The organism is Acuticoccus sp. MNP-M23 (assembly GCF_031195445.1).
Taxonomy (GTDB): Bacteria; Pseudomonadota; Alphaproteobacteria; order Rhizobiales; family Amorphaceae; genus Acuticoccus.
The window spans coordinates 4100072-4213193 of the sequence record NZ_CP133480.1 but is presented as its reverse complement, the minus strand read 5'-3'; the positions used below and the strand labels follow the sequence as shown (position 1 = coordinate 4213193).

106 protein-coding genes and 1 pseudogene (2 of these 107 cut by a window edge) are annotated in these 113122 nt (G+C 65.7%); 62 read left to right on the top strand and 45 right to left on the bottom strand.

The genetic code is table 11. From position 1 onward, the window contains the following. Positions 1-20 carry the beginning of a TAXI family TRAP transporter solute-binding subunit gene (locus RDV64_RS19450; RefSeq protein ID WP_309196619.1) on the bottom strand. The gene continues 1342 nt to the left of window position 1, outside the view, so only the first 20 of its 1362 coding nucleotides appear in the window; its start codon is at positions 18-20; the stop codon falls past the left edge of the window. A gap of 153 nt (positions 21-173) precedes the next feature. Here RDV64_RS19450 and RDV64_RS19445 point away from each other — a divergent pair, with 153 nt between their 5' ends. The 7 genes from RDV64_RS19445 (at position 174) to RDV64_RS19415 (ending at position 7814) form a co-directional block, all read left to right on the top strand. Continuing rightward, positions 174-767: a sulfotransferase gene (locus RDV64_RS19445; RefSeq protein WP_309196618.1), complete on the top strand. Its 594-nt coding sequence runs from the start codon at positions 174-176 to the stop codon at positions 765-767. Positions 768-951: 184 nt separating this feature from the next. Beyond that, on the top strand, positions 952-2034 hold the full coding sequence (locus RDV64_RS19440; RefSeq protein WP_309196617.1) for a glycosyltransferase family 61 protein: 1083 nt from the start codon (positions 952-954) through the stop codon (positions 2032-2034). Between the two features lie 131 nt (positions 2035-2165). Continuing rightward, on the top strand, positions 2166-3005 hold the full coding sequence (locus RDV64_RS19435; protein ID WP_309196616.1) for a 2OG-Fe(II) oxygenase family protein: 840 nt from the start codon (positions 2166-2168) through the stop codon (positions 3003-3005). A 125-nt stretch (positions 3006-3130) separates the two neighbouring features. Next, complete coding sequence (locus RDV64_RS19430) at positions 3131-4129, top strand: BMP family ABC transporter substrate-binding protein (RefSeq protein WP_309196615.1); 999 nt, start codon at positions 3131-3133, stop codon at positions 4127-4129. Positions 4130-4174: 45 nt separating this feature from the next. Continuing rightward, a complete protein-coding gene (locus RDV64_RS19425) occupies positions 4175-5731 on the top strand; it encodes an ABC transporter ATP-binding protein (protein WP_309196614.1) in 1557 nt (518 codons plus the stop codon). Then, entirely contained in the window at positions 5728-6840 is a 1113-nt protein-coding gene (locus tag RDV64_RS19420; protein WP_309196613.1) for an ABC transporter permease, read from the top strand. The genes RDV64_RS19425 and RDV64_RS19420 overlap by 4 nt, the downstream gene beginning before the upstream one ends. Further along, complete coding sequence (locus tag RDV64_RS19415) at positions 6840-7814, top strand: ABC transporter permease (RefSeq protein ID WP_309196612.1); 975 nt, start codon at positions 6840-6842, stop codon at positions 7812-7814. The genes RDV64_RS19420 and RDV64_RS19415 overlap by 1 nt, the downstream gene beginning before the upstream one ends. A gap of 13 nt (positions 7815-7827) precedes the next feature. Here the strand turns inward: RDV64_RS19415 and RDV64_RS19410 are convergent, their stop codons facing one another. The 7 genes from RDV64_RS19410 to msrA all read right to left on the bottom strand — a co-directional run bounded on the left by RDV64_RS19410 (position 7828) and on the right by msrA (position 15565). Further along, positions 7828-8721 (bottom strand): PfkB family carbohydrate kinase, encoded by an 894-nt coding sequence (locus tag RDV64_RS19410; protein WP_309196611.1) that lies wholly within the window; start codon positions 8719-8721, stop codon positions 7828-7830. 152 nt (positions 8722-8873) lie between these two features. Then, complete coding sequence (locus RDV64_RS19405; protein ID WP_309196610.1) at positions 8874-9161, bottom strand: DUF1294 domain-containing protein; 288 nt, start codon at positions 9159-9161, stop codon at positions 8874-8876. 2 nt (positions 9162-9163) lie between these two features. After that, positions 9164-10222, bottom strand: a complete 1059-nt coding sequence (locus RDV64_RS19400; protein WP_309196609.1) for an alpha/beta hydrolase — start codon at positions 10220-10222, stop codon at positions 9164-9166. 119 nt (positions 10223-10341) lie between these two features. Continuing rightward, the gene (locus RDV64_RS19395) at positions 10342-12390 is read right to left on the bottom strand and encodes a hypothetical protein (protein ID WP_309196608.1); all 2049 of its coding nucleotides are present in this window, start codon (positions 12388-12390) and stop codon (positions 10342-10344) included. 160 nt (positions 12391-12550) lie between these two features. Then, positions 12551-13717, bottom strand: coding sequence for a VWA domain-containing protein (locus tag RDV64_RS19390; RefSeq protein ID WP_309196606.1), 1167 nt, complete (start codon positions 13715-13717; stop codon positions 12551-12553). A gap of 37 nt (positions 13718-13754) precedes the next feature. Further along, positions 13755-14762 (bottom strand): Gfo/Idh/MocA family oxidoreductase, encoded by a 1008-nt coding sequence (locus tag RDV64_RS19385; RefSeq protein ID WP_309196605.1) that lies wholly within the window; start codon positions 14760-14762, stop codon positions 13755-13757. Positions 14763-14959: 197 nt separating this feature from the next. Continuing rightward, entirely contained in the window at positions 14960-15565 is a 606-nt protein-coding gene (gene msrA / locus RDV64_RS19380) for a peptide-methionine (S)-S-oxide reductase MsrA (RefSeq protein WP_309196604.1), read from the bottom strand. A 148-nt stretch (positions 15566-15713) separates the two neighbouring features. On the opposite strand from msrA, the gene RDV64_RS19375 reads away from it, so the two are divergent. From RDV64_RS19375 to RDV64_RS19360, 4 genes are all read left to right on the top strand, one after another. Continuing rightward, complete coding sequence (locus tag RDV64_RS19375) at positions 15714-16661, top strand: ABC transporter ATP-binding protein (RefSeq protein ID WP_309196603.1); 948 nt, start codon at positions 15714-15716, stop codon at positions 16659-16661. After that, positions 16658-17419, top strand: a complete 762-nt coding sequence (locus tag RDV64_RS19370; RefSeq protein WP_309196602.1) for an ABC transporter permease — start codon at positions 16658-16660, stop codon at positions 17417-17419. Before RDV64_RS19375 ends, RDV64_RS19370 begins: the two co-directional genes overlap by 4 nt. A gap of 184 nt (positions 17420-17603) precedes the next feature. After that, entirely contained in the window at positions 17604-19142 is a 1539-nt protein-coding gene (locus RDV64_RS19365) for a sensor histidine kinase (protein ID WP_309196601.1), read from the top strand. Positions 19143-19149: 7 nt separating this feature from the next. Beyond that, positions 19150-19575 carry a response regulator gene (locus RDV64_RS19360; protein ID WP_309196600.1) on the top strand — a complete coding sequence of 142 codons (426 nt, stop codon included), beginning with the start codon at positions 19150-19152 and terminating at the stop codon, positions 19573-19575. Positions 19576-19579: 4 nt separating this feature from the next. On the opposite strand, the gene grxD is transcribed toward RDV64_RS19360, so the two are convergent. Genes grxD through purL form a run of 3 tightly spaced genes read right to left on the bottom strand, consistent with a single transcriptional unit; the run spans position 19580 to position 22422 of the window. Beyond that, positions 19580-19918, bottom strand: coding sequence for a Grx4 family monothiol glutaredoxin (gene grxD, locus RDV64_RS19355; RefSeq protein ID WP_309196599.1), 339 nt, complete (start codon positions 19916-19918; stop codon positions 19580-19582). Positions 19919-19948: 30 nt separating this feature from the next. Further along, complete coding sequence (locus RDV64_RS19350; protein WP_309196598.1) at positions 19949-20185, bottom strand: BolA family transcriptional regulator; 237 nt, start codon at positions 20183-20185, stop codon at positions 19949-19951. A 14-nt stretch (positions 20186-20199) separates the two neighbouring features. Then, positions 20200-22422, bottom strand: coding sequence for a phosphoribosylformylglycinamidine synthase subunit PurL (purL, locus tag RDV64_RS19345; protein WP_309196597.1), 2223 nt, complete (start codon positions 22420-22422; stop codon positions 20200-20202). 120 nt (positions 22423-22542) lie between these two features. Between purL and RDV64_RS19340 the strand changes: the two genes are divergently transcribed. From RDV64_RS19340 to mazG, 12 genes are all read left to right on the top strand, one after another. Next, positions 22543-24627, top strand: coding sequence for a mechanosensitive ion channel domain-containing protein (locus tag RDV64_RS19340; RefSeq protein ID WP_309196596.1), 2085 nt, complete (start codon positions 22543-22545; stop codon positions 24625-24627). 2 nt (positions 24628-24629) lie between these two features. After that, on the top strand, positions 24630-25373 hold the full coding sequence (locus tag RDV64_RS19335; RefSeq protein ID WP_309199550.1) for a hypothetical protein: 744 nt from the start codon (positions 24630-24632) through the stop codon (positions 25371-25373). A gap of 59 nt (positions 25374-25432) precedes the next feature. Beyond that, a complete protein-coding gene (locus RDV64_RS19330) occupies positions 25433-26401 on the top strand; it encodes a threonine dehydratase (RefSeq protein ID WP_309196595.1) in 969 nt (322 codons plus the stop codon). 61 nt (positions 26402-26462) lie between these two features. Next, positions 26463-26858: a Rid family hydrolase gene (locus tag RDV64_RS19325; RefSeq protein WP_309196594.1), complete on the top strand. Its 396-nt coding sequence runs from the start codon at positions 26463-26465 to the stop codon at positions 26856-26858. Between the two features lie 5 nt (positions 26859-26863). Then, a complete protein-coding gene (locus RDV64_RS19320) occupies positions 26864-28174 on the top strand; it encodes an FAD-dependent oxidoreductase (RefSeq protein WP_309196593.1) in 1311 nt (436 codons plus the stop codon). A 160-nt stretch (positions 28175-28334) separates the two neighbouring features. Then, positions 28335-29381, top strand: a complete 1047-nt coding sequence (locus RDV64_RS19315; RefSeq protein WP_309196592.1) for a septal ring lytic transglycosylase RlpA family protein — start codon at positions 28335-28337, stop codon at positions 29379-29381. Positions 29382-29426: 45 nt separating this feature from the next. After that, positions 29427-30068: a dTMP kinase gene (gene tmk, locus RDV64_RS19310; protein ID WP_309196591.1), complete on the top strand. Its 642-nt coding sequence runs from the start codon at positions 29427-29429 to the stop codon at positions 30066-30068. 10 nt (positions 30069-30078) lie between these two features. Beyond that, complete coding sequence (locus RDV64_RS19305; protein ID WP_309196590.1) at positions 30079-31119, top strand: DNA polymerase III subunit delta'; 1041 nt, start codon at positions 30079-30081, stop codon at positions 31117-31119. A gap of 31 nt (positions 31120-31150) precedes the next feature. Further along, on the top strand, positions 31151-32683 hold the full coding sequence (gene metG, locus RDV64_RS19300) for a methionine--tRNA ligase (RefSeq protein WP_309196589.1): 1533 nt from the start codon (positions 31151-31153) through the stop codon (positions 32681-32683). Next, complete coding sequence (locus RDV64_RS19295; protein ID WP_309196588.1) at positions 32680-33474, top strand: TatD family hydrolase; 795 nt, start codon at positions 32680-32682, stop codon at positions 33472-33474. The genes metG and RDV64_RS19295 overlap by 4 nt, the downstream gene beginning before the upstream one ends. Continuing rightward, positions 33471-34259, top strand: a complete 789-nt coding sequence (locus RDV64_RS19290; RefSeq protein WP_309196587.1) for an MBL fold metallo-hydrolase — start codon at positions 33471-33473, stop codon at positions 34257-34259. Before RDV64_RS19295 ends, RDV64_RS19290 begins: the two co-directional genes overlap by 4 nt. 50 nt (positions 34260-34309) lie before the next feature. After that, positions 34310-35095: a nucleoside triphosphate pyrophosphohydrolase gene (gene mazG / locus RDV64_RS19285; RefSeq protein ID WP_309196586.1), complete on the top strand. Its 786-nt coding sequence runs from the start codon at positions 34310-34312 to the stop codon at positions 35093-35095. A gap of 7 nt (positions 35096-35102) precedes the next feature. Here mazG and RDV64_RS19280 read toward each other — a convergent pair whose 3' ends face one another. The 7 genes from RDV64_RS19280 to RDV64_RS19250 form a co-directional block, all read right to left on the bottom strand. Further along, on the bottom strand, positions 35103-35603 hold the full coding sequence (locus tag RDV64_RS19280; protein ID WP_309196585.1) for an arsinothricin resistance N-acetyltransferase ArsN1 family B: 501 nt from the start codon (positions 35601-35603) through the stop codon (positions 35103-35105). Beyond that, positions 35600-36967 (bottom strand): GTPase HflX, encoded by a 1368-nt coding sequence (gene hflX / locus RDV64_RS19275; RefSeq protein WP_375143769.1) that lies wholly within the window; start codon positions 36965-36967, stop codon positions 35600-35602. The genes RDV64_RS19280 and hflX overlap by 4 nt, the downstream gene beginning before the upstream one ends. Positions 36968-37001: 34 nt before the next feature. Beyond that, positions 37002-37250 (bottom strand): RNA chaperone Hfq, encoded by a 249-nt coding sequence (gene hfq / locus RDV64_RS19270; RefSeq protein WP_309196583.1) that lies wholly within the window; start codon positions 37248-37250, stop codon positions 37002-37004. Between the two features lie 148 nt (positions 37251-37398). Then, a complete protein-coding gene (locus RDV64_RS19265) occupies positions 37399-38271 on the bottom strand; it encodes a D-amino-acid transaminase (protein ID WP_309196582.1) in 873 nt (290 codons plus the stop codon). A gap of 13 nt (positions 38272-38284) precedes the next feature. Further along, positions 38285-39661, bottom strand: a complete 1377-nt coding sequence (gene trkA / locus RDV64_RS19260; RefSeq protein WP_309196581.1) for a Trk system potassium transporter TrkA — start codon at positions 39659-39661, stop codon at positions 38285-38287. Positions 39662-39765: 104 nt separating this feature from the next. Next, positions 39766-41136, bottom strand: a complete 1371-nt coding sequence (locus RDV64_RS19255; protein WP_309196580.1) for a sigma-54 dependent transcriptional regulator — start codon at positions 41134-41136, stop codon at positions 39766-39768. Between the two features lie 73 nt (positions 41137-41209). Further along, on the bottom strand, positions 41210-43420 hold the full coding sequence (locus RDV64_RS19250) for a PAS domain-containing sensor histidine kinase (RefSeq protein ID WP_309196579.1): 2211 nt from the start codon (positions 43418-43420) through the stop codon (positions 41210-41212). Between the two features lie 106 nt (positions 43421-43526). On the opposite strand from RDV64_RS19250, the gene RDV64_RS19245 reads away from it, so the two are divergent. Both RDV64_RS19245 and RDV64_RS19240 read left to right on the top strand, forming a co-directional pair. After that, positions 43527-44600: an FAD-dependent oxidoreductase gene (locus RDV64_RS19245; protein ID WP_309196578.1), complete on the top strand. Its 1074-nt coding sequence runs from the start codon at positions 43527-43529 to the stop codon at positions 44598-44600. 82 nt (positions 44601-44682) lie between these two features. Next, on the top strand, positions 44683-45897 hold the full coding sequence (locus RDV64_RS19240; RefSeq protein WP_309196577.1) for an MFS transporter: 1215 nt from the start codon (positions 44683-44685) through the stop codon (positions 45895-45897). Here RDV64_RS19240 and RDV64_RS19235 read toward each other — a convergent pair. Further along, the gene (locus RDV64_RS19235; protein WP_309196576.1) at positions 45894-46838 is read right to left on the bottom strand and encodes a lauroyl acyltransferase; all 945 of its coding nucleotides are present in this window, start codon (positions 46836-46838) and stop codon (positions 45894-45896) included. The two genes, RDV64_RS19240 and RDV64_RS19235, sit on opposite strands and share 4 nt — an antisense overlap. A gap of 173 nt (positions 46839-47011) precedes the next feature. Between RDV64_RS19235 and RDV64_RS19230 the strand changes: the two genes are divergently transcribed. Then, complete coding sequence (locus RDV64_RS19230; protein ID WP_309196575.1) at positions 47012-47959, top strand: AEC family transporter; 948 nt, start codon at positions 47012-47014, stop codon at positions 47957-47959. 6 nt (positions 47960-47965) lie between these two features. On the opposite strand, the gene RDV64_RS19225 is transcribed toward RDV64_RS19230, so the two are convergent. Next, on the bottom strand, positions 47966-49141 hold the full coding sequence (locus tag RDV64_RS19225; protein ID WP_309196574.1) for an FAD-dependent monooxygenase: 1176 nt from the start codon (positions 49139-49141) through the stop codon (positions 47966-47968). 70 nt (positions 49142-49211) lie between these two features. On the opposite strand from RDV64_RS19225, the gene RDV64_RS19220 reads away from it, so the two are divergent. From RDV64_RS19220 to hspQ, 3 genes are all read left to right on the top strand, one after another. Further along, positions 49212-50189: a quinone oxidoreductase gene (locus tag RDV64_RS19220; RefSeq protein ID WP_309196573.1), complete on the top strand. Its 978-nt coding sequence runs from the start codon at positions 49212-49214 to the stop codon at positions 50187-50189. Positions 50190-50223: 34 nt separating this feature from the next. Next, positions 50224-51411 (top strand): M20/M25/M40 family metallo-hydrolase, encoded by a 1188-nt coding sequence (locus tag RDV64_RS19215; RefSeq protein WP_309196572.1) that lies wholly within the window; start codon positions 50224-50226, stop codon positions 51409-51411. Positions 51412-51968: 557 nt separating this feature from the next. Beyond that, entirely contained in the window at positions 51969-52289 is a 321-nt protein-coding gene (hspQ, locus tag RDV64_RS19210; RefSeq protein WP_309199549.1) for a heat shock protein HspQ, read from the top strand. Positions 52290-52415: 126 nt separating this feature from the next. Here hspQ and RDV64_RS19205 read toward each other — a convergent pair whose 3' ends face one another. Beyond that, a complete protein-coding gene (locus tag RDV64_RS19205; protein ID WP_309196571.1) occupies positions 52416-53192 on the bottom strand; it encodes an invasion associated locus B family protein in 777 nt (258 codons plus the stop codon). On the opposite strand from RDV64_RS19205, the gene RDV64_RS19200 reads away from it, so the two are divergent. Together RDV64_RS19200 and RDV64_RS19195 are read left to right on the top strand one after the other, a co-directional pair. Beyond that, positions 53149-54978: an extracellular solute-binding protein gene (locus RDV64_RS19200; RefSeq protein ID WP_309196570.1), complete on the top strand. Its 1830-nt coding sequence runs from the start codon at positions 53149-53151 to the stop codon at positions 54976-54978. The genes RDV64_RS19205 and RDV64_RS19200 overlap by 44 nt on opposite strands. Next, on the top strand, positions 54975-55643 hold the full coding sequence (locus RDV64_RS19195; protein WP_309196569.1) for a DsbA family oxidoreductase: 669 nt from the start codon (positions 54975-54977) through the stop codon (positions 55641-55643). The genes RDV64_RS19200 and RDV64_RS19195 overlap by 4 nt, the downstream gene beginning before the upstream one ends. 47 nt (positions 55644-55690) lie before the next feature. Here the strand turns inward: RDV64_RS19195 and RDV64_RS19190 are convergent, their stop codons facing one another. The 3 genes from RDV64_RS19190 to RDV64_RS19180 all read right to left on the bottom strand — a co-directional run bounded on the left by RDV64_RS19190 (position 55691) and on the right by RDV64_RS19180 (position 60445). After that, positions 55691-56512, bottom strand: a complete 822-nt coding sequence (locus RDV64_RS19190; RefSeq protein ID WP_309196568.1) for a hypothetical protein — start codon at positions 56510-56512, stop codon at positions 55691-55693. A gap of 100 nt (positions 56513-56612) precedes the next feature. Next, positions 56613-60032 (bottom strand): transcription-repair coupling factor, encoded by a 3420-nt coding sequence (mfd, locus tag RDV64_RS19185; protein WP_309199548.1) that lies wholly within the window; start codon positions 60030-60032, stop codon positions 56613-56615. A 125-nt stretch (positions 60033-60157) separates the two neighbouring features. Next, on the bottom strand, positions 60158-60445 hold the full coding sequence (locus RDV64_RS19180) for a succinate dehydrogenase assembly factor 2 (RefSeq protein WP_309196567.1): 288 nt from the start codon (positions 60443-60445) through the stop codon (positions 60158-60160). An 80-nt stretch (positions 60446-60525) separates the two neighbouring features. On the opposite strand from RDV64_RS19180, the gene recG reads away from it, so the two are divergent. After that, the gene (recG, locus tag RDV64_RS19175; protein WP_309196566.1) at positions 60526-62640 is read left to right on the top strand and encodes an ATP-dependent DNA helicase RecG; all 2115 of its coding nucleotides are present in this window, start codon (positions 60526-60528) and stop codon (positions 62638-62640) included. Positions 62641-62660: 20 nt separating this feature from the next. Here recG and RDV64_RS19170 read toward each other — a convergent pair whose 3' ends face one another. From RDV64_RS19170 to gmd, 4 genes are all read right to left on the bottom strand, one after another. Then, on the bottom strand, positions 62661-64025 hold the full coding sequence (locus RDV64_RS19170; RefSeq protein WP_309196565.1) for an imelysin family protein: 1365 nt from the start codon (positions 64023-64025) through the stop codon (positions 62661-62663). Then, complete coding sequence (locus tag RDV64_RS19165) at positions 64022-66598, bottom strand: glycosyltransferase (RefSeq protein WP_309196564.1); 2577 nt, start codon at positions 66596-66598, stop codon at positions 64022-64024. Before RDV64_RS19165 ends, RDV64_RS19170 begins: the two co-directional genes overlap by 4 nt. Before the next feature lie 137 nt (positions 66599-66735). Next, entirely contained in the window at positions 66736-67686 is a 951-nt protein-coding gene (locus tag RDV64_RS19160; RefSeq protein WP_309196563.1) for an NAD-dependent epimerase/dehydratase family protein, read from the bottom strand. Between the two features lie 117 nt (positions 67687-67803). Further along, the gene (gene gmd / locus RDV64_RS19155; protein ID WP_309196562.1) at positions 67804-68787 is read right to left on the bottom strand and encodes a GDP-mannose 4,6-dehydratase; all 984 of its coding nucleotides are present in this window, start codon (positions 68785-68787) and stop codon (positions 67804-67806) included. Between the two features lie 310 nt (positions 68788-69097). Here gmd and RDV64_RS19150 point away from each other — a divergent pair, with 310 nt between their 5' ends. From RDV64_RS19150 to RDV64_RS19130, 5 genes are read left to right on the top strand one after another with little or no spacing between them, the layout of a single operon-like run. Beyond that, entirely contained in the window at positions 69098-69883 is a 786-nt protein-coding gene (locus RDV64_RS19150) for a hypothetical protein (RefSeq protein ID WP_309196561.1), read from the top strand. A 5-nt stretch (positions 69884-69888) separates the two neighbouring features. Continuing rightward, positions 69889-70716: a hypothetical protein gene (locus tag RDV64_RS19145; RefSeq protein WP_309196560.1), complete on the top strand. Its 828-nt coding sequence runs from the start codon at positions 69889-69891 to the stop codon at positions 70714-70716. Then, a complete protein-coding gene (locus tag RDV64_RS19140; RefSeq protein ID WP_309196559.1) occupies positions 70713-71792 on the top strand; it encodes a hypothetical protein in 1080 nt (359 codons plus the stop codon). The genes RDV64_RS19145 and RDV64_RS19140 overlap by 4 nt, the downstream gene beginning before the upstream one ends. After that, complete coding sequence (locus RDV64_RS19135) at positions 71792-72751, top strand: hypothetical protein (protein ID WP_309196558.1); 960 nt, start codon at positions 71792-71794, stop codon at positions 72749-72751. Before RDV64_RS19140 ends, RDV64_RS19135 begins: the two co-directional genes overlap by 1 nt. Beyond that, complete coding sequence (locus RDV64_RS19130; RefSeq protein WP_309196557.1) at positions 72751-73254, top strand: hypothetical protein; 504 nt, start codon at positions 72751-72753, stop codon at positions 73252-73254. The genes RDV64_RS19135 and RDV64_RS19130 overlap by 1 nt, the downstream gene beginning before the upstream one ends. Before the next feature lie 37 nt (positions 73255-73291). Here the strand turns inward: RDV64_RS19130 and cysS are convergent, their stop codons facing one another. Beyond that, positions 73292-74659: a cysteine--tRNA ligase gene (cysS, locus tag RDV64_RS19125; RefSeq protein WP_309196556.1), complete on the bottom strand. Its 1368-nt coding sequence runs from the start codon at positions 74657-74659 to the stop codon at positions 73292-73294. Positions 74660-74962: 303 nt separating this feature from the next. Between cysS and RDV64_RS19120 the strand changes: the two genes are divergently transcribed. After that, a complete protein-coding gene (locus RDV64_RS19120) occupies positions 74963-75109 on the top strand; it encodes a hypothetical protein (RefSeq protein ID WP_309196555.1) in 147 nt (48 codons plus the stop codon). Between the two features lie 130 nt (positions 75110-75239). On the opposite strand, the gene RDV64_RS19115 is transcribed toward RDV64_RS19120, so the two are convergent. From RDV64_RS19115 to dusB, 4 genes are all read right to left on the bottom strand, one after another. Next, entirely contained in the window at positions 75240-75401 is a 162-nt protein-coding gene (locus tag RDV64_RS19115; RefSeq protein WP_309199547.1) for a YqaE/Pmp3 family membrane protein, read from the bottom strand. Positions 75402-75574: 173 nt separating this feature from the next. Further along, a complete protein-coding gene (gene ntrC / locus RDV64_RS19110) occupies positions 75575-77014 on the bottom strand; it encodes a nitrogen regulation protein NR(I) (RefSeq protein ID WP_309196554.1) in 1440 nt (479 codons plus the stop codon). Further along, the gene (locus tag RDV64_RS19105) at positions 77011-78117 is read right to left on the bottom strand and encodes a nitrogen regulation protein NR(II) (RefSeq protein WP_375143768.1); all 1107 of its coding nucleotides are present in this window, start codon (positions 78115-78117) and stop codon (positions 77011-77013) included. Before RDV64_RS19105 ends, ntrC begins: the two co-directional genes overlap by 4 nt. Further along, the gene (dusB, locus tag RDV64_RS19100) at positions 78114-79109 is read right to left on the bottom strand and encodes a tRNA dihydrouridine synthase DusB (protein WP_309196553.1); all 996 of its coding nucleotides are present in this window, start codon (positions 79107-79109) and stop codon (positions 78114-78116) included. The genes RDV64_RS19105 and dusB overlap by 4 nt, the downstream gene beginning before the upstream one ends. A 140-nt stretch (positions 79110-79249) precedes the next feature. Here dusB and RDV64_RS19095 point away from each other — a divergent pair, with 140 nt between their 5' ends. The 3 genes from RDV64_RS19095 to RDV64_RS19085 all read left to right on the top strand — a co-directional run bounded on the left by RDV64_RS19095 (position 79250) and on the right by RDV64_RS19085 (position 81444). Continuing rightward, positions 79250-80389, top strand: a complete 1140-nt coding sequence (locus RDV64_RS19095; RefSeq protein ID WP_309196552.1) for a bifunctional 2-C-methyl-D-erythritol 4-phosphate cytidylyltransferase/2-C-methyl-D-erythritol 2,4-cyclodiphosphate synthase — start codon at positions 79250-79252, stop codon at positions 80387-80389. Next, positions 80386-80904 carry a CinA family protein gene (locus tag RDV64_RS19090; RefSeq protein WP_309196551.1) on the top strand — a complete coding sequence of 173 codons (519 nt, stop codon included), beginning with the start codon at positions 80386-80388 and terminating at the stop codon, positions 80902-80904. The genes RDV64_RS19095 and RDV64_RS19090 overlap by 4 nt, the downstream gene beginning before the upstream one ends. Before the next feature lie 75 nt (positions 80905-80979). Then, positions 80980-81444, top strand: a complete 465-nt coding sequence (locus RDV64_RS19085; protein WP_309196550.1) for a TspO/MBR family protein — start codon at positions 80980-80982, stop codon at positions 81442-81444. 178 nt (positions 81445-81622) lie between these two features. Here the strand turns inward: RDV64_RS19085 and RDV64_RS19080 are convergent, their stop codons facing one another. Beyond that, complete coding sequence (locus RDV64_RS19080; RefSeq protein ID WP_309196549.1) at positions 81623-82429, bottom strand: hypothetical protein; 807 nt, start codon at positions 82427-82429, stop codon at positions 81623-81625. 17 nt (positions 82430-82446) lie between these two features. Beyond that, positions 82447-83982, bottom strand: coding sequence for a phytoene desaturase family protein (locus RDV64_RS19075; protein WP_309196548.1), 1536 nt, complete (start codon positions 83980-83982; stop codon positions 82447-82449). 94 nt (positions 83983-84076) lie between these two features. Between RDV64_RS19075 and RDV64_RS19070 the strand changes: the two genes are divergently transcribed. The 12 genes from RDV64_RS19070 to pufC all read left to right on the top strand — a co-directional run bounded on the left by RDV64_RS19070 (position 84077) and on the right by pufC (position 95283). Continuing rightward, complete coding sequence (locus RDV64_RS19070) at positions 84077-84940, top strand: polyprenyl synthetase family protein (RefSeq protein WP_309196547.1); 864 nt, start codon at positions 84077-84079, stop codon at positions 84938-84940. 9 nt (positions 84941-84949) lie between these two features. Continuing rightward, a complete protein-coding gene (locus RDV64_RS19065) occupies positions 84950-86095 on the top strand; it encodes a methyltransferase (RefSeq protein WP_309196546.1) in 1146 nt (381 codons plus the stop codon). Positions 86096-86200: 105 nt separating this feature from the next. Next, positions 86201-87130 (top strand): chlorophyll synthesis pathway protein BchC, encoded by a 930-nt coding sequence (bchC, locus tag RDV64_RS19060; RefSeq protein WP_309196545.1) that lies wholly within the window; start codon positions 86201-86203, stop codon positions 87128-87130. Further along, positions 87127-88146, top strand: coding sequence for a chlorophyllide a reductase iron protein subunit X (locus RDV64_RS19055; protein ID WP_309196544.1), 1020 nt, complete (start codon positions 87127-87129; stop codon positions 88144-88146). Before bchC ends, RDV64_RS19055 begins: the two co-directional genes overlap by 4 nt. Before the next feature lie 3 nt (positions 88147-88149). Further along, complete coding sequence (bchY, locus tag RDV64_RS19050; RefSeq protein WP_309196543.1) at positions 88150-89685, top strand: chlorophyllide a reductase subunit Y; 1536 nt, start codon at positions 88150-88152, stop codon at positions 89683-89685. Beyond that, positions 89679-91124 (top strand): chlorophyllide a reductase subunit Z, encoded by a 1446-nt coding sequence (gene bchZ / locus RDV64_RS19045; RefSeq protein WP_309196542.1) that lies wholly within the window; start codon positions 89679-89681, stop codon positions 91122-91124. Before bchY ends, bchZ begins: the two co-directional genes overlap by 7 nt. After that, positions 91121-91381, top strand: a complete 261-nt coding sequence (locus RDV64_RS19040) for a hypothetical protein (RefSeq protein WP_309196541.1) — start codon at positions 91121-91123, stop codon at positions 91379-91381. The genes bchZ and RDV64_RS19040 overlap by 4 nt, the downstream gene beginning before the upstream one ends. A 101-nt stretch (positions 91382-91482) precedes the next feature. Continuing rightward, entirely contained in the window at positions 91483-91713 is a 231-nt protein-coding gene (pufB, locus tag RDV64_RS19035) for a light-harvesting antenna LH1, beta subunit (protein WP_309196540.1), read from the top strand. Positions 91714-91731: 18 nt separating this feature from the next. Further along, positions 91732-91923: a light-harvesting antenna LH1, alpha subunit gene (gene pufA / locus RDV64_RS19030; protein ID WP_309196539.1), complete on the top strand. Its 192-nt coding sequence runs from the start codon at positions 91732-91734 to the stop codon at positions 91921-91923. 93 nt (positions 91924-92016) lie between these two features. After that, positions 92017-92841 (top strand): photosynthetic reaction center subunit L, encoded by an 825-nt coding sequence (gene pufL / locus RDV64_RS19025; RefSeq protein WP_309196538.1) that lies wholly within the window; start codon positions 92017-92019, stop codon positions 92839-92841. A gap of 10 nt (positions 92842-92851) precedes the next feature. Next, positions 92852-93853, top strand: coding sequence for a photosynthetic reaction center subunit M (gene pufM / locus RDV64_RS19020; RefSeq protein WP_309196537.1), 1002 nt, complete (start codon positions 92852-92854; stop codon positions 93851-93853). Then, positions 93850-95283, top strand: coding sequence for a photosynthetic reaction center cytochrome PufC (gene pufC / locus RDV64_RS19015; protein ID WP_309196536.1), 1434 nt, complete (start codon positions 93850-93852; stop codon positions 95281-95283). The genes pufM and pufC overlap by 4 nt, the downstream gene beginning before the upstream one ends. Positions 95284-95538: 255 nt before the next feature. On the opposite strand, the gene RDV64_RS19010 is transcribed toward pufC, so the two are convergent. Next, entirely contained in the window at positions 95539-97143 is a 1605-nt protein-coding gene (locus tag RDV64_RS19010; protein WP_309196535.1) for an indolepyruvate oxidoreductase subunit beta family protein, read from the bottom strand. Further along, the gene (locus RDV64_RS19005; RefSeq protein ID WP_309196534.1) at positions 97140-99293 is read right to left on the bottom strand and encodes an indolepyruvate ferredoxin oxidoreductase subunit alpha; all 2154 of its coding nucleotides are present in this window, start codon (positions 99291-99293) and stop codon (positions 97140-97142) included. Before RDV64_RS19005 ends, RDV64_RS19010 begins: the two co-directional genes overlap by 4 nt. 310 nt (positions 99294-99603) lie before the next feature. On the opposite strand from RDV64_RS19005, the gene RDV64_RS19000 reads away from it, so the two are divergent. After that, positions 99604-100080 carry a hypothetical protein gene (locus RDV64_RS19000; RefSeq protein WP_309196533.1) on the top strand — a complete coding sequence of 159 codons (477 nt, stop codon included), beginning with the start codon at positions 99604-99606 and terminating at the stop codon, positions 100078-100080. A 45-nt stretch (positions 100081-100125) separates the two neighbouring features. Here RDV64_RS19000 and argC read toward each other — a convergent pair whose 3' ends face one another. The 4 genes from argC to RDV64_RS18980 form a co-directional block, all read right to left on the bottom strand. Continuing rightward, positions 100126-101154: an N-acetyl-gamma-glutamyl-phosphate reductase gene (argC, locus tag RDV64_RS18995; protein WP_309196532.1), complete on the bottom strand. Its 1029-nt coding sequence runs from the start codon at positions 101152-101154 to the stop codon at positions 100126-100128. A 185-nt stretch (positions 101155-101339) separates the two neighbouring features. Then, positions 101340-101831 carry a 30S ribosomal protein S9 gene (gene rpsI, locus RDV64_RS18990; RefSeq protein WP_309196531.1) on the bottom strand — a complete coding sequence of 164 codons (492 nt, stop codon included), beginning with the start codon at positions 101829-101831 and terminating at the stop codon, positions 101340-101342. Further along, positions 101828-102292 (bottom strand): 50S ribosomal protein L13, encoded by a 465-nt coding sequence (gene rplM / locus RDV64_RS18985; protein WP_309199545.1) that lies wholly within the window; start codon positions 102290-102292, stop codon positions 101828-101830. Before rplM ends, rpsI begins: the two co-directional genes overlap by 4 nt. A gap of 93 nt (positions 102293-102385) precedes the next feature. Continuing rightward, positions 102386-102709 carry a DUF1127 domain-containing protein gene (locus RDV64_RS18980; RefSeq protein WP_309196530.1) on the bottom strand — a complete coding sequence of 108 codons (324 nt, stop codon included), beginning with the start codon at positions 102707-102709 and terminating at the stop codon, positions 102386-102388. 118 nt (positions 102710-102827) lie between these two features. Between RDV64_RS18980 and RDV64_RS18975 the strand changes: the two genes are divergently transcribed. Beyond that, positions 102828-103748: a LysR family transcriptional regulator gene (locus RDV64_RS18975; protein ID WP_309196529.1), complete on the top strand. Its 921-nt coding sequence runs from the start codon at positions 102828-102830 to the stop codon at positions 103746-103748. A gap of 263 nt (positions 103749-104011) precedes the next feature. Here the strand turns inward: RDV64_RS18975 and RDV64_RS18970 are convergent, their stop codons facing one another. Next, on the bottom strand, positions 104012-104464 hold the full coding sequence (locus RDV64_RS18970; RefSeq protein WP_309196528.1) for a PaaI family thioesterase: 453 nt from the start codon (positions 104462-104464) through the stop codon (positions 104012-104014). A gap of 45 nt (positions 104465-104509) precedes the next feature. Here RDV64_RS18970 and RDV64_RS18965 point away from each other — a divergent pair, with 45 nt between their 5' ends. Both RDV64_RS18965 and RDV64_RS18960 read left to right on the top strand, forming a co-directional pair. Then, positions 104510-105922, top strand: coding sequence for an enoyl-CoA hydratase-related protein (locus RDV64_RS18965; protein ID WP_309196527.1), 1413 nt, complete (start codon positions 104510-104512; stop codon positions 105920-105922). Continuing rightward, entirely contained in the window at positions 105919-106446 is a 528-nt protein-coding gene (locus tag RDV64_RS18960) for a CoA-binding protein (protein WP_309196526.1), read from the top strand. Before RDV64_RS18965 ends, RDV64_RS18960 begins: the two co-directional genes overlap by 4 nt. A gap of 51 nt (positions 106447-106497) precedes the next feature. Here the strand turns inward: RDV64_RS18960 and RDV64_RS18955 are convergent, their stop codons facing one another. After that, positions 106498-107853, bottom strand: coding sequence for a pyruvate dehydrogenase complex dihydrolipoamide acetyltransferase (locus RDV64_RS18955; protein WP_309196525.1), 1356 nt, complete (start codon positions 107851-107853; stop codon positions 106498-106500). A gap of 259 nt (positions 107854-108112) precedes the next feature. Here RDV64_RS18955 and RDV64_RS18950 point away from each other — a divergent pair, with 259 nt between their 5' ends. The 5 genes and pseudogenes from RDV64_RS18950 (at position 108113) to RDV64_RS18935 (ending at position 112059) form a co-directional block, all read left to right on the top strand. Further along, positions 108113-109255, top strand: a complete 1143-nt coding sequence (locus RDV64_RS18950) for a glycosyltransferase (protein ID WP_309196524.1) — start codon at positions 108113-108115, stop codon at positions 109253-109255. A gap of 33 nt (positions 109256-109288) precedes the next feature. Then, a pseudogene (locus RDV64_RS23895) lies at positions 109289-109435 on the top strand (GFA family protein); the annotation flags it as partial. Positions 109436-109934: 499 nt separating this feature from the next. Next, positions 109935-110240, top strand: a complete 306-nt coding sequence (locus tag RDV64_RS18945) for a hypothetical protein (RefSeq protein ID WP_309196523.1) — start codon at positions 109935-109937, stop codon at positions 110238-110240. Between the two features lie 156 nt (positions 110241-110396). Further along, the gene (locus RDV64_RS18940) at positions 110397-111146 is read left to right on the top strand and encodes an SDR family oxidoreductase (protein ID WP_309196522.1); all 750 of its coding nucleotides are present in this window, start codon (positions 110397-110399) and stop codon (positions 111144-111146) included. 67 nt (positions 111147-111213) lie between these two features. Further along, positions 111214-112059, top strand: coding sequence for a sugar phosphate isomerase/epimerase family protein (locus RDV64_RS18935; protein WP_309196521.1), 846 nt, complete (start codon positions 111214-111216; stop codon positions 112057-112059). 15 nt (positions 112060-112074) lie between these two features. On the opposite strand, the gene bchO is transcribed toward RDV64_RS18935, so the two are convergent. Together bchO and RDV64_RS18925 are read right to left on the bottom strand one after the other, a co-directional pair. After that, the gene (bchO, locus tag RDV64_RS18930) at positions 112075-112953 is read right to left on the bottom strand and encodes an alpha/beta fold hydrolase BchO (RefSeq protein WP_309196520.1); all 879 of its coding nucleotides are present in this window, start codon (positions 112951-112953) and stop codon (positions 112075-112077) included. 16 nt (positions 112954-112969) lie between these two features. Then, positions 112970-113122: the 3' end of a VWA domain-containing protein gene (locus RDV64_RS18925; protein ID WP_309196519.1), read on the bottom strand. 1536 nt of this gene lie beyond the right edge of the window; 153 of the gene's 1689 nt are visible here — the last part of the coding sequence; its start codon lies off the right edge, out of view — the gene reads right to left on this strand; the stop codon is at positions 112970-112972.

The following is a 113122-nucleotide window of genomic DNA, read 5'->3' as shown; positions in this document are numbered from 1 at the left end:
CGGGGTGTGAGCGTACGCATCTGGCAAGGCTACGCGATTCATTATCCGAATGCGCGCGCCGACCGCCGTCGACAACCGATTCTTGACAAGCGTGACCTCTTGGCAAATGAAGGTGCCGTCGCGGCGCAGGCACCAGAGGTTCGCCGCAGTTTCCAGGAAGCGTGGAGTATCCCTTGGCCAACGTTAAAGTCTTTCAGATCGGCTTCAACAAATGCGGGACGCGCTCGATGTTCCAGCTGTTCCGCCGCAACGGTCTGGCCGCGATGCATTGGGACAAGGGCGAGGTGGGCCACGCCCTGCGCTACAATGTCGTGACCGGCCACCGCCCGCTCGAAGGCCACGAAGACTTCGTGTTCTACTCCGACATGATGGGCCCGCGCGGCCAGCCGATCTTCGAGGGTCATCTCCAGTATAAGGCGCTCTATGCGGCCTACCCGGATGCGTTGTTCATTCTCAACACGCGCAATATCGACAACTGGGTGAAGAGCCGGATGCGCCATCCTGACTTCGTGCTGCGCTTCAACCGCAGCTATGGCCTTGAGGGCAACGAAGCCGTCGAGAAGCTGTGGCGCGAGATGTGGGACGCCCACCACAAGGAGGTTCGCGCCTTCTTCGCCGACAAGCCCGGCCAGCTTCTGGATTTCGACATCGAGACGCAGGGCCCCGAAGTGATCGCCGACTTCGTGAAAGAGCACTACACTCTCGACCCGCGCCACTACGACCACATCGGCAAGGCGCCGGACAAGGAAGACACCGCCGCGGCCTGAGCCCGGCCTTCGTTGATTGCAACCGGGCGGGGCGCTCGCCCGGTCCGGGCCGGCCCGGCGGGTCGTGCGCCAGAGGTGTCGTTCTTTGTTTCTGAGTCACAAGGCAGACCTCCGCCTTTTTCGGCCGTACCACCTCTGGAAGCGGATGCGCCTGCCTGTGCGCGGCCCGCGCGAGCAACCGAGCGTGGCCGAGGTCATCGACTGTGCTGCCGACTCCAGGCGCCTGCGCAAGCTGCACGGCCTCAAGATGGCGGACCTGCGCACCTCCGTGACCACCCTGATTGAAGACGGGGAGAACCCGCTGCTGCGCCATCCGCTGGGCGCAGCGTTCGAGGGGACCGAGATCAACTGCGTCTCGTTCGGCTACAAGCGGCAGGCGCCGCTGTCGCTCTGCCGCTACGACGACGTCTCGCTGGTGGGCAACGGCCAGATGTTCACCCTTTTCCGCGGCAACGAGATCGACCAGGAGAGCACTGCGCTCTTCCTCGGCTTTCCCGATCTCACGCCCGAAGGCATCACCCACATTGAAACCGGCGCCTATTGCGACGACCGGTTCCGGCCGGGCAACCCCTGCCATTTCATGGTCGACAGGCTGCCCCGCGTCACCTTCTACACAGCGCTTGCCGGCCTGGCGCAGAAGGACTGCGTGATGTTCGGCGAAATGCCGCCCTACGCTGCCTATGTCCAGCGTCACTGCGCGCCGGACGTGACGATCCTTGCCGAAAACAGGCACTACCACTTCAGGACGCTGTATCTCTTCAACACCTGCGCCAACCCGCAGGGGCATCCGTTCTTCTACATGAACCAGATGGCGCGCGATGCCGTCATTCCCGCGGTCACGACGGATCTGCCTGCCGGGCCGAAGGGGCGGCGGATCTACATGTCGCGCTTTGCCACCGAACGGCGGCGGCTTCTCAACGAGCGGGCGCTGGCGGACCGGCTGGCGGCGCGCGGCTTCGAGATTCTGGAAATGTCGGCGCTTGCGCCGGAGGCGCAGCTTGCAGCCGTGCGCGAGGCGGAGTGCATTGTTGCGCCGCACGGTGCGGCGCTGGCCAGCGTGGTGGCGGCAACGCCGGGCACCAAGGTTGTGGAGCTGTTCAACCCGCTGAAGGGGACTGCCGTTTACGGCGGGATGGCGGGTGCCGTCGGCGCACCCTACACGCCGGTGTTCGGCACACCGGTGGCAGACGCCAAGAAACCGTTCTCATGGACAGTGGACATCGACGCGGTGCTGGCGGCCATCGACGGCCCGGCGACCCTTGGCTGAAATCCAGCATACAACTGACGGCGTAGAAATTGATTGCGCCTTTGATTTTCTGACCGCGATAGTGCTCTAGGTCTTTACGGTCAGCCATGTTCCGCCCGCGGGCCGGATCCATTGCCGAGGAGACAACCGCCATGTTTTCCATCGAACGGGTCGATTTTCGCGATCCGAACGCGCCCGAGCAGTTCACCCGCTCGCTGCGCGAGACCGGTTTTGCCGTGTTGGAGGGCCACCCGATTTCGCCCGAGCGGATCGAGGCTGCGTATGCGGCGTGGGGCGGCTTCTTCAATTCGGAGGCCAAGGCGGACTTTCGCGGCGCGGACGGATCACCCGAGGGTTTTTTCCCGTTCCGCTCCGAAAACGCCAAGGGCGCGAAGGCCAAGGACCTCAAGGAGTTCTTTCAGGTCTACCCGGCCACAAAGCTGCCGGAGGACGTGGCGGACGTCACCCGCGGCCTTTACGCCGATCTGGTGCTGATGGGTGTGACCATGCTGCAGTGGATCCAGGATTGTGCGCCGGATGATGTGCGCAACGCGCTGGCCGAACCGCTGCCGCAGATGCTGGAACAGAGCGAGCAGTCCATGCTGCGCATCCTGCATTACCCGGCGCAGGATGATGTTGTGGTGGAGGAGGGCGCCGAGCGTGCCGCCGCCCACGAGGACATCAACCTCATCACCCTGCTTGTGGCTGGTTCGGCGCCCGGCCTTCAGGCGCAGGATACCGGCGGCAACTGGCACGATGTGCCGTGCGACCCCGGCATGATTGCGGTCAACACCGGTGACATGCTGCAGCTTGCGACCGGCGGGGCGTTCCCGTCCACCACCCACCGCGTCGTCAATCCCGAGAGCGGGGGCGGTGCGCGCTTTTCCATGCCCATGTTCGTCCACCCGCGGCCGGACGTGGCGCTCTCGCCTGAAAAGACCGCTGGCGCCTATCTTGCCGAGCGGTTGCGCGAAATCGGCCTCGCAAGCTGAAGGGTTGGCCTTTTCCTTGCCTTCTGAAGCTTCGGGGTGGAGTGATGCGCCGCCCGCTGGTCAAACCGTTCGCGCACGATCTAAAGTCACTGTCTGAACGAGAAATCCTCAACCGGGAGATGGGTATGTTGAAGTCTTTGATGGTCGGCGTCGGCATGGCGGCTATGGCGACGGGTGCCATCGCGCAGGATGACTTCAAGCCCGCCGTCGTGTTCGACCTCGGCGGCAAATTTGACAAGTCCTTCAATGAAGGCGTGTGGAATGGCGTGAAGCGGTTCATGGACGAAACCGGCGTCGAGGTGATGGAGTTCGAGGTCACCAACGAGGCGCAGCGCGAGCAGGCCATCACCCGCATGGCGCAGCGCGGTGCCTCCGTGGTGCTGGGCGTCGGCTTCAGCCAGGCGGACGCCATCGACAAGGTGGCGCAGGAATATCCCGACACCGAGTTTGCCATCATCGACGTGTCGTGGCTCGACCGGCCGAACCTGCGCCAGTACGCGTTCAAGGAGCATGAGGGCAGCTACCTTGTGGGCGTTGCCGCCGCCCTCGCCAGCGAAACCGGCACCGTCGGCTTTGTGGGCGGCATGGACATTCCGCTGATCCAGAAATTCCTGTGCGGCTACAAGCAGGGCGTGATGGCCACCAATGCCGACGCGACCGTGCTTGCCAACATGACCGGCACCACCCCGTCTGCCTGGAACGATCCCACCAAGGGCGCTGAGCTTACTCGCAGCCAGATCGACCGCGGCGCCGATGTTGTCTACCACGCGGCCGGCGGCACCGGCCTTGGCGTGATCCGCGCAGCGGCCGACCAGGGCAAGCTCGCAATTGGCGTGGACAGCGACCAGTATTCGGTGGCGCCGGGCTCGGTGCTCACCTCAATGCTGAAGCGCGTGGACAATGCCGCCTACGACACCTTCATGGACGCGATGAATGACGAGTTCACCGCCGGCGTGCAGATCCTCGGCATCAAGGAAGAGGGTGTCGACTACGTGGCCGATGCCGACAACGAAAACCTCCTGACCGCCGAGATGCGCGAAGAGGTGGACGCGGCCAAGGCCGCAATCGTCGCCGGCGAGATCGACGTGCACAATTACGACGACGACAAGGCCTGCCCGATCTGATCGGCGCGTGAGCGTGGACGGGCACAGCATCAGGCGGTCGGGGCAATGCTGAAGCCATCACCCCCGGCCGTCAGCCTTCGCGGGATTGTGAAGGAATTCGGCGCTGTGCGCGCCAACGACAGTGTCGACCTCACCGTGGAGGCCGGCACCATCCATGGCATCATCGGTGAGAACGGGGCGGGCAAGTCGACGCTCGTCTCCATTTTGTCCGGCCACTACAAGGCCGACCATGGCGAGATTGCCCTGTTCGGCAAGCCGGTGAAAATGCATTCCAGCGCCGATGCCATCGCGAACGGCATCGGCATGGTTCACCAGCATTTCATGCTGGTGCCCAACTTCACCGTCCTTGAAAATCTGATGCTCGGGCTCGCCAAGCGTCCGTTTCTGGCAGCCAGCACCGGCGATGTGCGCGCCAGGCTCAAAAAGTTGCAGGACGCCTACGGCCTCAACGTCGATCCGGATGCGGTGGTGGAAACGCTGCCGGTCGGGTTTCAGCAGCGGGTCGAGATCATCAAGGCGCTGATCGGCGGCGGGCGCATTCTCATTCTGGACGAACCCACAGGGGTGCTGACGCCGGACGAGACCGACCAGATGTTTCAGAGCCTCGGCGTTCTCAAGAGCCAGGGCGTGACGATCCTTCTCATCACCCACAAGCTGCGCGAAATCATGGCGATCACCGACAACGTCTCCGTCATGAGACGCGGCAAGATGGTGGCCCACCGCAAGACCGCCGAAACCACGCGCGAGGAACTGGCCGAACTGATGGTCGGGCGCACCGTGGTGCCGGTGCGCAACGAAACGCGCCACAAGGGCGGCGAGATGGTGATGGCCGCGCGCAACATTTCGCTGCGCGACGCGGCCGGCACGCTGCGGCTTGACGATCTTTCGCTGGAGCTGCGGGCAGGCGAGATCGTGGGTGTCGCAGGCGTTGCAGGCAACGGCCAGTCCGAGCTCCTTTCGGTGCTGACCGGGCTGCTGCCACCCACCAGCGGCACGGTGGAAACCGGCGGGCGCGTGGTCAGCGCTGCCGCGCGCACGGACCCGCGGGAAATGCGCAAGCTTGGCGTTGCCCACGTTCCCGAGGACCGGCGGCGCGAGGGCCTGGTGCTGCCGTTCGAGATGAGTGAGAACGCGGTGCTTGGATATCTCGGGGAGGCGCGCGGTGTGCGGCGCCGCTGGCTGCTCGACCGGGGCAGGATGCTGCACCGTTGCGCCGCGCTGATGAAAGAGTTCGACGTTCGGCCGCCCGACCCGCGCCTTGCCGCAGCGGGCTTTTCCGGCGGCAACCAGCAAAAGCTGGTGCTTGCACGCGAGCATGGCGCGGCGCCGCGTGTGCTCCTCGTCGGGCAGCCGACGCGCGGGGTCGACATTGGCGCGATCGAATTCATCCACCGCCAGCTTCTGGCGCTGCGCGATGCCGGTTGCGCCATCCTCCTCATCTCGGTGGAGCTGGACGAGATTCTGGCACTGTCGGACCGGGTGATTGCCATGAATGCCGGCCGCATTGTGGGCGAGGTGGCGGGCGCCGCCGCTGACCGCCAGACCGTTGGCCTGATGATGGCCGGCGTGCAGACGGCCCACGGCACGCGGATGGCCTCGTGAGCAAGGGAAACCTGCCGCGCTGGGTCGATCTCGGCCTCATCCCGGTCCTCAACCTGATGATGGCGTTTGCGGTCGCCGGGCTGATGGTGATGCTGATTGGCGAAAACCCGATCAAGGCCCTTCTGGTGATGATCGACGGCGCCTTCGTCTATCCGGGAAGCCTCGGCTACACGCTCTACTACGCCACCAACTTCATCTTCAGCGGGCTTGCGGTGGCCGTCGCCTTTCACGCCAAGCTGTTCAACATAGGCGGAGAGGGGCAGGCGATGATCGGCGGCCTCGGGGCGGCGCTCGTCTGCCTCGGCCTCGACGCCTACCTGCCGGGCATCGCCATTATCCCCATCGCCATTGTGGCAGCCGCGGCGTTCGGCGCGGCGTGGGCGTTCCTGCCGGGCTTTCTGCAGGCAACGCGGGGCTCGCACGTTGTCATCACCACAATCATGTTCAACTTCATTGCGGCCGGTGTCATCGTCACGCTTCTGACCGGACCGCTCCTGCGAGAAGGCCAGTCGACACCGCAGACGCGCGACTTCGCCGACAGCGCGACCTTGCCGAAGATCCACGAGATCGCCCGCGCTCTCGGCTTCGACATGGCGTCCTCGCCCCTCAACATCTCCATCATTCTTGCGCTGATTGCGTGCGTCGGGGTGTGGGTCCTCATCTGGCGCACGCCGTTCGGCTACCGGCTTCGCACCTTCGGGGAGAGCGAGCCGGCCGCGCGTTATTCAGGCGTCGGCGTCACGTCGATCATCATCATCACGATGTGCATCTCCGGGGCATTGGCGGGGCTGATGTCGATCAACGATGTGCTGGGCGCGCAGGAGAAGCTGCAGATCAACTTCACGTCCGGTTTCGGCTTTACCGGCATTGCGGTGGCTCTGATGGGGCGCTCGCACCCGGTGGGCATCATCCTCGCCAGCCTGCTGTTCGGCGCGCTCTACCAGGGAGGCGCCGAATTGTCGTTCGAATTCCGCTCCATCGACCGGGACATGGTGCTGGTCATTCAGGGGCTGATCATCCTGTTCTCCGGCGCGCTCGCCTACATGCTGGAGGCGCCGCTGTCGCGCGTGTTCGGCCGGCGGGCGAGCCTTCAGGGCGAGGCGGCGTGATGGCGGATTTCTGGCTCGATGCGATGCAGATCATGGCCAGCACGCTGCGCCTGTCCACGCCGCTGATCCTGTGCGCGATGGCGGGGCTGTTTTCGGAGCGTGCGGGCGTGGTCGACATCGGCCTTGAAGGCAAGCTTCTGATGGGGGCGTTTGCCGCAGCCGCGGCAGCCACACTCACCGGCTCGCCCTGGGCCGGGCTTGCGGCGGCAATCGGTGCCGGGGTGATCCTCTCGCTGATCCATGCCTTTGCCTGCGTCACCCACCGCGGCGACCAGATCGTGTCGGGCATTGCGATCAACATTCTGGCGTCCGGCCTCACCATCGTGATGGGGATTGCGCTGTTCTCGCAAGGGGGCCAGTCGCCCCCCCTGCAGCGCGACGAACGCTTCCCGCCGCTGGACCTGCCCTTCACCGAGACACTCCAGAACGTGCCGTTTCTTGGTGATTTTCTGGGCACCATGCTGTCGGGCCATAATATTCTGGTCTATGCGGCGCTGCTTGCCGTGCCGCTGACGGGGTTCGTCTTGTTCTCCACCGCGTTCGGCCTGCGCCTGCGCGCTGCCGGCGAGGCACCCGAAGCGGTGGACAGCGCCGGCTACTCGGTGGCGTGGCTCCGATACCGCGCGGTCATCATTGCCGGCGTCCTGTGCGGTATTGCGGGGGCGTACCTGTCCATTGCCCACGGCGGCGGCTTCGTGCGGGAAATGAGCGCCGGCAAGGGGTACATCGCGCTGGCGGCGCTGATCTTCGGCAAGTGGCAGCCGGTGCCGACCCTGTTTGCCTGCCTTCTGTTCGGCGCGCTCGAAAGCTCGGCCTCGCGCCTGTCCAACGTCGACATGCCGCTGGTCGGCGAAATCCCGGTCGATGTGATCCTGATTGCGCCGTACGTTCTGACGGTGGTGCTGCTTGCCGGCTTCTTCGGCAAGGCAATTCCGCCCCGTGCGCTCAGCATTCCCTACGTGAAGGAACGCTGAGCGACGCTTTCGGTCAGGCCGCTTCCCTGAGGGCCGAGCGGATGGTGGCGATGTCGTCCATGGAGGGGAGCGATGCTTCGTTGCCGAGGCGTTGCACCGCAAAGGCGGACGCCGCGCGGCCGAACTCGAAATGGTCCGCCCAGGAGCGCTCGGGGTTGGTGAGCGCCGAGGCGAAGTAGGCGCCGTGGAACACATCGCCGGCGCCCGAGGTGTCGATCACGTCGCCAGCAGGCACGGCGAGGGCGGGCATGGTGTGGGCCTCGCCGCCGTCCTCATACCAGACGAGGCCGCGCTCGCCGAGCGTCACGGCCCCCACCTTCACGCCCTTGCTGCGCAGATAGTCGAGCATGGCCAGCGGATTGAGCTGCATCTGCTCGCACATCCGCTCCGACACCGCCGCAACGTCGATGAACTCCAGGAGCGCGTCGGTGGTGGGGCGGGCCGATCCGCCGTCGAGCGAGGTGAGGACGCCCATCTCCCGGCACGCCTTGGCATAGTGAATGGCGGCGTCCGCCATGTGGCCGTCCACATGCAGGCCGCGGCAGCCGGTGAGGTTGAGCGTGGGGGCAGGGTGGATGAACTCGTCGTCCCGGCAGCGCACGATGGCGCGCTTGCCGTCCTTCGGCATGATGAAGGAGAGGCTGGAATGCTTCACCTTGCGCCCGTGCACCGAAACGCCGGCACGGGACGCCATTTCGAGAAACATGCGGGCAAGCCAGTCATCGGCCTGCTGGCACAGAAGGTCCGGCTTCAGCCCCAGCTTCGCCGCGCAGAAGGCCGACGTGGTCGCATTGCCGCCAAAGGCGACGGCGTAATCGTCCGCGATGGTCTTCTCGTCTCCCGTCGGCAACTGGTCGGCGATGAAGGTGATGTCGATATAGGCGTGGCCGATGAAGAGTGCCTCCATCACGCGTCTCCTGTGTGGTCGAGAGGAAGGCAAGCCAAAACGGGTCCTGCCGCAAGGATGCCGGGCGGACCCTGACAGCGCCCACACTCACCAAAGTTGCGCCCGAGTGCAATGGGTTGGCGTGCGACGGCGGCTCCGTGCGGCCGGTCCGCTCAGATCAGGCCGATGGCGTTCGCGCCATAAACCGCGATGGCGACGATCTGGACCCCCAGAATGGCGCGCAGCAGGGTCCGAAACGGCTCCTTGCGGGTCTTGTGGCGGATGCGGCTTGTCAGAAAGATCATCGCCGGCGATGCACCGAGAGCGGCAAGGGTCAGGAGCATCCGCTCCGGCACCCGGCGGCGGTCGGCGACGGCGGCGCGCTTGTCCGCCACAAAAACGAGACCGCCCGCCAGATTGACGGCGAGAAGAAAGCCGCAGAGCGCCAGCCAGAATGCCATGCTCAGACGGCTGCCGCAGTGGCTTGAGCGGTGGCCTCGAGCAAGGGCGGGCTGCCGATTTCGGCAATGGCCGCCACAATGCGTGCGGGCGCGGCATGGTGCGGCATGTGGCCCGTGTCGGGCAGCACGATGGCGCGCGCATGCGGCACCTCGCCTGCAAACCGGACCGATTGTTCGGCCGGCGCAAACACCGCATCCCCCGCGCCGGCAAGAAGGGTGATCGGCAGCGAAAGCTGGCTGTAGAACGCGCCGAGGCGCCCGACGGCCGGGGTGATCGCTTCGGCATCGGCAGCGGAGGCGGCAAGCTGGGCGGGCCGGCAGGCCAGCGCGATGGCTTCGCGCTCGCCATAGAGCGGCGGTACCGGCTGCGGGTCGAACATGGCCTTCACAAGCTGGTGGCTGGCGACGCGGGCAATGGACGGCGTGATGGTGCGCCGCGCAAACGCCGAGAGGACGGGGATGCGGGGCACCATGTCCACCGCGTCGATCAGCGGAGCGCCGGCATAATAGACGCCGCCCAGAAGCACCAGACCGCGCACCTTGCCGGGGCTTTGAATCGCAAGGGCGAGGGACGGCAGGACACCAAACGAGTGGCCGACGAGAATGGCATCGTCAACGCCGAGGCGTTCCATCAGCGCGCCGATGGTTAGCGCCTGCCGCTCCGGCGTCCACTGGATTTCCGAAGGGCGCGGGGTGTGGCCATAACCGGGGCGATCGAGCGCGATGACGCGGTGGGTGCGCGAAAGGAGCGCGACGAGCCCGCAATTGTGCCAGTCATCCAGCGAGGAGCCGATGCCGTGCACGAGGACGATGGCCGGACCGTTGCCGCCGCTGTCGGTGAAATGGCTGGAAGTGCCTGCCACATCGACGAACTGGCCGCGGGCGGGAAAGGCGCGTTCGGCACGGCGGGTGCGCTTGTTCTGGTGAAGTGCTGCGGCAACCGTCGCGGCGCCGGCCACGAGAAGCGCAGGCCCGATCCATTTGCGGCGGCGGTTTCGCCGCTCGGCCGGTACGGGTTCGAGGGAATTTTGCGGGGGGATGGGGGTGTTTGGGGTGGTCATGGCAACTCCGGACGTCGTGATCAAACACGCCGTCGCAACGAGGGTTCCGGTCCTTGTATCAGCAAGGGCCGGAACCGGGCAGCAAAGTCTGCCGCCCGGCAGCGTGGGACGGGGCCGCGTCAGTCGTTGGCGGTGATGGACAGCTTGAGGATGGTGGCGATCTGCGCCGGGGCCGTCATGGCTGCACCGACAAGCTGGGCAACCGGCACCGGCGCGCCGGGATCGGCCGTGATCGTCAGGCTTTCGGGGTTGGCCAGGAAGGCACGGAGCGCACTGCCGATGGAAGCCGCCAGTTCTTCGCCAGCCATCATGCCGGCCTGCATCTCCACCTGTGCGGCAATGCCGGACGCAAAGTCTTCGCTGGAGGCGCCGGACATCTGGGCGAACATGCCGACGAGCGCCGGAACGAGCCCCTCGTCGTCGTAGCGGACCCTGATGTCACCCACAGCCGCCGTCGCGATGGCCTGCTGCGCCATCGTGATGTTCTCGAAGATCGCGCGGGGAATGCCGCTGACGGAAGCAACCGCGTCGAACCGGCCGACACCCTCAATGGCGATCTTGTCATCCATGGAGACGGTCTGGCTGTCCTCGTTCCACTGTAGACTCACGGTGCCGTCGGCCTTCACCGGGTCCGCACCGATGGAGCGCAGCACCATCTGCGCGGGCATGAAGTCGATCTGGCTTGCGGGCATCGAAAGACCGTCGAGCGCGATGGCAATTTGCGTCGGAATGCCCTCGATGTAGCTGGACAGCGCCAGATTGAACTGGCCGAGATTGAACTCTTCGCCGGTGCCGCCCGGAAGCTCCACACGAAGCCCCGCAACCTTCATGCCGCCAAGGGCCGGCAGCGCCTGGAGGGTGGCCGGGATGTCGGGCATCCCCATCATCTGGGATACCATCATGGCCACGAAGTCATCGCGCTCGGGGAACACGATGTTCGAGACCTCGAACGTTCCGAGCGCACCGGAGCGCCCCTCGCCGGTCATGTTGCCGCCGGAGATGGCAAAGCGGCCCAGACCCTCGGCGTTCAGATCCTCGACGGCGATCTCGGCGATGCCACCGGTGATGTCCTGGCTCTCGACCGCAATGTCGCTGACAGTATAGCTGCCGACACCCAGCGCACCGTAGATGTCGAACGCCAGCATCAGCGGCGTCATCGGGTTCATCTCCTCACCGGAATTGATGGACAAAACCAGTGTATCGATGAGCTCAAGAAGCGGACCTGTCGACGGATCGACGGTAAAGCCGTTGCCCACGATGGGGCCGATGCTGAAACGGCCGATCTCGTCATCGTCGAACGTCAGCGACAGACCGTCCATGCGGAAGGTCTCGATCATGGGGCTGGGACCGGACAGGTCGCCGTTGCCGGTCAGAAGCTGGATGTAGGGGCGAACGTCGATCCCCGTTGCGGTGACTTCGCCATATTCGGCATGGAGGTTGACGTTCTTGGTCTCAAACGTGGCGTCCGCATCAGGCGCTGGTGCCGGCCCGGTTCGCTCGTCGACGGTCACCGGAACTTCGGTCTGCTGATCGATGCTAAAGGCGGGGTACACGACGTCGGCAATCTTGCCGTTGGCATATTGCCCCATGGTCAAGGGGCCGTAGCTGCTGTTCTGGGTATCCCCGTCGGTGGAGACGACCGAATCGACCCGCTCGACCTTGTTCTGCGCAAAGGACATGTCGACCGACCAGTCGAGAAGCGGTGCGAAGCGCGAGACGGGTTTGGTCGGGTCGTTGCTGATCTGCGGGAACTGGGTCCACGTCACGTCATCCAGCGCGTAGTTGACCAGCTTGGTGCTGTAGTTGAATTTCTCTTCACCATTGTCTTTGCCAATGATGGTGATCTCTGCGTTCGGCAGAACGATTGCCGACGCCCTGTACCCGTCGTCGGTCTGCTCGAGACCGGTGATGCGCACGGTGTCGAGGTTTGCGGTGGCGTCTGCCTCTGCATCGCTGCCTGGCGTCTGGAACTCTGCATGCCAGCGCATGCTGACGCCGTTGGCAATGATTGTATCGCCATCCGTGGTCACGCTCTCGACGGTCGCGCTTTCGGCGCCCAGGAGTGCTGTGTCCGTGAGGAAGGCCTCGACCGCGCTGGCCGGATCCATCAGGGCGGACGGTGCCGCATCCTGCGCAAGAGCCGGCAAAACACCGCCGCTGGCGATCATTAAAGCTGAAGCAAAAACAGTGGGCCGCATGAACAATGCCTTCGTTTTTGGATAACGTGCGGCGTTGTGGCATGGATTGTGCGGCTAAGAAAGGTTTCCCTGCCGTCAGGCAAGTCCTGCCAGCGGGGCGGGAGGCCGGTCCCGTGGCGGCCCCAGGCCTCTAGCGGAGCGCAGCAACCAGGTCGGCAACGCTTTCCACCGAGTGGATCGGCTTCATTGCCGTCACATGCGGCAGAAGCGCGCGAATGCCGCTGGCACGCGCTTCGAACCCGTCGAACCGCAGGAGCGGGTTGAGAAACAGGAGGCTGCGACAGGAACGGTTCAGCCGGTCCGCCTCGCGCGCGAGGATGGAGGGGTCGGCCTCACGCTCCAGCCCGTCCGTCACCAGAAGCACGATCGGGTTGCCCGACAGGACACGGCGCGACCAGTCCTTGTTGAAAGCAGCCAGAGATGGACCGATCCGGGTTCCGCCGGACCAGTCGGCCACCTGAGCGGAGACGCGCTCCAGCGCCTCGTCGGGGTCGCGCCGGTCGAGCGCGCGGGTGACGTTGGTGAGCCGGGTGCCGAACAGGAAGGTGGTCACGCGCCGCCGCTCGCCGAGCGCATGAAGGAAGTGCAGCATGATGCGCGAATAGTCGGTCATCGAGCCTGAAATGTCGCACAGCGCGACAATGGGCGGCGGCTTGATGGCGCGGGCGGTGCGCTTTGGCGAAATCAGCTCGCCACCGGTGCGCATGGCGCTGCGCATCGAGCGGCGCGCGTCGAATTTTCCGCGGGGGGCCGAAACACGCCGGCGCTGGGGCGTGCGGTCCTGCGCGAAGGTGAGGGCCAGCAGCGCGCGGCGGGCCTCCGCCAGTTCCAGCGCCGTCATCTGCGCAAAGTCCTTCGTGCGCAGTACTTCGCGGGCGGACGAGGTGAGCCGCGCATCCATGGTGACTTCGGTGGGTTCTTGCCGGTCATCGGCGCGCTTGGGCGTCTGCAGCGCCTGGGACACGCGGGCGGCGGCTGCACGGGGCTTCTGGTCCGGCGCACGCTCGTCGGCGACGGGCGAGAGCAGCTCCATCATCTTGTCGAGGAGGTTGCGGCCGCGGAAATAGGCGTCGAACGCGGCATCGAAGACGGCGAGCTGATCGCGCTTGTGGACGAAGACGCAGCGAAGCGCCGCATAGACGTCGTCGCGCGAGCCGACGCCGGCAGCCTCCACGGCGCGCACGGCGTCCACCGCATGGGCGGGACCGACCGGGAGGCCGGAATCGCGCAGGACGCGGGCGAACATTGCAATGTTTTCGGCGAGGCGCCCGCCGGTCGGCTCTGGTGTCTGGGTCACGCCTTGCGCTCTAGCAGATCTTCCTGGCGTGCGTCACTCATTGCGGCGTTGCGCCGAACGGCGAAATGGGCCGGCCGGCCGCGGCATAAAGCGCGTTCATGACGGTGATGCTCGAGACCGCTTCGGCGGTGGTCACAAGCTCCGCCGGCTGGCCGCGCAACGCTGCAACAAGCGTGGCCGGGCCATCCCCCGCCGTGGGCTTGCGGGTGTGCTCGATTGCAGTGCGGATGCCGTCCCGTTCGAAAAAGGCCTGGTCGTCCAGAACGGTTGCGGCGCCCTTGGTGCCTTGTGCGTGGAGGATGTAAGGCGGATCAGCCGGAACCCAGCCTGCCACAATCTTGATCTGCGCTCCGGACGCGCCGGTCAGGTGGCCGGTGCCGAAATGGTCCGGCCCGTCGATTTCGGCCGAGACGACAGTCAGCGGGCCGGCAAGCCAGTTGGCGAGGTCGATGGCGTGGAGGCCGAGATCGCCGAACGCCAGAACGCCAGCTTTTTCCGGCGTTTTCAACCATTCGAAACCGTGGAAGATGTCTCGCGCGAGCCCGTCGTGGGACACATGGAAGGTGAGGGCGCGCAGGTCGCCCAGCGCGCCGGAATCGAGCGCTGCCTTGATGGCGCGGATTGCCGGGACCTGCCGATAGAAATGTCCGGTGTGGAAAGGCACGCCGGCCGCGTCGATGGTGGCCGCCAGCGCCTTTGCGTCGGCAGTCGCGGCCGCAAGCGGCTTTTCGACGAACACGCCAATGCCGGCCTCCACCAGCGCCGGCACCAGGCTCATGTGCCGGTTGGTTTCGGCGCCGACAATGGCCGCCCGCGCCGCGCTGCGAAGGACAACCTCAAGGTCCGTGGTGGCCGTCGTGCCAAGCGCGTCGGCGGCTTTTTGCGCGCGCGCGGCATCATGGTCGTAAACGGCGACCACCTCGGCAGCGCCCTCGGTCTGCAAGGCTGCCAGCGTGCGGACAAAATTGCCGGTGTGCACATGTGCCGCGCCGACGATGGCCACCTTGGCGGGGGACTGCCCCGAAGCGGCAAAATGGTCGGTCATCGCGGCAGGTCTCCTCTGGCGTGCGTTGCCACTATGCCAGACGGACGACGAACGTTGGCGCAAAAGCGCCGCACCGGAAAATTCCTGCACTGCTTGCGTGCCGCCGGCACCGGGTAGTGCCGCCGGCACCCGGTAGTGCCCCCGGCACCCGGTGCGCCGGCGTTCAGCGAGCGCCGTGCCTGCCGAACGCCAACGGGTCAGGAACCTTTGGCGTCGCGCCAGACTTCGTCGATCCGCGCATCCCGGCCGCAGGAGTAGCGGTAGTAGCGATACCGCAGCGGGTTCTTGCTGTAATAATCCTGATGGTAGTCTTCCGCCGGATAAAACGGCGCAGCGTCCAGAACGGGCGTCACGACCGCGCCGTCCAGTGCCGCGTTGGCGTCGGCAACTGCGGCTTCCGCCGCGGCGCGCTCGTCCGCGTCCCCGGCAAAAATTGCGGTCCTGTAGCTGTCGCCACGGTCGCAGAACTGGCCGCCATCGTCCGTCGGGTCGATGTGGCGCAGGAGATAATCCACCAGGGTGCGGTAGGTCACCTTGTCGGGATCGTAGGAGATCTCGACGACCTCGTAGTGGCCGGTGTCGCCGTAGGTCACGTCCTTGTAGGACGGGTTCTCCAGCGCGCCGCCGGCGAACCCGGAGACGGTGGACAGGACGCCGTCCACCTTGTCGAAGTCAGCCTCGACGCACCAGAAGCAGCCGCCGGCAAAAACCGCGGTCTTGGGCTCTGCCGCGCTGGCGTAGCCTGTGCTGAACCCCAGCACGAGGGCAGTTGCGGTCGCGGCAATGCGGACGCGATCGATCATGGGAATACTCCAGCCATTTGAGCTCCATGTAGGAACGGCCAGCGGCCTGCAAAAGCCGATCACGAACATTTCAGGATCCCGGCGCGGGTCGTCCATCCGCGCGGGATATGTGGTAAAGCCGCGGCCAAACCGACCCGGACGGAGCAATATGCGAGAGACGATTTTGAGGGTGGCAGGTCTCAGCAAGACCTACGCTTCAGGCCATACGGCACTCGACGACGTGACGCTCGACATTGAAAAAGGCGAAATTCTGGCCCTTCTGGGCCCCAACGGCGCTGGCAAGACAACGCTGATCTCCATCATCTGCGGCCTCGTCCGTCCCACCGGCGGAACGGTGAGCGTCGCCGGGCACGACATCGTGAACGACTATCGCGAGGCCCGCCGGATGATCGGGCTCGTCCCGCAGGAAATCGTGCTGGAGCCGTTCGAGAAGGTGATGGACACGGTCCGGTTCTCACGCGGCCTGTTCGGCCTCAAAAAAGACCCGGCGCACATCGAAAGGCTGTTGCGCATGCTTTCCCTCTGGGACAAGCGCGACGCCAGCACCAAGGAACTGTCGGGCGGCATGAAGCGCCGCTGCCTCATTGCCAAGGCACTGTCGCACGAACCGAAGATCCTGTTTCTCGACGAGCCCACCGCGGGCGTGGACGTGGAGCTGCGCAAGGACATGTGGGCCATCGTCGGCCGGCTGAAGGAGGAGGGTGTCACCACCATCCTCACCACGCACTACATCGAGGAAGCCGAAGCCATTGCCGACAGGGTCGGCGTCATTTCCGGCGGCCGCATCCTGCTGGTGGAAGAGAAGGCTGCGCTGATGCAGCGGCTGGGGCGCCGCCAGATGCGTCTTCACCTGACCGAGAGCATCGCAGAGGTGCCGGCAAGCCTAGACCAGTACGGCCTCACCCTCGCCCAGGACGGGCAGGCGCTGGAGTACACCTACGCGGCGTCGGATACGGCCATCGGCACGCTCCTGTCGGACATGCAGGCTGCAGGCCTCGGCGTTGCCGACATCGACACGCACCAGCGTTCGCTGGAGGAGATTTTCGTGGAGCTGGTTCACAACGGAGACGATCACGCGAAGGGAGACGCACAATGAACGCGCGCGCCGTCTGGGCCATCTACCAGCACGAGATGATGCGAGCGATCCGCACTGTCGGCCAGTCGCTGATTTCGCCCGTGATCACCACTTCGCTTTATTTTGTCGTATTCGGCACAGCCATCGGCTCGCGCATCCAGATGGTGGAGGGCGTCGATTATGCCGCATTCATCGTGCCCGGTCTCATCATGCTGACAATCCTGACGCAGGCCGTCACCAACGCGGCATTCGGGATATTTTTCCCGAAATTTGTCGGCTCGGTCTATGAGCTGCTCTCGGCGCCGGTTTCCTTTCTGGAAATCGTGATCGGCTTCGTCGGCGCGGCGGCGACCAAATCACTCGTGATCGGCCTCGTCATTCTCGGCACATCGACTTTCTTCGTCGACCTTCATATCGCCCATCCGGTGCTCATGGTCGTGATCCTGGTGGTCACCTGCATCGTGTTTGCGCTGTTCGGGTTCATCATCGGCATCTGGGCAAAAAACTTCGAGCAACTTCAGCTTGTGCCGCTCCTGATCATTACGCCGCTGGTGTTTCTGGGGGGGAGTTTCTACTCGATTTCGATGCTGCCGCCGCTCTGGCAGAAGGTGACGCTTTTCAACCCGGTGGTGTACCTCATCTCAACGTTTCGCTGGTCCTTCTTTGGCGAGGCGGACGTCAACCTTGCGCTCTCCGCGGCCATGATCGCGCTGTTCACGGCCATCTGCCTGTCGATCATCTGGTGGATGTTCCGCACCGGATACCGGCTGCGCGACTAGGTTTCAGCCGCCGCGGGCCGCGCTTTCGGTCCGCGGCGCGCAGGCGGTGCGACCTGCCGTCGCGCTTCCGGAATTATAGCGCTTGATCGATTAGATCACGCACGATTTGTCGCCGGCGAATGCAATTACACCTTGTAATTTTTTGTCACCGATGGCTACCTCCTTAACTTGAGGGAGCCATTTTGTGCGTAATGTAGTGACATACGACGAGGCTTCGAGCCTCGATAGATTCGATCTTCCCCGTGTCTGGCTGATGAGAGCAGGCTGCATCTTCACTGCGGCCTTCTCGGTGTTCACGCTTCTGGGGTGGCTGGCGGGCTCGGACCTTCTGGTGCGCATTGCACCCGGCTATGTAGCGATGGTGCCGTCCACCGCCTTCTGTCTCGCACTGCTTGCCGGCGCGCTGCTGTCCGGCCGTGCGCCGCTGATGCTGGTGGCCGCCGCGGTGGCAACGCTGATCGGCGTGGTGGAGGCGCTCTACAACTTTGCCGGCTTCGAGGTGGGGCTGGATGCTGCGCTGCTGCCGGGCCTGTCGCCGGGCGACAAGATGGCATTCGGCACCACCGTGGGCCTCGTTCTGGCGTCCTACTGCATCGCAGCGCTGGCGCGGCCGGCGCTGTTCAAGCGCACGGCGTTCGAGGTGGCGGCCACCGCCGGGCTTGCGATGGCGGCCGTCGCGGTGGTCGGCTACATGTTCAACACCCAGTCGCTCTACGCGATGTTCCTGTTCACCGCGATGGCGCTGCACACCGCGCTCGGCTTCACGGCGCTGTTCGTGGCGATCCTCCTGTCGAAGCCCGATGCGAGCTGGGCGAGGGTCCTGCTGCAGGGCGGCATTGGGTCGGCAGGGGCGCGCCGCGTGCTCCCCATCGTCATCCTCGGCCCGCTGATCATCTGCCTCGTCGGCCTGACGGTGACGCGCACCGGCGTGTCCGACAGCAACTTCCGCCTCAGCGTCATCGCCATCACCATGATTGCGCTCATCGGCGCCACGGTCCTGCGCAACGCCGCCCGGGAGAACCGCGCCCAGCAGGAGCTGTTCGGCGTGATGAACAACCTCTACGAGACGATGGACAAACTTGAGTTCGCCAATGCGGAGAAGGAGCTCTTGCTGCGCGAGGTGTACCACCGGGTGAAGAACAACCTTCAGCAGGTGAACGCGATCCTGCGGATGGAAGCCCGGCAGATGAACGACCCGGCGTTAACCCGTAGCATGAAGCTGGTGGAGGAGCGGGTGGCCGCGATGGGCCTCGTCCACCAGCTTCTGGTCTCCTCCGACAAGCTGTCGCAGGTGCGGATGGACGAGTTCCTGCCGCGACTCCTGGGCAACCTTTCCCTCGGCAACGACCTCGTGCGCCGCAAGATCAAGCTGTCGTCATCGGTGGATCCGCACCAGATCAGGCTGGAGGGCGCGATCTCGGTGGGGCTGATCCTCAACGAGCTGATCATCAACGCCATCGAGCACGCGTTTCCGAACGACGCGGCGGGCACGATCACGATCAGCTACAGCGTCCTTGGCGACGGCGTGAGGATCGTGGTGTCCGACGATGGCGCCGTGGCGGCGCGGCCCGGCGGCGGCACCGCCATCGCCGGCTCGGGGATGAAGATCGTCACCGGGTTCGTGGAGAATCTGGACGGTGAGATGACGTTCACGCGCGACAACGGCATGACCGTCACCATCGACCTTCCGGCCGACTATGACGTCAGGGCGAGCGATGGTTGAGCGGGCCTTGGACGACGAGCCCGCAGCAGAGATGGCCAGGTTCTTCCAGACCGCAATCATCGTGGAGGACGATGCGCTGATCTCGGACGATCTCGCCGCGATGTGCGCAGAGTTCGGCGTGCGCGTCCTCTCGGTGCATCGCAGCGCCGATGACGCCACCGCGGCGATCACCCGGGACAGGCCGGACTATGTGCTGATGGACGTGCGCATCCGCGGCAAACGCGATGGCATTGATATCGCCAACGCGGTCCACGCGGCGGGGGTGGAAAGCCGGATCGTCTACATCACCGCATCCACCGAAGGGGCGACGCTGGACCGCATCGAGGCGGACCACCCCTACAGGGTTCTGATCAAGCCGATTGCGCCGGACGATCTCGCGGCGGCGCTGCGCCTCCAGGGCGGGGCAGGCGGGCCGGGTGGCCCGCCCGCGTGAATGCTCAGGTGGCCGCGGTGTCGCGCATTGAAACGCCGGCGCCGGTAAAATGGTCCTGCAATTCGCCGGCCTGGAACATTTCGCGCACGATGTCACAACCGCCGACGAATTCGCCCTTCACGTAAAGCTGGGGGATTGTCGGCCAGTTGGAGAATTCCTTGATGCCGCTGCGGACCTCATCGTCCTCCAGCACGTTCACCGAGCCGTACTGCACGCCCAGATAGTCGAGAATCTGGACCACCTGGCCGGAGAAGCCGCACTGCGGGAAGTTCGGCGTGCCCTTCATGAAGAGGAGGACGTCGTTTGACTTGACGGCGTTGTCGATCGTCTCGTGGGCGCTCATGAGCAATTCCTTCGTCTTGTTGCCGGCAATCTATGCGTCGGGGACGTTGGTTTGAAGGGCCAGCGCATGCAATTCGCCACCCATGCGGCCGGCCAGTGCATCATAGACCAGCTTGTGCTGGGCAACTCTGGTCTTGCCGACGAAGGCCGATGAGACCACCGTCGCCGCGTAGTGGTCGCCGTCGCCGGCAAGGTCGCGGATCTCGATCTGCGCGTCGGGCAACGCGTCCTTGATCAGCGCCTCGATCTGGTGGGCGTCCATGGCCATGGTCTGGTCTCCCGTCAGTTCTGCCGCGCCATGTAGGCGGGGAACCACGCTTCGTGGGCTTCGCTGAGTGCGGCCAACGATACACGCGCACCGGGGACCGTCAATTGATCGCCGCCGGCCATGCCCAGCGGTGCAAGGCCGATCTTCGCGTCGAGCGCCGCCTGCATCAGCGCATCGGGGTCGTCGGTCGCGACCACGTAGCGCGCCTGATCCTCGGCGAAGAGGAGAACGTGGGGCGTCAGCGGCAGGTCGAGCCGGGCGCCAACGCCGGATGCCAGCGCCATCTCCACCGCCGCCATGGCGAGGCCGCCGGACGAGATGTCATGACACGCCGACAAGAGCCCGCCGCGGATCGCTTCGCGCACGAAGTCGCCGTGGGCCTTTTCGCGGGCAAGGTCGACCGGGGGCGGCGGGCCGAACGCGCCGCCATGGGCAATTTGGAGGTAGAGCGAGGCGCCAAGGTGCTCGCCGTGGCCGCCGACGATGAAGAGCGTGTCGCCGGCCTTCCAGGCGATCCCCATGCGCTGGTGAATGTCCAGCGTGCCGACGCCGCCGATGGCGGGGGTGGGCAGGATCGCGGTGCCGTCGGTCTCGTTGTAGAGCGAGACGTTGCCGGAGACGACCGGGAATTCCAGCGCACGCGACGCCTCGCCGATGCCTTTGATGCAGCCGACGAACTGCGCCATGATTTCCGGCCTTTGCGGCGAGCCGAAATTGAGGTTGTCGGTGATCGCCAGGGGGTCGGCGCCGACGGAAGTGAGGTTGCGCCAGACTTCCGCCACCGCCTGCTTGCCCCCCTCGAACGGGTCGGCAAAGCAGTAGCGCGGCGTGACGTCGACGCAGATGGCGAGCGCCTGCGGGCCGTCGCCAAGCCGGACCACGGCAGCATCGCCGCCGGGGCCTGAGGCGACGTTGCCGGAGATCACCGTGTCGTACTGCTCGGTGACCCAGCGGCGGGACGAACCGTTGGCGCTGCCGACCATTTCGAGGATGGCGGCGCCAAGGTCGGCCGGGGCGGCGGCGTGGGCGGCGGTCATCGGCTCGGGCAGCGGCGGCGTGGTGTGGGGGCGGTCATAGACCGGGGCTTCATCGCCGAGGTCCTTGATGGGGAGGTCGGCTTCCTGCTTCCCGTTGTGGAAGACCTTGAAGCGGAGATCGTCTGCCGTCTCGCCGACGATGGCGCTGTCCAGCTCCCACTTTTTGAAGATGGCCTGCGCCTCGTCCCAGTGGTCGGGGTCGAGCACCATGAGCATCCGCTCCTGGCTTTCCGACAGCATCATCTCGTAAGCGGTCATGCCGGTCTCGCGGCAGGGCACATCGTCAAGGTTGAGGTGGATGCCGAGGTTGCCCTTGGCCCCCATCTCCACGGCGGAGGAGGTGAGGCCGGCGGCCCCCATGTCCTGGATCGCGATGACCGCACCGGTTGCCATCAGCTCCAGCGAGGCTTCGAGAAGGCGCTTGCCCGAGAACGGGTCGCCCACCTGCACGGCGGAGCGCTCGGTGTCGTTGTCGCTCTCGAAGGTGGCGGACGCCATGGTGGCGCCGTGGATGCCGTCGCGGCCCGTCTTGGAGCCGAGATACACGACGGGGCGGCCGACGCCCTTGGCCTCAGAGAGGAAGATCGCGTCGGTCTTGACGATGCCGACGGCCATGGCGTTGACGAGGCAGTTGCCATCATAGGACGCGTCGAACTCGGTCTCGCCGCCCACCGTCGGCACGCCGAACGCGTTGCCGTAGCCGCCGACACCCGCCACCACGCCCGACACCACGTGCCGCGTGCGCGGATGGTCCGGCTGCCCGAAGCGCAGCGCATTCAGCACCGCAACGGGGCGGGCGCCCATGGTGAAGACATCGCGCAGGATGCCGCCGACGCCGGTGGCAGCGCCCTGGTGCGGCTCGATGTAGGAGGGGTGGTTGTGGCTCTCCATCTTGAAGACCACGGCGAGCCCGTCCCCGATGTCGACCACGCCGGCATTCTCGCCAGGGCCGTGGATGACGTGCGGCCCTTCGGTCGGCAGCGTCTTCAGCCATGGCTTGGAGGACTTGTAGGAGCAGTGCTCGTTCCACATGGCGGAGACGATGCCGAGCTCGCACAAGGTGGGCGTGCGGCCGACCAGACCGACGAAGCGCTCGTACTCCTCCGGCGTCAGCCCATGGCGGGCGACAAGTTCGGGTGTTATCTGCGGTTCGTCGTTAAGCACGGAGGGATTGCGCTCCTCGGGCGCGGTCTTGATCATCGGCGCGTATTGCGGGTTCGATTCAAGGTCAAGGGACGAGGCTATATGAGATGGGTATGTGCCCTATGGATTGCGGCAGTTCTCGGGCTCGCAATTTCGGCCTCTGAAGCGCAAACCCGGTTGCCGAGCACCGCCAATGCGGACGTCTCCTCTGCTGTCGAGCTCTTGGAGGCGGGGGGCAACGCCGTCATCGTCATGCCGGTGGAGAGCGAGCCGGCAGCGCAGATGCTGCCGGTGCGGCCACCGCTCACGGAGCGGATCGCTTCGATTCGCGGAAAGCTTGACGGCATCCTCGCGGAGGCGCCGGGCCTGCCGGCCCACACCTTGAGCGCACTGCGCGCTGCCGGCGGCGGATCGCTGGCGTGGCTGTGGCCTGCGCTTTTCATCTCGGTGGTCGCTTGTGCGATCGGGAGTGTTGCGCTGCTTCTCGTGCGGCGGATGCTGCGGCCCATGGGGCGGGCGATGGCGCTGCCGCCGCAGGAAACCCGCTCCGGCATGATCCTGCGCGGCCTTGGCATGCTGGCCGCCCACACTGCTGGTGCCGCGGCCTTCGGCCTCGCAGGCGTTGCGACGGTGATTGCGCTGCGCCCCGCACTGTCGCCCGAACGGGTGAGCGCGATGATGGCGGTGGGGATGCTCACCATATTTTTATTCATGCGGGCGGTGCTCATTGCGATTCTGGCGCCGCAGGCCGGCGCGCTGCGGGCCTTGCCATTCAGTGACCGTCTTGCGCGGATGCTCTATCTCCAGTTTCTCGTCACGATCTTTCTCACCAACGCCATTGCCTGCCTTTGCTACTGGCTCGCCAACTTTCCGGTGCTGCAGCGCAGCCACCAGCTTCTCCTCATCTTGTCGCCCACGGTCAGCGTGATCCTGTTCATCGGGCTTCTGATGATCCACCGGACGGAACTGACGGCAGCGCTTGCCGGCAACTCGCCACGGCCGCGGCCGATCCGGCGGCTTCTGGCGCTGGCGTGGCCGGTGCTCTTCGTCGGCTATCTTCTCATCGCCTGGGCCATCATGGTGGCCGGTGTGGTGGAGGACACGCACCTTGCGATCGGCCCAGTGCTTGCGCCTTTTCTGGCGCTTGTGGTGGGCATGGCGGTGGCCGGCGTCCTCATCGTCATCCACGACAGGTGGCTTGCCAACGGCGTGTCCAGCCCCGCATGGGGCGTCCTTTACGAAAGGGTCGCCGTCGGCGTCGGCACGCTGGCCGGGTTCGCGGCACTGGCCGGTATCTGGCGCGTGTTCTCGGGCGTTTACGCGGAAAGTGCGCGCACGCTGTTCGGCCTGGCACTCCTCGTTTTGCTGGCCTGGGCGGCCTGGCAGGCAGTCCGGCTCTTCGTCGCGCTGCGGCTGGAGGCGGAAGCTGGGACCGACGACGGGGAGGCCAGCGAAGGCGACGGCTTCGGCCCCGGCGCTTCGCGCCTTTCCACGTTGCTGCCGATCCTGCGCAGCGTGTTCTTCTTCGCCATCGTCTCGGTTGTCACCGTGATCGTGCTGGCCTCGCTGGGCGTTAACGTGGCGCCGCTCTTTGCCGGGGCTGGCGTGGTCGGCCTTGCCATCGGCTTTGGCGCGCAATCCCTGATCCGCGACGTGTTCTCAGGCGCATTCTTCCTGCTCGACGATGCGTTCCGCAGGGGGGAATACGTGCAAGTCGGCAGCGTGGCGGGGCAGGTGGAGAAAATCTCCGTCCGCTCTTTCCAGCTGCGCCACCAGAACGGGCCGCTCCACACAATCCCGTTCGGCGAAATCAAGCAGCTCAGCAATTTTTCGCGGGACTGGGTGATCATGAAGCTGCCGGTGCGCCTCACCTACGACACGGATGTCGAAAAGGTTCGCAAGATTGTAAAGAAGCTAGGTCAGGAATTGGCGGCGGATCCCGAGCTGGGGCCGCTGTTCATGGAGCCGCCCAAGAGCCAGGGTGTGGTCCAGATGGAGGATTCGGCAATGATCATGCGGGTGAAGTTCAAGACCAAGCCGGGGGACCAGTTTCTGGTGCGCCGGCATGTGTTCCAGGGCCTGCGTGACACGTTTGCCGCCAACGACATCCACTTTGCCCACCGCGAGGTGACCGTGCGCGTCGCGGGTGAGGAGGGCGACGACGGCCGGCGGCAGGCGGCAGCACGGGGTGCTGCGCGAATGCTCGAAGACGACACGGCCCGTTCGCAAGGGAGCGCGGCCGACGCCGCGAGCGCCCTTTGACCATGAACGCCTCCAACGACAACCGCACGGTGCGGATCGCCATGTGGTCGGGCCCGCGCAATCTCTCGACCGCTATGATGCGCTCCTTCGGCGCAAGGGCAGACTGCGCGGTGTGGGACGAGCCGTTTTATGCGCCCTACCTCAAGGCAACAGGCCTCGACCATCCGATGCGCGATGAAGTCCTTGCGGCACACGAAACCGATCCGGCCGCGGTGGCCAGAGCCTGCGCAGGCCCGGCGCCCGGCGGTGAGCCGTTATTTTACCAAAAGCACATGACCCACCACATGGTGGACGGGCTCGATCTGGCGTGGGTGGATGCTGTGCGCAGTGCCTTTCTCATCCGCGACCCCGCGCTCGTCGCCGCCAGCTATGAGGTGAAGCGCGAGAAGCCGACCCTCTCGGACCTCGGGGTGGAGCGGCAGGCGGAGCTGTTCGACCGGGCGGCGGACCGGCTGGGCCACGCGCCGCCGGTGGTGGATTCAGCGCGTATCACCGCTGCGCCGGAAGATGCGCTTACAGCGCTCTGCAACGCGCTCGAAATCCCGTTTGACCCTGCCATGCTGTCCTGGCCCGCAGGACGGCGGCCGGAAGATGGCGTGTGGGCCGCGCACTGGTACGGTGCCGTGGAGAACTCCACCGGTTTCGCGCCCGCCCGCACGGCCGAACCCCTGATGACCGACCACGCCAAACGCCTCGCCGAGCGTGCGAGACCCTATTACGAACGCCTTGCCAAGCATGCCCTTTAGGCAACCCGCTGCCATGCGCAAAGCGCCTGCGCTGCGCTGCCACAGACAAGTGAGACTTCATGGATCTTGAGACGATCGAGCGCGCTGCAGAGCTCGTCTACCGCCAGATGCCGCCGACCCCACAGTACGAGTGGCCGCAGATTTCCGCAGCCGCTGGCGCGCGTGTTCACATGAAGCACGAGAATCACACGCCGACCGGGGCCTTCAAGCTGCGCGGCGCCATCACCTTCATGGACTGGCTGCGCCGCACCCATCCGGACGTGAAAGGCATTGTCACCGCCACCCGCGGCAACCACGGGCAGGGGCAGGCACTGGCGGCGACCAGCGCCGGACTGCGTGCCGTGATTGTCGTGCCCCACGGCAATTCGGCCGAGAAGAATGCTGCCATGAAGAGCTTTGGCGCCGATTTGGTTGAGTTCGGCGCGGACTTCGAGGCCGCCAAGCAGGAGGCGTTTCGCCTGGCGGAGGCGGAGAACCTTTATTTCGTTCCGCCGTTTCACGATTCGCTGGTCGCCGGTGTCGCCACCTACGGGCTTGAGCTGTTCCGCGCCGTGGGGGAGCTTGATGCGGTTTATGTGCCCATCGGCTGCGGCTCCGGCATCTGCGGCGTGATCCATGCCCGCAACGCCCTCGGCTACAAGACCGAAGTGGTCGGCGTGGTGGCGGCGGGCGCCGACTATGCCAAGCGCTCGTTCGATGCCGGCCGGCCGATGGAAAGCGAAACCGCCGCAACCTTTGCCGACGGGGTGGCCGTGCGCGCCCCGGTGCCCGCCGCCTTCGAGATCTACGGCAAGCAGGCTGCCCGTGTGATTGCCCTCAGCGAGCGGGAGATCGCCGATGCGATCCGCCTCATCTTTCGCGCCACTCACAATGTGGCCGAAGGGGCCGGCGCAGCGCCGATGGCAGGCTTGATGCAGGAACGCGAGCGGATGGCCGGCAAGAATGTCGGCGTGATCCTGTGCGGCCAGAATATCGACAGTGCGCTTCTGGCGTCTATCCTGGCCGGTGAAACGCCGGGCGTTGCCTGAGCCACGCCTGTTGCGCGAGAGCGGCCTGCTGCGGCAGGCTGCAGCACCATGCTGAGGGACCATGATGGACAAACGGCAGAATTTCTCGACGGGGTCGCACTTTGAAGAGGCCGTCGGCTATTCGCGCGCGGTGCGCGTTGGAGAGCAGTTGTTCGTCTCCGGCACCGTTGGGCTCGATTATGAGACGCGCACCATTCCGGCCGATCCGGTGGCGCAGTTCAACAACGCCGTTGCAACCATCGAACGGTCGCTGGAGATGGCTGGCGCCTCCATGGGCGACGTGGTCACCCTCGTCACCTATGTGACGGGAGCGGACGTGATGGAGGCGATCACCCCGGAGCTGAAGCGTGTGTTTGGTGAGATCCGGCCCACCAACACCGCTTTGGTGGTCGCGTTTCCCTTTGCGGACATCAAGCTGGAGTTGCAGGTGACTGCGCTCATCGGCTGCGGGGGCTGACGGCAGTGCCCCGGCGGCCAGATGCAGCGCTTGACGGCGTTCACTGGGCCGCTCATGCGCGCGAACCCCACGTGCCCCACGCAGCGCTGGATACCGACCTTGACGTGGACGTTGCCGTGGTGGGCGGCGGTTATACCGGCCTCTCGGCAGCGCGGGAGGCGGCCCGATGCGGGGCCTCTGTCGCCTTGCTGGAAGCAGGGCGGATCGGCTGTGGCGCGTCCGGCCGCAATGGCGGCTTTGTGGTGCCACACTTTCCAGGCAGCACCAGTGTCTCGGACGTTGTGGCCGCCATTGGCGCCCGCAAGGGCGAGGCGCTTGCAGCAGAGGTCACATCAGGCCCGGATCGGGTTCTGGCAACCATCCAGCGCTATCAGATCGAAGCCGATGTGGAGCAGAACGGCTGGCTCCAGCCTGCGCATTCGGCGCGTTCGCTGGCCAAGGTGCGGCGTGTGTTCGAGGACTGGCGTGCCTTCGGCGCCGACGTGACGTGGCTGGACGAGACCGCGGTTGGGAAAATGACCGGGACAGCCACCTACCGCGGCGGCTGGACGCGCCCCAACGGCGCAACGGTGAACCCGGCGGCACTCGCCCGCGGCCTTGGCCGCGCCGCGGCCAACGAGGGGGCGCTTCTGTTCGAGGCAAGCCCGGTGGATGCCATTGCCAGAGACGGGCAGGGGAGCGTCCTGTCGGTCGGTGCACACACCGTGCGGGCCCGCGCCGTTGTGCTTGCCACCAACGGCTACACCGAGCAGCTGATTGGCGGCGAGGCGCGCGCGCTCATTCCGGTGCAGCTGTTTCACACGATGACCGCCCCGCTGGACGAAGCAATCCGCGCCAAAATACTGCCCACGCGCGCCTGTTTCACCGACATTCGCCGCTCCGGCGGCTTTGCCCGGTACGACAGGGACGGACGCTTGATCTCCGGCGGTCTGGTGTTTGCGCCCCTTGCAGGCCGTGCAAGTTTCACCCGCCATGCGCAGCGCCGGATGGGTCAGATCTTTCCCGGCCTCGGCACGCCGCCGCTGGAGGCATGGTGGACGGGGTGGTGCGCGGTCACGGACAATGGCCTGCCGCGGGTGCAACGGCTGGCACCCAATGTGTTTTCAGTTGCGGGCTACGCGACCAGAGGCGTCTGCATGGCGCAGATTGCAGGCGCGGCGCTCGGCCGTGTGGTTGGCGGCGAAGGTGAACTCGCCGATTTGCCGTTCGAGGTGCACGAGGGGGCGGCCGAGATTCCGCTTCATACCATCAAGGCGTTGGGCGCAAAGCTGATTTTCCCGTATTACGTGGCGCTGGATCGCGTCCGGCTGTCCTGAAATGGCAAAAATTCAGCACAGGAACTGTTGCAAAATTGTCTGTCTGTTAAGTTTGTGTTGATGCAGTTGGGCAAACTTTGTGGTCGGGGGTGTGCAGTGGACGTAGTGTGCGCCTATGCGGCGAGTGCGACGTCGTGAAATTTGCCGAGGGGTTGCCGCTTTGACCGGACCTTACCGAATTGCTGCCCCGCTGTTCGTGCTGCTGTGCGCCGTGCTTGCCGGCTGCAACGGCACCGTGGGGGCACTTGAGCCGGCGTTGAGCGTTGCCAGCAGCGACGACGATGCCCAGAAAGATACCGCAGCGCGGACCATGATCGGCAAGCCGTACAAGGTCGGCGGTCGCTGGTACCATCCGAAGGAAGACAAGTCCTACGACAAGACCGGGATGGCTTCCTGGTACGGTCCGAAATTCCATGGTCGCAGCACCGCAAATGGCGAACGCTTCGACCAGCATGCGCTGACCGCTGCCCATCCGACGCTGCCTCTGCCGTCCTATGTGCGCGTGACCGTGGTCAATGGCGGCCGTTCCGCCGTGGTGCGCGTCAACGACCGCGGGCCGTTCAAGCCCGGCCGGATCCTCGACGTGTCGAAGGCTGCCGCCAAGAAACTGGGTTTCATCAATGCCGGTCACGCCAAGGTCCGGGTGGAATATCTGGGGCCTGCCGAGGCAAACGGGACCGACAACGAGACGCTGATTGCAGCCGCCCGCTACAAGGCGAACGGCAACAAGGGCGGCGCAAGCGGCGGAAAACAGGTCGCCAGCCTGTCTTCGGGCAAGAAGAAAGGATCAGGCGGGTTCTCCCTGTTCGGCAAGCGCAAGGCCGATGACGACGAGGAGAGCGCAAAGCTGATCGAGGTGAAGCTCGCTGCCACCGAGCCCGTGAAGCAGGGCACACCGCTCCCCGGCGTGCAAACCCGCTACCTGCCGCGCCAGGCCGCTGCAGCGGCCGCCGCAGCCGAAGCGGAGCAGCCCTCCGCTGCCGCATACGCCGAAACGCAAGGTTCGAGCGGTGCGCTGGACGCGGTGATTGCCATGAACGAAGCCGAAGCGGACGTGCCGCCCCCGCCGAAGGTGGTGAAAGCGCAGCCGTTGCCCGAATCGGCGTCCGAAGCCAGCGCCGACCGGGTGCTGGGCGCCTTCGACATGTTCGCCACCGGTGACGACACCGGCATCAGCACCGCGGTGGCAGGCGGCGCCGCACAGTGATTGACGGCCAAGCGTGAAGACGCCGACTGATCTGCGGCCGAACTGATGCCGATCCGGGGCAAGTTCATCTCGCTGGAAGGCGGGGAGGGTGCTGGCAAGTCCACCCAGGCCCGTGCGCTGGCGCAAAAGCTGCGCGCGCGCGGCAAGGACGTCCTGATGACACGCGAGCCGGGTGGCTCGCCATGGGCCGAGCGCCTGCGTTCAGCGCTCCTCAGCGACGCGGGGCAGGCGCTGAGCCCGGCCGAGCAGACCGTGATGTTTGCCGCTGCCCGTGCCGACCATGTGGACACCGTGATCGAGCCTGCGCTGGCTGAAGGGCGGTGGGTGGTGTGCGACCGGTTTGCCGATTCCACCGAGGCCTACCAGGGCTCCGCCGGCGCATCGACCGAGATGATGGCGCTCCTGCGGGCCGTCGCCGCCGGCGACCTTGCGCCTGACCTCACGTTCATTCTCGACCTCCCGCCCGAAGTGGGGCGCGAACGCGCCGAACAGCGCGACACGCTGGACGGGTTCGAGAAGGACACGATGGAAGTGCAGGGCAGGCGCCGCAACGCCTTCCTGCAGATTGCGGCCCGTGAGCCAGCGCGCTGCGTGGTGGTGGACGCCACAATCTCGCAGGACGAGGTGGCCGAGGCCATGTGGCGCGTGGTGCACGAGCGCCTCCTGCCGACGCTGACCGTCGCATGAGCGCCGCCTGATGGCGCGGGCTCCCAAGGCTGCCATCATCGAAGGCGCGCCGATCGAACCCGACCTTCTGGACAACGCCCCGGCACCGCGCGAATCGACGGCGCTGTTCGGCCACGCAGGAGCACGCGCGCAGCTGGCGGAGGCCTTTGGCGCAAAACCGCCGCAGGGGCTCATCCTGTCCGGCGCGCGGGGGATCGGCAAGGCAACGCTCGCGTTCCGCCTTGCCAAGGCGCTCATCTCCGGGGCGCCGCTTTCCGAGGGGCTGGACAGCGATCCCGCCTCGCGCGACGTGCACCAGATCGTCGCCGGCACCCACCCCAGCCTCCTGCACCTCACCCGCGCCTGGGATGACAAGACCAAGCGCTTCAAGAGCGAGCTCAGCGTCGACACCGTGCGGCGCCTTGTGCCTTTTCTGGGCGCAACGGCAGCCGGTGGCGGCTGGCGTATCGTGATTGTGGATGCGCTGGACGACATGAACCCCAACGCCGCCAACGCGCTCCTCAAAAGCCTCGAAGAGCCACCCAAGCGCACGTTGTTTCTGCTGATTGCCCATGTGGCCGGCCGGGTGATGCCGACCATCCGCTCCCGCTGCCAAGTGGTGCGGATGACACCGCTCGGACGTGCGGACATGGCGGCTGCGCTGTCGCATCTGGATGCCGACTCGCAACTGGCTGCCGCTGCGGACGGTTCGGTCCGCCGGGCGCTGTCGCTGGCGGCTGCCGGCGCCGACGCGGTGAAGAGCGCCGAGCGGCTTTTGTCGGGCGACCTCAACGACACGCGCCGCCGGGCGCAGATTGCCGACCTTGCTGCGACAAAGCGCGGCGAGCACTTCGCCGTCGTGGCGGACCTGACGCTGGATGCGTTTGCAGCGCGCGCAAGGCGCGGCGCGGGCAAAGCGCCGCTCGGTGCGCTGGACGCCTATGCGCGCGCCTATCTGGAGGCGCTGGCCGAACGCCGGCGCGTCGAGATCTTCAACCTCGACCGCAAGGAATTCATCCTGGCGCTGACGGCACGCATGGCTGAGGCGGACGCTCTGGCCAAGCGGTCTTGACAAGCGAGGGGCCGAGGGCAACTGAGGCGGCATGAAGCGCTTCACCCTTTCAACCGCCATCTCGTACCCCAACGGCGCGCCCCACATCGGGCATGCCTACGAGCTGATTGCGGCCGATGCCATTGCCCGCTTCAAGCGGCTCGATGGCTACGACGTTCACTTTTGCACCGGCACCGACGAGCACGGCCAGAAAATGGTGGAAACGGCGGAGAAGCAGGGCATCACGCCCGGCGAACTCGCCGACCGCAATTCGGCCCTGTTCCGCAGGATGGCCGAGGTGTTGAACGCCAGCCAGGACGATTTCGTCTCCACCCGCGAGCCGCGCCACATCAAGGCCAGCCAGGCGATCTGGCAGGCGATGGCCGATGCCGGCGATATCTATCTCGGCCAGTATGGTGGCTGGTACTCGGTGCGCGACGAGGCGTTCTTTGCCGAAAGCGAATTGACCGAGGTGGACGGCGAGAAGAAGGCACCCACCGGCGCGCCGGTCGCGTGGATGGAGGAGCCCAGTTATTTCTTCCGCCTCTCCGCCTTCCAGGAGCGCCTGATCGCGCTTTACGAGAGCGAGCCGGATTTCATCGGCCCGGCGTCCCGCCGCAACGAGATCATGTCGTTCGTGAAGGGCGGCCTCAAGGATCTCTCCATTTCGCGCACCACGCTGAAATGGGGCATTCCGGTGCCGGGCGACCCCGACAACGTAATGTATGTCTGGGTCGACGCGCTGACCAACTACCTCACGTCCGTCGGCTACCCGGACGACACCGAGCGTGTGGCGAAATACTGGCCCGCAGATCTCCATGTGATCGGCAAGGACATCGTGCGCTTCCACACGGTGTACTGGCCCGCCTTCCTCATGAGCGCCGGCATCCGGGTCCCGCGCCGTGTGTTTGCGCACGGCTTCCTGTTCAATGCCGGCGAGAAAATGTCGAAGTCGGTGGGCAACGTGCTCGATCCGTTCGATCTGGTGGAGGCGTTCGGCGTTGACCCGCTGCGGCATTATCTTCTGCGCGAAGTGCCGTTCGGGCAGGATGGCAATTATTCGCTGGAAGGCTTCGTCTCCCGCGTGAATGCCGACCTGGCCAACGACATCGGCAACCTCGCGCAGCGCTCGCTGTCGATGATTGCCAAGCACTGCGACGGCAAGCTGCCCGCCATGGCGCCGCTCACCGCCGCCGACGAGGCGCTGCTTGCCAGCGTCCGCGCACTGCCGGAGGCGTGCCGCAAGGCGGTGGCCGTGCAGGCGCTGCACACGGCGCTGGGCGACATTTATGCGGTCGTGTCGGACGCCAACCGCTATTTTGCCGGCGAGGCGCCCTGGGCGCTGCGCAAGACGGACCCGCCGCGCATGGAAGTGGTGCTGGCGGTGACGGCGGAGGCGCTGCGCTGGTTCGGCATATTGATCCAGCCGTTCGTGCCGGGGACGGCTTCGGCGCTGCTGGGCCTTCTGGCCGTGCCGGAGGATGCGCGCACGCTGGCGGCGCTGGATCGAGCGCCCGAGGCGGGTACGCCGCTGCCTGCACCGACGCCCATCGTGCCGAAGCTTGAAGTGCCGGTGGCGCCATGAGGCTCGTCGACAGCCACTGCCACCTCGACTTTCCGGACTTCGACGCCGAGCGCGATGCCGTGCTGGACCGCGCCCGTGCCCGCGGCGTGGAACGGTTCGTGACCATCTCCACCCGCGTGCGCCAGTTTCACAAGCTGGCGCCCATCATCGCCGCCCACGATGATGTCTATGCATCCATCGGCACCCATCCGCACAATGCGCACGAAGAGCTGGACATCTCGGTCGCCGACCTCGTGAAACTCGCAGAGCAGCCGAAGGTCGTCGCCATCGGCGAAGCCGGGCTCGACTACCACTACGACAAGTCGCCCCGCGACGCGCAGGCCGAAGGCTTCCGCAACCACATTGCCGCGGCGCGCGAGACCGGTCTGCCACTGGTGATCCACGCCAGACAGGCGGACGAGGACGTCGCCGACATTCTGGAAGACGAGATGGGGAAGGGGGCCTTCCCTGCGATTCTCCACTGCTTCTCGTCCGGCGCAGAGCTTGCCAGGCGCGGCCTGGCGCTGGGCCTTTATGTCTCGTTCTCCGGCATCGTGACCTTCAGGAGCGCGGAGAGCATTCGCGAGGTGGCGCGCACCGTGCCGCTGGACCGGATGCTGGTGGAAACCGATGCGCCTTATCTGGCGCCGCAGCCGCACCGCGGCAAAACCAACGAGCCGTCCTTCGTGGCCGACACCGCCGCCATTCTGGCAGAGGCCATCGATGTGCCACTCGAACAGTTGGCGGCCGCGACCACCCAGAATTTCTACCGGCTCTTCACCAAGGTGAAGGCGCCGGCTGTCGCCCAATGACGACCCGCTTCACGATCCTGGGCTGCGGTTCGTCCGGCGGCGTGCCGCGCGTCGGCGGCGACTGGGGCGCCTGCGACCCGGACAACCCGAAAAACCGCAGGCGCCGCTGTGCGCTGCTGATCGAGCGCACCGGCAGCGGCGGCACCACCCGCGTTTTGATCGACACCGGCCCCGACATGCGCGAGCAGCTCCTGTCGGCTGGCGTGCCGCGGCTTGATGCGGCGGTCTACACCCATCCGCACGCCGACCATCTCCACGGCATCGACGATCTGCGCGGCTTTGCGATGGCCGAGAAGCGCCGCGTCGACGTCTACATGGACGACGAGACGCTGGCCCGCGCCACCGCCGCGTTCGGCTACTGCTTTGAAGGGGCCAGCGGCTATCCGCCAATCCTGAACGCGCAGACCATTGTGGCCGGAGAGCCATTTTCCATCGACGGCGATGGCGGCCCCGTCACTCTGACGCCGTTCAACCAGCTTCATGGACGCATCATGTCGCTGGGCTTCCGGATCGGCGATCTGGCCTATTCGTCGGACCTGCACGATCTGCCGGCGGCCTCGCTGCCGCACCTTGAGGGTCTCGACGTGTGGATCCTCGATGCGCTGCGCTACAAGGCGCACTCCAGCCACCTCAACGTGGAACAGGCTCTGGCCTGGGTGGCGCGCATGGCGCCCGGACGCGCCGTCCTCACCAACCTTCATCAGGATCTCGACTACGAGACCCTGAAGAACGAGACGCCGGCCCATGTGGAGCCGGCGTACGACATGATGGTTCTGGTTCCATAATCCATCTTATGCGACTGGCGTTATCAGACGCGCGGCTTGAGGAGAACGCCATGACACAGCCCATCGACCGACTGCGGCAGATCATGGCGCAGCTGCGTGACAAGGACACCGGCTGCGCGTGGGACATCGAGCAGACCTTCGCGACAATTGCCCCCTACACCATCGAGGAAGCCTACGAGGTGGCCGACGCGATCGAGCGCGGCAACTACGAGGACGTGTGCGAGGAGCTGGGCGACGTCCTCCTTCAGGTGGTGTTCCAGGCGCAGATCGCCGCCGAGGAAGGCCGCTTCGATTTCGACGATGTGGCGACCGTCATCTGCGAAAAGCTGGTCCGGCGCCACCCGCACGTGTTCAGCGATGGACCCGCCCGTACGCCCGAAGAGATCGAGAAGGTGTGGGACGAGATCAAGGCCGAGGAGAAAGCCGGCAAGCCGCAGGGGCTGGTGGATCAGGTCCCGGCAAACTTCCCCGCCCTCGTGCGCGCCCAGAAGATGCAGAAGAAGGTGGCGAAGGCCGGGCTCGACTGGCCCGACATCGGCGGTGTTGCCGACAAGGTGGCCGAGGAAGTCGCCGAGTTTCAGGCCGCCACGGCGTCCGGCGACCCCGCGGCGATGACGGACGAGTTCGGCGACCTGCTTTTCTCTCTGGTCAACCTCGCCCGCCACACCGGGATCGACGCCGACGAGGCGCTGCGCGGCGCCAACGCCAAGTTTGCAGCACGGGTGCGGGCCATCGAGGCTGCCGCGAAAGCCGACGGGGTGGCGGTGGACACGTTCGACGCCGCCGAATGGGACAAGCGCTGGAATGCCGCCAAGGCCGCCACGCGCCCGAAGTGAGATGGGCTCAGAGGAGCTTCTGCCACCAGCCGACGTCGTGGTAGGCGCCGAACTTGCGGCCGATCTCCGGAAACACCGCCACTTTGTGAAAGCCGAAGCTCTCGTGCAGCGCGACGCTGGCTGCGTTCGGCAGCGTGATGCCCGCGGTGGCGGCGTGGAGGCCACGGCCGGCCATCTCCGGCAGCAGCGCGGCGTAGAGCGCGTGGCCGACGCGCTGCCCGCGCGCACACGCGGCGACATAAGCCGTCACGTCCGCCGAAATGTTGTAGGCGCTGCGAGCGCGGTGCTGGCTCGCGTAGGCGTAGCCGACCACGGCGCCGTCCCGCTCGGCGACGAGGTACGGATAGGCGGCGAGCGTCGCCGCGATGCGCTCCGCCATCAGTTCGGCCGACGGCGGCTCAGTCTCGAACGAGATCACCGTGTCCACGACGATGGGCGCATAGATCGCCTGTATCGTCGGTGCGTCGTCCACGGCCGCGCTGCGGATCGACAGCGCGCCGGGGGTCATGGCGTGTAGGGTACGCTTACCGGCTCAGGCTGGACCTGGGGTTCGCCAAGCTTGGCCATGGTGTCGCTGAGGCGGGCTTCGGAAATCCGCAGCGTCAGGTGGACCGCGTCGCCCTCGTCGCGCCGCTCCAGGACTTCCACGTTGCGGTAGAGCCAGGCCAGTAGCGCCCCATCGGCCGCCTTGATGGTCGCCTCGCGGGTGATGGCGTGAGCCGCCAGCGCATCCTCGATGGCCGTGAGGACTGTCGCGACGCCATCGCCTTCGGTGGCCGAAATCAGGACCGCACCCTGCGCCCTAGCCGCCTCGGTGCGGATCTCGCGCTCGGCCTCCGGCAGGAGGTCAGCCTTGTTCCAGACCTCCAGCATCGCGCGGTGGCCCGGCTCGACGCCGAGCGCCCGCAGGGTCTCCATCACGTCGGCGGCCTGTGCCTCGGTTTCCTCGTGCGAGATGTCGCGCACGTGGACCACGAGGTCGGCCAGCGTCACCTCCTCCAGCGTGGCGCGGAACGCGGCAACCAGCGCCGTGGGCAAATGCGAGATGAAGCCCACCGTGTCCGACAGGACCGCGGTGCGGCCATGGGGCAGATCCAGCTTGCGCAAGGTGGGATCGAGCGTGGCGAACAGGAGGTCGCGCGATTCCACGTGTTCGCCCGCCAGCGCATTGAACAGCGTGGACTTGCCGGCGTTGGTGTAGCCCACCAGCGCCACCACGGGCTGGTTGTTGCGCTTGCGCTGTTCGCGCGCCAGCGAACGGGTGCGCTTCACGTCTTCCAGCGCCAGCTCCACGCGGGCAATCCGCTCGGCAATCTGCCGACGGTCCGCTTCGATCTGGGTTTCGCCAGGGCCGCCGAGAAAGCCGAAACCGCCGCGCTGGCGCTCAAGGTGGGTCCATGAGCGGACCAGCCGCGAGCGTTGATAGCTGAGGTGCGCATGCTCCACCTGGAGCACGCCTTCGGCCGTCTGCGCCCGCTCGCCGAAAATCTCCAGAATCAGCGCCGTGCGGTCGAGCACCTTGGCCTTGAAGGCTTTTTCGAGGTTGCGCTGCTGCACCGGGGTCAGCGGATGGTCGATGATGATGAGTTCCGCTTCGGACCCTGCGGCGAGCGCTGCAATGTCGTCCACCAGGCCGGTGCCGAACAGCGTTGCCGGGCGCGGCTGGCGTACGGGCACCACCCGCGCCTCCACCACGTCGAGCGCGATGGCGGCGGCAAGGCCGATCGCTTCTTCGAGGCGGCTTTCGGGGGCACGCGGATCTTCCGCCGCCGTTTTCAGGATGGGAAGCAGGACAAGCGCCCGCGTTGCCGGCTCGGAGGTGGGCCGGGTGACAAGCGCCGCCCGGTCCTCAGTGTCGTCGGTCACGCCCATCGGGGTGCCTGACCGGTCTTCTGTCGTTTGAAAATCAGCGGGCCGGCTCCTCTTCCGCCGGCTCGAAGAGCTGGACGGGCTGGTTGGGCATGATCGTCGAGATCGCGTGCTTGTAAACGAGTTGCGAATGCCCGTCGCGGCGGAGCAGGACGCAGAAATTGTCAAACCACGTCAGGACACCCTGAAGTTTCACGCCGTTGACGAGGAAGATCGTCAGCGGTGTTTTGGTCTTGCGGACGTGGTTGAGGAACGTATCTTGCAGGTTTTGCTGTTTTTCTGCCATTTTTATTCTTTCAGAGGCGCGCTGTTACGAGAAAGCGTACCGCCCACACACACGGGCTTTGGCGGCAAGGCTATCAACGATCGCATATGATTTAGGGTGGAGGCTTGCCAATGCAACCGGCCTCCGGCGGGTTCGTTCGTTCTGCAGGTCAGTAATGCCTGACCGGCAGCTTCTCCACACCGTCGTGGAATGCAGCACGCATCCCGCTGGCGATGGATCCCGGCTTGCCGTTGCCGATGACGAAATCGTCGATCTGGACCACCGGAGTCAACGTCGCACTGGCCGACGTGATGAAGGCTTCGCGCGCACCGCGGGCTTCTTCAAGCGTGAAAGGCCGTTCCTCCACCTTCATGCCGTTGGCCTTGGCGTAATCCATGATGGCCATGCGCGTGATGCCCGGCAGGATGTTCATGTCGGTAGGGCGGGTGATGAGCGTCCCCTCCCCGTCGATGATCCACGCCGTGGACGATGAGCCTTCGGTGATCCGGTCGTCCCGGTCCACCATCCAGGCTTCCTTGGCGCCGGCGCGCACCGCCGTTTCCTTGGCGAGCACCTGTGCGGTCATCCCCGTGGTCTTGATGTCCACGCGGCCCCAGCGAATGTCGGGCGTGGTGATGACACGAACGCCGTCTTCGGTGGATTTCTTCGGCACGGCCGGGTTGATCGAGCGGCTGGTGACGACCAGCGTCGGCATGGTGCCGGGTTTGGGAAAATTGAAATCCCGCCGGGCAACGCCGCGCGTGATCTGCAGGTAGACGAGCCCGTTGGTGACGCGGTTGCGGCTGACGACCTCGCGCAGGATCGCCTCCAGCGCACGGCGCGAGACCGGCCACGCAATCGACAGTTCGCCCAGCGAGCGCTTGAGGCGGTCGAGGTGGCGCGTCATGTCGACGATGCTGCCGCGCCACACCTCGCAGACCTCATAGACGCTGTCGGCGAACTGGAAGCCGCGGTCCTCGATGTGGACGTTGGCCTCGGCGTGGGGGAGATAACGGCCGTTGACGTAGGCGATGCGGCTCATCGAGGGGGTCCTATCAGAAGAATTCGAGGCTCACGCGGAACATCTGTTCCACCTGATGCACCTTTTCGGCCAGCGCAAACATGATGACACGATCCTTGGGCAGGATCTGGGTCTGGCCGTTGATTTCGATGGGCTTGTTCTTGCGGTAGACCGCGCCGACGCGCACGCCCGCCGGAAGGTCGAGGTCCCTGAGGCGGCGGCCGACCAGGGTGGAGGTTTCCAGCGCCTCTGCCTCGATCACCTCCGCCTGCCCGTTTTGCAGCGAGTGAACGCTTTCGATGCGCCCGCGCCGCACATGGCGCAGGACGCGGCTGATGGTCACCGCACGGGGGTTCACGTAGGCGTCGATGCCCAGCGCGTTGGCAAGCGCCGGGTAGGACACGTTGTTGATGAGCGACAGGTTACGCGTACAGCCGAGCGTTTTTGCCATCACGCAGGTGATGATGTTGGCCTGATCGTCATTGGTGAGGGCGACCATGGTGTCGGCGTCCTCGATGTCCGCCTCGCGCAAGATGTCCTGGTCGAGCGCGGAGCCATTGAGGACCACGGCGCGGTGAAGCGCATCGGCAATCTGCACGGCACGGGGGCGCGATGCCTCGATGATCTTCAGCTTGGTGCCGGGTTCGCGCTTTTCCAGCTCCTGCGCCACGTAGAAGCCGATGTTGCCGCCGCCGGCGATGACCACGCGCTGCGCCTTGGGCTCCTCGTGGCCGAAGATGACCAGCGTGCGGCGCACCTGCTCGCGCGGGGCGACCACGTAGACGAGATCGCCGGTGCGCAGCATGTCTTCGGACTGCGGCACGAACAGCTTGCCGTTGCGAAAGGCCCCGACGACTACGGCCCCGAGGTTGGGAAACAGCTCCGTAAGCTGGCGCAGCGGCGTATCGACCACCGGGCAATCGTCCCCGCACATGATGCCGACGACCACCACGTTGTCATCCGCAAAGCGCACGGTTTCCACCGCGCCGGGGAGCGCGAGGCGGCGCATCACCATCTCGCCCACCTCGATCTCGGGCGAGATCACCACGTCGATCGGCATTTCGTTGCGGGCAAAGAAGTGCCGGTAGATCGGCGTCAGATAGCTCTGTGCGCGGACGCGGGCGATCTTGGTCGGCACCTGGAACAGCGAGTGCGCCACCTGCGCGGCCACCATGTTGACCTCGTCCGACTGGGTGACGGCGATCAGAAGGTCGGCATCGGCAGCGCCGGCGGCAGCCAGAATGTCCGGATGGGAGCCGTGACCGATGACGCCGCGCACGTCCAGCTGATCGCGCACGTTGGCGATGAGGTCGGGTGCCACGTCGATGACGGAGACGTCATGGCCCTCGGTGGACAGGCGTTCGGCAATGCCGAAACCCACCTGCCCCGCCCCGCAGATGACTATGCGCATGGGTTGTTCTCAACCAAGATCGTCACACCCTTGCTCATGCCGGAGCGATCTGCCGCCAGATCTTCACGCGCGCCAGCTCGGGTGGCAGGCGTTGAAGCACGCACTCAAGCGATCCCAAGCGTCTTCAGTTTCCGGTGCAGCGCCGAGCGCTCCATTCCCACGAACTCCGCCGTACGGGACACGTTGCCCGAGAAGCGGTTGATCTGGGCCTTGAGATAATCGCGCTCGAAGATTTCGCGGGCGTCGCGCAGCGGCAGGGCCATGATGTGCTCGCCGCCGGTCTGCGAGGACAAGGGCGGCACGATGGCGCCGATCTCGTTGGGGAGATAGTCGGCGGAGATCGGCTCGTTGGGGTCGCCGTCGCGGGTGAGGATGAGGAGGCGCTCGACGTTGTTCTGAAGCTGGCGCACGTTGCCCGGCCAGTCGTGCGCCTGAAGGACGGCCATGGCGTCTTCGCCGACGATGCGGCGCGGAAGGCCCTGGTTCTCGGCCGTCTGCTTGACGAAATAATCGATCAGCATCGGCACGTCTTCGCGGCGGGAGGCGAGCGCCGGAACGCGGATGGGCACCACGGAGAGCCGGTGAAAGAGGTCCTGCCGCACGGTGCCTTCGGCAATTTCTTCCTGCAGGTCGCGGGCGGAGGACGAGATGATGCGAACGTCCACCTTCACCTTGCGCGTGCCACCGACGCGGGTGAATTCCTGGTTGACCAGAACGCGCAGGATGCGGCCCTGCGTTTCCATCGGCATGTCGCCGATCTCGTCCAGATAGAGCGTGCCGCCGTGGGCTTCTTCCAGCGCGCCGACAGAGGCTTCGTGCCCCGGCCGGGCCTCTGCGCCGAACAGCTCTTCCTCGAACCGGTCCGGCGTGATGGTGGCCGATGACAGCACCACGAACGGGCCGCCGCGGCGCAGGCTCTTGTTGTGGATCGTGCGGGCGACCAGCTCCTTGCCGGAGCCGGACGGACCCATGATCATGATGCGCGAATTGGTGGGCGCCGCCTTCTCGATGGTCGAGCGAAGCTGGTTCATCACGCCGGAATTGCCGATGATCTCCTGGAACTCGCCGGTCTTGGTGCCGAGGCGCTCCACTTCGCGGCGGAGCTTGGAGGTTTCCAGCGCGCGCTCGGCGGTGAGGACCAGACGGTCGGCCTTCAGCGGCTTCTCGATGTACTCGTAGGCGCCGCGCTTGATGGCGCTGACCGCGGTTTCGATGTTGCCATGGCCGGAAATCATCACGATGGGCAGCGATTCGTGCTGCTCGTGGATGGCGTCGAGCAAACCCAGCCCGTCCATCTTCGAGCCTTGCAGCCAGATGTCGAGGAAGATCAGCTGCGGGCGCCGCGCACCGATGGCCGCCAGCGCTTCATCGCTGTCAGCGGCGGTGCGGACGTCGTAGCCCTCGTCTTCCAGAATTCCGCCAATGAGATTGCGGATGTCGATCTCATCGTCGACGACCAATATGTCCGACGCCATCCCTACTCCATCCAAAACCAGGCGCAATGTTGACCCGGTATGTCGCTCTACGTCGCGCGCCGTTTAGAAATCGTCAAGCGGTCGCCTCGTCCGGCAAGCCCGGCAGAACGAAGCGAATGCACGCGCCACGGGTGTTTTCACTCACCAAAGACGCGTCCAGAAGCTCGATCCGGCCGCCCTGCTCCTCGGCAATCTTCTTCACGATGGCAAGGCCGAGCCCAGTGCCCTTGGCCCTTGTCGTCATATAGGGCTCCAGGAGCCGTTCTCGACCTTCTGCGGGAAATCCGATGCCATTGTCGACAATGTCCACCCAGATCTCGTTATCATCAGACCGCGAGACACGCACGAAAATGCGTCCCGGCCCGCCGCGATCCTCCTCCGTGGTCTGCTCGATGGCCTCGGCGGCGTTCTTGACGAGGTTCGACAGCGCCTGTGCCACCAGCCTGTGGTCGAAATGGGCGACGACCGGCTCGTCCGGCATGTCGGTGTCCTTGATCACGCTTTCGTGACCGATGCCCTGGAGGAACACCGCCTCGCGCACTGCTTCGCGAATGTCCATCCGCTCCATGGCGGGCGCCGGCATCCGGGCGAAGTTGGAGAATTCGTTGACCATTCGCTCGATGTCACCCACCTGGCGCACGATGGTGTCGACGCACTGGTCGAACACCGCGTGGTCGTCTTCCTTGATCTGCTTGCCGTAGCGCCGCTTGATCCGCTCGGCCGAAAGCTGGATCGGCGTCAGCGGGTTCTTGATCTCGTGGGCGATCCGGCGGGCGACATCCGCCCACGCCGAGGAACGCTGCGCGGTCACAAGGTCGGTGATGTCATCCAGCGTCAGGACGAAGCCGGGGCGGGCCGCGTCCGCCCGGTCGGTGGTGGCGCGCACGGTGATGGTTCGGTCCCGTCCGCGGCGCGTCAGGGTGATCTGCTCGGGCTTGAAGCGAAGCGCGGCAAGGCCGCCCTCCCCGTTGACCACGGGGTCGAGCTCGGTCACCGCCGCCGTCACGTCCTTGCCGACAATATCGGCGGTGGAGACGTCGAGCATGTTGAGTGCGGAGGTGTTGGCGAGCGAGACCCGACCTTCGGAATCGATGCCCACCACGCCCGCGGTCACCCCGCCCAACACTGCCTCGGTGAACCGCCGCCGCCGGTCCATCTGCGTGTTGGCCTCGATGAGGTCGTCCCGCTGGGACTTGAGGCGGCTTGTCATCGCATTGAAGGTTTCGCCAAGGTGCGCGATGTCGCCGTCGAACATGCGCACCGGCACCTCGACCGAAAGATCCCCCTTGGCCACCGCGTCTGATGCGTCGATCAGTTCGCGGATCGGGGCCACGAGCCGGTTGGCAAAGCCGAAGCCGAGGTAGATGGCGCACACGAGGAGCACCAGCGTCACCCCTGCGTAAACAAGCCCGAACGCCACCGAAACGCCGAGCCGTGACGATTCAAGCTCGATATATTCCTGCGCGTTGGCCTTGGTGAGGCGCAGGAAGCCGTTCACCTTCGGGTCCATCAGCCGGGCGATGTAGAGGTAGGTGTCGGTATAATTGGGCAGCTTCATGATGCCGCCCACCTGGTCCGCCTCCCCCGGCGCAATCAGCACCGGTTCGCCCTTCAGCGCCTCGGACATGGCATCTGCCGGCGGCATCCGAAGCTCGATTTCGGGCGCCACCACAGCGCGCGTGATCACCTCGCCGGCTCCGTTGAGGAGGAAGGCCGAGGGGAGCTGGCGCCATGCCGTCTGGGTCTGGAGCAGCTGGTCGAAGCGGGATGGCTCGAACTCGTAGACGGCTTCGATGCCGTCGATGTCGCGCGCCATGGCGACAAGATCGGTCCGCAGCGTGTTGGCGTGCTCGCCCACATAGGCGTCCGCCACGGCAACCGAGTTGGCGACAATCGCCTGCGTGCGCTCCTCGAACCAGCGGTCGAGACCGCGCGCGAGGGTGAGCGTGGCCACCACCGCCACCAGCGCGGCCGGCAGCACCGCCATCACCGAAAACAGCGCAACGATGCGCAGGTGAAGCCGGGCGCCGGCGCGCCGGGCAGACCGCGCGCGCCACAGCTTCCACGCCTCGTAGCCGACACCCACCAGGAGCGTTGCGACAAGAATGGCGTTGATCGTGAGCGCAATTGTCACGACTTCGTGTGTCGGTTCGATTGGCGTCAGGCCGGTGAGGATGAGAAACGTGGCCGTGACCGCGATGAGTGCAAGCGCGATGATCACGACGCCCAGGCTGCGCACCGGGGAATCGAACGGTGGCTGATATGGCACGGCCGCATCACTCATGGCTCTGCCTCAAAGGAGTATTCGGAACGTTGAGCGTATGTGACCCCAGCTGCCCCCGGTCAAGTTGCACCCTCTCCTGCCACCGCGCAGCCTCGTGTGACGCAAGATGAAACGTGTCATCTTCGCCGGGGCAGGCCATGCGACCCTCATTGCGCTCGACCGTCTCGCCCGGATGAAGCACGGCGCAAAAATCATCCTCGTCTCGGATGGTCCGTCGACCCACTATAGCGGCATGGTGCCGGGCTGGATCGAGGGCATCTACGCTGGCGGCGCCATGTCGATCCCGCTTGCCTCTTTCTGCGATGCCCGGGGCATTCGCCTTGTCGATGCCCGGATCGAAGGGGCGGACGACGGATGCCTCTCCACCACGGCGGGCAAACTTCCGTTCGATCATCTGGTTCTCAACCTTGGTGCGGTCGCCTGGCGCGATGCGGCGCTGGCAAATTCCCACGTGGTGCCGGCCAAACCGTTCGATTCGCTGATTGCGGGGTTGCAGACCCGCGCCAACGCCAGCGCCTTCGCCATTGTGGGCGCAGGGCCGGCCGGGCTGGAAACGGCGTTTGCCTTGCGGGCCCGGCACCCGGCGACTGGCGTCACTGTCATCGAGCGCGGCAACGAGATCCTGTCCGCCTTCGCCCGGCGCTTTGCAAAGCGCGTCGCAGACCGGCTTGCCGCAGCCGACATCAGCGTTCTGACCGGCGCCGAGGTGGCGGGCGTGGACGCTGAAACTGTGGAGCTGGCGGACGGGCGGCGGATCTTCAGCGGGTGCACCCTCGCATTCACCGGCGCCGCGCCGCCGCCGGTTCTGGCATCCATGCCGTTCGCCCGCGCAGCCGACGGTTTCGTGGCTGTGGACGGGCACATGCGCAGCCTCTCGCACCCCAACGTGCTGGCGGTGGGCGATGTCGCCACCGCTGAAGCCGATCCCCGGCCGAAGGCTGGCGTGTTCTCGGTGCGGTCCGGCAAGCCGCTGGCGGATGCTGTGGCGGCCCTTGCCGACGGGCGGACGCCGCCGCCGCTGGTCCTTCAGCGGCGCGGCCTCGTCTTGCTGTCCACCGGCGGGCGGCGCGCCATTGGCGTGCGCAACGGCCTTGTGGCGGAGGGGCGCTGGGTCTGGCGCCTGAAGGACCATTTCGACAGGAGCTTTGTCGACCGCTTCGCGGGGCCGCCCCGCCGCTAGAGCGTTCATTTTTCAGACCCATGGCGCGGTTTGCCGGAAGGGCGCCCTATGCGGCAGGAGGCGCGGCGCGTATCAGGGCAGGATGCTCATTGCGCTGCGCGTCTTTCTCCCCTTCGCCCTCACCTATCTGCTGGCCTACACGCTGCGGGTCATCAACGCCGTTGCGGGCGAGCCGATCAGCGCCGATCTCGGCCTGTCTGCGGCCGATCTCGGCTTTCTGACCAGCGTCTATCTCGCTGCTTTCGCGCTCTGTCAGCTGCCGTTCGGCCTCTTGATGGACCGTTACGGGCCGCGCCGGGTGGAGGCGGCGCTTCTGGTGATCGCCGCAATCGGCTGCGGCGGCTTTGCGCTTGCCTCGTCATTCGCCGAGCTCACCATCGGCCGCGTGTTGATGGGGGCTGGCGCCTCCGTCTGCCTGATGGCGCCGTTCACGGCCTATCGCAAATGGTTCAGCGCGGAGCGTCTGCCGCTTGCCATCGGGCTTTTGATGATGTTCGGCGGCGCAGGGTCGGTGCTTGGGGGCGGGCCGGCAGAGGCGCTCCTGGGGGTCATGGGCTGGCGCGGTGTGTTCGGGCTCGGCGCGGTTCTGACGCTCGCGTGCGCTGTATCCATCTTGTTTGTGGTGCCCAGCAAGCGCGAGGCGAAGGAAAGCCCCGGCTTTGCCACCCTCACCCGCGAACTGGGCGCCGTTCTGAAATCGCGCGCGCTGTGGTGGATTGCACCCATGGCCGCCACGGTCCACGCCGGCTTTCTGAGCATTCTGGGGCTGTGGACGGGGCCATGGCTGCGCGATGTGGCGGGCCTTTCCGCCGACGCTGCCGCGTTCTGGCTTTCGATGAGCGCGTTGGGGCTGATGTTCGGTTTCTTCGCGTTCGGCGTCATCGCCAGCCGCGCCGAACGGGCGGGCAAATCGCTCCATGTGTGCGTGATCGGCTCGCTGTTCTACGCCGCGGTCACGGTGCTGATCGTGGTTCTGCCGCCGTCACTGGCAACGCCGCTGTGGGTGCCTTTCGCAATCTTCGGCTCCAGCGGCATCCTCGCCTACGCCATCACCACCAAGCATTTCCGCGAGGAACACGCGGGCCGGGTCAACACCACGCTGAACTTCCTGGTCTTCTTCTTTGCGTTTCTGGTGCAGTGGGGCTTCGGCGTCATTCTCGGGTTCTTCCCGGCTGCAGGCGGCGAAGGGGCAAGCCCCCTCGGCTTCCAGGTGGCGCTTTGCGTGCTTCTGGTCCTGCAGGGCCTGTCCTATCTGCCGCTGTTCCTGCGCCCGGCCGTCCCCCCGGCGGTGGATTAGTCCGCCCGTCTCCGGTTCTGGCTGGCCCATTTGCGGTGGGACCACATCCACTGGTCGGGTGCGGCGCGGATCCACTCCTCGAAGGCGTCGTGCAGGGCCTGCGTGGCAGCCGCAATGTCAGCATCGCGGTCGTCCGTGTGCGGCACCGGAATCTCGCGCAGCGAGACGCGGAAATTGACCCCTTCGGTCCGTGTGACGGCGCCTGCAATCAGCGGCTTGCCGGTCATCCGCGCCAGAATGGCCGGAAATGGCGTGGCATAGGCTTCCTGACCGAAAAAACGCACTGGAATGCCGCGCAGCTCACGAAAGTCTGCCGCCATCCCCACCGACACGCCGTCGCGCAAGAGGCGCAGCATGGTGTAGGCCAGCTGCGGACCCTTAGGGTAGAGGCCGGCCGGATAGGCGGGTTCCCGCATCGCCTTGAGGTAGGTTTCCACAAAAGGGTTGTGGAGCTTCTGGTAGACGGCGGCAAAGGGCAGCCGATTGGCCTTTGCAAGGACGCCGGTGATCTCCCAGTTGCCAAGGTGGGCGCTGGCGTTGACCGCCCCGTCCTTCCAGAGCGCCACGAAGCGGTCGATGTCGGCGGGCATTTCCACCCGCGCGGTCTGGTTGACCAGCCGGTCGATCTGGAACGATTCGCCGGAGACGCGGCCGAGATTGCGCCACATGCGCCGGGCAATCGCCTCCCGTTCGGCGGCCGGCAGCTCCGGCAGGGCAAGGGCAAGATGCTCCAGTGCCCGCTGGTGCCTGGACGTGCGCGGCATGATGGCGCCCAGTACCCCGCCCATGACGGCCGATGTCCAGCCCACCGGCGCCATCCGCAGGATCAGCCCGGCAGCGCGCACGCCTGCATATTCCAGCCGGTGCTGGAACGTGGCCTTTCCGGCGCGCGTCTTGCGCCGGGGCGGCCGCGGGGCATTGGCGGGGTTGGTGGCGTCCACGCGTCGAATATCCTGCCGGTGCGGACGGGGCCGCGTGTGTCATCGGGGCCGGGGTGGCCGGCACAGCACGCCAGATAGACGCTTCGTCCCGCCCCGCCAAGCATCCGCAATTGAGGCTTGCGGGGGACTGCATCCTGTGTGAGGCAAAATTTCCGGCCGGAGCCCCCTTTCCGATGCGTGATGTTCTTACCCTGACAGTGCCGTTCTTCGGGCTGATCTTCCTCGGTTTCGTGGTTGGCCGGATCGCCAGACGGCCCGCTGCCGGGCTCGAGTGGCTGAACATCTTCATCCTGTACGTCGCGTTGCCGGCGCTGTTCTTCCAGCTTCTGGCGGCAACGCCGTTCGAGGAGCTGTCCAATGTCAGCTTCATTCTGGCGGTGCTTGGCGCGACGTCCACGGTGCTGGTGGCGGGCTTTGCGCTTGCCCTGTGGATGAGCCGGGGCAACGTGGAGCGGGCGACCATCCAGTCGCTGATCGGCGCCTACTCCAACAACGGGTATCTGGGGCCGGGGCTGGCGCTGAGCGCCGTGGGTGCATCGGCGACGGTGCCGGTCGCGCTGATCTTCGCATTCGAGAACACGATGTTCTTCACGCTGACGCCGATCCTGATGGCGGTGGGCGGGGCTGCCGTCGGGACACCGGCGCAGACCGCCCGGATGATCCTGAAGCGGATCTTCACCCACCCCTTCATTCTGGCCGTCATCTTCGGGGCAACCGCTGCGGCGTTCTCCTGGCAGCCGCCCGAGATGCTGAACCGGATGCTCACCATGCTGCGTGATGCCGCAGCGCCGTGCGCGCTCTTTGCCATGGGCGTGACGGTGGCGCTCCAGCCGCTGCCCACCCGCGGCGCCATGAGCGAACTTTCCATCTTCCTGACGTTCAAGCTCGTCGCGCACCCGGTCATGGCGTTCCTGTTCGTCTCGATGGTGGATGCCGACCCGATCTGGCTGACGACAGCGGTCCTGATGGCAGCGCTGCCGCCGGCCACCAACGTGTTCGTGCTCGCCACCCAGTACCGGACCTATGTGGAGGGTGCCTCCAATGCGGTTCTGGTGGGCACCGCCGCATCGGCCATCACGGTGACGGCTGTGCTCTACGCTATCCGTCAGGGCCTGCTCTGACGCCGATCAGCCGAGGCCGGCGCGCATCATGGCGCGGCGCAGGGGGCGGACATTGCGCACTGCGGCAACGGCCAGCGCCCGCAAACCCGCAACGGGCATGAATTCCGACAGGAGCGACCGGTTGAGAAGGTCGACGCCAACGCTGCGCACGTTCACGTCCAGCCGGCGCCGGGTGTCGTAGGCCTCGGCCACACCGTTGAGGGAGCCGCTGTCGCGGGCGCCGGACAGAAGCGTGTGCAAGGTTTCGACGTCGCGCATGCCAAGGTTCAGCCCCTGCGCCCCGATGGGCGGAAAACGATGCCCCGCCTCCCCCACCAGTACGACGTTGTCGCGGCCGAACTGGCGTGCCACCAGCCCCTCCAGCGGGAACGTGCCGCGAGGACCGTCGACGCGCATCTTGCCGAGGATCTTGTGGGCGCGGTGTTCGATCTCGCGGGCGAGCGGACCGGGGTCCATGGCCGCCCAGCGTGCCGCCTCGTCCGGCCGGCCGACCCACACCAGCGAGGAGCGGTCGCCTGGCAGCGGCACCAGCGTGAACGGACCGCCGCTGGTGTGAAACTCCGTGGACGTGTCGCCGTGCGGGCGCTCGTGGCTGAGGGTGGTGACGAACGCGGCCTGGTCGTAGGCCCAGCGGCGCAGGCCGAACCCCGCGTCGCCCCGCACCACCGAATCGGCGCCATCGGCCGCCACCACAAAATCGGCAGCCAGCTCGGCGCCGTCGGTGCTGATCCGGGCTGGCCGCCCGGGCGCGACGCCGCGCGCAGTGCCGTTGACGCGAACGAGACCGGCCGCATCCGCCCGTGCGGCAAGCGCCGCGTTCAGCACGGTGTTGGGAACGTTGAAGCCGAACTGGTCAAGGCCCGCCTCGTGCGCGTCGAACGCGATTTCCGGCGCGCGCGGGAGCCGGTCCGTGGCGTCGACGATCCGCATGGTGACGAGCGGCGCCGCCTCCTCCTCGATGTCCTGCCAGACCCCGAGGCGCGTCAGATGCGCCACCGCCGGCATCAAGAGCGCCGTGGTGCGCGGGTCGTGGGTGAGCTCCGGGGCCACGAGTGCCGTGCGCCAGCCGGCATCGGCGGCACAGAGCGCAGCGAAGAGCCCCGTCGGCCCGCCGCCGACCACCGCGACGTCCACATGCTCGCCGCCAGCCGGGCCGATGCCCTTACCCTCTTCAACCGCCATGATACGCTCCCAACTTGATTGCACGCCGGCACAAACCTAACGTGCCGCCACCGCAACGCGGAGGACGACTATGACGCACGCCATCGTGCAGGACGAGACCGGCGGCCCGGACGTGTTGTCCTACCGCGAAGTTCCGGACCCGGTTGCGGGCCCCGGCGAAATTGTCGTGCGGCATACCGCAATTGGTCTCAACTACCTCGACACGTATTTTCGCAAGGGCCTTTACCCAGCGCCGGGCGGGATGCCGCTGACCATCGGCAACGAAGCGGCGGGCGTGGTGGAAAGCATCGGCGACGGTGTGACGCTGTTTGCCCCCGGCGACCGCGTTGCCTACGCCGGTTCCATCGGCGCCTACAGCCAGCGCCGCGCCATCGAAGCGGACAAGGTGGTGGCGATTCCGGAAGGGGTGAGCGACGAGATGGCCGCCGCGATGATGCTGAAGGGCATGACAGCGCGCTACCTCCTCAAAGAGGTCTACAAGGTCGAGAAAGGCTCAACCATCCTGTACCACGCGGCGGCCGGCGGCGTGGGGCTCATCATGGGCCAGTGGGCAAAGGCGCTGGGCGCCACGGCCATCGGCACCGTCAGCAGTGCGGAAAAAGCGGAGCTGGCCAAGGCCAACGGCTACGCGCATGTGATCAATTACAGCGACGACAATTTCGTCGAGGCGGTGAAAACGCTGACCGATGGCAAGGGCGTGGACGTCGTCTACGATTCCATCGGCAAGGACACCTACCCCAGCTCGCTGGACTGCCTGCGCCCGATGGGCATGTGGGCAACCTTTGGCCAGTCGTCCGGCGTGATCGAGAATTTCAGCCTTGGCGATCTGGCGTCCCGCGGGTCCCTGTTCGCCACGCGGCCTTCGCTGTTCGTGTATATTGGTACCCGGCCGCGGCTTGAGGCAAATGCGGCGGACCTTTTCAAAATGGTGGCAGACGGTTCGGTGAAGATCGAGATCGGCCAGACCTTCCCGCTGGAAAAGGCCGCCGATGCGCACCGCGCGCTGGAAGGCCGCAAGACGACCGGCTCCACGGTGCTGGTGCCGTGACCCCCCCAATCGACATACGGAGTTTGCCCCGACAATGAGCGATGCGCTCGCGGCCGCGGTGTTTGCCGGACAGGAGGACGCTGTTGCGCTCCTGTCCGCCCTCGTCACCCAGCCGACTGAAAACCCGCCCGGAGATACCGCCGCGGCCACCGAGTGGCTGGCGTTGTGGCTGGAGGAGCGGGGCCACATGGTGGAGCGGCACCCGGTGCCCGCGCCGTTTGCGCGCCACTACCGGCGAACCGACGTCACGAACCTCATCGTGCGGCGCACGTTCGGGCCGGGGCCGACGATTGCGCTCCATGCGCCGCTGGACACGCTGCCCGCCGGCGAAGGCTGGCACCGCGAGCCGTTCGGCGCGGAAATCCGCGAAGGCTATCTGCACGGCCGCGGCGCGCGCGATTCCAAGGCCGATGTGGCGGCCTACATTGCCGTGCTGGAGGCGCTGGCGGCAGCGGGCGCATCCGCTGGCACGCTGGAGCTGCACGTCACGTCTGACGAGGAAGGCGGCGGCTTCCTGGGCCCGCAGTTTCTGCTCGGCCAGTCTCTCACCGAGCCCGATGCGGTGATTGCCGCCGGCACGGCCTACCAGGTGGTGACCGGACAGCAGGGCGTTCTGCATCTGGAGGTGCTGCTGCGTGGCCAGCAGGCCCACGCCTCCCGCCCGCAGGATGGCCGCGATGCCATCCGCGCGGCGGTGCCGCTCATGGCCGCGCTGCATGCCCATGCCGACACGCTGGCCGAACCCCTCACGCTGAGCACCATCGGCGGTGGCCGCGGCGTCAACATCGTGGCCGACATGGTGAGCTTCACCATCGACCGGCGCCTTGCGCAGGACGAGGACGGAGAGACGGTGGAGGCAGATCTTGCCGCGCTGATCACCGCGTCCGTCACCGCCCCCGGCGTCGAGGTCGAATGCAGGCGCCTGCTGCTGGCCGAACCCGTCAACACATCTGAACCATCGGAACGGCTGGCATCGACCTTGTCGCGCCATGCGCAAGCGGCGTTCGATCACGAGATCCCGGTGGTGTCGGCGCCGGTTGTATCGGGCGCACGGCACTATGCGCTGGCCGGCATTGCACTGGCGCTTTACGGCGTCGGCCCGCCCATCGTCGGCGAAGGCGTCGATTTCACGGGCGACGAATCGGTGTCTCTTCATGACATGAAGCGGGCGACCCTAGCCCTTGCGACTGCCGTAGATGAGCTTTTGCGCGGGCCGGAATAAAGCTCTGCTGTTACGAATTGTTTCGAAAGGCTTCCTGAATCCGGTGGACTGCGATAGTATGCAAACGGTATCATCCGGTTGATGCGGAATGGCAGACCAACGCGCCACAAGGGCAATGCTTGCCCGGATCTGGTGTTCAGGTTTCTGTTATTCTAAATCTGACTTCAGTTCCGTGTGTGTTCCGTGGCTTTCGAAGAAGATGAAATCATGACCTACAGTTTCGTGGTCAGGTTTGTCATATTATCGTTTTTCGTTGGTCTGGAGTGTAAAGTTCAAACACGATTGAGCCATCTTCGGTCTTGTCGGGGTTGCGTTTGATCAACTAGATCGCTACGCGTTTGTTTGGCACGGGTTGCCTTGCGTGGGGCTTGCAAGGAGGACGAACCGAACATGATCACGCGACGTTTGTGTGAGCCGGGGACGAGGTGGCGACAGCTAGACGCTGTATCGCTGGAGACTTTGTTGCTGGGAGCTGTGGTTCGCGCACGGTGCGCTCACCGCGTTTGCGTTCGCCCCGGTCGTTTGTCGACCATGAGTTAGGCCGTCCGATGCGTAGAATCAAAACTGCAAAATTTCAACTCGGACAGGTTGTCCGTCACCGCGTCTTCAGCTTTCGCGGGGTCATCTTCGATGTTGATCCCACGTTCTCCAATACCGAGGAGTGGTGGGAGGCAATTCCGGAAGACATCCGCCCGCGTCGCGATCAGCCCTTCTATCATCTCTTCGCTGAAAATGACGAAACCGAGTATATCGCCTACGTCTCCGAACAGAATCTGCTGCCTGACGATACGGGAGAGCCGGTGCGTCACCCGCAGGTGAGCGACATGTTCGAGCTTCGGGACGGATCGTACGCTCCGCGCGCGGAGAATTTCCACTAAACCAGCGCGATCGACGGGCAATCGACAAACCGCAGTGCCGTGGCGCTGCGGTTTTTTTGTGCGCACGGCAAGCCGCGCAGAGTAACGCGGGGTGCGGGCAACCGGCCCGCGCCCCGCCAACCGCCCCTAGTTGCTGGACGCTTCGTCCAGAGCGCGGCGCTGTTCGGCAACCAGACGGTCCCGTGCTTCCTGCGCCTTCTTGTTCAGCTCGCTCTGCAGATCCTGCTGCTTCTGCTGCAGGGCCTGCGGGTCGATCCCCTCACCGTCATAAGCGGCGGTGAAGCCGATCAGCGACATGTCGAAGCGAACCTGCTTGGCCTGCTGGTTGATTGTGGTGATCTGCAGCTTGCCGCCAGCCTTCAACCGGCTGATGAAGCCGGCATCGATGGGCAGCTCTGCATAACAGGCGTTGGGAAAGCAGATGGAGTATTTCGCTTCCGCAGGTGCCCCGCCATCGATCTGCATCTGGACGCCGGGCACGATGAGCATCCCCACCGGCACGGATGAAATCAGTGTCTTGCGTGCTTCGCCGGGTGTTTCGCGAATCGCGATGGACGTCAGGAACTGCCCGGCATCGGTGCGCAGCTCCTGCGTGATGAGGCAGACGGGCTTGTTGGCCTGCGGGTCGGTGTTACAGATCTTCAGCCAGTTGTTTTCTTCGGGCTGGGCCTGCTGTGCCGTGGCAGGCACCGCGCTCGCGCCTGCGACCGCGACGAAGAGCGCCAGGGCGCTGCCGATCGAACTAAAACGCATGTCTACTGTCCCCCAATAAAGAGTCTCTTGCTTTGGAACGTGCGCGCGCTCCATCCATGGTGCGGAATAGACCGCATGAGCGAAAATGGCTAGGATATGAATGATGATGAACCGTAAAATATGGGACAACATCGCCCGCACGTGGCTCATTGCGGCAATGTTTCTCGTCTCAATCGGCCTTGGCGCGCCTGTGCGCGCCGAACCGCCGACCCATGGCGTCGCGATGCACGGGGCGCCGGCACTGGCGCCGGGTGAGCCCCTTCCCTACGCAAATCCTGATGCGCCGCAGGGCGGCACCATCACCTTCGGCGTTCTGGGCAGCTTCGACAATCTCAATCCGATGATCCCCCGCGGCACCACCGCCGAGGGGCTGCGCGACCTCCTCTATTTCGGCAATCTCGTCTACGAGAGCCTCCTGGAGCGCAGCCGCGACGAGGCGTTCAGCCTCTACGGCTTCCTGGCCGAAGAGGTGATCGTGCCGCCGGAGCGCGATGCCATCACCTTCAAGATCAACCCCAAGGCAGCGTTTTCGGACGGTGAGCCGGTGACGGCCGAGGACGTGGTTTTTACCATGGAGCTCCTGCGCGAAAAGGGATGGCCGTTCCAGCGCAGTTATTACAAGCGGATCGAAAGCGTGGAGACGCCGGACGATCAAACCGTCATCTTCCGCTTTCCCAATGCCAACGACCGCGAGTTTCCGCTGATCCTGGGCGTGATGCCGATCCTGCCGGCCCACGCCACCGATCCCGAAACCTTCGAGAAGACCACCCTCACCCCGCCGCCCGGCACCGGCCCCTATGTCATCGACAAGGTCGACCCCGGCCGCGCGCTCACCTTCCGCCGCAACCCCGATTATTGGGGCAACGACAACCCGCTCAACCAGGGCCGCTACAACGCCGAATTCGTGCGCTTCCTCTATTATCGCGATGAAACGACCATGTTCGAGGCGTTCAAGAGCGGCGAGATCGACGCCTTCATGGAGGCGGACGCCGGGCGCTGGGCGCAGGGCTACGATTTTCCCGCCATGCGCGATGGCCGGATCGAGCGCTGGGAGATCCCCACCGGGCAGCCGCGCGGCATGTGGGCCTTTGCCATGAACACCCGCCGCGCGCCGTTCGACGACCTGCGCGTGCGCAAGGCGATGAACCTCCTGTTCGATTTCGAGTGGGTGAACCGGCAGATGTTCTTCGGTCTGCGCGACCGGACGGAGAGCTTTTTTGAAAGCTCCGAGCTGCAATCCACCGGTCTTCCCGCCAGCGATGCCGAAAGGGCCCTCCTCGCCCCGTTTGCCGAGGTCGTCCCGGAGGACATTATGAACGGCACCTGGGCGCCGCCTCAATCCGACGGGTCCGGCCGCGACCGCACAAACATCCGCGCCGCATTGGCGCTTCTGAACGAAGCGGGCTGGCGTGTGGACGGGGGCAAGCTGGTGGACGCTGGCGGCAACCCGTTCCGCTTCGAGCTGCTCGTGGCGCTCCGGGACGACGAGCGGCTGGCGCTGGCCTACCAACGGATGCTGAAGCCCATCGGCATCGAGGCGGAGGTGCGCTACGTCGACCCCGGCCAATATTATGAACGGCTGCGCGACTTCGACTTCGACATGATCCGCACCTACTGGTCTGCCTCCCTTTCGCCCGGCAACGAACAGATGGGCCGCTGGTCCAGCGAAGCGGCCGACATCGAGGGCACGCTCAATTATGCCGGCGTGCGCGAGCCGGCGGTGGATGCCATGGTCTCTGCCATGCTGGCGGCCACCGAACGGGAAGATTTCATCACCGCCGTACGGGCGCTCGACCGCGTGCTTCTGGCGGGCGAATATGTGGTGCCGCTCTTCAACAAGCCGATGCAGTGGATTGCCTATTCCACGCGCCTCGGGCATCCGGACAAACAATCGCTTGCGGGCGTGGAATGGGAAACCTGGTGGGTGAAGCCATGAATATTGACGCCTCGGCCCTCGAGCCGCTGAAGATCGACGTCATCTCCGACGTGATGTGCCCGTGGTGCTTCATCGGCAAGCGCCGCCTGGAAAAGGCCCTTGAGGCCGCCCACGACGTGCCGGTGAAGGTGGAGTGGCACCCCTACCAGCTCGACCCGACCATCCCGCCCGGCGGCAAGGACCGCCGCCAGTACCTGGAAGACAAGTTCGGCAGCGCGGAGCGGATCGCCGAGATCTACGGCCGCATCAGCGCCGCGGGGGCAGACGAAGCCATCCCCTTCGCGTTCGACAGGATCGAGGTCTCCCCCAACACGCTGGACGCCCACCGCCTGATCCGCTGGGCCGGCATTGAGGGCCTTCAGGACGCCGTGGTGGAGCGCCTGTTCGCGCTTTACTTTGTTGAGGGGGCGAACCTGACCGACTACGCGGTGCTGGTGGACGCGGCCAAGGCCGCCGGCATGGACGGCGAGGTGGTCGCCCGCCTGCTGGCCACCGACGCCGATCTGGCGGAGACGGAAGCGGAAATCGTCCACGCCCAGGCGATCGGCGTACAGGGCGTGCCGTGCTTCATTCTGGACGGGAAGTATGCGGTATCGGGCGCGCAGCCAGCGGATGTGCTGGAGGGGGCTATTCGGCAGGTGGCGCAGGAGCGAAACCCACTTTAAGTCGAACTGCGGTAGATCTAAATGCTGTTGCGGCCTCCTCACCACATTTAGATACTATCGATATTTGCATTACTAATGAGTATTTTTTTGGGTCGCCCTCTAGGGCCATCGATACTTGTAAAGGTGAGGTTTATCCATGATTCCTGCTCGTTTGCATACTGATTAAGGCTTCTTGCGATAATCGATTTCGTTTTAGGGTTCGCAGTTTCCTGAATCTGAAATGGAATACTTCGTCGCAATTCTTGGTCATAAACCCGTCCATATCCAGAGTTTACATTGAAGCTGTGAACGCTAAATACCTTACCGCGAACTTCTCTGTTATTCTGCGAATGATTGACATATGATTTAGTCTCATCGTTAAAGTTTATTGTACTGCCGTGCGCATTTATTACATAAATTTTATTTGCACCATCCCCAATCACATTTTGAAAGCGCCGAGCTGACGGTTCGACAGCATCGATAACCGCTTCAATATTGGCGCTATGTGGAGAAAGAGGTTGTGCAAGTACGTCCAAGGGCGGTTTGGCATCTCGCCCAGTAACGCGAAGCAGTGTGTATTTTAAAACATCGTAGGTAGCGGCTGCCACAAGCGATGCTGGAACACCAGATAGGAGCGTAAAGCCCCCTAAATTGCCAGCTATTTCTAGAAAACTCTCGAATGACCCTGCTCTTGGCGGGTGTACATAGATTGAGAAAAATTCACTTCTAGGACGCCTATACCGAACGACACCGTGCGCCGCATAATATAACGCGATTTCCGCAATACGTGAGAAACCCGCCAATGACTCGCCGGCGTAATATGCGGGCAGGACATGCCTGCGGGCATCATCGCCCGTGTATTTGAGGCGTAAATATAGATTTTCGCTCACGCAAACCCCTCAATGATTTGGAGAAATATATGACACCATGAGGTAGGGGAAACCTAATTTTCTACTCAATAAGATGATGATCGCTTCAACAAGGTGACGATCACGCCGCAGCCCGCGTCTCCACCTCCGCCAGCTTCGCAAGCTTCGCCAGCAACACCGCGACCCCCTTCGTCCGCTCCGTCGCATCCGGCCAGTCGCGGATGAAGACCAGCTTGTGGTCCGGCCTAACCTTGGCCGACGAGCCCTCGGACGCGATCAGCTGCACCAGGCCGGCCGCGTTGGCGAACTCGTTGCCGCGCAGGGTGACGACGCAGCCCTTGGGGCCGGCGTCGATCTTCTCCACGTTGGCGCGGCGGCAGAGGGACTTGATGTAGACGATCTTGAGCAGCCACTCGACCTCCTCGGGGATCGGGCCGAAGCGGTCGACCATCTCGGCGCCGAAGGCGTCGATCTCGCGCGCGTCGGCGAGGTCCGCAAGGCGGCGGTAGAGCGACATGCGAAGCTGCAGGTCGGGGATGTAGTCCTCCGGGATCAGCACCGGAATGCCGACCGAAATCTGCGGCGACCACGAATCCGCCGCCTCCTCGTCCGAGCCGGACTTGAGGCTCGCAACCGCCTCCTCCAGCATCGACTGGTAAAGCTCGAACCCCACCTCCTTGATGTGGCCGGACTGTTCTTCGCCCAGAAGGTTGCCGGCGCCGCGTATGTCGAGATCGTGGGAGGCGAGCTGGAAGCCTGCGCCAAGATTGTCGAGCGACTGCAACACTTTGAGGCGGCGCTGGGCCGTGGCGGTCAGCGTCTTGTCGACCGGCGTCGTGAGGAGCGCATAGGCGCGGGTCTTGGCACGGCCGACGCGGCCGCGGATCTGGTAGAGCTGCGACAGGCCGAACATGTCCGCACGGTGGACGATCAGCGTGTTGGCGGTCGGGATGTCGAGGCCGGCTTCCACGATGGTGGTGGCGAGCAGCACATCGTACTGGCCGTCGTAGAAGGCGTTCATCACGTCGTCGAGCGCGGTGGGGCTCATCTGCCCGTTGGCGACCGCCACCTTTACCTCCGGAACGTGTTTCTCCAGAAACTCCTTCTGGCTCGCAAGATCGGAGACGCGGGGGCACACATAGTAGGTCTGGCCGCCGCGGTATTTTTCGCGCAGAAGCGCCTCGCGGATGGTGAGCGGGTCGAACGGCGCGATGAAGGTGCGCACCGCAAGCCGGTCCATCGGCGCCGTGGCAATCATGGAAAGTTCGCGCACGCCCGTCAGCGCAAGCTGCATGGTGCGCGGGATCGGCGTCGCCGACAGCGTCAGCACGTGCACATCGGACTTGAGCGCCTTCAGCGCCTCCTTGTGCTTGACGCCGAATTTCTGCTCCTCGTCGACGATCAGCAGCGCCAGGTCGCGGAACTCGATGGACTTGGACAGCAGCGCGTGGGTGCCGATGATGAGATCCACATCGCCTGTCTTCAGCCCCTCGCGGACATTTTTCATCTCCTTGGTGCCGACAAGCCGCGAGGCCTGCGCAACGCGCACCGGAAGGCCTTTGAAGCGCTCGACAAACGTTTTGTAGTGCTGGCGCGCAAGGAGCGTGGTGGGGACGATCAGCGCCACCTGCCGGCCGGTCATCACGGTGAGGAACGCGGCGCGGATCGCCACTTCCGTCTTGCCGAAGCCGACATCGCCGCAGACGAGGCGATCCATCGGCATGCCCTTCGCCAGATCCTCGGCGACGCTGTCGATGGCGGCGAGCTGATCTTCCGTCTCGTCGTAGGGGAATTTGGCGACGAACTCGTCGTAGACGCCGGTGGGCGGCTCGATCACGGGAGCGGTCTTCATCATCCGGGCAGCGGCGGTCTTGATCAGCTCGTCCGCGATCTCGCGCACGCGGGCTTTCATCTTGGCCTTGCGCGCCTGCCAGCCGGCCCCGCCGAGGCGGTCGAGCGTCACATCGCCCGAATCGCTGCCGTAGCGCGACAACAGGTCGATGTTCTCCACCGGGAGGTAGAGCTTGTCGTCCTTCTGGTAGGCGATCTCCACGCAGTCGTGCGGGGCGCCGGCGGCCTCCAGCGTTTTCAGGCCGATGAAGCGGCCGATGCCATGGTCAGCATGGACGACAAGGTCGCCTTCCGCCAGAGACGAGGCCTCGGTGAGGACGTTGGCGTCCTTCTTGCGGCGCCGGGCGCCGGAGACGAGCCGGTCGCCCAGCACGTCCTGCTCGGCAATGATGGCATAGTCCGGGGTCTGAAATCCCTCTTCCAGCTCCATCACGGCAAGCGCGGTCACGCCCTTGTCCAGCGCCATCGCCGCGTCGAACGACGCGATCCGCTCCACCCGCGTCAGCCCCTGGTCCACCAGAACCTGGGACAGGCGATCGCGCGAACCTTCGGACCATGCGGCGATAATGGCGCGCAAACCGTCCTTTTGCAGATTCTTCACGTGATCGATGAGCGCGCCGAAAATGTTGACGTTTTCGGCGGCCCGCTCGGCAGCGAAACTGCGGCCCACCTTGCCGCCAGCGGGGATCGGCAGGACGTTGCCGTCCGGCGTCGCGAACGGCGACAGGCGGATCAGCGTATGCGCCTCGAAGATCTGCGCCGGCGTCTGCCCGGTCAGATAGAGTTCGTTAGTGGGCAGCGGGTGGTAGGGCGCGCCCATCGACACTGCGTCCAGCGCTGTTCCGCGCGCGGCAAAATGGTCTTCGATCTCGCCGATGCGCTTGGCAATGGCATCTTCGGCAAGATGATCGAGCACCACCGGGGCACCGGGCACATAATCGAACACGGAGGCAAGCTTTTCGTGGAACAGCGGCAGCCAGTGTTCGATGCCCGCCGCGCGCACGCCTTCGGACACTGAGTGGTAGAGGACATCGTCCTTGGTCGCGGCACCGAAGTGGCGCAGGTACCCCTCGCGGAACAGGCTGATGCTGTCGTCTGTCAGCACCACCTCGCTCATGGGGATCAGCGCGATCTCCTTCCACTGGCCGGTGGTGCGCTGGCTCTCGGGGTCGAACGGGCGGATGGTCTCAAGCGTATCGCCGAAGAAGTCGAGCCGGACGGGCTCCGTGGTGCCGGGGGCATAAAGGTCGACAATGCCGCCGCGCACCGCAAATTCGCCGGCCTCGCGCACCGTGGGGGTGCGCACGAAGGCGTTGCGCTCCAGCCATGCGACCACATCGTCCATCGGCACGTCGGCGCCGGCGGCGTGGATGCGCACGCCGTCCCGCACGGTTTCCGGCGGCGGGGCGCGCTGGATGATCGCGTTGGCGGTGGTCATCACCACCGCAGGGCCGCTGACCCCGGTGGCGAGCGTGGCGAAGGCTGCGGTGCGGCGCGCCTGAACCACGGCGGAGGGGGATGCACGGTCGTAGGGCATGCAGTCCCACGCCGGCAGGCGGATGACGCGCACGTCCGGCGCGTAAAAGGCGAGCGCCTGTTCGGCCTCCTTCTGGCGGTTGCCGTCGCGCGCCACAAACACCACCGGCATCGTCCGCGAATGGGCAAGCGTTGCCAGCACATCGCCCTCCATCCCGTCGGGGACATTGTCCACGGTGACGGCGGGCGGTAGGTCCTCCGAGGTGAGCGGCTTCAGTGACGGTTTTGCCGCGTCACGAATCTCGGCAAGGGAAAGTGCCTTGCCCTTTGTCTTTGAACTCATGGGACGCGGCTCTTGTGGAAGGAAATTATCTTATCGAGGATGGCGCAGCGATGATTGTCCGGCACCTCGTCCTGCTCCGTGATCCAACGGTAGAGTACAGTGTCCGGTACATTGAGAAGCGTCTCGAACTCGGTAAGTTCCGCATCGGTGAAGGTATCGATGTGCTCGTCGGTGAACATGCCCATCAGCAAGTCCATCTCGCGCGTGCCGCGGTGCCAGGCCTGGAAGATGAGCCGCTTGCGGCGCGGGGCGAGATTGGCGGAGGAGCGCGTGGTGCCGGACATCGGAACTCCGAGTGTATGATGCGGCGAGCGGCGTGGCGCCGAACGCAGGCGTGCCGCCGCTCCCGGATCGGAGCGTCGGTGTGAGTGGTCTTCTCGATATCGGTCCGTTAACCCGTTCGGTCAATCGCCTTGCGGGCGTCGGTCCCGCGCGGGCGGACCGCCTTGCCCACCTTTCCGGCAGGGAAAGCGCGGCGGAAACCCGCGTTTTCGACGTTCTGTCGCACCTCCCCGTCGGTCTGATCGACCGGCGAAAGCTGACCCATGTCGCCGATGCGCCGGACAAGCACGTCGCGACGTTCACGGTGAAGATCGTGCGGCACGAGGGCTCGCGCCGGCCGGGCGCCCCCTCCCGCATCTTCGGCGAGGATGAGACCGGGACGCTGACGATCCTTTATTTCCGCGGTGGCGAGCAATGGCTGGCCGCCGCCTTCCCGATTGGCGACTGGGTGCGCGTATCGGGCACCGTGGAGTGGTGGGAGGGCCGCCCGCAGATGCCCCATCCCGACCGCACCCAGCGCGTCGATGGCCCGGACGCACCGCTGGACGAGACCTTCGGCCTCGAACCCGTCTACCCCCTCACGCAGGGGCTGACGGGCGGCGTTCTCACCGGCGTCGTCGCAGCAGCGCTGGAAACCTTGAGCGATATCGACGACTGGCTCGACGTGCCGTTTGCCAACCGCGAGAAGTTCCCGTCGTTCGCCGATGCGCTGCGGTCCGTCCACCGTCCCGAAACGCCGGCCGACATCGAGCCTCTGTCGCCGCCCCGGCGCCGCCTTGCCTATGACGAACTTCTGGCAAGCCAGCTCGCACTGGCAATCGTGCGCGATCGCGAACGGACGAAAAAGGGCGTCGCGCGCAAGTGGGACCCGGATGTGCTGGAGAAGCTGCAAGCCGCCCTGCCCTTCCCGCTGACGGGCTCGCAGCGGCTTGCCATCGCCGAGGTGTCGGGCGATCTCGCCTCGCCCAACCGGATGATCCGCCTTATCCAGGGCGATGTGGGCGCCGGCAAGACCATGGTCGCCCTGTTCGCGGCCGTGATGGCGGCCGGAAGCGGCGGCCAGACTGCCATCATGGCCCCCACCGACCTTGTCGCCCGCCAGCACCACGAAACGCTGTCGCGCTACCTGGCGCCCCTTGGTATCAATGTACGGCTGGTGACGGGCCGTGTGCCGGACGGGGAGCGCAACGCGGCCCAGGCGGCGCTGGCCGATGGCTCGGCCACCGTTGCGGTCGGCACCCACGCCCTCTTCCAGACCAGCGTCGCGTTCAAGGATCTGGCGCTGGTGGTGGTGGACGAGCAGCACCGCTTCGGCGTCCACCAGCGGATGGCGCTGTCGGAAAAAGGCCCCAGCTCCGACCTTCTGGTGATGACGGCAACGCCGATCCCCCGCACCCTGGTGCTGGCGCAATTTGGCGACATGGACGTCTCGCGCCTTACCGACAAGCCTGCCGGCCGCCAGCCCATCGAGACCCGCGCCGTCTCCCAGAGCCACACCGATGCCGTGGTCGAGCGCCTCGCCGCAGCGTTGGCGCGCGGCGAGAAGGCCTACTGGGTCTGCCCGCTGGTGGAGGAAAACGTGGCGATGGACGTGGAGGCCGCCACCAGCCGCCACCGCGCGCTGTCAAAGCGGCTCGGCAACGTGGTCGGCCTCGTTCATGGCAAGACGCCGACGGCGGAGCGCGAGCGGGTGATGACCGCCTTTCGCGACGGCACGTTCAAGGTGCTGGTCGCCACCACCGTGGTTGAGGTGGGTGTCGACGTGCCGGACGCGACGATCATGGTCATCGAGCATGCGGAGCGGTTCGGCCTGTCGCAACTTCACCAGCTGCGCGGCCGTGTGGGGCGCGGGGACCGGCCATCCCACTGCCTCCTCCTCTACAAGTCGCCGCTGGGGGTCATCGCCAAGCAGCGTCTCGACACCATGCGCGCCACCAACGACGGCTTCCGCATTGCCGAGGACGACCTGAAGCTGCGCGGTGAAGGCGAGCTGCTTGGCACGCGCCAGTCCGGCGCGCCCGCGTTCAGGTTTGCCGATGTTGCCGTCCATGGCGACCTTCTTGCCGCCGCCACCGACGACGCGCGCCTTGTGGTCGCCACCGACCGGGACCTACGCGGCAAGCGCGGGCCGGGCCTGCGCGCGCTCCTCACCCTGTTTGAGCGCCGCCGGGCGATCGATCGCCTGCGGTCCGGATAGCGCGCTGGCGGCACGAGGCGTCAGGGCCGCTCCGGCCGTGCGGGATCTTCAAATGACGTGACAACGCGGTCGAACGCCGTCGCGTCGAATTCGAACACAATCGGCAGGCGTTCGATGATGTCGGTATGGGCTTGCGTGAAGGCGACCATCACGCCGCCATCGGTCACGGTCTGGTCATTCTGGAGACGCGCGCGGCCTACGGCAAAGGCGCGCTCGATCTCGCGCAGGAGCGTGCCCGACTGGCTGTAGTCCGCCTCAAACCGGCGCAGGCATCGCATCTGGCGCGTCAATCCGTCGACCACTGCCACAAGATAGATCCGCCCGATGTCCGGCGAGGCGAACGGCAGGGCGGGGTTGGCGCTGGGGGAAGCGGCATATTGCCGGGCATCGCGGTTCAGGATGTCGATCGTGTTGATGGCGCCCTGGATGAGATCGCGCAGCCGCAGCCGGTCCGCCAGCTCTATGCCGTCGCCGCGCCAATGCGGCTCCACCTGGCCAGTGCGCCAGGTGTCGCGCAGCGACCGCGCCTTGCCCTCGATGTTGGCCGCCACGATGAGCGCCAGCCGGCAGCGGTTGGCGAGGCTTTCCGCACGGGTGTGATTTTTTGCGATGAGAAGACGCTCAAGAGCAGGCAGGCCCATCAGCGGCCGCGCCTGATCGAGCGTGCGCAGCTCCGCGAGATTGCGTGGGACCGGCCGGCGGCCGGACATCATCGCGTTCAGTTGGCTGGTGCTGAAAACGCTGCTGCCCACGTTGGTCAGAAAGAACGAGGGCGCGTTCTGCGCCTCTGCCGATCCGAAGGAGAGCGGCAAAATGCCTGCACTGTCTGCGACGGCCGCCGCAAAATCGGCGCGCAGCCCCTCTTCGCTGGCGGCAGACGGCACCGCGCAATGGCGGATCACCGCGTTTTGCAGGCGCAGCGCGGACGCTGCAAACTGGTTCAGCACCGGAGTGATCTCGGTCTCGATCAACGCCTCGCTGTCGGGGCTGCCGGTCTGAACCGAGGTGCCATCCAGACCGGCCGGTCCTGCTGCAACGCCTTCGCCAGCATCGCGGCTCGGCACCGCAGCGGCATCCGGCAGGGGCGCAGCATCCGGCAGAGGCGCGTCAGTCCGTGACGCTCGGGCCGGGGGCACCAGAAGTTCTGCCGGCGGACGCGGCACAATAATGGCCGGGGCTTCTGTCCGGACGGCCGGTGGCGTGGATTGCGCCTGCGCCAGCGCCACGGTCCCGAGCCAGACGACAAGCGCAGCCAGACCGACCTGCCGGATGAAACTGGCCGCGCAGGCGCGTGACGGCCCGGCGGGGGCGGCCTGGCCGCTGGCCACTACCGCCCCGCGAAGCACGGCGGAACGATCCCGCTGCGCGCTCCGCCGGTCTGTCATTTGCCTCTGGCGTCGAGCATGGCGAAAATCTCGTCGAGGCGTGCGCGGTATTTCCGGGCTTGCGCATCCAGCGAGAAATTCTCGTGAACGAAACTGCGGGCGGCCTCCACCTTCGCTTCACGGGCGGCCTTCTCAGAGCGAACGGCCCGCAACTGTTCCACGGCGCTCTCCAGCTTGGGCGCGCCCCAGACCTGGCCTCGTTCCACGAACAAATACTCGTTGTTCTGCGGCTCGATCAGGTCGTAATCCACCAGCCAGGCATTGTCCGGCCGCGTGAAGTCGAGGTTGCCGGAATAGCCGGTGGTGACCACCGGCACACCGATGGACATGGCCTCGATCATCCCGAAGCCCCACCCTTCCGAACGGTGCAGCGACACGTAGCAGTCGCAACCCTTCTTCAGCTTGATGAGATCCTCGAACTTCAGCGTTTCGTTGAGGATCACGATGCGCGGATCGGTGGATGCGATCTCCACGATCCTGTCCCACCGCATGGTCTGGTGGGCATCGAGCACGAAGTCTCTGTTGTGGGTCTTGAGCACGAGGAGCACGTCATCGCCGGGGTCGAACGCCTCGCGGAACGCTTCCACCACACCGTGGGGATTCTTGCGCTCCAGGAACGAGAACGAATCGAACGCCGCCAGATAGACGAACGTATCCGGCCCGATCGGCAGGCGATGCTCGGCGTACGCGCGGGCTTCCTCGCGGCTGGGTTCCGGGACCGGGTCGAACGCCATGCCAACATTGCGAACGGGCTTGCCACCCTCGGTCCGGTAGATCTCGACCCCGTAATCGGTGGCGACCCAGATCTCGTCCAGAAGGTCGAGTGCCAGGTGCTGCGAGGCAGCCGGCGTCGACAGCTCCCAGAAGAAATAGCCGATGTTGTACGCGCCGGTGAACACGTCCGGCATGTAGGCCAGCGCAATCGGCACCGTTTCGCCGTTCAGGTGGATGAGGTTGACCTGCGCCGGCTGCGCCTCACTGCCGGTGACACGGTTGGTGGTCATCCCCACCGGGGCCGGATTGTCGAGACCAAAGTCGACGAAAGCGGCCTCGATGCCGGTACGCTGGATCGTTTCGGCCGAAAGGCGCGTCGCCTGACCAAGCCCGGACGACTTGTGCAGCGGCCCGATGACCTGCAGCCGGATCCGCTCGTCCCAGGGCATTGTTGCCGGCGGAAAGCGCGCCGCCTCGAAGCGGTTGCCGCGCACGTCGCGAAAGATGAACCGGCGGCGGGTGATATCGAAACCCTTGCGCCACAGAAGGTCTGCGTAGGTCTCGGCATTGAAGATTGAGGCAAGTTCCGCCGCGTTGCCGTAGATCGACTGAATGATACGGTCGAACAGGGTGTGGCCGGGCGCCCCCTCCAGCAGCGCGCTGAGATTGCGGGTGGGCACGAAGCGCACCAGCCCGGGCTCCCCGATCGCATGCAGCAGGTACCAGACGTGAAACAGGACACGGTCCGCTTCCTGGTTGATGTCGAGCGCTCCGTTGGCGCCTTCCTCGTGGTAGATGCGCATCATCATCTGTGAGAGCGCGAAACTGGTGCCCATCCAGTTCGGCGCCATTCGCCGCAGCACCTCGACATAATAGTCGGGGACCAGGCAGTCCTCGAAATTGAGCGCCGGGGCCTTCACGCAGGACCACCACGCCACGAAAGCCTCGTACCGGTCGAGGTCGTGGATCGGGAAGAGTTTTGCTGCCTGCGGATCGGTCATCGCATAGGACAGCGAAATGCGGGACGCCTTGAAGGGCACGCCCACCAGCGGCACCGAGGCGTTGAGGTAGGAAATCTCATCAGCACCGAGCGGGGCCCGGCGCGGCTTGCGAGCGTTGCCGTACTCGTCGAGATACCAGCGCAGATAATTGTTCTTTGCCGCCTCGGACCCGTCGAGCGGGTTGTGCGGCGCGCGGTTCAGCCGGCGGTGTGTGAACTCGGTGTAGGGGGAGAGCGAATGGCTCACCGAGCCGCTCGACGAACCCTCGGACGAAAACATGCGTTCATGCAGCGGGTACCTGGCCGGGTCGTGGTGCACCACGTCTGGCCCGCCGGCATCCAGCGCCGACACCGATGAATTGACGATGGCCTGCTCGATGAGCGGGCGCAGCAAGGCGCGGGCTGCATCGGAAATGGAGGGATCATCGTGCAGGTGGAGTTGGGTGAAATGAACGCTGGCGCCGCTTGCATTGATGCCAGAAACATCAATTGCAGAACCGGAGCGAAGAACAGACTCGGCAACAGGACCGGGGATGCGCCATTGGAAGCCGCAGTGCTTGGGCCCCTTGCCGGCACTCGCCACGTCAGCGCGGACCATGTCCGCCCGTGCAATGCCCACAAGGACCCCTTCCACATGGAAGTGGATGGTCAGCGGATGCTCCGGATCGTCGATTGCGGTTGCCCAGCCGGCGATGTCGCCTCTGCTGAAACGGTCGACGTAGCACACTGCAGCAAATGCCGGTGCGGCTTCCGACACAGGCGCCTCCACCGAAGGCGCGGCAGGCTCCGCAGGTTCGGCAGGCTCAGCCGACTGTCCGCCCCGCTGGCTGCCGAATGACGGAAGGTATCTCCGCTGCATTGCTTTTCTCCAAACTCAGTCACTCTGTTGCGTGCCGCCGATTGCACCAAGAATGCAAGCGATTGGTGTCGAGCATCAGGGGTGCAATGCGGATTATCGGGTTCAACCAGTATTACGTAGGTGGATCGTTCTTGAACTTAAGCTGACAATTCACGCTGCTGAGCCCGTTTGTCGCGCAGAACAGTGTCGAGGGTGTGATCAAGCGAAATCCGGGGCGACCATCCGATCAGGTTCTCGATCCGCTCTGCCCTGACGGTGACTTCAGCAATATCGTCCGGGCGCAGGCGCTCCCTGGCGATTCGCCATTCGATGGCGCAGCTGGCCTGGCCGATCAGGTGGTCGAGCACATAGCGGATCGGCTGACAGCGGCCGCGGGCAATATTGAGCGCCGTGCGCGCCGGCATGGCATCGAGGTTCAGAAGCAGGGAAACGTAGGCATCCACCACGTCGTCCACGTCGATGAAATCGCGGCGGGCATCGAGATTGCCGACGTCCATCACGGGATCGGCAAGCCCCGCCTCGATCCGGGCAATCTGCGCGGCGAAGGACGGCACCACAAAATTCTCCGCCTGCCCTGTCCCGGTGTGGTTCACCGGCCGGCACAAGATGAGCCTGGCGCTTTGCGGCAGCGTGCGGTCCAGCACATATTCGCTGGCAAGTTTTGATGTGGCGTACGGGCCGCGTGGGCGGGGCACGGTGGTCTCGTCGGCGGGCCCGTCGCGAAAGCTCTCGCCGTAGATTTCCGCCGTCCCGGCAAAAAGGACCGCGGTGTTGGGTGCCTTGCCGGCAATGGCCTTGGCCAGCGAATAAGACGCGTCGCGGTTGTCGCGCCATGTTTTCCGCGGGTTGGTCCGCGCCGTGGCAGCCGACGCGTGGCCTGCAATGTGCGCCACGGCAGAGGGCTGCACCCTTGCAATCATTGCCGCGGTCGCCGCCTCATCGGCAAGGTCGGCCGCCACATCCACGCCCGGTCCCGCGGTGCGGGCATGGGTCAGAACGCGCACGCCGCGCGCGTTGCGCAGCGCTGCCACAAGGCGCGAGCCGACGAATCCGGCACTTCCGGTGACTAGGATCGGCCCGTTCGTCACACCCCACTCCTCATTGCCAGAACATCGGCTTTGGTCAGTTCAGAACCCTGCCCGGTGCCGTCCGTCAAGAGAACGTTCGCCGGCCTTGCCGAACGTGCCCCGACTTTGCGCCTGGCGTCAGCCCGCGTTGGAGCTGTGGCGGGCAAGGTCCGCGTCGACCATTTCGCGGATCATGTCTTCGAGCGGCGTCTTGGCGGACCAGCCGAGCGTCTCTCTTGCCTTGGTCGCGTCGCCAAGGAGGATATCCACCTCTGCCGGACGGAACAGTTCAGGGTCGATGGTCAGGAACTCTTCGGCGTCGAGGTTCACATAGTGGAATGCAATTTCCACCATGTCACGCACCGAGGTGGTGCGGCCGGTGGCAACCACATAATCGTCCGGCCGGTCCTGCTGGAGCATCAGCCACATGGCTTCCACATAATCGCGCGCGTGACCCCAGTCGCGCTTGGCGTCGATGTTGCCGAGGCGCAGCTCGGTCTTCTTGCCCAGCTTGATCTGGGCCACACTGTCGGTGACCTTGCGGGTCACGAACTCGATGCCCCGAAGCGGGGACTCGTGGTTGAACAGAATGCCGGACGAGGCGTGCAGATTGAAGCTCTCGCGGTAGTTGACCGTCATCCAGTGCGCGAACAGCTTGGCGGCACCGTAGGGCGAGCGCGGGTAGAACGGCGTTCTCTCGTTCTGGTGCGATTCCTGGATGAGGCCGAACATTTCTGATGACGACGCCTGATAAAAGCGCGCGTCCGGCTTCACGATACGGATGGATTCCAGAACATTGGTGGTGCCGACGCCGGTGACCTGCGAGGTCAGGATCGGCTGCTGCCACGACGACGCCACATAGGATTGCGCGCCCAGATTGTAGACTTCGTCCGGCCGCGAGATCTCGACCGCGCGCAAAAGGCTCGACAGGTCGGTCAGGTTGGCATCGACGTAGTGAACGTTCTTCTCGATGCCGAGCCACCTCAGCCGGTGATCGGCGATGCCGAAATGGCTGGATCGCCGTACGACGCCATAAACCTCGTAGCCCTTTTCAAGCAGGTTCTGGGCGAGGTAGGCACCGTCCTGGCCGGTTATGCCGGTGATCAACGCGTGACGTGCCATTTTGCCTCTCGTGTCATGTTCGCGAAAGCCACATGCGCCTCAGGCTCCTGTCGCACCAGAACGGCGGACACGATGCGACGCGATGCAGCTGGTGAATTTTCACCGTGTGTGGCGTAGAGCACACCCAGTTCAACGGTTGGTTACGCTATGGCGCATTGTAAGGTGTTTTCTCGGCTCATGATGCGCGGACCTGTTATGCATCGTGTGAATGCGGGATGAACCTCGATATTTTCATCGTCCACGACACCCGCATATGACACATTGGAACGGCGGCATCGTAAAGATCGCCGGGAGGACACAGGGGCAGCGCTTGCAGCTGGTAATTCTGGGGTATCATCGCAGTGGCACGTCCGCAGCGACACAACACCTCGCTCGCGCGGGTCTGTTTGTCGGCGATGACCTTTTGGGCGCAAACGCCTCCAACCCCCATGGCCATTTTGAAGACCGTGCCGTTGTCGCGATCCACGAAGCCATCTTCCACGAAAACGGGCAGCACTGGCTGTCGCCCAACCCGCTTGTGCCGATCATCAGCCCCATGGTTCGCGCCAAGGCTGTGGATTATGTGGCGACGCGCAGCGCCTGGCACGACGTCTGGGGCTTCAAGGATCCGAGGGCCTGCCTGTTCGTGGATTTCTGGCGCACCGTCCTGCCGAAGCCGCGCTTCCTCATCTGCCTGCGGCACTATCGCGCCTGCATCGATTCGGTTGTCCGCCGCGCGCTGGTTGCCGTTCGCAGCACCGCCCTGCAGGCCGACGCGCAGGACCAGATGCGCCTTTCGGTGGACCATGACGCCATTGCGCGCTCCTGGGTCTGTCACATGATGCCGCTTCTCAGCCTCATGCGCCGCCATCCGGAACTTGTGCACACCGTCGACGTCAGCAATCTTGACGGCTCCATCGCGGGAGACCTCAACCGGCGTTTCGGGCTCCCTCTGGCCGACATTCCACTTTCCGACACGTTCGACCCGGAGCTTTACCACAGCTCCGCCGACGCGCACGTGATCCTATCCCGCGAGACCGAAGCGCTCGCCGAACGGGTGTGGCTGGCCCTCCTCGAAACGCGGGCCCGTGCCGTCAAGCTAGACGTTGCCGCGTAGTGGACATGAATGCTGCCCCGCAGGCCTTCGGCAGCGTCGAGGCATTGATTGCCGGTTTTCGCGCGCCCGGAACCTCACCGTTGCTGGACGACCCGTCCGTGGTCTGGTTCGACAATGAGGCCGCGTTGTTCCGCACTGACGTGCAGGCGACCGTCATTCAGGATCTGCGCCTTCTGAGTGACGTTGCGCTGGCCCTTTGCAGTGCCCGGCCGACACTGTTTCTCATCACCACCGCCGCGGACGCGGCCCATCTGTCGCTTCTGCTGGAGGCGCGCACGGTGGTGCTCTCACCTTATGACGGGGTCGTGCTGTCGCCCGGCACCCTCCCGCGCAGCGGGTTCGCCGAGCACAGGTTCGAGACCGCGCTTGACTGGCTGTCCACGCTGCCGGATGTGCAGCTGCCGCAGACGCTCAGCGCTTTCGCGAACCTGTCAAAGGCCGATTTCTCCCGCGCCGGCAATGCCGAAGTGCCGCCCTCCATTGCCGCGGTGCAGCATTTCTGGCTTGTGGTCGGTGACCATGGAAGCCTTGCACAGACGGTCATGCAGTCCGCAACGATGATCCGCACCGGCATGGACGGGCCGTTCCACTCGGTGACACCCACCCTTCTGTTCGTCGATCCGGGTGAAGTGGAGCAGCTGCGCACCCTCCGGCTCACGCAATCGGTTGCTGTGGTCGCGCCGTTCGTTCTGGACAACGAAACCCCGGTGGACAAAATTCTGACCGACTTCGTCGATGCACGGCCGGAACCCTTTCACGTCCACCACGTGTCGATCCTGGGCGAGCGGCAGGACGCAACCCTCGGGTGCGTTTACGGCGAGTACGTTGTTTGACGGGAACCTGCTATATTGTCGTCAATGCGCTGCCGCCGCATTTTGGCTGGCTGACGCGTCCCGACGGGCTGCGCGCCGCACAGCTGGCGCAGCAGGCGCGCGAGGTGTTTTCCACCGTGCGCTTTGTCCTGTTTCTGGAGCGGTTCAACCGGCTTCAGGCCGAGCGCCGGAATGCGGTTCTCGCTCTGGCGCGCGATGACACCATCATCATCGCGTCGGCCGAATTCGAGACATTCAGCAGCCGCATCGCGCCCGCCACCTTCGTCTTCACCAATACCGACTTTGCCGAGGAAGCCGGCTTCGCGGAGCAGCGGCACAGGATCGTTTACGACATCACCCAGCTGCGAGCGCTGGAGGTCGCGCAGGAAGGCGGCGGACCCGATCAGGTGACCATCGCAACCGACATTCATCAGCAGATGCTGTCCATTGCCGACCGCACCTTCATCAATTCGCGCGCGCTTGCCGAGCGTTCCATCACAGCGCGGCTCAACCGGCAAAGCCCGGTGGTGGACCACGCGCCGGACCGCCATGCCGTAGCTGCGCGGCGCGCGTGTCTGATTGCCGGGGAAGCAGCGCCGCAGCGCGGCGATCCCGGCGCAATGCTGGCCGCCCTCACCGAGCACCTGCGCGGCGCCCCGGAGACGCAAGCACTGGTCATCATGCCGCCGCCCGTTCCGGAGGCACCTCACGCCATGGACTATGGGGCGCTGCGGTTGATGGCGAACGTCACCCTCCTGTCCAGGCTGTCGTCGGTGAACGATGCGGAAGTTCTCGCGCTCGGATATGGCTACGTGGAATGGGCACCGCTGGCGCCGACCGGGCCGTGCACAACCTCATGGCGCGTCCTTCAGGCAATTGCCGCCGGAATGCCGGTGCTGCACCAGGCCGGAACCGGGCTGGACGAGTATTTTTCGGAATTTCCGGGCATTTGCCTCACCGGCGCCATCACCGCAGCCGACATCGCGGCGTTCAGTGAGAGGGCACTGCGCGGCGAATTCGACAATTCCGTCGCAAGAGCCTGCCGGGACATGGCGGAATGGCGCTCTGACCGGACCCTCTTTGCGGGGCTTGCCTGATGCGTGTCGTTGCTGCCATTGCACGCGAGGAGCCGTGGTCCGTCCGCAGCCGCCTTCTTGCCTATGCCGCCTACGCGCAGCGCGCCGGCATCGAAACCGTTGTGATGCCGCTCACCAGCACCGGGATCGAGGGGTTCCTCAGCCAGGACGCATTCGCGCCCGCGCCCGACGGGGCAATCACCGACATCGCTGCGTTCCGGCCGGGACGCGACGATCTGGTGGTCTTCTCGTCGCCATCGGTCCACCACATCGTGACCGCGCGCTACGGTCCGCTCACGCCGCGCTTTCTCCACCTCATCCAGTCCGCCACGGTGGCGTCCACCGAGGGCAAGGGCGCCTACGGCTACCGCCTTCTGGCCAAGCCGATGAAGCGGATCGCCCTTGACGAAACCTTCGCCAGACGGATCGCGCTCATCGGCGGCGCCGTTGAGATGGACGTGATCGCACCCGCATTCGCGCTGGACCCCTTTGTCTCCCGCCCGCAGCGCCATGAAATCTTTGCAGCCGCAGTGCATGCCGCCGATGCAGACACGGCCGCGCGAACGCTGGACCAGCTTAACGCGCAGGGTGCGGAAATTTCGGTGCGGATCATCGAGGCGACCACCACGCCGGACGCGCGGGCGGCGGCCTATGCCGCCAGCACCGTGGCGCTGATCGACCCGCGTTACGACGAAGGCCTGTCACAGCCGGCGTTCGAAGCTGTTGCCGCCGGTTGCGCGCTCATCATGCCGGCGTGCGAGGCGCTGACCACCCTGCCCCCCGGCGTCGCACCGCTCAAAACCGTTCCCATGGACAGCGCCGTATTGTTGGGCGACGCAATCAATTCGATCCGGCGGGAGGAGTCTGCCTTGCTCAATGCGCGCATCTCGGGCCAGGCGGCGCTTCTGGCACATGTGCGCGGCGCGAAAGAAAACGCGCGGGTTACCGATACGCTCACCAGCGCCATGGCGGTCGCATAATGGCAATCCTTCGGCCCGGCCGCGCGGTCAACCGCGCCACGCGCATGATTCTGGAGCGGCTTGCGCCCAGCTACGTGTCCAAACCCAGCCGAATTGCGGAATTCGTGGCGGCGATCGAGCCGCTGTTCGACGAACGCTACTACCTGTCGCGTTACCCGCATGTGCGCGAGCGGGACATATCGCCGGCCGAACATTATATCCGCGAAGGCTGGCAGCAGGGGTTCGACCCTGCGCCGTGGTTCTCGACCGACGGCTACATCGCAATCAACGCCGATACCGCCGTGGGCGACCTGCCGCCCTTCGTGCACTACGTGCTTTATGGCCGTGCGGAGGGGCGCACAATTGCGCAGACCACCGATGCGCGGCGGGTCGACGGGCCGGCCGAGATCGCACTGTCCGCGCCCCAGGACAGCGACCTGCGGGCGCTGAGGGCACGCGACGCGCACCGCAGGTGGCCCCGCCGGCTATCCGATCACATCGACCAGCGGCTCGACCGGCTCTAAAGCGCCGGACAACGCGCCACCTGCCGGAAGGCTCGGGTCAGCCGCCCAGATCCCACTCGGTCACCAGCGTTCCGTCCGCGGCCTTGCCGTCCATGATCCGTACGCCGAGGGCGACGATCTCGTCGCGGATCCGGTCGGCATCGGCAAAACGGCGGTCGGCGCGGGCTGCGAGCCGGTCTGCAATGAGCGCCTCCACCTGCGGGGCAATTGCAGCGCGTGCGTTGTTGCTTGCAGCCGTGGTGGTGGTGCGGATGGCCGCAACGTCGATGCCAAGAAGAAGCGCGCTGGCGTCCAGCGTATCGGCGCCGGACCGTGCAAGCTCGCCGAGGCGCGCGATGGCGAGCGGGGTGTTGAGATCGTCTGCGAGCGCCGCAAGCACCGCCTCGTCCACCGCGCCCGGCGCAGCGGCGGCCGGCGCATGGGTCCATGCCTTCAAGATGGCATCGGCCTCGCCAAGCCGGGTCGCCGTCCAGTCGATCGGCTGGCGGTAGTGGGTCATCAGCATTGCAAGGCGCACCACGGCGCCGGATGCCTCCGACAGCGCATCGCGGATGGTGATGAAGTTGCCTTCGGACTTCGCCATCTTGCGGCCCTCCACCTGGAGGAAGCCGTTGTGCATCCAGACCGAGGCCATTTCCGAGACGCCCAGCGCGCTCTTGGTCTGCGCCCGCTCATTCTCGTGGTGGGGGAAGGCAAGGTCGATCCCGCCACCGTGGATGTCGAACGTGTCGCCAAGGTGGGTGTGGGCCATGGCCGAGCATTCGATATGCCAGCCCGGCCGCCCCTCAGCCGCAATGCCGGCAGGGCTCGGCCACCCCGGCTCGCCTTCGCGGGATGGCTTCCACAGGACAAAGTCCATGGGGTCGCGCTTGTAAGGGGCGACCTCCACGCGGGCGCCGGCCATCATCTCGTCGAGGCTTCGGCCCGACAGCGCGCCATAATCGTCCATGGAGGCGACGGCGAAGAGGACATGGTCCTCCGCCACATAGGCGTTGCCGGTCTCGACCAGACGGTCGATCATCTGGCGCATGTCGGCGATATGGTGGGTGGCGCGGGGCTGCCGGGTCGGCTCGAGGCACCCGAGGGCCGCCATGTCGGCATTGAATGCGGCGATGGTCCCGTCTGCCAGCTCGGCGATGGAAATGCCGCGTTCGGCCGCCCGCGCGTTGATCTTGTCATCCACATCGGTGAAATTGCGCACATAGGTGACGTGGTCGGCGCCGTAGGTCTGCCGCAGCACGCGGAACAGGACATCGAACACGATGTTGGGGCGCGCGTTGCCGATGTGGGCAAGGTCGTACACCGTCGGCCCGCACACATAGACGCGCACGTTCGCCGGATCGATGGGGGTGAACGGGGCCTTGCGGCGCGTTCGCGTGTCGTGGAGCGAGATTGAAGCGTTCATATGCGGCCCTCCTACGCCGCTGCGCAGCGGAACGGAAGCATTTTGCGCCCGCCGCGCTCTCATTCTGACGTGTTTTCCGGCGTCCGCGCCTGCCGCAAGCGCAGCTCATGTGCAAGGCCTGTCCAATTGCACCGAACCCGTTCAGCCGTCGTCAAGGGCGCTCATGAGACTTAGACGGGGCAATGTTGATTGGTCTGCACCACGGCGCCAACTGGCTTGAAGCGCAAGACCGGCGGCAATGTGAGACAGGACGAGACCAGCCCGGCTGCCCGGCCGTGCGGCGACAACCGATGTGAGGTTTTGATGCGGGACACCATGGGCGCCATCACGGCGTTGACCCTCCTGGGCCTTCTGATGATCGGCCCGCTTGTGATCATCATGCGCAATGTGGATACCGCGCATGTGGCCGGCTGTGTTGCGGACTTCAGCTGCGACAACCGCGTGCGCTGACAACGGCCCATTCGTCTGGCATCGACCCGCCAGGCGTTTGCGAGACGCTGCCCGCGCAGGCGGGCAAATTAAAAGGGCGAGCCGCATGACGCGGCTCGCCCTTTTAATTCGCTACTGGCGCCAGGCGCTGCTAGCGGCGCGCAATGATCCAGATGGCGTGGATGATGCCGGGGATGTAGCCGAAAAGCGTCAGCAGGATGTTGAGCCAGAACTGCAGACCGAGGCCGACCTGAAGGAACACGCCGAGCGGCGGAAGCAGAACTGCACAGATAATGCGAATGATATCGGCCATGGAAGACTCCTTAGTTTCACTGACAACGAAGAAACGACCGGTTTCGATCCATCTTTTTTGCGCTGCATCACAAAGGTCCTGCTGCAGTGCAGCAGAACCCGCCCGCGCCATCGGGGCAGGCTCCTGAAAATGGCGCGCTAACGGGTTCGGCCGACCGCCTGACAGGCTGCGGATCAGCGCACCCCGCGCATCATCCGCACGTCCAGATCGCGGATCTTCTTGCGCAGCGTGTTGCGGTTGACGCCCAGAAGCTCGGCGGCCTTGATCTGGTTGCCCCGCGTTGCGGCCAGCGCCGCACTCACAAGCGGATATTCCACGTCGCGCATGATCCGGTGGTAGAGGCCGGGCGGTGGCAACGCCGAACCGAACTCGGCAAAATAGTCGCTGAGGTGACGCTCCACGGATTCCTGCAACGTCTCGCTGGGGTTGCCGGCGGGCGTTGCGGCCGGTTGCGCCGGGCCGTCATCGAGTTCGTTCTCGATGTGCTGCGCGGTGATGACGTCTTCGGGGTAGAGCGCTGCGATGCGGCGGATGAGGTTTTCCAGCTCACGGACGTTGCCAGGCCAGCGGTGGTTCTGCAGCGCGGCAACCGCCTCGGTGTCCATCCGCTTGACGGGCAGGCCCTCCGCTTCGCACACGGCAAAGAAATGGTGCGCCAGATCCGGAACGTCCTCCTTGCGCTCGCGCAGCGGCGGCAGGCGCAGCGGCACGACGTTGAGGCGGAAATACAGGTCCTCGCGAAACAGCCCCTGCCCGATCCACTGGCGCAGGTCCCGGTTGGTGGCCGCCACGATGCGCACGTTGGTGCGCAGCGGTGTCCGTCCGCCAACAGTGGTGTATTCCCCCTCCTGCAGCACGCGCAGAAGCCGCGTCTGCGCCTCCATGGGCATGTCGCCGATCTCGTCCAGGAACAGCGTGCCGCCCTCGGCCTGCTCGAACCGGCCGGGATGGCGGCTGGTGGCGCCGGTGAAGGCGCCCTTTTCGTAGCCGAACAGCTCCGCCTCGATCAGCTCCTTGGGGATTGCCGCCATGTTGATGGCGACGAACGGGCCTTTGCGGCGCTTGCCGTAGTCGTGCAGGGCGCGGGCGACCAGCTCCTTGCCGGTGCCGCTTTCGCCGTGGATCAGGACCGTGAGATCGGTCTGCATCAGCCGGGCCAGCACCCGGTAGATTTCCTGCATCGCCGGCGAGCGGCCCACAAGTGGCATGGGCTCGCCGACGTCGGGCAGCTTCTCAAGCTGACGCGAGCGCGGTTCGGCCAGCGCCCGGCCCACGACACTGATGAGTTCCTTCAGGTCGAACGGCTTGGGCAGATATTCGTAGGCCCCGCGCTCGGAGGCGCGGATGGCGGTCATGAAGGTGTTTTGCGCGCTGATCACCACCACCGGCAGGTCCGGCCGGCGCTTTTTCACGCGGGGCAGAAGCTCGAAGGCGTTTTCGTCGGGCATGATGACATCGGTGATGACCAGATCGCCCTCACCGCGATCGATCCAGCTCCACAGCGTTGCAGCGTTCCCGGTGCAGCGCACATCGTACCCTGCGCGCGACAGCGCCTGGTTCAGGACAGTACGGATCGCGCCGTCGTCGTCGGCGACAAGGATCGTCCCCGTCATTGAAGCTCCTCGGTGTCATTGCCCTCATACGCGGGCATCAGAATACGGACTGTGGTGCCGGAGCCCTGGCCGGAATCGATCTCGATCACGCCGCCATGATCGCCGATGATCTTGGCAACAAGGGCAAGTCCAAGGCCAGTTCCGTTGGTTTTTGTGGTGACGAACGGCTCGAACAGATGCGGCACCAGATCATCCGGCACGCCCGGCCCGTCGTCCTTGACGCAAAACTCCAGCGGCAGGCGCACCTTGTGGGGCGACCCCGGCGCCTGCACGCGCATGCCGGGACGGAAGGCGGTGGTGAGGGTGATCGTGCCCTTGTCGCCCCCGGCCTCCGCTGCATTCTTCACGAGGTTCAGGAAAACCTGCACAAGCTGGTCGCGATTGGCGTGCACGAACGGCAGCGAAGGGTCGAACTGCTTGCGGATCTCGATCCCGCGCGCAAAGCCGGACCGGGCGAGCCGCTCCACATGTTCCAGCACATCGTGGATGTTGACCGGCGTGCGCTGCACCGGACGCGCGTCGCCGAACACCTCCATCCGGTCGATCAGCTTGACGATGCGGTCGGTCTCGTCGGTGATGAGCTGGGCAAGCAGCCGGTCGCTTTCATTGAGCGCCGGCTCGATGAGCTGGGCGGCCCCGCGGATGCCGGACAGCGGATTGCGGATTTCGTGGGCAAGCATTGCTGCAAGACCGGACACGGAGCGCGCCGCACTGCGCGAGGTGAGCGCCCGGTCGATCTTCTCGGCCATGGACGGCCGGTCGAGCGTCAGGACCACCACCTCGGGGTCTTCCGGCATCGGCACGGCATGAATGTCGACAATGTGGCCGGCCCCCGACCCGCGCGGCGACGACAGGTCGACCCGGTATTCCACCAGCGACGCATTTTCCGCCCGCACCATGGCGGGCAGCGACAGGAGCGGCGAGCCGAACGGTGCGAAGGCGGAGAGCGGCCGCTTGCGCATGTGGGTGAGGCTGACACCGAAGAAGGCCTGTGCGGCATCGTTGGCGGTAATGATCTCGTCCTCGCCATTGAGGACGAGGATGGCGTGGGGCAACGCATTGAGAATTGCGGGCGGCGTGATCCGGCGAGAAGACATGTTCATGCGGCCGCCTTTCCGGTCATGGGTTCGGCCGCGTCGAACACGGCCCGCAGCGCTTCGGCGGCAATGCGCGGCGTTTCGGCCGTGAGTGCCGCCCGGCGCAGCGCTTCGGGCACCGCGAGGCCGTCGATGTAGGCGGCGGTGTGCTTGCGCATCAGCCGCACGCCGAGGATGGGTCCAGCCGATGCACTCAGCATGTCGAGGTGTTCCTGTGCGATTGCAGCGCGCTCTGCGAGCGAGGGGGTGTTCGGCACGGGCTTTCCGTCGAGGGCGGCGGCGATCGCGCCCGGCAGCCACGGTGCGCCAAGGCTCGCGCGGCCGACCATGACGCCATCGGCGCCTGACGCTGCCATCATGGCGCGGGCGTCGGCGATGCCGGCACAGTCGCCGTTGGCAATCACCGGAACAAGGACGGCACGCTTGACCGGCGCGATTGCCGCCCAGTCGGCGCAACCCTTGTATTTCTGGCAGCGGGTGCGGCCGTGGACGGTGACGAGCTTCGCCCCTTCCGCCTCCGCGCGCCGCGCAAGCTCGGGTGCGTTGAGGTTCGTGCGGTCGTAGCCAAGCCGCATCTTCACGGTGACCGGGACGGAGACGGCGGCCACGGTTGCCGCGATCAGCCGAGCCGCATGGTCGAGGTCACGCATCAGCGCGGAGCCCGCCCAGCCGCCCACGACGCGCTTGGCCGGGCAGCCCATGTTAATGTCGATGAGGTGGGCGCCGGCGGCTTCGGCAAGGCGCGCAGCTTCGGCAAGGTCTTGCGCGCGGCAGCCGGCAAGCTGCACGGCGTGGATGTCCAGCCCGGCCCCCTCCAGCTTGAGGCGGGTTTCGGCCTCCCGCGCGATCAGCCGATCGCTCGCCACCATCTCGCTGACGACAAGCGATGCGCCGAACCGGGCGGCAAGCCTGCGGAACGGCCAGTCGCTGATGCCGGACATCGGCGCGAGGAACGCCCGCCCCTTGATTGCGAGGGAGCCAACTGTGACAACATTCATGGCGTGACGCGTTCGAACCTCAAATCTTCCAATTCCGACAACGGTCCCCGAACTGGTATATGCACACATTTTGACCATGGCAGAAAAATGCGCAAGCAGTCGATACGGCAAACCCGTTGAAAGATAAAAACCGGACCGAAATGGTGAATAAAACCGATGCCGTGGTGGTGGCAGCCGGGCGCGGCACACGTTCGGGCAGCGCCACGCCGAAACAATTCCTGCCCATTGGCGGTGTGCCGGTGGTGGCGCGCTGCGTGGACGCGCTTTTGCACCACCCGCTGATCCGGCGCGTTGCAGTGGCCATCGGGCCGGACGATGCGGCGGCGTTCGATGCCGCCATCGGCAGCCGGCGCGCGCGCATTCTCACCGTCACCGGCGGGGGCACGCGCCAGGCCTCCGTCGCCGCCGCGATGGATGCCCTTGCCGGCGACCCGCCGGACAACGTGCTGATCCACGATGGCGCGCGCCCGTTCGTCAGCGCCGCCGTGGTGACCCGCGTGGTGGAGGCCCTTGCCACGGCGTCTGCGGTGATCCCGGCGGTTGCCGTGGCCGATACGCTGAAGCGCGTTGACGGCGATAACGTGACGGAAACCGTCGCGCGGGACGGTCTTGTCCAGGCGCAGACGCCCCAGGGCTTCCATTTCGCCCCGCTGCAGGCAGCCCACGCTGCAGCCGCAGACACACTCACCGACGACGCCGGCCTGATGGAAGCGGCCGGTCATCCCGTGCGCGTGGTGGAGGGCGAACGGGCCAACTACAAGCTCACCACCGCCGACGACCTTGCGGATGCCGCACGCGCGTTCGCCATCACCACCGTCGGCCAAGGGTTCGACGTCCACCGTCTGGTCCCCGGCGGACCGCTCATTCTGGGCGGCCTCACGCTGGAGAGCCCCGTGCGCCTCGATGGCCACAGCGATGCGGACGTGGCACTCCATGCGCTGACCGACGCGCTGTTCGGTGCCATCGGCGACGGCGACATTGGCCACCACTTCCCCCCGTCCGATCCGAAATGGCGCGGCGCAGCATCCGACCAGTTTCTCGCTTATGCGTGCGAGCGGGTGCGTGCTGCCGGCGAAATCGTCCATCTGGACCTGACGGTCATCTGCGAAACGCCGAAAATCGGCCCGGTGCGGGACGCCATGCGCGACAGGATAGCCGAAATCTGCTCGCTGCCTCCCGAGTCCGTTTCGGTGAAGGCGACCACCACCGAGCGTCTCGGCTTTACCGGCCGCGGCGAGGGTATTGCCGCCCAGGCGCTGGCCACGGTGCGCCGGCGATGATTTCACCCTTTGACGATGAGCTGGGCCGGCGGGCAGAAGCGGTGCTCGATGCAGCACGCGCCCGCGGCAAGATGTTGGTGACGGCAGAATCGTGCACCGGCGGCCTCGTCGCGGCGGTGCTGACCGCCATTGCCGGGTCGTCCGACGCGGTTGAAGGCGGCTTCATCACCTACTCCAACGATGCCAAGGTCCGCCTTGGTGTTCCCTCCTTCGTCATCGAACAGCATGGCGCGGTCAGCGAAGAAACCGCCCGCGCGATGGCGGAGGCCGCGTGCGCCGCAGCGTACCGGCCCGGCATCACAGTGGCAGCGGTGTCCATAACGGGCGTTGCGGGACCGGGTGGCGGCTCGGCGTCAAAGCCTGTGGGGCTCGTGCATTTTGGCGCCAGCGATGGAACGCTAACACTTCACCGCGCGATGAAGTTTGGTGATATCGGTCGCGGTGCGGTGCGGCTTGCCAGTGTGGACACTGCACTGGCGCTGCTCCTCTCGCTTCTGTCTGACCCCCGGCCTTGAAGCGGGCGCGCTTGATAATGCGGGCCGGAACTATATCTCACGCAATGCGTCTCTGGCGCAGTTTTGGAGACTGACATGGAGAACTGGACGCTTTTTCTGGTTTTTATAGGCGTCAACGTTCTCGCCGCATCCAGCGGTGCGTTCTTCATGCCCGGCGCTTGGTACCGGGCCCTCAACAAGCCGCCGTGGACCCCGCCGGACTGGCTGTTCGGTCCGGCCTGGACCTTGCTTTTCCTGATGATCGCCTACGCCGGCTACCGCTTCACGGTTGACGCTGCGCCGGGCGAGCGCACGGTCCCCCTCATGCTCTACGGGTTGCAGCTTGTCGCCAACGCGGGCTGGTCGGCTTTGTTCTTCGGCGCGCGACGGGTCGACCTTGCCCTTGCTGACGCAATTTTGATGTTCGTCACAATCGCCGCGACAATCCTGGCATTCTACCCCCATTCCCCGATAGCGGCCTACCTGATGGTGCCGTATCTTCTTTGGGTCGGCTTTGCGAGCGCGCTCAACTATAGCATCATGCGCCGCAATGCCTCATGATGTGTGCCTGTTTCAAGAAACTCATACAATTGTCTGACCAGGAGGACTAGGTAAATGGACGGTGGTCTTCTGATTTTAATGGAACTTATCTTGATTTTCGGTGGGTGCATCGCTTTCGCCATCTGGGACATTAGAGCGATGCGTCAGAACCGAAAATCATAGGCCTGTTTGATAAGGTTCAGAGCGATCTGGGCATCCGAAAGGGCAGCATCAGCTGTACGATTGTGTTGCGGAAGCGGCTGAGCGAAAGCGTTTCCTGGATCGCCGTTCGCCGCGCGCCCAGAATGTCCACGTCCAGCTCCGTTCGCACGTAAAACGGGGTATCTTCCAGCGTTCGCCGCACCGTTGGCCCTTCGCCATCGGACCAGCCGGAGCGAGGGACGCGCCAGAGCGTGCCGGGCAATCTGTGGCGCCGGGGCGCAGGCATCGGTTCGGCCGTCCCGTCCGGTGCGCAAAGCAGCGCAAGTTGCCGCCCCCCGCCGGACAGCTCCTCGGTGTCGTAGAACACCGCCGAACGGCCCTCCCCCAGGTCGACGCGCATCCAGTCCCAATGGTCGAACGTGCGCTCCAGAGGCTTCATGCCCCAGTTCATGTCCACGTACCCGGTCCCCTCCCAGGACAGGTCAGGCGCACTCATGCGGACCGAAACGCCGGCCGATGGCGCAATCGGGCGCCACAGGTGCTCTCCCGCCCTGTCGATGGGATAGGCGGTGCGCGCAATGGCCGACGGGGAGAGGATGATTTCACCGCGGACCTTGCGCGGGATCGGCGCGCCACGCTCGTCGATCACGATCTTGATGCGGCCGTCGCCCAGCTGCTCGATTGCACTGGTGCGCACGCGAAACCCGGTCTGCGTCTGCTCCGCGTCCCGGCGGGTCCGCTCCGTCATCGCCCAGCGGGACGGTTTGCCATAGAGCGCAACGTTGACCGCAACGTGGTTGAGCGGCTCCCGCTTGCCGGACCACGCATAATAGGGCGAGAACACGCTTCCGATGAACGCAATTACCGTGATGGCGTGGTTGCCGTCCGCGCTGACCCCATCGAGGTACCACCAGACATAGCCGCCGGGCGGGACTGGCGCGTCAAAGCGAAGTCCCTGATCAATGCTTCGGCCGCCATCTGGCCAGACAGTGCCGACATCGGCACCCCGGGCCCCGGATGCACGCTGCCCCCCGCCAGATAGAGCCCCCGCGTGCGCGTGCGCAGCGCCGGGCGCTGGAACGATGCCGTCCACCCGTGCGAGGCCCGGCCGTAGATCGCGCCCCCCGTCCCCGGCAGCATTGCCGCAAAGTCCGTCGGCGTCGATGAGACCGCTGCCTCCAGGGTGACTGGCAGCCCGCAGCGGCCCAGTGTCGCCATCACCTGTTCTTTGCATCGGGCGATGTCCTCCTCGCCATAGTGACGGATGTCGCCGTCGGCCGGCGCATTCAAAATGATGAGAATACCCTGCGTGCCGCCGGGCTCCGCTGGTGGTTCGGGCGCGCAAACATAGACGGTCGGCTCTTCGGGCATGGTCCGGTTGCCGAACAGCGCCTTGAATTCGGCCGGATAATCTGGCCCGAACGCCACCGTATGATAGTCGAGCGGCGCCTCGGACCGCGCCTGTGCCACAAAAGTGACGGCGGAGAGCGAACGGTGGCGCGGGCTGACATATGGCGCAGCGCGCGATGCCATCCGCCCCAGCAGCCCGGCCCCCACCGCCGCCGCATCCCCGGCAAAGATGACGCTGTCGGCCTTGACCAGACAATCATCCACCACCACACCCTCGACGCGGCGATCCTTGATGCGGATGTCGTCCACATGCGCATCGAGCAAGACCGTGCCGCCATGCCGCTCGAACGAATCGCCGATGGCCCTGGCAAGGGCCGCCGCCCCCCCGTCGATGGCCCAGACCCCGCATTGCTCCACATGCGCCACAAGCATCAAGGTTGCCGGTGCGGCAAAGGGTGAGGCGCCACAATACGTCGCATACCGGCCGAAAAGCTGGCGCAGCCGCGGATCGGCAAAATGCTGCGACAAAGCCGACCACATGGTGTCGAACGGGCGGATCTTGGATGCGCCGAGCGGGCCGACGGCGCGCGCAAGAGCGAAGAGGTCCGGCTTGGGCGAGCGAATGAACGGGCCATCCACCGTGGCGTAGATGCGCGCAGCATCTGCGAGGAAGGCGCGGTAGCCGTCTGCCTCCGCAGCGCCTGCAAAGTCGGCGATTGCGGCCGTATTCGCGTCCACGTCGGCATGAAGGTCGAGCCGTTCGCTCGCGCTCCAGCGGTGGTGGGCAATCGTGTCCAGCGGGGCGAGCGACACGGCTTCCTCCAGCCGCTCGCCGCCAGCGTCGAACAGCTCTTCAAACACATGCCGCATGGTGAGGACTGTCGGCCCGCCCGGCGCAAGAACGCTGCCAACGCCGACATTGCGCGCCTTGCCGCCAAGGCGGGGCTGCCGCTCCACCAGAGTGGTCGAAATGCCGGCCGACTGCAGGCGGTGTGCGGCTGCAAGCCCGCCAAACCCTCCCCCGACGACGACCGTTTTGTGGTTCATATTGGCTTCGGCTCCAGCCGAATTGACTCATGTTTCGCTTTCGATAAGGTCATTGTGCACTACGTAGTGTCAACTGAGGTAGACGGTTTCGAGAATGATGAACGTCTCCACACGCGTCGAACGGGCTCTCAACCGGCATCTGTTGGGTCGAGATGAGCCGGGCAAACTGACTGCCGCCATCACACACGCGCTGTTTCCGGGCGGTGCGCGGGTTCGGCCGTGCCTCGCGATCGCCGTTGCGCGTGCCTGCGGGGACGACCGGCCGGCGGTCGCCGATGGTCTCGCCGCCGCAATCGAATTTCTGCACTGCGCCTCCCTGGTGCACGATGATCTGCCGTGTTTCGATGATTCGGATACCCGGCGCGGTCGCCCTTCGGTTCATGCCGCCCACGGTGAAGCCATGGCGGTTCTGGCCGGCGACGGTCTCATCGTATTGGCCTTCCAGGCCCTGTCCGACGTTGCGCAGGAGGCGGGCCCCCGCTTGCCGGCACTTCTTTCGATCGTTGCTGAAAGTGCGGGATCGCCGGCGGGTCTTGTGGCCGGTCAGGCCATGGAGAGCGAGGAAGGGTGCGCGCTTTCGCCCTACCATGCCGCGAAGACCGGCGCGCTCTTCGAGGCGGCAACCGCCGGTGGCGCGGTAGCGGCTGGCGGTGACGAGGCGCACTGGCGGGTCATTGGCCGCCGGCTCGGCGCAGCCTACCAGATTGCCGACGACATTCACGACAAGCTCGGAGCCGATGGCATGATGGGCAAGCCGACGGGGCAGGACGCGCGCCTCGGCCGCCCCAGCAGCGTCGACGAATATGGCGTCGACGGAGCAATTCGCACGCTGAAGCATCTCATCGAGGAAACCGCCGCAGCCGTGCCCGACGGGATGGCGTCAGACGAGATTCGTCAGCTCATCCGGGCCCAGACCGCCCGCTTCGTGCCCGCCAAGCGCGCCACAGCCGCCGCCTGATCGCAGACCTTGGGCGCGCTTTATGACCGCGTGGCGCGCCTGCGGGACCGGCTGGTCATGGCGCCGGCCTTCCACCGGATTGTCACGTCCCTCCCCTTCGGCAAAACGATTGCGGCGTCCCAGGCCGAGGCGACGTTCGATGTGGTCGCCGGCTTCGTCTATGCGCAAACTCTTGCAGCGCTGGTGTCGCTCGGCGTTCTGGAAAGGCTCGCGGGCGGCCCCCGGTCCACCGAAAATCTTGCCGCCGAACTCGATCTGACGCCGCGCGCTGTCGAGGTGATGATGCGCGCTGCCCACGCCAAGGGCCTGGTGGACCGGCGCACCGGCGGCTGGGGCCTCGGCATGAAGGGCGCCGCGATCCTCGGTCAGGGCGGAATTGCCGAAATGGTGGCCCACCACCACCATTTTTATGCGGACCTTGCAGATCCCGTGGCCCTGATGCGCGGCGGCAAACCAACCGAACTTGCCGCCTACTGGACCTACACCGGGCAATCGGACGTCCCAGCCAGTGACGATGGCGCAGCAACTGGCCCCGAATCAGCCATGCCGGCCGCGGACGCAGCCCCTTATTCCAGGCTGATGGCGGCATCGCAGGCCTTCGTTGCAGACGCGGTTTTGCACAACCGGCCCTTTCGCCGCGCGCGACACCTCGTCGATCTGGGGGGCGGCGCCGGAGCTTTCGGCATCGCCGCGCTGAAGTGTCATAAAAATCTGACACTGACCGTGGCCGACCGCCCCGATGTGGTGCCATTGGCAGAGGCCGCGCTGACTGACGCTGGTCTGGACCACCGGGCAGACGCGCAAGCCATTGATTTCTTTGAAGATGGTCTGGCATTCCGCGCAGATCTGGTCTCTCTGGTCAGGGTTCTCCACGACCATGACGACGCCGCGGTGGCCGTATTGCTGGGCGCATTGGCGCACGGCTCACCTGATGCTGCACTGGTGGTGATCGAGCCCATGGCGGACCTTGCCCGCCCGACGGGTATGGACGCCTATTTCCCGTGGTATTTCATGGCGATGGGCCAAGGCCGCCTGCGCACTTACGATGAACTCTGCGCCCTGTTGAAGGCCGCTGGCTACACCGATATCCGCCCTCTCAAGTCCAAAAACCCCGTGCTCGTTCGTGCACTCGTCGCAAGGTGTAAACCTGATTGACATACCCAAGTGTCAATGTAGAGTGACAGGCAAGAACGAACAACGAGCCGCGCCATACGGGGCCCCGCCAGTCGATGGCAGTGCCCGGCGCGAACAAGGGATTTTATGGAAACGCTTGCGGTCGTCCTCAAGGAGCCCCGCACGATCGACCTGACCAAGGTCGATCTGGCTCTTGGCACGACTGACAACCGCGTCCTCGTCCGGGTGGATTATTCCGGTATCAGCGCCGGCACCGAGCGGCTTCTCTGGGAAGGCGCGATGCCGCCATTTCCGGGCATGGGTTACCCGCTGGTTCCAGGCTACGAGACCGTGGGCCGCGTCGTCGAAAGCACCGACGACGCATTTCGCCCCGGCGATGCCGTCTTCGTCCCCGGCGCGCACTGCTACAAGGACGTGAAGCCGATCTTCGGCGGCGCGGCAGCCAACCTTTTCTGCGATCCCGCACGGCTCCACCGTATTGATGGTGCCGACGCGCAGATGACCCTTCTGGCGCTGGCCTCCACCGCCCATCACGCAATTGCCGTGGGCGGCGTTCCGGACCTCATCATCGGCCACGGTGTTCTGGGTGCCCTCATGGCCCGCATAACCGTGGCACTCGGCCATCCGGCGCCCACGGTTCACGAACTTCACACCGGGCGTATGACAGGCCGGGACTATCCGGTGGTAACGCCGGAAAGCGACGAACGGCGGGACTATCGCTGCGTCGTCGATGCCAGCGGCTCCCGCCAGGTCATCGACACTGCCGTCTCCCGCCTTGCGCGCAGCGGCACCATCACGCTTGCCGGCTTTTATGGCGAGCGGCTCGATTTCGCCTTTCCGGTGGCCTTCATGCGCGAAGCGCGGATCCAGATCGCAGCCGAGTGGAAGGCGAACGACCTCGTTGTCGTTCGTGAGCTTCTCGGCAGCGGCGCCCTGTCGCTGGATGGCCTCATCAGCCACGTCGCGCCCGTCACCGCGGCCGCATCCGCCTACACCACCGCATTCACCGATCCCGACTGTCTCAAGATGGTCCTCAACTGGGGAAGCGTCCATTGACCGATCTTCACGCCCGCACATCCGATGACCACGGCGCCGAGTCCTACGACCAGCGGCTCGCGGCGGAAGCGGCCGTCGAGCCGGATCCCGTCGTTGCGTCCGAAGTCAAAAAAGAAACGCAGATCATCGCGATCTACGGCAAAGGCGGCATCGGCAAGTCGTTCACGCTGTCAAATCTGTCTTACATGATGGCTCAGCAGGGCAAGAAGGTCCTGCTGATCGGCTGCGATCCGAAGTCCGACACCACGTCGCTCCTGTTCGGCGGCAAGAGCTGCCCCACCATCATCGAGACCTCCACCAAGAAGAAGCTCGCCGGCGAAGAAGTCGAAATCGGCGACGTCTGCTTCGTGCGTGACGGCGTCTACGCGATGGAGCTGGGCGGCCCGGAAGTTGGCCGTGGCTGCGGCGGTCGCGGTATCATCCACGGCTTCGAGCTTCTGGAAAAACTCGGTTTCCACGAGTGGGACTTCGACTACGTCCTCCTCGACTTCCTGGGCGACGTGGTGTGCGGCGGCTTCGGCCTGCCGATCGCCCGCGACATGTGCCAGAAGGTGATCGTGGTCGGCTCCAACGACCTCCAATCCCTCTACGTCGCCAACAATGTCTGCTCGGCGGTTGAATATTTCCGCAAGCTCGGCGGCAATGTCGGTGTGGCGGGCATGGTCATCAACAAGGATGACCAGACCGGCGAAGCGCAGGCGTTCGCACAATCGGTCGGCATTCCGGTGCTGGCCGCAATCCCTGCCCACGACGACATCCGCAAGAAGAGCGCGAACTACCAGATCATCGGCACCCCCGGTTCCGAATGGGCGCCGCTGTTCGAAGAACTGGCGGAGAACGTTGCCGAAGCCCCTCCGGTCCACCCCACCCCGCTCGACAATGACGGTCTCCTCGGCCTCTTCGATGGCGACGTGACCGGCCGCAACGTGGTCCTCACCCCGGCAACCCCCGCCGCCATGCGCGGGAAATCCTTCACGCCGAAGGCCTCCCTCGAAGTCGTCTACGACGAGGCCTGAGCCATGGATCACCCCTTCGAACCCACCGCGGAAAACCCGGCGCTCGAAGAGGCCGGTGCCTGCCATAGCGGCAAGGACCGGATGACGGCTGCCGCAGAGGCTGCCGGCAACGCCGAACTCCTCGCCAAATTCCGCGCCGACTACCCCGTCGGCCCGCATGACCAGCCGCAGTCCATGTGCCCCGCGTTCGGTTCGTTGCGCGTCGGCCTGCGCATGCGCCGCACCGCCACGGTCCTGTCGGGCTCGGGCTGCTGCGTCTACGGCCTCACCTTCACCTCGCACTTTTATGGCGCGCGGCGGACGGTCGGCTACGTGCCGTTCAACTCCGAAACGCTGGTGACGGGCAAGCTGTTCGAGGACATCCGCGAGGCGGTCCACGACATGGCGGACCCCGCGCTTTACGACGCCATCGTCGTCACCAACCTTTGTGTTCCCACCGCGTCCGGCGTGCCGCTGCGGCTTCTGCCGCCGGTCATTAACGGCGTGCGCATCATCGGCATCGACGTGCCGGGCTTCGGCATCCCCACCCACGCCGAAGCCAAGGACGTGCTGGCCGGCGCCATGCTTGAGTTCGCCCGCAACGAGGCCGTCGCAGGCCCCGTCGCAGCGCCCGACAAGCGCACCACCCGCCCCTCCGTCACCCTGGTGGGCGAGATGTTCCCGGCGGACCCGATGATCATCGGTGGCCTCCTCGACCCCATGGGCCTCGATGTCGGCCCGGTCGTCCCGACCCGCGAGTGGCGCGAACTCTACGCCGCCCTCGACGGTGCGGTGATCGCCGGCATCCACCCCTTCTACACCGCCTCCTTCCGCGCGTTTTCCGCCGCGGGCCGCCCCATCGTCGGTTCCGGCCCCGTCGGCCGCGAAGGCACGCGCGACTGGCTCGCCGCCATCGGCAATGCCGCCGGCGTCTCGGCTTCCAAGATCGCCGCCGCGCAGAACGCCGCCGATGGCGCCATCGCCGGCGCGCTCGCCGCCAAGCGGATCAACGGCCGCATCACGGTGTCGGGCTATGAGGGCTCGGAGCTTCTGGTTGCCCGCCTTCTCATCGAATCCGGCGCCGATGTCCGCTACGTCGGCACCGCCTGCCCCAAGACGCCGTATGCCGAGGCAGACCGGCAGTGGCTGGAAGCGCGCGGCGTGCCCGTCACCTTCCGCGCCTCGCTGGAGCAGGATCTGGCCGCCGTCGAGGCGTTCGAGCCGGATCTCGCCATCGGCACCACCCCTGTGGTGCAGAAGGTGAAGGAGACGGGCAAGCCGGCGCTCTACTTCACCAACCTCATCTCCGCCCGCCCGCTGATGGGCCCCGCCGGCGCTGGGTCGCTTGCCGACGTCGTCAACACCGCCATCGGCCGCAAGGACCGGATGAACGACATGAAATCGTTCTTCGAAGGTGTCGGCACCGGCCACAACGCCGGCATCTGGCAGGAAAAGCCGGTGGCCCCCAAGGCCAAGCGCTCCGGCAAGACGCTGATCGGCGGCAAGGAACAGAAGAGCGACTTCGTGAAAGGCTCGATCGTGGAGGACGCGTCATGCTGATCCTCGACCTCGACCGTGCCGGCGGCTACTGGGGCGCCGTCTATGCCTTTTCGGCCATCAAGGGCCTCCAGGTCATCATCGACGGGCCGGTCGGCTGCGAAAACCTCCCCGTCACCTCGGTGCTCCACTACACCGACGCGCTGCCGCCGCACGAGCTCCCGATCGTCGTCACCGGCCTTGGCGAGGAAGAGCTCGGCCGCAAGGGCACCGAAGATGCCATGAAGCGCGCCTGGGAAACGCTCGACCCCGACCAGCCGAGCGTCGTCGTCACCGGCTCGATCTCCGAGATGATCGGCGGCGGCGTGACACCCGAAGGCACGTCGATCCAGCGCTTCCTGCCCCGCACCATCGACGAAGACCAGTGGCAGAGCGCCGACCGTGCCCTTTTGTGGCTGTGGAACCAGTACGGCGCCAAGAAGGGCAAGATGCCCAAGCCGCGCGCCCGGAAAGAGGGCGACAAGCCGCGCGTCAACATCATCGGCCCGGCCTACGGCATGTTCAACGGCCCGTCCGACATCGCTGAGATTCGCCGCCTGATCGAGGGCATCGGCGCGGAGGTGAACCTCACCTACCCGCTCGGCAGCCACATCGACGACACGCGGCGCCTCGTCGACGGCGACGTCAACGTCTGCATGTACCGCGAGTACGGCCGCGCGCTCTGCGAAGCGCTCGACAACCCGTATCTACAGGCCCCCATCGGCCTCCACTCCACCACGGCGTTCCTGCGCACCCTCGGCCAGATGATCGGGCTCGACCCCGAGCCCTTCATCGAGGCCGAGAAGCACACCACGCTGAAGCCGCTGTGGGACCTGTGGCGCTCGGTGACGCAGGACTTCTTCGGCACGGCAGGCTTCGCCATCGTCGCCGGCGAAACCTATGCCCGAGGCGTGCGCCACTTCCTTGAAGACGAGATGGGGTTTCCCTGCACCCACGTCACGGTGCGCAAGGCCGGCGTGAAGATCGACAACGTCGCCGTGCAGGAAGGCCTCAAGGCAAGCCCGCCGCTGATCGTGTTCGGCTCATACAATGAGAAGATGTATCTGGCGGAAGCCGGGGGGCGCGCCGCCTTCATCCCGGCCAGCTTCCCGCTCCCCATCGTGCGGCGCCACACCGGCACGCCCTTCATGGGCTACTCGGGCGCCACCTACCTTGTGCAGGAAGTCTGCAACAGCCTGTTCGACGCGCTGTTCAACATCCTGCCGCTCGCCAGCCAGATGGACGCCATCAAGGCGACGCCGGCTGACGCACCGCGCCTCCAGTGGGCCGAAGACGCCCGCCGGATGCTGGACGACCTCACCGCAAAATCTCCCATCCTCACGCGCATCTCTGCAGCCAAGCGGCTGCGTGAGGACGCGGAACGCCGCGCCGAAGCGCGTGGCACCACAACCGTCTCCGCCTGCGATGTTGCAGGCCAGGACGCTGAAAGGGCAATGGCATGACCATCCAGACAATGTTTGACGCCACCCCCGCCACGCCGACGCTGGCGGATCGCCTCCATGGCACCGCGCTCGACCCCTTCAAGGGGCGTGCCCGCGAGTACCGGGCCATCTACGCCATCACCCTTTTCGTCCTGATCCTCGCCCTCGGCGTTGCGAGGCTTGTGACTTTTGCGCGGGCGAATGGCCCGCGCCGCTCCATCGTGCAGGAAGCCCGGCTCGCCGCCTCTTCGGCGCTGGCCTACGCCTACCGGCACTAAGAACTTCCGGCGCGAGCTGGAAGGTGTGGTCGTGGAACCCCGCGACATGACGGCCGCCCGCGGGCGGCGTGACCCTCTGCGGTCAAACTGGAGGAAAACAAATGGCACTTGAGCCAGAACGGACCGTGTCGCTGTCCGGCCTTACCGAAACGGAGGCCAAGGAGTTCCACGGTGTCTTCATGGCGAGCTTCGTGGGTTTCACCCTCGTCGCAATCGTCGCGCACATCTTGGTTTGGCTGTGGCGGCCCTGGCTGCCGGGTGAGGATGGTTATTCCTCGCTCATGGACGGCGTGACGAATGTCGCGTCCATCGCCAGTCATCTCATCGGCTAATCGAAGGAATTCCCAGACATGTGGCGCACTTGGCTGCTTTTTGATCCCCGCCGGACGTTGATCGCACTCTTCGCGTTCCTCTTCATCCTGGCGATCGTGATCCACTTCATCCTGCTCTCCACCGACCGGTTCAACTGGCTCGAAGGCCCCGGCGGCACCCCCGCTGCGGCGATCACGACCCTGCCTGCCGCACAAGGCACCGGCAGCTAACCCGACGGGGCGGTCGACCCGCGCGACCGCCCCGCCATCCTTCGCCGACTGCGAACGTGCTCCGCAGGACTAACGAGAAACGCGAGGTCGCCCATGGCAATGCTCTCATTCGAAAAGAAATACCGCGTCCGCGGCGGCACTTTGATCGGCGGAGATTTGTTCGATTTCTGGTTCGGACCATTCTACGTCGGATTCTTCGGAGTCCTGACCGTCTTCTTCAGCATCCTGGGGACCACGTTCATCATCTGGGGCGCTGCGATGCAGGGGAACTGGAACCCCTGGACCATCTCAATTGCCCCGCCGGACCTGTCCTACGGGCTCGCATTTGCGCCAATCCACGATGGCGGCCTCTGGCAGCTGATCACCATCTGCGCCATCGGAGCCTTCGTCACCTGGGCACTGCGCCAGGTGGAAATCGCCCGCAAGCTCGGTATCGGCTACCATGTGCCGTTCGCCTTCTCGTTCGCGATCCTCGCCTACGTCACGCTCGTGGTGGTTCGTCCGCTCCTGATGGGCGCATGGGGCCACGGCTTTCCGTACGGGATCTGGTCGCACCTCGATTGGGTGTCCAACGTCGGCTACCAGTACCTGCACTTCCACTACAATCCGGCGCACATGATTGCGGTGTCGTTCTTCTTCACCACAACGTTTGCACTGTCGATGCACGGCGGCCTTATCCTCGCCGCAACAAACCCCGGCAAGGGAAAACCCATAACGGGGCCTGACGCCGAGAACACCTTCTTCCGCGACATCATCGGTTACTCCATCGGCCCGCTCGGCATCCACCGTCTCGGCCTGTTCCTGGCACTGTCCGCCGGGTTCTGGAGCGCTGTGTGCATCGTCATCTCCGGCCCGTTCTGGACACGTTCGTGGACCGAGTGGTGGGGCTGGTGGCTCAACCTGCCGATCTGGTCCTGAGGGGGGAACCATGGCGCCTTATCAAAACATCTTCACCCAGGTTCAGCTGCGCAATCCGCACGGCGAACTCGGGGTCTCCGCACCCGGTGACGCCCGCAACCGCTACGGCAAGCCCGCCTTCAACTACTGGCTCGGCAAACTCGGCGATTCGCAGATCGGCCCCATCTACATGGGCTCGCTCGGCTGGGCTTCGCTGATCTGCGGCATCATTGCGTTCGAGATCATCGGCCTCAACATGTGGGCGTCGGTCGACTGGGACCCGGTGCAGTTCCTGCGCCAGCTCCCCTGGCTTGCCCTTGAGCCGCCCTCGCCCGCCTACGGCCTTTCGATCCCGCCGATGAATGAAGGCGGCTGGTGGCTGATGGCCGGCTTCTTCCTCACCGCCGCAATCTTGCTGTGGTGGCTGCGGGTCTACCGCCGCTCCGTCGCGCTCGGCCTTGGCACCCACGTCGCCTGGGGCTTTGCCGCCGCCATCTGGCTCTACCTGGTGCTGGGCTTCATCCGCCCTCTCCTGATGGGCTCCTGGGGCGAGGCCGTTCCCTTCGGCATCTTCCCGCACCTTGACTGGACCGCCGCATTCTCGCTGCGCTACGGCAACCTCTTCTACAACCCGTTCCACGGCCTCTCGATCGTCTTCCTCTACGGCTCGACGCTCCTGTTCGCCATGCACGCGGCCACCATCCTGGCCTGCTCGCGCCTCGGTGCGGACCGCGAAGTGGAACAGATCGTCGACCGCGGCACCGCGTCGGAACGTGCCGGCCTCTTCTGGCGCTGGACCATGGGCTTCTGCGCCACGATGGAATCGATCCACCGCTGGGCGTGGTGGTTTGCCGCGCTGACGGGCATCACCGGCGGCATCGGCATCCTGATCACCGGGACCCTGGTCGACAACTGGTACGAATGGGCGGTCCTGCACGACTACGCGCCGATGTATCCTGACGTTCTGCCCGCAGCGCCCGATCCTTCGGTGGTGGGTGTGACCGGCAGCGGCATGACGGGGGCTGGCCAATGACCTTCAAATTCGGCTTTACCGAAGCAGCCATTGCCGTCGTCGTTGCCTTCCTGCTCCTCGCGATGCTCTTCCTGCCGGAATATGACCGCCCGCCGCTGGCATCGGTCCAGAGCGGCTACCGCGGCACCGGCATGGCGCAGATCTACAACCCGCGGACCGTCGCGGCGAACCTTCCGGCCAACGAAGTGCCGGAAATCGCCGGGCTTCCGCCGCTGATCGAAGCCGGCCCAAAGGCCGGTGACGTCTACCAGAACGTTCAGGTTCTGACCGACCTTTCTGCCGGCCAGTTCCTTCGCCTGATGACGGCAATCACCGCCTGGGTATCGCCGGAACAGGGCTGCGCCTACTGCCACGCCGGCAACAATTTCGCCGACGACGATCTGTACACCAAGCGCGTCTCCCGGTGGATGATCCACATGACGCGTGACCTCAACACCGAATGGACCAACCACGTCCAGCAGGCCTGGAAAGAAGAAGAGCAACCGGCAGCTGGGGTGAACTGCTACACCTGCCACCGCGGCAACAACGTGCCGCAGAACGTGTGGTTCAACACGCCCAGCGTCGCAGATGAAATGCAGGGCATGGTCGGCAACCGCGCAGGGCAGAACCGTCCGGCAGAAAATGTGGCGCTTGCCTCGCTCCCGGCCAATCCGTTTGCGCCCTATCTCGTTGCCGACACCGACGAGAGCGGCAACATCCTGCAGAAGATCCGTGTCATCGGTCAGACCGCGCTGCCCACCGGCAACCGCGCCTCGATCAAGCAGGCGGAACAGACCTATGCACTGATGATCCACATGTCGACGTCGATGGGGGTGAACTGCACCTACTGCCACAACACCCGGGCCATGGGTTCGTGGGAGCAGTCGACACCGCAGCGGACCACGGCGTGGTACGGTCTCCAGATGGTGCAGGCGCTGAACGCGGAATACATCATCCCGTCGCAGGTGGCCCTGCCCCAGCATCGCCTCGGCCCGCTGGGTGATGTGTCCAAGGTCAACTGCGCCACCTGCCACCAGGGTGTCTTCAAGCCGCTCTACGGCGCCAACATGACTGGCGATTTCCCGAGCCTTGCGACCGCCAACACCGTGTCCCGCGAGACTCTGCTGCCCGGCCTTGCCAGTGCTGAAGCGTCCATGGAGATCGGTGCAACGCTGAAGTCCGAGCGCACGGCTGCAGCAGCGCCCGCCGCCGCTCCGTCAGCCCCTGCGGCAACCACCACCACCACGGTGCCGGCAGACGCCACTCCCGCCGAAGCAGCACCCGCAACGGCCGCTCCTGCCGACGCGGCGGCAGCCACTGCGGTTCCGGCCGACGCGGCAGCGACCGAGGCTCCTGCCGATGCTGCACCGGCGACGCCCGCGGCACCCGCCGAACCGGCCACGCCCGAAGCTGCCACCGAGGCCGCAACACCGGCGCCGGCCACGCAATAACGAGGCGCGGGCGGTCCCCAGAACCGCCCGCACCCCACGGCACCCCCAGAGTGCCGGAACTGGCCCCGGTGCGGCTTTCCGCGCCGGGGCCATCTTGCGTCAGGCGCACGGCGTCGGCGCGACCTGCCCGGTCACCCGAGTGGACCAGTGCTGGTCCACCACGCCCAGCGCCTTGCATGAAATTCACCACACCTGGCAGCTTGCGCACGCCATTGGCGTGCAATCCGCCGGCCGGGCCAAATGAAACCGGGTGCGTCAGTCGCTGGCGGCAGCGGGCGGTGCATCGAGGGTTGCGACGGTTTTCAGTGCGCCGTCCAGCTGCGTGCCCGCTTCATCGGCAAAAGCGGCCTCCTTGAGCCGGCGCAGCCAGTCAGCCCCGTCGGCGCGGCCTTCCAGCAACGGCAGCGCGGAAAGAACCCGGTCGAACTTCGACAGGCCGCGGGCATGGGTGTCGCTATAACCTTTCACGAGGCGGCGGCAGCGCAGCACCTCCGCGGCGAGCCGTGGCTCGCCGGGTGCCAGACGATGCACTGTCTCCAGCCACGCCCCAATGTGCGCCTCCTCGCCCCTGTGGCGCAGCAAGGCGCGGCGAACCGGACGCAGCGACGCCATCATGTAAAGCGGCAGAAAGCCCCGCAGCCTGTCCGTGCGAACGCGGCGCCCGCGGTTGACCATCTTGTCCAGAAGCCGAAAGAGCCCCGGCCGGCGCGTCACGAACGCCCCGACAGGCGCCGGAAGCAGGCCGCAGATCTCCTCACCGCGCGGGTGCATGTACTCGGTGACGGCGAGAAGCTGCCCCTCGCGAACGCCCACCTCGTTCTCGACCCGCGTCATCCGTGTGGAGCGGATCTTGAGGTCGGCAACGCGGATCACATCGTCGTAGGCCATGGCGTTTGCAACGTGCTTGGCGGCGGCTTCCGCAAGGTCCGCGTCGCCGGGCGCATGGGCATTGATCGCCTCCACACGGTCGAGGTAGAGCGCGCCGTATTTCACGTCCTGATAGTCGACCACCTTCTCAAGACCGCGGCGGGCGATGGCGGCGGCCGGCAGCGCATCGGCACGCTTCAGGAGGGCGCGGAACGCCTCTTCCTGCCTCGCCGGACCGTGGATCTCAGGGGCGGTTGTCATTGCCTCCGGCGCATGGCCGGGGGGCAGCGTCGCTTCGCTGCCGCTGTGGGCGGCGGCGCTGTCGGTCGCGGCGCTCTCCGGGCCGCCGCGCACGGCGTCAAAGCCCGCGGCAAAGGCGGCAAGGCTCGCCGTCACGCCCTTGCCCGAGCGGCGGATGGTGTCCTCGAAGGCCGCGCGGGGAAATGGCAGCACCTCGGCGCCGGCCAGCGCGCCGAACAGGCTGGCGGAGATGACCGAACCGTTGGCGATGGCAAGGCTGTCGAGGTCGGCAGACAGGAACCGCAGCGAGGCGTCGCGCGCGGCCTGCAGCACCGGCTCACTTTCCAGAATGCCCATGCCGGGTGCCGATTTCTCGGACACCGCCAGCGCGCGGTGGCTGGAGGCGATCAATGTCGTGCGGCCGGGGGTGACGAAGCCGCGCTGGATCGCACGGCCTGCCTCCATCAGCTCGGCGGCGAGCACGATATCCACGTCGCCCACGGCAGGCATCAGCGAAAGGATGGGGATGCGGTCGGTCCGCGGCACCATCTCGACGTAATAGATGGTGGCGCCGGTACGCTGGGCGACGCCCGGCACCGAGGTGGACTGGACGTCGTACCCCTGCTGCTCGGCAAGATCGACCAGCCATGTGGAGACCACGCCGCCGCCCTGCCCGCCCACCGCCAGAATGGCAAGCTTGATGACGGACGACGTGTTGTCGCCGCGCCGGGCGGGCGAAACGTGCACGTTCATGCCTTCGCTCCGAACGAGAGCCTGCGGGCCTCGCGCCGCCTTTGAAACCAGCCAATGATGCCGCGCCGCCAACCGGCCACCCGCACCTCGAACTTGCCGGGATTGTGCGTCACGTCCGCCTGGTAGAACGAGGGGCAGAGGACGGCAGCCTCCGCCACCTCGCCGCAGTTGCCACAGCCGACGCACGAATTGTCGATGGCCGCCACCGGGTCGTCCCGCAGCGGATCGTCGAGCTTTTTCACCGACAGCGAAGGGCAGCCGGAGAGGCGGATGCAGGCGTGATCGCCGGTGCACACGTCCTCGTCCACGCCGAAGCGTGGCTTCACCATCCGCTTGCCGTCCTTGATGGCCTTGGCAATCACCGGCTTCTCGCGCCGCTGCCGGTTGAGCATGCATTCCGACGACGCGACAATCACCTTCGGCCCCTTGGCTTCGGTGGTCAGCGCTTCGGCGAGCGTGTCGCGCATCTTGCCGACATCGTAGGTGCGGTCGATCTGGCGGACCCACTCGGCGCCCATCCCCTTCACCGCGGCGGTGATCGGGTGTCTGGTCGACCGGCTCTTGTTGTTTGCGCGCGACGACAGGATGTCCTGCCCCCCGGTCGCGGCGGAATAATAGTTGTCGACGATCAGGATCACGCCGTCCTGCTGGTTGAAGACGGCATTGCCGACGCCAGACGTCAGTCCGTTGTGCCAGAAGCCGCCGTCGCCCATCACCGCAATCGGCCGCTTGTCCGCCTTCACGTTGAACGCGGACGCCGACGCTGCGCCAAGGCCATAGCCCATGGTGGTGGCGCCAAGGTTGAAGGGCGGCAGGATGGAGAAGAGGTGGCAGCCGATGTCGGCCGCAATGTGGTGCTCGCCGTGCTCCTGCTCCACAAGCTTCATGGCCGCGAATATGGGCCGCTCCGGGCAGCCGGTGCAAAAGCCCGCCGGCCGCTGGGGGACGGCGCCGGTGAGGTCCGGCAGCTCGATCTTCTCTTCGGGGTCGTTGGGGGCGCGCTCGGCATCGGGGAGCAGCGCGGGGGAATAGGTGCGCAGGAACGCGGTGATGCCATCCAGCAGCACCTGGCCGGTGTACTCGCCTGCCATGGGAAGAAGACCCTTGCCCTCCAGCTTTGCAGTGCCGCCGGCCTTGTAGAGCATGTCGCCGATCGCCTGCTCGATGTGTTCCGGCTGGCCCTCCTCCACCATCAGGACGGCATCCTTGCCGGCGCAGAAATCGACCACCTCGTCGCGGATCAGCGGGTAGGTCACGTTGAGGCAGTAGATCGGAATGGTGGTCTCGCCATAAAGGTCGGCGAGGCCGAGGCGCTGGAGGGAGCGCATCACGCTATTGTACATGCCGCCCTGGCAGATGATGCCGATCTTGCCGTCTTCCGGCCCGAAATGCTCGTTGAGCTTGCGCTCCTTGATGAACCGGATGGCGGCCGGCCAGCGGACCTTCACCTTTTCCTGTTCGTGGCCGAAGGAGGCCGGCGGCAGGACGATGCGGTTGGTGTCGCGCTGCGGCTTGTTGAGCGCGTCGGCCATGGTCATCGGCGGGCGCTTGTTGTCGCTGGCGGTAAAGCGGCCGTGGACGTGGCAGGAGCGGATGCGCACCTCCAGCATCACCGGCGTGTTGGTGGCCTCGGACAGCTCGAACCCGTCGCCAACGGCTTTCACGATGGAGGGAAGGTTCGGCCGCGGGTCGAGGAGCCAGATCTGGCTCTTCATGGCAAATGCGTGGGAGCGCTCCTGCATGATGGAGGAGCCCTCGCCATAGTCCTCGCCGACGATGATCAGCGCACCGCCGGTAACGCCGCCCGACGAGAGGTTGGCGAGCGCATCGGACGCCACGTTGGTGCCGACGGTGGACTTCCACGCCACCGCCCCGCGGATCGGGTAATGGACGGAGGCGGCAAGGGTTGCGCCTGCCGCGGCCTCGCTGGCGGAGGCTTCGAGGTGGACGCCGAGGTCCGCCATGATCTCCTCGGCATCGGCCAGCACGTCCATCAGGTGGCTGATCGGCGCGCCCTGATAGCCGGCAACGTAGCCGACGCCGTTTTCGAGCAGCGCCTTGGTGATGGCAAGAATGCCCTCGCCACGGAATTCCTCGCCCGCTCCGATCTTGAGCTGCTGAACTTCCTTCGCAAACGAACGCTCTGCCATACTCTGCTCCCTCGCACCGCAGCTCTATTCAACTGCATATATCAGGCCATTTGGGAAGACGGCACAACACGCTTCCGATGGCGCAAACCGCCGGTCCCGCGACAATCACAGGCATTGGCATTTTGACAATGTCCGGCTTCGTGGACGGGCCGGCCCGCGACCCGGTCGGACGGACCGCGGCGATACCCTGTTGCATCAACGCTTCAGTGTCACCGCTTGGGGCGGTGCGGGCTGCGGTGCGTCAGACGGACGATGGATTTCGCGCGCCGGCAGGCTCACACAGGAAAGGCCGTGCGAGGAAGGTTCATCCATGCGTGCTCTACTGATCTCCGTTCTGCTTCTCGCTGCGCTCGTCGCCGGTTGCCAGACCGTCAACGAAGCATCCGGCCCCATCCGGATCACCAATGTGCGCGTGACCACCGCCCCCCTTTATGATGGACCGGCCGAACTGGTGCGGATGGTGGACCGGGAAACCGAGCGCCAGCTCGTCGGCACGGGCAAGCCCGGCACGCCGGCAACGGTAAACGTCGTCATCACGCAGGTCTGGTACACCGATGGCGTGAACGCCCTCATCATCGGTACCGTCAACCGTGTCCGGGCGGACGTGACGGTCCGCGACGGCGCGGGCACGGTCCTTGCCAGCTTCGAGACCAAGGCGGATGTCCCCTATCAGCCGCACAGCCTCCTCGGCCCGTTCCTTCTGCGGGGCCGGCAGGACATGGCAATGGTGGATCCGAAGCTTGCGCAGTGGCTCGCCCAGATGATCCGGGCGAGAATTTACGGCTGACCGTTCCGCCGCACCGGCGCCGGGCGGCGCCCGCGAGGCCTGAACTTACGGGAACAGCGCCAGCTGGCCGATCCCGGTCGCCTCGTCGAGACCCATGACGACGTTCATGTTCTGGATCGCCTGACCCGATGCGCCCTTCACCAGATTGTCGGTGGTGCTCATCACTATGGCCCGGCCGTCCCGCCGGTCACGGCAGACGCCGATGCGGGTGTAGTTCGAGCCGCGGACATGGCGGGACTGGGGCGGTTCACCGAAGGGCAGCACGGTGACGAAAGGCTCGTCGGCATAGCGTTCGGCGAGGATCGCGTGCATCGCCGAAGCGTCACCGACGAGGTAGATCGAGGAGTAGATGCCCCGGTTCATGGGGGCGAGGTGCGGCGTGAAGCTTGCCAGCACCTCGCGACCGGCGACGGCGGAAAGCTCCTGGTCAAGCTCGGCCGTGTGCCTGTGCCCGCCGACCGAATAGGCGTGAAGCCCCTCCGACACTTCGGAAAAGAGCATGCCGACCTTGGCCGAACGGCCTGCGCCGGACATGCCGGTCTTGGTGTCGATGACAATGTGGTCGAGGTCGATGGCGCCGGCCCTGGCGAGCGGGATCAGGGGTAGCAGCGCCGTGGTGGTGTGGCAGCCGGGGTTGGCGACCAGCCGTGCGCCGCGGATCGCGTCCCGGTGGATTTCGGTAAGGCCGTACACGGCCTCGGCCTGTAGCTCCGGCGCCAGATGGGTGTGGCCGTACCAGTGTGCATAGGCGGCCGTGTCCGACAGGCGGAAGTCGGCCGACAGGTCGATCACCTTGATGGACGGTTTGGCGGCGATGGCGGCAGCGATCGCCTCCTGCGTGGTCCCGTGGGGCAGCGCGCAGAACAGAACGTCGATGTCCGACAAATCGGTGTCGGCAATCTTCTGCAGCGTCGGCAGCGCAAGCGCCGAGAACTGCGGGAAGACCTCCGCCATGGGCCGGCCGGCGTTGCTCTCCGCCGTCATTGCGGCAATTTCCGCCTCAGGATGGCGGCTAAGCAGGCGGACAAGCTCGGCCCCGGTGTAGCCGGATGCCCCGTAGATCGCGATCTTCATGCTGTCTCTCCTCGCCTGGCCCGCCGGGCCTCGCCTTGCGCCCGTCCGGTGCGCCCTTTCAATGCAGCGCCGCACTTTGCGGTCCCTGCCCGAATACGACAAAGGGCGCGCGGCATGAACCGCGCGCCCCGGAATTTGTATCGCCTTCCGGGTGGCTTCGAGAGCCGCCCGGCCAGTTCCAGCGCTTAGCGCTTGGAGAACTGGAAGGAGCGGCGGGCCTTTGCGCGGCCGTACTTCTTGCGCTCGACGACGCGGCTGTCGCGCGTCAGGAAGCCGACGCGCTTCAGCGTGCCGCGCAGCTCGGGCTCATAGTGGGTGAGCGCCTTGGAGATGCCGTGACGCACTGCACCGGCCTGGCCGGAGAGACCGCCGCCGGACACGGTTGCGACAATGTCGTACTGCGTGTCGCGGGAGACGACGATCAGCGGCTGACGGATCACCATCTGCAGCACGGGACGGGCAAAATACGTCTCGTAGGTCTTCTTGTTGACCGTGATCTTGCCGGTGCCGGGCTTCACCCAGACGCGGGCAACCGCATCCTTGCGCTTGCCGGTGGCGTAGGCGCGGCCGAGCGAATCGAGCTTCTGCACATGGACCGGTGCGGACTGAGTCTCCTCGCCGCCTTCCTGGCCGATGGCGGCGCCGAGATCTTCGAGGGACTGGACGGTGTCGCTCACTTCGGCCTCACATTCTTGGAATTCTGTGCGCGGATGTCGACCGCGGCGGGCTGCTGCGCCTCATGGGGATGCTCGGCACCGGCGTAGATCCGCAGGTTGCGCATCTGCTGGCGGCCGAGAGGACCGCGGGGCATCATCCGCTTGACGGCAGATTCAAGCACGCGCTCCGGGAAACGACCTTCGAGGAGCTGCTTTGCAGTCCGCTCCTTGATGCCGCCGGGATAGCCGGTGTGCTTGTAATAGATCTGCTGCTCGACCTTGCGGCCGGTGAAGCGCACTTTTTCCGCGTTGATGACGACGACATTGTCGCCGCAATCGACGTGCGGAGTGAAATAAGGCAAGTGCTTGCCGCGAAGACGCAGTGCGATCTGCGAAGCGAGGCGGCCGACCACGAGGTCGGTCGCGTCGATCACGATCCACTGCTTTTCAATCTCCGCAGGCTTTGCGGATACGGTTGTCATAGCCCGGAACACCAAGATTGGAGGAATAACGTGCCGCGGCGAGCGCAGCGTGCGCCGCATATGCACGCCCGCGCCGGACACGTCAACTACAATCTAAAACCAAAGCGATTTCAGTACGTTGGCCGGATGGTAATATGCTACCACAGGCAGGTTATCCTGCCGCAGCGGCAACCGCTCGCGCGCCTTCTCCGCCTGCGCCTTGCGATAGGCCAGCGCCAGAGCCTTCGCGGGCCTCGCATCCTGAAGTGCGGCATCGACCAGCGCCTGCGTCAGGCCGATATCATCGAGCTGGCTCGGCGACATCACGCTGAGCTGCGCCAGGGCGCGGCGCTTGTGCCGGTCGTTCCACCACGCCTTGATGCCGCGGCCAACTGTGCCCGCCGCATCGATCGTCTTCACAACCACAGTGCCAATCATGAGTGCCATCGTTTCGCTCCATGTCGTCGTTGACTGACACCCATATGAGCGCGCATGATCGATCAGTCGAACGAATTGAATTGATCGCACAGATCAAAAAAACTGAACGGAGCATCATATGGCCGCTGCCACCCTGGATGCCGAGCTGATCCGCACCTTCGTTGCCATCTGCGAGACTGGCAGTTTTCGCGCCGGCGCCGAGCGCGTACACCGCACGCCCTCGGCCGTCAGCATGCAGATGGCCAAGCTGGAAGAGCAGATCGGCAAGCCGGTGTTCGCAAAGGAAGGCCGCACGGTGCGAATCACCGCCGCCGGCTCCGAGTTTCTGGGTTATGCCCGGCGCATCCTCTCGCTGCACGAAGAGGCTCTGGCGCGGGTGAACGGACCGGCGCTGAGCGGGCTGGTGCGGATCGGCGTGCCGGATGATTTCGAGCTGCGGCTTCTGCCGCGCGCGCTGAGCGCGTTCGCCGCAGTCTGCGCCGATGCCGAGATCGAGGTGATGGTCGAGACGAGCCAGGTGCTCCTGTCCCGAATCGAAAGCGGGCAGGTCGACGTTGCGCTCCTCGAAGGCGGCTCGGTCGGCGACCTTGTGGGCGAGCTCGTTCATGTGGAGCCGCTGGTGTGGCTGGGGCGCGTCGGCGGTACGGCGAAGGACCGGCGGCCGCTGCCCGTCGCACTGGCGGGGCCGAGCTGCTACTGGCGCCACACCGCACGCGATGCGCTGGAGCGGGCCGGTGTGCCGCACCGGCTGGCCTACTCGTCCACCTACTCCTACGCGCAGGTGCCGGCGGTGCATGCCGACCTGGCGATCTGCCCCCTCCCCGCCAGCTACCGGGTTCCGGGGCTGGAACGGGTCGGCGCCGAATGCGGTCTGCCGGATCTCGGGACCATCAGCGTCCGCCTCGCAGTATCCCCGGAAGCAGAGGAGACGGCGCTCGCCCTTGCCGATGCAATCCGCAACACCCTTGGCCAGGATGCACCCACCGCGCTGCGGCCCGAACGCGCCAGCGTTGCGACGCTGCTGGAGGCCACGGCCTAGGCTCCGGACCCAATCAGGGCAGGGCCTGCGCGCCGTCTCGGCTCGCCGCGGCAAGGCGTGTGGACGCAGGAAACCCGGCGGGTTTTCAAGGCCGCGCAACGCAGCCACGGCGAGCCGAGACGGCGCCCGAAGGGTTGGCCAGAACCGGCCGAGCTGCGGGCGAAAGCCTCATCGAATATGCTCGGCATGTCCTTCCTCGCCTTCCGCAGCGCATCTCGCCCGGTTTTGACCAACGCAGGCCCAGCCCTGATTGGGTCCGAAGCCTAGGCCGCCGGCATCGCGTAGGTGGTGGTGGTGTGCGCAATCAGCGTGCCCTCCGCAGTTTCCGCCTCGCACACAATCACGCTGAGCCGCCGGCCGCGCTTCACCACGGTGGCATGCTGTACGATGGCGCCCCCGGCAGGCGCGCCGCGCAGGAACGAGATGTTGAGGTTTGAGGTCACCGCCATCTTGGCGGCAGCGCTGACGGACAGGAGCGCGGCGTAGGCGGCGGCGTCTGCCAGCATCATCAGCGTCGGGCCGGAGATGACGCCGCCGGGGCGCAGGTGCTGTTCGCCGGGCGTGAGCGTGAGTGTGGCGGTGCCGCCGTCTGCCGCGGTCAGTTCGATGGCGTGGGCGGTGAACACCTGCGGGAAGGCGCTCACCAGATAGTGCGCAATTGCATCGTGCGTCATTGCGTCCGGGCCGCCGGTATCGCCCGCGGATGCCGCGGTCATTGACAGCCCGGCCTCCCCGGCGCTTCCCTTCGTGCCATGGATGCCATGACCGCGACCCCATACGTTCTCGCCGAAGATCACGGCGCCATCCGGCGCATCGTGCTTAACCGGCCGCAGCAACGCAACCTGCTCACCCCCGAAATGATTGCGGCCCTGTCCGATGCGCTGGACTGCACGGCAACGGTCATCGTGATTGCAAGCGATGGTCCGGCCTTTTGCGCTGGGCACGACATGAAGGGCATGGCCGCCCACCACGACGATGCCGACGGCGGCCGCGCCTATTTCGAGCAGCTGTTCCGCGCCTGCGGCGCGATGATGGGCAAGATCGCGACCCTGCCCCAGCCGGTCATTGCCGAGGTGCATGCGCCGGCTGTCGCCGCCGGATGTCAGCTCGTTGCCGCCTGCGATCTGGCTCTGTGTGCCGATACCGCGCGCTTCGGCACCACCGGCGTGACCTTCGGCCTTTATTGCGCCACCCCGGCCGTGCCGCTCACCCGCACGGTTGCGCCGAAACATGCAGCCGAGATGCTGATGACCGGCAGCCTGATCGATGCTGCTGAAGCGGTCCGGATCGGCCTCGTCAATCGCGCCGTGCCCGCGGACACTCTGACAGCGCAGACCATGGCGCTGGCCGAAAAAATTGCGGCCCATTCGGGCACGGTGCTTGCCCTCGGCAAGGCTTCGGTGAACGAGACGCGCCCGCTGGAGCTGACCGAGGCCTACGCCAGAGCCGCGGGCACAATGGTGGACAATCTTCTCTTGCCCGATGGACGCGAGGGATTGCAGGCCTTTGCCCAGAAGCGGCCCGCCCGATGGGCCGAGCCCGATCCGCGCAGCGACGACCGCACCGCCTTCTGGGACGCGCGCTACAGCCGCGAGGAGGCCGCGTTCGGCGAGCGGCCCAACGCCTTCCTGACATCGGTCCGCAACCGGCTTCCCGCCGGGGGCCGCGCGTTTGCGGCCGCGGACGGCCAGGGCCGCAACGCCCTGTGGCTCGCCTCCGAGGGTTTTGCGGTCACCATGAACGACCTCTCTGCGGTGGCCACAAGCCAGGTCCGCACGCGGGCTGACGTGGCGGGCCTGGAGGTCGAAATAAGCCCCGGCGATCTGCGCAAGGTGCCGCCTGCCGAGGGCGCGTTCGATCTCGTCACCGCAATCTACCTGCACCTGCCGCCGGCATTGCGGCGAGAGGTGCACAGCGCTCTGGCGCGCGCGCTGGCGCCCGGCGGCATTCTGGTTCTGGAGGCGTTTGCGCCGGGCCAGCAGGCACTGAAGGCGATCCACAATTCGGGCGGCCCCGGCGATCCGGCGCTGTATTATACCATCGACATGCTGCGTGCCGATTTTTCCAGCCTCACCCCGCTTCTGATGGAAGAGACGGAGACGGTGCTGGACGAAGGCAGCGGCCACAACGGGCGGGCCGCGGTGGTCCGCGCCATCTTTGAGCGACGTCTATGAACCACGACCATTATGATGACGATCTTATCGGCGGCATTCTCCACCAGACGAAGACCATTGCGATGGTGGGGGCCTCGGCCAACAATGTGCGGCCATCCTACTTCGTTTTGAAATATCTGGTGGCGAAGGGCTATGCCGTTCACCCGATCAACCCCGGCCGCGCGGGCGGGGACATTGCCGGCCGCCCCTGTTTCGCCAGCCTCGCCGACGTGCCGGAACCCATCGACATGGTCGACGTGTTCCGTGCATCCGATGCGGTGCCGGGCGTGATCGACGAGGCGCTGGCGCTGGACCCGCTGCCGAAGGTGATCTGGCTGCAGCTCGGCATCCGCAACGACGAAGCTGCCGCAAAGGCGGAGGCCGCCGGGATCACGGTCATTCAGAATCGCTGCCCGAAAATCGAGTACGGGCGGCTTTCGGGCGAGATTTCGTGGGCTGGTGTCAATTCGCGCCGGCTGAGTTCGCGCCGGCCGGCCCGCATGGAGGGCTTTCAGCGCCTCGGGATCGCCCCGCAAAAGCGCTGATGGCGCCTTCCCGCTGAGGCAGGCGCGGCGGCCATGCCGCCGCGCAGCCGGCTAGACGAAGAGCCGCATCGGGTTTTCCACCAGCCGCTGGAAGGCCTGCAGCACCTGTGCGCCCAGCGCCCCGTCCACCGCGCGGTGGTCGACCGACAGCGTCACGGTCATCACGGTGGCAACCGCCAGCGCGCCGTCCTTCACCACAGCCCGCTTGGAGCCTTCGCCGACGGCGAGGATCGACCCGTGCGGCGGGTTGATGACAGCGGAAAAATCCTTGATGCCGAACATGCCGAGGTTGGAAACGGCCGTGGAGCCGCCCTGATATTCGGACGGCTGGAGCTTCTTTTCCCGCGCACGCTTGGCCAGATCCTTCATCTCGTTGGAGATGGCGGAAAGCGTCTTGGTGTCTGCCTTGCGAATCACCGGGGTGATGAGCCCGTCCGGGATCGACACGGCGACACCCACATCGACTGACTTGTGAATGAGCCGCGCGGTGGACGTGAACGTGGCGTTGGCCATCGGCACATCGCGCAGCGCCAGCGCCATGGCCTTGATGACAAAATCGTTCACCGAGAGCTTGTAGGCGGGCTTGCCGTCCTTGTCGGAAGGGGCAGCGCCGTTCATTTCGCCGCGGACCTTCAGGAGCGCATCCAGCTCAACATCCACCGTCAGGTAGAAATGCGGGATGGTCTGCTTCGATTCCACCAGGCGGCGCGCGATGGTCTTGCGCATGCCGTCGTGCGGGATTTCCTCGAATTCGCCGTCCGGGAACATGGCGCGGATCTGGTCGTCGCTCATGCCGGCGGGGGCGCCGGTGGGGGGCGCTGCCTTCTGCCCGGCCGGGGCTGCGGCGGGCGATGCCTTCTTGCCGGCACTGCCGGAAGCCTTGGCTTCCTCGATGTCGCGCTTGACGATGCGGCCGTGGGGGCCGGTGCCCTTCACGGCGCCAAGGTCGACACCTTCCGATTCGGCAAGGCGGCGGGCGAGCGGCGAGGCAAACACGCGGTCACCGCCAGCGCTCGGCGCGGCCGGTGCTGCAGACGCGCTGCCGCCGGGCTTTGTCTCGGCAGCAGCCTGAGACTTGTCGGTGGCGCTCTCCGGCTCGGTCGCCGCGGCGGGCTTTGTTGCAGGCGCGGTGCTCGGAGCACCGTCGAGGTCGTCCTCGCTCTCGCCCTCTTCCAGCAGCATCGCGATGGGCTCGTTGACCGGAACGTCCGCCGTGCCTTCCTCGACAAGGAGCTTGCCGATGGTGCCTTCGTCGACGGCTTCCACTTCCATGGTTGCCTTGTCGGTTTCGATCTCGGCGACGATATCGCCGGATTTGACGGTGTCGCCCTTTTTCACAAGCCACTTGGCGAGGGTGCCAACCTCCATCGTGGGTGACAGAGCAGGCATCAGAATCGGGGTGGGCATCAGGCGTCCTCGGATCGGTTCTTTCGCAGGCCCGCCCCGGCAAAAGCCGACAGGGCACGGCGCGCGCCACTGTCGTTTAAGCCGGGCACTTTTGCAACACGGCGATGACCGCCTCACACCTGCCACGCTTCGGTTTGGTGAACCTGATGCACCGCTTTAGGGTGAATGCCATCACGAAAGCGGCCCATCCATGCGCATTTTATTCCTTCACAACAACTTTCCCGGTCAATACCGGCGCATCGCGGCACACCTTCAAGGGATGCCCGACGTCGAGATGATGGCGTGCACGCTGGCGACCAACCGCCAGCAATTCAACGTCAAGCGGGTCGACTACACCCCCCATCGGGACGTGACGCCCAAGATCCACCCGACACTGGTCGCGACCGAGCGTGCGGTGCTGAACGCACAGTCGGTGTTCCAGGCGCTCTATCCGCTGAGCCAGCAGGGCTATCAACCGGACCTCATCTGCGCCCACTCGGGCTGGGGACCGTCGATGCTGCTGAAGGAATTGTGGCCGAAAACGAAGATCCTCAACCTGTTCGAGTGGTACTATCATTCCCGCGGGACCGACGCCGACTTCCTGGAGCCGATCACCCACGATGCGGCCGCCCGCGCGCACATGAAAAACCTGCCGATCCTGGCCGACCTCGCCACGATGGACTGGGGCAGCTCCCCCACGCGCTTCCAGTGGAGCCAGTTTCCCGAGCATCTGCGCAGCAACATCTCGGTGCTGCATGAAGGCGTCGACTGCGATTTCTTTTCCCCGGCGGAGGCGAGCCTCACGGTTGGCGACCACACCTTCATGTCCGGCGACGAGGTGATCACCTACACGGCGCGCGGGATGGAGCCTTACAGGGGCTTTCCGCAGTTCATGGAGGCGGTGGCCAAGCTGCAGAAAAGGCGGCCCAATCTCCACGTCCTAATCGCCGGCAACGACCGCGTCGCCTACGGCCGCAAGCGCAGCGACGGCAAGACCCACCGCGTTCATGCGCTCGAAACCCTGGACCTCGACGAAAGCCGGATTCACTTCCTCGGGCTTGTGCCGCTTTCGACGTTGCAGGCGATGTTCCGAATCACGAAGGCGCACGTCTATCTGACAGTGCCGTTCGTGCTCTCATGGTCGATGCTGGAGGCGATGGCGGCCGGTGCGCTTGTGGTCGGCTCGGACACTGCGCCGGTCCGCGAGCTGATCGCCAACGACATCAACGGCGTGCTGACCGATTTCTTCGATGCTGACCGGATTGCCGATTCGGTGGAGGCTGTGCTGGGCGGCGAGGTGGACGAAACACGCCTCAAGCGGGCCGCGCGCGACACCATCGCAACCGACTACGACATCAAGCAGATCCTGCCGCGCCAGTGGGCCATGATGCAGGCCGTTGCGGCGGGCGACCGCCCCGACTGACCTCCGCCCGCCAAAATGGGAGACTGCATGGGAATGACGGATCGCGAGGATCGGTACGACGGCGGATGCCTCTGCCAGAATTTGCGATTCGTGGCATCAGGCCCCCCTGACCGCGTTGGCGTCTGCCACTGCCTCGATTGCCGCAAGCACCACGGTGCGGCGTTTCATGCATCGGCCGTATGACCGTGACAGGAACGCGCCGGACTGATCCGCCCGGCTCGGTCACAACGCTGCGGATGCGCGGAACGTGGCATGGCGGACACAGCGCGCAAGTTCAGACCCTGAACAGGCACTGATCCAGCGAAATCGGGGGAATTGCGACTTTACCGCGCTTGCCAGTTTTTTGTGCTTGTCTAATGTTTGGTCAGCCCCGCGACAGCTGGAGCCCGCAGGGTGAACAGACGCAGCTTGTGGCGCTTCTATCCCCCTTTGTCCCTGCCGGGCAGCACGGGGGTGCCACACGGCAAGAACCGGCAGACCGGGAGCTTTCCCTGGCGATCAGCTCGTCAGGGACAATCAATAAACTGCCGAATGGGCACGTCGCCAATGAGTAGGCCGATATTTATGCCCGGCGCATCGCGCACAATCTAATGTTGAGACGCAATAAAGAGATGATGACAGCAAATCGAGCCTAGGTGGCCGCAACGCACAGGCCGCCGGCGCCTTATTGGAGAAGACCATGCGGAAGACCGTTTTTTTCGCCTCCCTCGCCCTCGCCGCCTTTGCCTTTGCCGCCAGCCCTGCGCAGGCCGGTAGCGCCGTCTGCAAGGAGCGCACGGAAATCATCAAGATCCTCGCCAACAAGTTCAGCGAGACCCAGCGCTCGTTCGGCCTGCAGGGCGACCGCCGCGTTCTGGAGCTTTACGCCTCCCCCAATGGCTCGTGGACCGCAATCCTCACCATGCCCGGCGGCAAGGCCTGCGTGGTTGCCTCCGGCGAGGCGTGGACCCAGCTCCCCCCCGGCCCGGTCGGCGAGCCCGCCTGACGGGGAAACCGCAGGCCCACAACCAGCGGGTGCCATCCGCGGGCACCCGTATTCCCGCCGCGAAGCCGGTGGATGCGGCAGCGCGCCGCGATCGTCGTTGATAAGGCGGCCCCAACATGCGACCCACGACGAAACAACAAGTTCGAGGGAATCGCTGTGGGCGTTGAAAACAAGATCATTCTGGTCACCGGTGCCAGCCAGGGCATCGGCAAGGCCTGCGCGCTGAAGCTCGCCAAGCATGGCGCCAAGGTCGTCATCGCCGCGCGCTCGAAGGACAAGCTCGACGCGGTTGCCGCGGACGCCGAGGGTGACGTGCTCGCCGTCTCCTGCGATGCCAGCGACCCCGCCTCCGTCGACGCCCTCTACAAGGCGATCGCCAACAGGCACGGCCGCCTCGACGTGCTCTTCAACAACGCCGGCAACAACCACCCCGGCACCGACTTTGGCGATCTGGAATTCGAGAACTGGCGCAAGGTGGTCGGCCTCAACCTCGACGGCGCCTTCCTGATGGCCAACCGCGCCTACCGCATGATGCGCGACCAGTCCCCCAAGGGCGGCCGCATCATCAACAACGGCTCCATCTCGGCGCATGCGCCGCGGCCGGGCTCGGCGCCCTACACCGCCTCCAAGCACGGCATCACCGGCCTCACGAAAACCATCAGCCTCGACGGCCGCAAGCACGACATCGCCTGCTGCCAGATCGACATCGGCAACGCCCTCACCGAAATGGCCGCCCGGATGGCCGACGGCGTGCCCCAGGCCGATGGCGAGATCAAGAAAGAGCCGCTGATGGATGTGGACGTGGTCGCCGACACCATCCTTTACATGGCCGGCCTCGACCTTTCGGCCAACGCGCAGACCGTCACCATCATGGCAACCAAGATGCCGTTCGTCGGCCGCGGCTGACCCGGCGCGTCATAAAACTGTCTCGGCTGCACCGGAGATCCGGTGCGGCCAACGGAGCTTGTCCCCCATGAGTGCTGCCCTCCCCACGCTCGGCGTTGCCCTGACCACGGCGGAGCTTGCGCAACACCTTGCGCTGGTGCGGGACGCCGGGCGCGACGTCGAGATTCAGGATTTTCGCAAGCCCGCCATTCTGGCTGGCGACTGGAGCCCCGTCGCCAACGAGGTGAAGCGTCTTCTCAGCGGGCACGAGGGCCGCTGGGGCATCCACGGCCCCTACGAAGGGTTCAGCCTCTCCGCCAGCGACCCCGATGTGCGCGCCATCATCCACAAGCGGTTCGATCGTGCACTCGATGCGTGCGAGGCGATTGGCGCCAGCCACATGGTGGTGCACAGCCCCGTTTCGGTCTGGGATTATCACAACCTCGACGACTGGCCCGATGCGCGCGAGCGTCTGGTGCAAGCATTTCACGACAACGTCGCCCCGGCGGTGAAGCGCGCGGCGGATATCGGTTGCCCGCTGGTGGTGGAGAACATTCAGGACTGCGAGCCTGCGATGCGGGTGGAGATGGTCAAGGCGTTCGACAGCCCCGGCATTCGCGTCTCGCTGGACACCGGGCACGCCAATTATTGCCATGGCCGCCACAATGCGCCGCCGGTGGACTATTATGTGCGCGCTGCCGGAAAACTCCTTGCCCATGTCCACCTTCAGGACACCGATGGCTACGCCGACCGCCACTGGATCCCCGGCGACGGTCACCTGCGCTGGAAGCACATCTTCCGCGTCCTGCACGAAACGTCACAGCTCGATCACGGCAATGCGCTGGAACGGCCGCGCCTGATCATCGAGATCCGCAACAAGGCCCTGCTGCCGGATGCCGTTGCGTACCTGACCGAACTCGGCGTCGCACGCTGAGGCACCACCCCCGGTTCAAGCCTTGGCCAGCGCCGCCTCGATGATGGCGGCGGCCTTTTCCGGCGCCTCCTCATGGGCCAGATGGCCAAGGCCCTTCAGGCGGATCAGCTGCGCATCGGGCGCCTTGGCGACAGCGTCCACCGATACGGCGGGCGCAATGGTCTTGTCGTTGGCCGCCGCCGCCAGCGTCAGCCGCGCACCAAGCGTCGGCAAGGCGCGCCGGAGCGGCACGAGATCCCAGCCTGCCATCATCGACAATGCACCATTCACATGGCCTGAGCGGCGAAACAGCGTCCGATAATACGCCGCGCCCTCGGCCGAAACCTGCGAGCCGGTGTCCGCCAGAAGCTTGTCGATCCGCTTCTTGCTGGCGCCGGCGGCAAACAGGCGCGGCGTCATCGGGTTTACGAACAGGATCTTGGCGAGCGTTGAGAAGATCGGCGCGGCGGCGCCCGCAAACGGCTTCAGCGAGGCGTTGAAGCCGATCACATGGGCCGGCGCCGCATCCCCCGCAATGGCCATCTGCACCGCCACCGCGGCCCCCGCCGAATGCCCGACGATGGCAACCGGCGAAAGCCCCTCCGCGCGCAGGAAGGCCCCGACGGTTCGTGCAACGCCGGGCAACGTCATCTGCGTGAAGGGGGGCGTGCCGGTGAAGCCGTGGCCCGGAAGGTCGATGGCGGTCACCCGCCAGGTGGGTGCCAGAAGCGGCATCAGGTCCCGGAACGAATGGGTCGAGGCGCCCGTGCCGTGCAGGAGCAGAATGTCCGGTCCTTCGCCCATAGTCTGGGCGTGGATTGTCAGGCCGTCGACGGTGACGAAGCGGCTCTTGTCGCGGTGGGGCCAGTTGCGGCCGTCGGTTTCGAAATCGGGCTTGTCGTGATTGCTCAGCATTGTGGTTGAAGCCCGGTCATGCGGGGACCGCGAGGGCGGATGCGGCGGCGGCGATGGCCTGGGCACTGGCACGGCCCAGCGGCATGTAGCGCGCGCCCATCGCGTCGGCCAGCGTGCGGGCGGACGCGCCGGGCCGCGCGCCGGTGTCGATAACGAGCGCGGCAATGCC

Excerpts from the sequence above, each read along its gene's own strand:
- RDV64_RS18965 (WP_309196527.1), top strand. The coding sequence starts at position 104,510 with ATGACCGCGACCCCATACGTTCTCGCCGAAGATCACGGCGCCATCCGG.
- rplM (WP_309199545.1), bottom strand. The coding sequence starts at position 102,292 with ATGACAACCGTATCCGCAAAGCCTGCGGAGATTGAAAAGCAGTGGATC.
- RDV64_RS19250 (WP_309196579.1), bottom strand. The coding sequence starts at position 43,420 with ATGAGTGATGCGGCCGTGCCATATCAGCCACCGTTCGATTCCCCGGTG.
- RDV64_RS19040 (WP_309196541.1), top strand. The coding sequence starts at position 91,121 with ATGACCATCCAGACAATGTTTGACGCCACCCCCGCCACGCCGACGCTG.
- RDV64_RS19165 (WP_309196564.1), bottom strand. The coding sequence starts at position 66,598 with ATGCAGCGGAGATACCTTCCGTCATTCGGCAGCCAGCGGGGCGGACAG.
- RDV64_RS19375 (WP_309196603.1), top strand. The coding sequence starts at position 15,714 with ATGCGAGAGACGATTTTGAGGGTGGCAGGTCTCAGCAAGACCTACGCT.
- RDV64_RS19215 (WP_309196572.1), top strand. The coding sequence starts at position 50,224 with ATGAGCGATGCGCTCGCGGCCGCGGTGTTTGCCGGACAGGAGGACGCT.
- bchY (WP_309196543.1), top strand. The coding sequence starts at position 88,150 with ATGGATCACCCCTTCGAACCCACCGCGGAAAACCCGGCGCTCGAAGAG.
- RDV64_RS19095 (WP_309196552.1), top strand. The coding sequence starts at position 79,250 with ATGGTGAATAAAACCGATGCCGTGGTGGTGGCAGCCGGGCGCGGCACA.
- pufC (WP_309196536.1), top strand. The coding sequence starts at position 93,850 with ATGACCTTCAAATTCGGCTTTACCGAAGCAGCCATTGCCGTCGTCGTT.
- RDV64_RS18955 (WP_309196525.1), bottom strand. The coding sequence starts at position 107,853 with ATGCCCACCCCGATTCTGATGCCTGCTCTGTCACCCACGATGGAGGTT.
- pufM (WP_309196537.1), top strand. The coding sequence starts at position 92,852 with ATGGCGCCTTATCAAAACATCTTCACCCAGGTTCAGCTGCGCAATCCG.
- RDV64_RS19400 (WP_309196609.1), bottom strand. The coding sequence starts at position 10,222 with ATGACCACCCCAAACACCCCCATCCCCCCGCAAAATTCCCTCGAACCC.
- RDV64_RS19295 (WP_309196588.1), top strand. The coding sequence starts at position 32,680 with ATGAGGCTCGTCGACAGCCACTGCCACCTCGACTTTCCGGACTTCGAC.
- RDV64_RS19005 (WP_309196534.1), bottom strand. The coding sequence starts at position 99,293 with ATGGCAGAGCGTTCGTTTGCGAAGGAAGTTCAGCAGCTCAAGATCGGA.
- RDV64_RS19105 (WP_375143768.1), bottom strand. The coding sequence starts at position 78,117 with ATGAACATGTCTTCTCGCCGGATCACGCCGCCCGCAATTCTCAATGCG.
- RDV64_RS19195 (WP_309196569.1), top strand. The coding sequence starts at position 54,975 with ATGAATATTGACGCCTCGGCCCTCGAGCCGCTGAAGATCGACGTCATC.
- cysS (WP_309196556.1), bottom strand. The coding sequence starts at position 74,659 with ATGAACGCTTCAATCTCGCTCCACGACACGCGAACGCGCCGCAAGGCC.
- mfd (WP_309199548.1), bottom strand. The coding sequence starts at position 60,032 with ATGGAGGGCGATGTGCTGGCAACGCTTGCCCATTCGCGGACGATGCCG.
- RDV64_RS19010 (WP_309196535.1), bottom strand. The coding sequence starts at position 97,143 with ATGAACGTGCACGTTTCGCCCGCCCGGCGCGGCGACAACACGTCGTCC.
- RDV64_RS19115 (WP_309199547.1), bottom strand. The coding sequence starts at position 75,401 with ATGGCCGATATCATTCGCATTATCTGTGCAGTTCTGCTTCCGCCGCTC.
- RDV64_RS19325 (WP_309196594.1), top strand. The coding sequence starts at position 26,463 with ATGATGGACAAACGGCAGAATTTCTCGACGGGGTCGCACTTTGAAGAG.
- RDV64_RS18970 (WP_309196528.1), bottom strand. The coding sequence starts at position 104,464 with ATGACCGCGGCATCCGCGGGCGATACCGGCGGCCCGGACGCAATGACG.
- trkA (WP_309196581.1), bottom strand. The coding sequence starts at position 39,661 with ATGCGCATAGTCATCTGCGGGGCGGGGCAGGTGGGTTTCGGCATTGCC.
- RDV64_RS19000 (WP_309196533.1), top strand. The coding sequence starts at position 99,604 with ATGCGTGCTCTACTGATCTCCGTTCTGCTTCTCGCTGCGCTCGTCGCC.
- RDV64_RS19245 (WP_309196578.1), top strand. The coding sequence starts at position 43,527 with ATGAAACGTGTCATCTTCGCCGGGGCAGGCCATGCGACCCTCATTGCG.
- RDV64_RS19330 (WP_309196595.1), top strand. The coding sequence starts at position 25,433 with ATGGATCTTGAGACGATCGAGCGCGCTGCAGAGCTCGTCTACCGCCAG.
- RDV64_RS18935 (WP_309196521.1), top strand. The coding sequence starts at position 111,214 with ATGAGTGCTGCCCTCCCCACGCTCGGCGTTGCCCTGACCACGGCGGAG.
- RDV64_RS19135 (WP_309196558.1), top strand. The coding sequence starts at position 71,792 with ATGCGTGTCGTTGCTGCCATTGCACGCGAGGAGCCGTGGTCCGTCCGC.
- mazG (WP_309196586.1), top strand. The coding sequence starts at position 34,310 with ATGACACAGCCCATCGACCGACTGCGGCAGATCATGGCGCAGCTGCGT.
- RDV64_RS19255 (WP_309196580.1), bottom strand. The coding sequence starts at position 41,136 with ATGGCGTCGGACATATTGGTCGTCGACGATGAGATCGACATCCGCAAT.
- RDV64_RS19085 (WP_309196550.1), top strand. The coding sequence starts at position 80,980 with ATGGAGAACTGGACGCTTTTTCTGGTTTTTATAGGCGTCAACGTTCTC.
- pufA (WP_309196539.1), top strand. The coding sequence starts at position 91,732 with ATGTGGCGCACTTGGCTGCTTTTTGATCCCCGCCGGACGTTGATCGCA.
- RDV64_RS18945 (WP_309196523.1), top strand. The coding sequence starts at position 109,935 with ATGCGGAAGACCGTTTTTTTCGCCTCCCTCGCCCTCGCCGCCTTTGCC.
- RDV64_RS19425 (WP_309196614.1), top strand. The coding sequence starts at position 4,175 with ATGCTGAAGCCATCACCCCCGGCCGTCAGCCTTCGCGGGATTGTGAAG.
- RDV64_RS19180 (WP_309196567.1), bottom strand. The coding sequence starts at position 60,445 with ATGTCCGGCACCACGCGCTCCTCCGCCAATCTCGCCCCGCGCCGCAAG.
- RDV64_RS19075 (WP_309196548.1), bottom strand. The coding sequence starts at position 83,982 with ATGAACCACAAAACGGTCGTCGTCGGGGGAGGGTTTGGCGGGCTTGCA.
- RDV64_RS19220 (WP_309196573.1), top strand. The coding sequence starts at position 49,212 with ATGACGCACGCCATCGTGCAGGACGAGACCGGCGGCCCGGACGTGTTG.
- argC (WP_309196532.1), bottom strand. The coding sequence starts at position 101,154 with ATGAAGATCGCGATCTACGGGGCATCCGGCTACACCGGGGCCGAGCTT.
- RDV64_RS19410 (WP_309196611.1), bottom strand. The coding sequence starts at position 8,721 with ATGGAGGCACTCTTCATCGGCCACGCCTATATCGACATCACCTTCATC.
- RDV64_RS19370 (WP_309196602.1), top strand. The coding sequence starts at position 16,658 with ATGAACGCGCGCGCCGTCTGGGCCATCTACCAGCACGAGATGATGCGA.
- grxD (WP_309196599.1), bottom strand. The coding sequence starts at position 19,918 with ATGAGCGCCCACGAGACGATCGACAACGCCGTCAAGTCAAACGACGTC.
- RDV64_RS19130 (WP_309196557.1), top strand. The coding sequence starts at position 72,751 with ATGGCAATCCTTCGGCCCGGCCGCGCGGTCAACCGCGCCACGCGCATG.
- RDV64_RS19290 (WP_309196587.1), top strand. The coding sequence starts at position 33,471 with ATGACGACCCGCTTCACGATCCTGGGCTGCGGTTCGTCCGGCGGCGTG.
- ntrC (WP_309196554.1), bottom strand. The coding sequence starts at position 77,014 with ATGACGGGGACGATCCTTGTCGCCGACGACGACGGCGCGATCCGTACT.
- RDV64_RS19280 (WP_309196585.1), bottom strand. The coding sequence starts at position 35,603 with ATGACCCCCGGCGCGCTGTCGATCCGCAGCGCGGCCGTGGACGACGCA.
- hflX (WP_375143769.1), bottom strand. The coding sequence starts at position 36,967 with ATGGGCGTGACCGACGACACTGAGGACCGGGCGGCGCTTGTCACCCGG.
- RDV64_RS19415 (WP_309196612.1), top strand. The coding sequence starts at position 6,840 with ATGGCGGATTTCTGGCTCGATGCGATGCAGATCATGGCCAGCACGCTG.
- pufB (WP_309196540.1), top strand. The coding sequence starts at position 91,483 with ATGGCACTTGAGCCAGAACGGACCGTGTCGCTGTCCGGCCTTACCGAA.
- RDV64_RS19240 (WP_309196577.1), top strand. The coding sequence starts at position 44,683 with ATGCTCATTGCGCTGCGCGTCTTTCTCCCCTTCGCCCTCACCTATCTG.
- RDV64_RS19070 (WP_309196547.1), top strand. The coding sequence starts at position 84,077 with ATGATGAACGTCTCCACACGCGTCGAACGGGCTCTCAACCGGCATCTG.
- tmk (WP_309196591.1), top strand. The coding sequence starts at position 29,427 with ATGCCGATCCGGGGCAAGTTCATCTCGCTGGAAGGCGGGGAGGGTGCT.
- RDV64_RS19265 (WP_309196582.1), bottom strand. The coding sequence starts at position 38,271 with ATGAGCCGCATCGCCTACGTCAACGGCCGTTATCTCCCCCACGCCGAG.
- bchZ (WP_309196542.1), top strand. The coding sequence starts at position 89,679 with ATGCTGATCCTCGACCTCGACCGTGCCGGCGGCTACTGGGGCGCCGTC.
- gmd (WP_309196562.1), bottom strand. The coding sequence starts at position 68,787 with ATGGCACGTCACGCGTTGATCACCGGCATAACCGGCCAGGACGGTGCC.
- RDV64_RS18950 (WP_309196524.1), top strand. The coding sequence starts at position 108,113 with ATGCCCGACGTCGAGATGATGGCGTGCACGCTGGCGACCAACCGCCAG.
- RDV64_RS18960 (WP_309196526.1), top strand. The coding sequence starts at position 105,919 with ATGAACCACGACCATTATGATGACGATCTTATCGGCGGCATTCTCCAC.
- bchO (WP_309196520.1), bottom strand. The coding sequence starts at position 112,953 with ATGCTGAGCAATCACGACAAGCCCGATTTCGAAACCGACGGCCGCAAC.
- RDV64_RS19430 (WP_309196615.1), top strand. The coding sequence starts at position 3,131 with ATGTTGAAGTCTTTGATGGTCGGCGTCGGCATGGCGGCTATGGCGACG.
- RDV64_RS19225 (WP_309196574.1), bottom strand. The coding sequence starts at position 49,141 with ATGGCGGTTGAAGAGGGTAAGGGCATCGGCCCGGCTGGCGGCGAGCAT.
- RDV64_RS19200 (WP_309196570.1), top strand. The coding sequence starts at position 53,149 with ATGAACCGTAAAATATGGGACAACATCGCCCGCACGTGGCTCATTGCG.
- RDV64_RS19435 (WP_309196616.1), top strand. The coding sequence starts at position 2,166 with ATGTTTTCCATCGAACGGGTCGATTTTCGCGATCCGAACGCGCCCGAG.
- RDV64_RS19350 (WP_309196598.1), bottom strand. The coding sequence starts at position 20,185 with ATGGCCATGGACGCCCACCAGATCGAGGCGCTGATCAAGGACGCGTTG.
- purL (WP_309196597.1), bottom strand. The coding sequence starts at position 22,422 with ATGATCAAGACCGCGCCCGAGGAGCGCAATCCCTCCGTGCTTAACGAC.
- RDV64_RS19170 (WP_309196565.1), bottom strand. The coding sequence starts at position 64,025 with ATGACAGACCGGCGGAGCGCGCAGCGGGATCGTTCCGCCGTGCTTCGC.
- RDV64_RS19230 (WP_309196575.1), top strand. The coding sequence starts at position 47,012 with ATGCGTGATGTTCTTACCCTGACAGTGCCGTTCTTCGGGCTGATCTTC.
- RDV64_RS19305 (WP_309196590.1), top strand. The coding sequence starts at position 30,079 with ATGGCGCGGGCTCCCAAGGCTGCCATCATCGAAGGCGCGCCGATCGAA.
- RDV64_RS19120 (WP_309196555.1), top strand. The coding sequence starts at position 74,963 with ATGCGGGACACCATGGGCGCCATCACGGCGTTGACCCTCCTGGGCCTT.
- hfq (WP_309196583.1), bottom strand. The coding sequence starts at position 37,250 with ATGGCAGAAAAACAGCAAAACCTGCAAGATACGTTCCTCAACCACGTC.
- RDV64_RS18975 (WP_309196529.1), top strand. The coding sequence starts at position 102,828 with ATGGCCGCTGCCACCCTGGATGCCGAGCTGATCCGCACCTTCGTTGCC.
- bchC (WP_309196545.1), top strand. The coding sequence starts at position 86,201 with ATGGAAACGCTTGCGGTCGTCCTCAAGGAGCCCCGCACGATCGACCTG.
- metG (WP_309196589.1), top strand. The coding sequence starts at position 31,151 with ATGAAGCGCTTCACCCTTTCAACCGCCATCTCGTACCCCAACGGCGCG.
- RDV64_RS19405 (WP_309196610.1), bottom strand. The coding sequence starts at position 9,161 with ATGGCATTCTGGCTGGCGCTCTGCGGCTTTCTTCTCGCCGTCAATCTG.
- RDV64_RS18980 (WP_309196530.1), bottom strand. The coding sequence starts at position 102,709 with ATGATTGGCACTGTGGTTGTGAAGACGATCGATGCGGCGGGCACAGTT.
- msrA (WP_309196604.1), bottom strand. The coding sequence starts at position 15,565 with ATGATCGATCGCGTCCGCATTGCCGCGACCGCAACTGCCCTCGTGCTG.
- dusB (WP_309196553.1), bottom strand. The coding sequence starts at position 79,109 with ATGAATGTTGTCACAGTTGGCTCCCTCGCAATCAAGGGGCGGGCGTTC.
- RDV64_RS19335 (WP_309199550.1), top strand. The coding sequence starts at position 24,630 with ATGAACGCCTCCAACGACAACCGCACGGTGCGGATCGCCATGTGGTCG.
- RDV64_RS19205 (WP_309196571.1), bottom strand. The coding sequence starts at position 53,192 with ATGAGCCACGTGCGGGCGATGTTGTCCCATATTTTACGGTTCATCATC.
- RDV64_RS19385 (WP_309196605.1), bottom strand. The coding sequence starts at position 14,762 with ATGACCGACCATTTTGCCGCTTCGGGGCAGTCCCCCGCCAAGGTGGCC.
- RDV64_RS19145 (WP_309196560.1), top strand. The coding sequence starts at position 69,889 with ATGAATGCTGCCCCGCAGGCCTTCGGCAGCGTCGAGGCATTGATTGCC.
- pufL (WP_309196538.1), top strand. The coding sequence starts at position 92,017 with ATGGCAATGCTCTCATTCGAAAAGAAATACCGCGTCCGCGGCGGCACT.
- RDV64_RS19395 (WP_309196608.1), bottom strand. The coding sequence starts at position 12,390 with ATGATCGCCAGCGGCGGTGTTTTGCCGGCTCTTGCGCAGGATGCGGCA.
- RDV64_RS19090 (WP_309196551.1), top strand. The coding sequence starts at position 80,386 with ATGATTTCACCCTTTGACGATGAGCTGGGCCGGCGGGCAGAAGCGGTG.